Origin of the sequence: Crocosphaera sp. UHCC 0190, from assembly GCF_034932065.1 — a bacterium.
Taxonomy (GTDB): domain Bacteria; phylum Cyanobacteriota; class Cyanobacteriia; order Cyanobacteriales; family Microcystaceae; genus UHCC-0190.
Genome location: NZ_JAYGHP010000005.1, coordinates 172771 through 256497 on the forward strand (window position 1 = coordinate 172771; position 83727 = coordinate 256497).

Below are 83727 nucleotides of genomic sequence, written 5' to 3' on the forward strand. Positions count from 1 at the left end.
TCCCATGATTTTATCAACTAACGTTAAAGTTCCACTATAGTAAGCTTTTTGATTATCAAAATGATGTCGCCAATGATAAGGACGGTTAACAAACCAAGGGGCCGGAAGAGTGGTAAAATCTCCAGGACGATGAGTAAGATCTGTTAATTCATCCACATAAGGAACCCCCGCACCACGAGCGATCGCCCCGAATAAAAAGGTTAAAGTATAAAGAGAACCCGTCCAAGCAACCCAACTATAAGGGATAGTTTGCCAAGAAAAAATTAGGCCAGGAATGAAACTTAAGGTTAACATTACTAAAGCTTCCGGTAAATCATTATACCAATGAGCCTTACGATAAATATCTTCACTTACTGCAGTTAAATCAGGTCGAAAAACCTTATGATGCCAAGAATGAAGACGATATAACGGTTGCCAATAATGGGAAAGGGCATGATAACAATCTCGAACAATTTCTACCCAAATAATTGTTCCTAAGATAATAATAACAGGAGTAATAATAGTAATTAAGTTATCCAAATCCATACTTTATTTAAAAATCCTTTGATGAGTGAGAGAGTAAATTTTATTTATTCTAGAATACTATCCTATAGTAATCCGACATGATTTGTAAGATCTACTGTTCCCTGGAAAAATTAGGATGAATACGGGGGTGAAGTTTGGCAGTCACGGGGTTTCCTCCGTATAAATGTTGTTCTAAAATAATGGCCACATCTTGAGGTTGTACCCGACAATACCAGATTTCTTCTGGAGTAATGCGTACCGTCGGGCCACTACTACATTGTCCCTGACACCCGGTAGACATAACGACTACATCAGGGGGTAATTTAGCCAATTGAAACACAAACAGGACTTGAGATGATCCGAAGGCCCGACAGGAAGAATGTTGACAGACGAGAATACATCGAGGGGATAGGTTATTCATAATCTAACCGTATTTTCTTCGCAGGCCCCAATACTAACCCAGGTACTCGAACCATCAGACCAAAATTCTTTTTTCCAAATCGGGGCATTATGTTTTAAGGTATCAATGCCATAACGACAAGCTGCAAACGCTTCGGCCCGGTGAGGACATCCCACGGCAACTAAAACACTAATTTCTCCAATTTGTAGCCGTCCGGTACGATGATGAATGACGACTCGGTTAGTATCAGTCCATTGTTGACGAATAGTAGCCGCAATTTGACGAAAAATTTCTAGGGCCATGGGTTCATAGCCTTGATATTCTAAATAACGAACTGCTTTGCCTTCCGTTTGTTGTCGCACTGTCCCACTCATTAAGGCGATCGCCCCATTGGCCGGATCATCCGCTAAATTATACACCTCCTCCAAAGAAAGGGGCGCAAAACTAATTCTCAAACTGTCTTGGGGGTTAATTGTACTACTATTCACGAGAAGACGCTCCTACAGACAGGACTACCACGAAAGGTTTGCTAATACCGTCTAATAATATGTTATCCTAGAAGAGTTGTTTAAATCTCGCACATCCAGGATTTCGGGTGTTTCTAATCAGAAAGACACCTGGATGGAGGATTAACCCGAAATAGGAGAAAAATTAATTATGGCAGTGGTTTCTCTTGCAGAATTGCTAGAGTCTGGGGTTCACTTTGGTCATCAGACCCGTCGTTGGAACCCCAAGATGGCCCCTTATATTTATACCGCCCGTAATGGTGTTCATATCATTGATTTGGTGCAAACCGCCCAATTAATGGAAGATGCCTATCAGTATGTTCGTAACTCTTCTGATAAGGGCAAACGGTTTTTGTTTGTGGGAACCAAACGTCAAGCAGCAGGTATTATTGCCCAAGAAGCTTCCCGTTGTGGGGCTAATTATGTGAACCAACGCTGGTTAGGAGGAATGCTAACCAATTGGGAAACCATTAAAAATCGGGTAGAACGTCTGAAAGAATTGGAGGCAATGGAAAGCAGTGGACAACTTGATCGTCGTCCCAAAAAAGAAGCCTCTGTTCTCCGCCGAGAATTAGGAAAACTTCAGAAATACCTAGGGGGGATCAAAACCATGCGTAAGCCCCCTGATATAGTGGTTATTGTTGACCAAAGACGGGAATATAACGCGATTCAAGAATGTCAAAAATTGGGAATTCCCATGATTTCTCTCTTGGATACCAACTGTGATCCCGACTATGCTGATATTCCTATTCCCGCCAATGATGATGCGATTCGCTCGATTAAGTTAATTTTGGGTAAATTGGCTGATGCTATCTATGAAGGTCGTCATGGTCAATTAGACTCAGAAGAAGACTACGAAGAGTTTGATGAGAGTCTTGCTGAAGGGGACTACGATGATTATGATGAAGCAGATGAGCAGGATGAAGAGGAAGGCGTAGAAGTTAACGCAGAATTCTCTGACGAAGAAGAAGAGGGTGAGGAAGAGAAGGAGTGAAGAAGTGAGGAGGTCAGGGAGTGAGGGAGTGAGGAGAAAATGTGTTGATCATCCCATTACCCCATTACCACTTCCTGAAATTCATAATTTTGAATTGGAGCGAAGCAACTTGACCTCCTCACCCCATTACTCTTTTCAAAAGCCAATAAATTACAACTAACTATCCCCCTCATGTCATCATAGTTAATAGAGTAGGAACAGAAGTTAACATGGCCGAAATTTCAGCAAAACAGGTTAAAGAACTCCGTGAAAAAACTGGCGCGGGTATGATGGACTGCAAAAAGGCACTCCAAGAAAACCAAGGCGACATAACACAAGCTGTTGAATGGTTACGAAAAAAGGGCATTACTTCCGCCGAGAAAAAATCTGGTCGACAAACGGCAGAAGGGTTGGTTCACAGTTATATTCATACTGGAGGACGCATTGGGGTTCTCGTAGAAGTTAACTGTGAAACTGATTTTGTAGCTCGTCGGGATGAGTTCAAAGAACTGGTTCAGAATGTGGCTATGCAAATTGCTGCTTGTCCTAATGTGGAATATGTGTCGCAAACTGAGATTCCTGACACCACAGTTGCCAAAGAAAAAGAAATTGAGATGGGACGGGAGGATTTAGCCAATAAGCCTGATAACATCAAAGAAAAGATTGTTCAAGGGCGTATTGAAAAACGACGCAAAGAACTTTCCTTGTTGGATCAGCCGTTTATTAAGGATCAAAATATAACGGTTGAAGAGTTAATTAAACAAACCATTGCCCAACTTGGAGAAAATATTCAAGTTCGCCGTTTTGTGCGGTTTATTTTAGGGGAAGGTATCGAAAAACAAGAAGTCAACTTTGCTGATGAAGTGGCGGCTCAAACGGGTCAAACAACCCCTGAACCTGAACCCGAAGCGGAACCGGAAGCAACCCCTGAGCCAAAAGTTGAAGCACTTGCTGAACCGACAACACCTGAACCGGAAGCAACTCCGAAACAGCCCCCCCTTAAAACCACTGGGAAAAAAGGGAAAAAAAGAAAGTAATCCTGATGGGAACAATCTCATTAAAATTAAGGCAAAAGGTCGGAATGATTGTCCTACTTTTGCCTTTTTTTGATCAATAATCTAAAATTATTATTCAAGCTTGAATTATGGCCAAATCTCTCCAGCAAATTAGACAAAATTTGACCGCCTTGCAAGAACAAGCTACTCAACTTTCAACAGAGTTAAATGATCTTTATCGACAATATTTAGAGTCCTTGAGTCAGTCTGTTCATAAACAATTGATTTTAGCTGTATATCAAATTTGTACCCAGATTTATCCAGAGGAATTTTTAAAATTATCTTATAGTCAGAGGGAAAAATTTCAAGAAAAAATCCGTAACTTAGGGAAAGGTATTCAACCTAAATTATTAGCTTATTTGTCCTTACCTCAACCTGTCCCAAAACCGACGATTACTGAACAACAAATTTTTATTCAATTATCGGGCAAAGATCCATCATTTCAGTTACCAGAATTACCAGAAGAAAACGAAATTTATACGATAAAAACCCCTGAAGATTTAGTGAATTGGTGTAAAAAGATAGAACAGGGAATTAGAATTATTTTAGATGAACTTTCTCAAGAAGTGAATAGTAATTTACAAAAAGCCCAAATTATTTCTAGTAATTTACCTCCCCAATTATTAGAAATGGCATTACAAGCAGAAGAAGGGGGAATGTCAGCCGGAAATTCACCTAATATTCTAAACTTGTTAGTGGAAACAAGTCATAAAGAAGAGGAGGAAGAAGAGGAGGAAGATGAAGATCAACCCTCAAAAATCACTAAAATTTCTGCAATTCATTTACGATTGTCAGAAATAGAATTTGCTGATCCTCAATTAAGTATTCAACGAAAAGGGATCATGAAACAGCTAGAAATGCTAAAAAGAATGCGAAAAGCTTATATTTTAGCTCAACAAGACTATGCTCAAGCTGAAGCTGAAGCCGCTTGGCGTTCTAGTTGGCATGAATAGGCACAACAACAGAAATTTTTCAAGAAGTGGCGATCGCGTTCTCTTTTTTGGGGACAACCTAATTATATTACTGTCACAGTTTACAGTATCAAGTTTGTATCAAAAGAGCGATGCAGTCGCACTCGCGGAGCGAGACTGCCAAAAATTAGATCAATTTAGTTTAAACTTAACTTATTTAAGACAGATTTAGTGGAAACAATATGACGATCTAAGCCTAATTTTTCAGGCTCAACTCCCAAGGCTAAAGCCACTAATTGAGGTAAATGTAATACGGGAATACCTAATTTGTGACCGATGACTTTTTCAACTTCCGGTTGTCTTGAATCTAAGTTTAAATGACACAAAGGACAAGGAGTCACTAAACAATCTGCTCCCGCTTCAATCGCTTCTGTCAGGTGATTTCCTGCCATTTTAAAGGATTGCTCTGTGGCATAACTAGACAGGGGCCAACCACAACATTGTGTTCTTCCCTGATAATAAATAGGATTAGCTCCTACCACACGAAAAACGTTTTCTAAGGACTCTGGATGAAAGGGGTTATCATAAGCTAGTTTGTCTTGACTGCGTAATAAATAACAGCCGTAAAAGGCCGCACAATTTAATCCTGAGAGCTTACGTTTGACTTTCTTTTGTAAGTTATCAAGTCCGTAATCAGCCACTAATGCCCACAATAAATGTTTAACTTCTGTGCTACCTTGATAGGGGGAACATTGTTCTTTTTTTAAGAAACCATTCACTTTTTCAAGATAAGAAGGATCATTTTTTTGTGCATCTTTTAACCGTTCATCCACATGGCCAATGACTCCTTGACAGGTGCTACAATGGGTTAAAAGGGGAAGATTAAGAGACTCTGCTAGGGCAATATTCCGCGCATTAACGGTATCTTCTAATAGTTGAGAATCTTCTTTATAAGTTCCTGAACCGCAGCAAGCGGCTTTTTTGAGTTCAATTAATTCTATCCCTAAGGCATCGGTTAAGGCCGCAGTCGATAAATAAAGTTCACGACAAGCTCCTTGAGCAACACAACCAGGGTAATAAGCGTATTTTAGCATTGAATTTAATTTATCGATGGATAGATCTCTACTTTAATGATAATGAGAGATTGTCTACTTTTCCTCAAAGATATCAAGGTTTCTTAATTATTGGTAGGGTTTTCGGAGTAATGATGATACTAATTTGATTGATAATTGATCAGAGCATCAATTAGTCCCTCTAAGGTATATTCTTTGGCTTCTATATCAACTCTCCCTAAGAGTTTATAACAGGTTGTGGAAGTTTGAGGCCCAATAGAAGCAAAACAAACATCTTCTAATAATGATAACATATTTAACTCAGAATTTCTATTTATTTCTTGTTTCAATAAGTCATGAAAATTCTGGACGGTTTTAGAACTTGCAAAGGTTATAATATTGACTTGTTTTTGTTGTATTGCTTCCCAAGCATCGAGATTGATTTTTTGAGGACATCCTGACTGATAAGCCGGAACTTCTCTTACTTCTGCTCCTTGTTTTTGTAATTCTTGAACTAAAATTTCTCGGCCACCTGTTTCAACACGGGGAAATAATATTTTTTGATTATTTAAAGTTTCTGGAAAGTTTTCTACTAAAGAGTCTGCCACAAAATTAGGAGGAACAAAGTCAGGAATTAAGCCATGATTCTGTAAAAAAGATGCGGTTTTTTTGCCAACAACAGCAATCTTAATTCCTCCTAAAGCGCGGGAATCTTTTCCTAATTCTTTTAAGCGTTCAAAAAAGAATTTAACCCCATTTGCTGAGGTTAAAATCAACCAATTAAAGGAAGATAATTCTTGAATTGCTTTATCTAATGCTTCCCAATTAGAAGGGGGTAAAATTTCCAATGCTGGCATTTCAATGGTTACTGCACCCTGTTGTTGTAAAATGACACTAAATTGACTTGATTGTTCAGCCGCACGGGTAATTAAAACAGTTTTTCCCTTTAAAGGAAGGTCAGCAGATGAGGACATATTTCTTAAATTAACCACTTTTCCGATCACAATAATTGCTGGAGATAATGAGACACCAGAAACTTGCTCTATTATACTCTTTAATGTACCTATCCAAATCTTTTGTTTTGGACTTCCTCCATCACGAATAATAGCAATTGGTTCATCTGGTGATCGCCCCTTTTCTAACAAATTGTAAATTATTCTCCCAAGTTTTTTTGCCCCCATTAAGATTACTAATGTGTCAATCTTTGCTAAAGCATCCCAATTTAATAAATTTGGATCATGACCTGTCATTACAGTAAAACAATGACTGATAAATTTATCCGTTAAGGGAATTCCAGCTAATAAAGGAGCCGCCAAAGCAGAAGAAATTCCAGGCACTAATTCATAATTACAACCTGCTTTAATTAAGGCATTTATTTCCTCATTGGCTCTGCCAAATATTAAGGGATCGCCACTTTTTAATCTTACCACTTGTTTGCCTTTTAAGCAGTAAATAATTAGTAAATCATTGATTTGTTCTTGATTTGTACTGGGTAAACCACCCCGCTTACCAACATTCAATTTAAGGCAATTTTCGGGTACTAAATCAAGAATTTTCAGATTAACTAAAGCATCATAAACTAAAACATCAGCTTGAGATAAAAGCCATTGACCACGAATAGTTAAATAATCTAAATTACTAACTCCTGAACCCACTAAATAAACTTTACCTGTCATGAAAACCATTAATGATTTTAAAATCTATAAAATACGAGAAAGCAATTGATAAATCAATCGAAATAAAGATGTAACGGCAATTAATCCGGCTCCAGAAATTACTGCAATAATTAATATGTAAGGCAAAGATAAGCTACCGCGAAGTATCGGCATAAACATTAATAATAGCGCACTAATTACCCCAATAATCAGTAAATCTTTCCCCTCGATCATACGACGATATTGAGCATAAATTAATCCCCCAATTCCCATACATCCGAGGATAATTCCAGGGGCAGCGATTAAACCTTTTAACACTATAATTAACAAAGCTCCTTCAAACCCAGTAAACCCCGCGCTGAGGAGTAATTCTACACTGGAAAAAGAATGTTTAGCAACTTTTGAAGAAGGAGAAGGAGACACAATAAGAGGAATAGGTGAAGGCGTTTGAACAGTTGTATTTGGAGTCGGTTTTATAGGAAGAGAAGGAGAGGAATGTAATGCTTGTAAAACCTCGGTTGCACTGCCATAACGATCATTAGGAATAGGAAGTAAGAGACGATCTAAAATGGCGGCTAACTTATCGCTAATTTTGGGGACATTGGGTTTCCAATTCCAACAATTATGATAGGAATCATACAATTCTTCTGGGGGTTTTCCCGTTAAAAGATTAAGACAAGTTGTGGCTAAGGCATATAAATCTGTTGCTGGATAAACGGTTGAACCTTGCATTTGCTCAGGGGGAGCAAACCCCATCGAAAAAATTCCCGTTGAGCGTTTTTGTTGATTACCTGCCCCGGCGGTTACTTGTTTAACTGCCCCGAAATCAAGTAAATATAAACGCCCCTGTTTATCCCGCATAATATTAGAGGGTTTAATATCCCGATGAATACAATTATGATCGTGAATAAATTGCAAAACCCCTAAAATTTCCGTCATTACCTCTATTACTTCTGCTTCAGAGAATACCCCATTTTTGCGTAATTCTGTTTCTAAATCTTCTCCATCAATTAATTCTTGAACTAAATAAAAAAATTGTTCTTCTTGCTTTGTTAAACCATTAGAAACGACCAAGGGAAAAAACGCATATAATTGGGGTATTTGGGGATGTTTACTCCCTAATTCTTCTAACGTCACCGCTTCTCGTTCAAATAATTCTTGAGCAATAGCCAAGGCTTGAGCAGTTAAGTTTCCTTCCGGTTGAAACTGTTTCACCACACACAAACGCATGGTGGGAGTATAGCGATCTTTTGCTAAAAATGCCGCCCCAAATCCTCCTTTACCTAGTAATTTAGAAGGAAGATAACGACCGGCTAAAATCAGCGGCATTCCACAACTGGTACAGTATTTTTGTTGAACTGTTTTTAGAGTCGTCGGGTCATCAAGATCCGAAAAATGATTTTTAGGATGAGAACATTCAGGACGAGTACAAAGGATTTCCATATTAAATGGAGAGAATAAAAATTTTATGTGCTTTTATTGTAAGCAAGGGATTAGATTTAGACAAATTTCTGGAACTGGAGACAACTTTACTGATAACTTCTGTAGGGGTTTAATATTATTAAGCCTCCACAACTCCTAGCTTCTACTATATCGCGCCCCAGAAGTACAAGTTTCTTGAATTTCTACTCCTTGCAGTCCTGAAAGTCCCGCGGTTTCCAATTTCTCAAAAATCCATTGAGCGATCGCTTCACTGGTAGGACTTTCTAACCCTGTGGTTTCATTGAGATAATAATGATCTAAAAAATTCTCGATCAGAGGCTCTAAATACCGCTTAATATCCCCAAAGTCCATAACCATCCCTTGTTTTGACCCCTCTGCTATCAGGCGATCGCTACTCACATAAACTCGGCCAACCCAACTATGGCCATGAAGACGACGACATTTACCATCATGATAGGGGAGTTGATGGGCCGCTTCAAAGCGAAATTCTTTATAGATAGTCCATTGATGGGGTGAATTCATGATTAAGCAAAACAGCGATCAGATAACACTTTATTTTAGACTTTTCAGTTTCCCCTACGTTCCCGAAGAGACTGTTCCGCTTCTAATTCCTGATTTAAGAAATAGTTGAGAAAAGTACGAATAACGGCAATGGCCCCTAATTTTCCCAAGGTTTCCCAGGAGGGAGCAACCGTCGTCGATAAAATGTCCGAGCCTAATTGAAATTCTAAGGCCAAAGCCAACCAAGAACCAAAGCGAATACGCACCTCTAAGAAAGGAAAAGACTGGCGACGAATACCCAAAATTAAGGCACGAAATGATCCGAAAAAGCCACAAATCACGCAAACCACCGAAACAAACTCTAATATTAACCGAAAACCCCCAACCCAACGTTCTAAGATCTCAGCTAAATGTTCTAATAATCTCATTTTCCTCTAGTCTAGTTACTTCAATTTAATCTTAGTGCCATTTTTGAGACAGCCGTTGTTTACTTTCTATAACCGATCTCAGTTTTTACTCTGTTGAATTAGGCATAACTACAGAGAAATAGAGAGAACCTACCCAGGATTTACTCAAAACTACTGAGGAAGGCGATCAGCAATTTTTCTAGAATGAAATCAAGTTAACAAATACATAAATCACCTTCAACAGTTTGAGGTTTTCAAGCTATGGTTTTCACCTCAAGTGACAGCAAACAAGAAACGAAACAATTATCCCAAAAAGTTGAGCATATTTTAAAGAAGAAATATCCTAAAAGACATCATCATTATGGCTTAGAAGATTTTTTCTGTTTTCAAACACAAACTGGAACCATTATTGATTGGAATGAATCCCGTAATATTTTAACCAGTGAAGATTTTATTCTGGGTTTAATTGAAGGATTAGAAGAAGAAATCGGCAGTGCAGCAGGAGTCGTTACCTATAACATTGGTAAAGAATGGGGTAAACGAGACGCTGTCTTTTTTCAACAGTGGCTTTATTCTGAATATGAGTATGAAAAACCCCTTAATCAACTCAATCTAAATTATGTTTTAGAAGCTTGGTGGTGGCCCTTTACTGCTCAAGGTTGGGGTAACTGGGAAGTGGATATGAGTGAGCAGAAAAATGGCTTTATGTTTGTCAATATTTTTGACTCTGCTGTTGCTCGAACTTTAGGGGATGTTGGTAAACCTGTTTGTCATATTTACGCTGGATTATTAGCAGGATTTTTCAGCAATTTAGTCAAAAAAGACTTAAATGGTATTGAGATTCAATGCTATGCTATGGGGGAAACTTATTGTAAGTTTCTCATCGGTAAAAAAGATCGCATTGATGCAGCAACTTTTTGGTTAAATGAAGGCGCATTAGCCAAAGATATTGAAAAGCGTTTGTATCATGGGGAGTATCTTAAATGATGAGTATAACAGCTTGGGCAGGGTTAAGTGTCAATGAGTTTTTTAGTGCCTATAATTGGACTGGTCAACCCCCAAGACTTCAACCCTTAGATACTTCTAAAAATAACATAAAACCTTCATCTTTTTTATGTTTAAGTTTGGGAGATTTTCTCTCACAAGGTAACTGGACGGGAAAGATTTCTCATCAACCTTTAGTTAAAGCAATGCCAAGAACTCAGCAAGCTTTAATGACGTTACCTGTGGCTGAATTTTTTCAAGAAATGGGCTGGCAAGGATTTTCTAAAATAGCTCCAATCGCTCAATCATCTTCTCTTAAAAAGGAAATTAATTCGTCATCTCAAGACTTGAATGTAAACAATTTATCCGATTTATTCTAGAATCAAGACCATGCAAAAAGATTTTGAACATTTATTCTATGAAGCAGAAGATCACTATCTTCAAACTTCAGACATTACGACTCTAAAAAATCAAGCTAATCGCCTTAGAGAATGCTTGGCAATTTATCAGTGTCTGCGGGATCAAGAAATTAGTATTTTTCAATCTGTTGCTGATAGTTTAGTTGAGGCATTTCCTGATGAAAATAGCCAACGTCTTGAACAGGCTTTAGGACATTGGATGTCCGTGATGCGTTATGGTGCTATGGCCCTGTTATTAAATAACCCTGATTATTTTAACCATCGTCTCTTAGAATGGCTGACAGATATGGTTCACGCGCAGGAAATGGTGGTCATTGAAACTCATCTTTTTGAATGCTTAAAAGAAAAGTTAGAAGAGAGTTTTTCCTCAATACAAATGGCATTAATTAATCCTTTCTTGTCTCAAGCAAAAACCATATTAATCGAACCAAAATCTTCAGCTAAAATAGAGAACATAGGAGCATAATTACAATGATTGATGTTGCAAATTTAGCTAACAATTCATCATTAAAAGGAAATTACTTTTCCCCTGATGCCTATCTTCAAGGAGACTTTGAATTTGGCTTATTAGAAAATCGTAGTGGTTCCCGTTTACTGGCCTTACCTCAACCTTTATTAGAGGCTATGTATGCTACTTTAGAAGATGAATTAGGACAAGGAAGTGGTGTCGCTCTATTTAGTTGTGGCCGTTGGTGGGGAAAAAGTTTCTATCAGCGATTTGCAGAGGAATTAGGGGAATACTATAAACAACCCTTAGCACAAATGGAGATGATTCAGTTTATTCAATGCCTAAAACAATGCTGGAAAACTCATGGATGGGGAACCCTAGAGATTGATCTAAAATATTATCAGAATGGGTTTTTAATTCCGAAAATTGTTAATTCCCCCTTTGCTCAAGTTGCCCCCCAAAATAAGCGTCCGATGTGTTTCTTAGAAGCAGGAATTTTAAGTGCATTTTTTACTCAATTAACAGGACAAGATTTACACTGTATTCAAACATCTTGTGAATCAATGGGAGCAGATTCTAATAACTTTGTTATTGGATTAGCTGAACGCATTAAACCCATTGAAGCTTGGATAGAAGAAGGTCACGATCACGCGACAATTATGGAATTATTGTGTCGCAATCAATCAAACTTAACTAATTAATTTAGGAGCATTTAAACATGGCAAAAACTGTTAAACTTGACCCCATTAATCAAGAAGTTGCAATACAAACAAATGACAATCTTTTGAGTGGTTTACTGCAAAAAGATTTGAATGTTTGGAAAGAGTGCGGAGGAAGGGGAATGTGTTCCACTTGCCATGTTTTTATTACAGAAGGGATGGATAGTTTATCCCCTGTAAATCGGCGAGAAATGCGTACGATGGAAGTGATTACAACAGCTAATAAATTCTCTCGACTTGCTTGTCAAGCACGGGTAATTGGAGAAGGTGTTGTCGTTGAAATTCCCTCTGGTATGTATGTCAGTGAAATTGAAAATATTGAAGATTTAATTGGCCGTCGAGCAGAGGAAAATATCTTACATCCCATTACAGGAGCAGTATTAGTTGAGGCGGGAAAATTAGTCACTCGTTCGATGATTACCCAACTCAAAGATACTCAAGTCGAAGTGGCTGAATACATCGCCAAAACTCAAGATGGATAAAACACTTAACCTAGTTAATTCTATTGAAAACAAAGGAAAAATAAGCCAATGTTAACACAGTTTTCACGATTAAGTTTAGAGGCAGATGGCCGTTATGCAACTGATGCAGAATTAGGGTTTATCGAAAGCTATTTAGACTCAGTAGATATGCGCGTCAGTACCTACGAAAAAATTCGGGATAATGAAGTAGCAATTCTCCTGGAAGTTGAAGCAAAAATGCACGAATTAAATAAGGATAACTGTCTATATACGATGGGTGAACATGAAAAAGAAATTTGTCGCCGTGATCGCAAAAATGCCATCCGTTATGCTAGTTCTGCCATGTTAATTAACGACTTAGATCGTTTACGGGATGGACTTTTAATTTGGGTGCAAACCATTGTTCGTGCTGTGGGTTATAAATTCTTTGTCCGCACCCATTATCCGACAATTCAGGCAGTTATTAAAAAATATTTAACCCCTGAAGAAGCTGCCTTCATTCTTCCTGCTTTGCAACTTGATAGTACCATTCTTGGTGCCTAAACCGTTCAGAAAAATTGAGCAATTTAATCTTGAGGATTTTTGTAATGAATGATCAAAATACTGCTTTTAATGTCACTTTAATTAATGCTAAAAAAGATCTAAATAAGACCATTAAAGTGACAGCTAATGACTACATTCTTGACATGGCTGAGCAACAAGGAATTAAGCATCCTTGTTCTTGTCGCGCTGCTGCTTGTTTTGATTGTTTAGCTAAAGTTATTGAGGGTAATGTCGAACAAAGTTCAAAAGCTTTATCATTTCTCCGTCCTCATGAAATAAAAGAAGGTTATATCTTGCTTTGTGCGGCATCTCCTACCTCTAATTGCACAATTTTAACTCATCAAGAAGAAGAATATCTTGCCTAAAAATTCATTAATTTAACTCAGCAATTTAACAGGATTTACAATCATGGAATCACAAGTAGAAACCCAGGAATTAGAAAATCAATCTAGTGGGAATAATCTCTCTGATATTTTCGATTTATTATCAGGAGTTGGCCTATTTGGCGGTGTCGTTGGCTCATTCTTTGGGAATGCTGCTTTCGCTACAATTCCCCTTTCTTTTTCCCTCGCTTTACAAATGGCTAATCGCCGTCAATTAAAAGTAGAAATGGCTCAGGTTCAGCAAACAGCAATTATGCAGTTAACTGAGCAAATAAATAACAATAAATCTGTGATTTTTGAGCAATTTAACCAGTTACACCAAGAGACTCAGAATAACTGGGAGAAACAAAATCAAGCCTTTCAATCTAAGGTCAATGATTTGTCAGATAAATTACAAGATTCTCAACAATCTCTTGATGGGTTAATGCAAGAAGATAGAAAACTCAATGAGTTTACTAATGCTTTAAATGCTCAGCAACAACAAGTTGAAGAAATTGTCAAGAGTTTACAACAAATTGAAAACTTATCCCAAGTAATTCGGAGTAATCCTGATGGGGTTGAAGCTTACTATCAACGGGGGTTAAGTCATCAAAAATTAGGGGATAAAACCGGAGCAATTGAAGATTATACCGAAGCCTTACATCTAGATTCTACCTATGCTAAAGCTTATCACAGTCGTGGCATTTTGTTGGCAGAATTAGGCAGTAAAAAACAAGCAGTTGAAGATTTACGACTGGCAGCTAAATATTACTTTGAACAAGGTGATATTGAAAGCTATGAACAGGCCAGAAATCTGAGCAAAGAATTTTATGAAGTACGTCATTCTCTTATTAACGACGAGGAATCAGAAGTAACTAATTCTGAGGAGTCAATGATTAAAGGAGATACATCACAAATGATAGATTTAATTGCAGTGGGTAATCTTTTCGATGAAGAGTCTGGGACTGAGAAAAACGTCAGTATACTTGGTTAGACTAGACAAAAAAATGCCATGCTTTGTGTCTTAATTCTCCTTGTTGTCAGCGATCTTTAGGACAAGATCGCTGTTTTTTTAGGAATTCTTGCTCAATGTTTATGATGTTATTAAGCGACACATTTTCCTGGGGGTCAACCCTAAGCGGAGTCGAAGCGTTGACCCCTACAACATCCACATCTGTAGTCCCAGTTGATGAAAATGGTATGAAGTCAGTCGGGGTGGCAGTCCAAGACGCGATCGCAGCCTTATTTCTGTTGAAAACCGCTCAGGAACAGGATTTAGACATTTTAGTCGAACTTTAAAAAAGTTTTTTTAGCAAATCTCTTGACAAACTTTCGTTAACCTTGGTATGATTATATTCGGCTCAAAAAATATGGGACTGTAGTTCAATTGGTTAGAGCACCGCCCTGTCACGGCGGAAGTTGCGGGTTCGAGCCCCGTCAGTCCCGTAAAAAAAAAGACAACAGCGTCGTCAGTTAAACCATCTGCTCTTCGAGACGAGCTTGAGCTAAATCTCGGATTAATGTAGCGCGTAGAGTTATGTAATGATTCAGATGATGGTATTCGTCATGACTGAGGGGTTTCTTTTGTTGAAGCTTTGCAATCAAGCAATTGACTAAATCAGCTTGACTCAGACTGAGTAGCGTTTGAGCTTGGGTTTGTTCAATAATAGACCATAATTGCCGTAAAATCGTGGGACTCATGAGAGATTAAACCTCACACTCACAAAAATCTAAAAAGATTATAAAATTATTTGTGCATTTTTGACAGTAGCAACAGTAACATTTTTTCCCATTGGTGTTAAATTCCCTCAGTCTAAAACCTGGGGTTATACAAACTAAGCCCGCCTTCGCGGGCTTTAAGCTTAGATTTCAAGTATTTTTTCAGGGAAATAATCTGATTAAACCGCAGAACTTTGACGAATCACATAATGTTGTTCAGGGGCAGGATAACCAGCACTTCCTAAAGTTTCACGAATGGTTTTATTGGTGTCAAAATAAACTTGCCAATAATTTTCGTTATGACAATAGGGACGAACCGCCAAAACCGGGCCAGCGAGATTAAACTCTAAAATTTCGACATCAGGTTGAGGATTTTCCATAACATTAGGAATTTGGCGTAATCTTTCCTGAAGTAAATTAATCGCCTCAGCATAATTCACACTATGATTCAGTTGTGCCACTAAATCGACCCGACGGTAGGGGTTAGCGGAAAAGTTTTGAATATTATCGGAAAAAATCTTATTATTTCCGATAATAGTTCTTACATTATCCATCGTATTAATGACAGTAACAAACAAGCCAATTTCTTCAACCGTTCCGATGACACCTGCCGTAGCAATAAAGTCACCCACGGCAAAAGGACGGAAAATCACCAGGAAGACACCCGCAGCAAAATTCGCTAACAGTCCTCCCCAAGCGGCCCCAATGGCAATACCGGCCGCAGCTAATAAAGCCGCAAAGGACGTGGTTTCAACGCCAAAATACCCAAGAATAGCGACGATTAAAATGATTTTTAGGGCAATGTTCAAAAAATTCGCCAAATAGGCAACAAGAGTCGGTTCAATGCTTTGTCGCTTCAGAAGACGAGAGAGTAAACGAACACCCGTTTTAATTAACCATTGTCCTACCACCCACAGAAGAATAGCACCAATGAGTTTAAAGCCAAACCCAGCCAATTGGCTTTTAACGCTTTCAACAAAAACATTGACTTGCACGGTATCCACTGGCATTTGCAGTATGTACATATATGTAGCCTCCTCAACACATTTAAAAAGCTTTCCCTTATAAGATATAAGTATTTGCGAACCCCGACATTAAAAGATAATCCTAAAATTCATGAAATGAAACAATGTTTAATATTTGTACAGTTTGAAAAATAAATAACTATACTTAGTCCAAGATCAAAATTAATAACTGTTCACCCATCACCGATGAAAACATCTCAAGTCCTCAAACGCTACGAACAAGGAAAACTCGATTTCCGAGGAGAAAACCTGAGAGGGCAAAATTTTAAGGGAAAAAACCTCACGGGGGCCAACTTCAGTCATGCTGACATTCGAGGGGCAAATTTTGCTCAGGCTATTCTCACCGGGGCCAACTTTTGGCAAGCTAAAGGCGGATTACCGAAAAAGTGGGCGGTGAGTTTGATCGGATTTTCCTGGTTGTTGGCGGCCTTATCGGGAATTTTTTCGGGATTTGCCGGAAGTTTTGTGGTGCTGACCTCAGAAAGTCTGGACATAACGAACCAAATCGCAGGATGGACAGCCATTATTATTTTGATCCTTTTTTGTATTTTCAGCTATCTTCAAGGCTTAGAAGGGGGGTTAGGGGCAGTGGTAATTGCCTTGATGGCCACCGGGGTGATCGCCGTTGCCTTTGCCGGATCTTTGCCCTTTTCCTTATCTATGGCCTTAACCTTTGGGGTAACTTTTTGTCTTCATTTAGTGGTGGCGATTATTGCTGCGGTGGCCGGGGCGATCGCGGGGGCCGCGGCCGGGGCCGTAGCGGGTACGGCGGCGATCGCCGGAATGTTTCCTTTTGCGGTTATCATCGCCTTTATGCTTGCTGTAGAGGAAGCAGAAGTCTTTTCTTTTACCATTTTTGGGGCAGGAATAGCGGCCGTAGCGGTTACTTTATTAAGTGCTTATCTCGGCTGGCGTTCCATCAAAGGCGATCCTAGAGATGAGTGGATTCGTCAAATTGCGATCACCTTTACCTCTATTGGTGGGACAAGTTTTTATCAGGCCGATCTCACGGATGCCAACTTTACCGGAGCAACCCTAAAAAGTACGGATCTTCGGCAAGCAACCCTAACAAGGACTTGTTTTCACGATACCCTGAAATTAGATGGGGCCAGACTGGGAGACTCCATTCTCTGTGAACCTACAATTCGGGATTTATTGGTGAATCCTCAATTTGGCTATAAACAATATTATGGCAAAGTCAGTTTACGGGGTGCGAATTTGGATGGGGCCAACTTGCATCGGGCCAATTTTAAACTGGCAGATCTGACTGATGCTACGTTTCGCGGGGCTAATTTGGAAGGGGCTAATTTAACGAAAGCTGTGGCTAATCATACTAATTTTACGGGGGCAAATCTGACAGGGGCTTGTGTGGAAGCCTGGAAAATTGATGAGGGGACACAGTTGGAGCAAGTCGTCTGTGATTATGTTTTTCTCTTAGAAAAAACCAATCAGTACGGGAGTCGCAAACGCCGTCCTAGCAATGATAATCGAAGTTTTAAACCGGGGGAATTTGAGAAATTGTGCCGGCCGCCAATTGAGGATGAATAAACCGTCAACTAAAAAGATAATAAATACTCTCTAGTGATACCTAAAAACTGGGGTAAACTCAGAGGCATTCACGATGTTCTTTCCTTCTCGATAAAAATGTCAACTACTCAAACTCAAGAGAATTTAATCACGAATATTACTGGCGAACCCTATCAACCCGCCAGACTTTATTATCAGGTTTCTAATAAAAAGACGGTTTTAGGGGTGTTTCAAAAGCTTAAATGTATGGAGTATCATCCCTCAAGCGATCGCTGGTATTGGTTATACAAGGAAGAAGCGAAAAAAATTCGGTTTGAACAGTCTTATAATAAAATTCCTAAGGATGTACAACCAGTTCCTTTGGGTTATTTTAGTTTCATTGATGATGAAATAATGATCTTAGAGGTTCGTTCTTTTCAACGATTGATCGAAGCAATTAAGTTCTTTCAAACTCGATTAAATTGGCGTGCTGCTGAACCGGTAAGATTGCGTTTGGTTAATAAATTCTTTGGTTCTCTGCCCAATGAAACCCCAAAGCCTCCGACTTCTTTTGCGGAATTTTTTGACCGAGATGATATTATTATTCACAGTCCCGAAGCCCTGGAACAAGAATTAATGGCTGTAGAAAATCAATACGAAACAAGGGAAGAAAAAGAAGCGGCTGTTACGGCTTATATGCAAGAAAAATCAAAAGAACCTTTACCGGAAATTGAAGAGATTGCGGTGAGTCTTCATGAAGAAGGTAGGATGATTTTAGAAATGGCTTTACGGATGAAACATATTGAAGCTTGGGAACATTGGAACGGAAATACAAGTTTTACTCAGTATGATTTAGTTCAAAATATGTTAGCTTCTATGCCTGATAATTCTGATGGATTAGAAGAAGAAGAATGACAGCACTTAGTGCTATGGTAGAAGTCAGAAGTTATACCATTTTCATCAACTTGGACTACAGATGTGGATGTTGTAGGGGTCAACGGCCGTTGACCCCTACGAGAATGTTTAGCTAGACTTATTAATCTACTTTTATTTTGTCTTTTTCAGAAGTGTTAGATTGATTAAATTTGCGTTTTAGAGTTGAAGTTGCGCCTAAAGTACCAAGGGCGAGAAGACTTAATATAGAAGCAGGTTCGGGAGTGCTTTGAGCAGTAAAACTAGCCGAAGTAACTTGAGTAACAATCTGCGTTTGGTCTGCTGATTCCACCGCGATCTCGCCGGACAACCAGGGCAAAGAACCGCTTATGCGACCAGCCTGTGTCTGTACTCTATCTTTATGTATAAAGCGTCCTATACAATGCCCTGGCTGTGGTACAGGAATCCATATTCCCCCTGCTGCGATACAGCTTTCTTGATTGGGTATGTTGACATTAAGAGATCCCATGGCGGTTATTTCAAGCTCGAATAGAGTACCGGCAACTGGTGGAAGATCACCAATCGCCCGGATAAAACCCTGTTCAACTTCTGAAGGAATAAGTTTACCAAAGGAGTCAAAAAACTCCATGCTACCAGATGTAAAGGCAACACCATTAGGAGTGAACAGATCATCCATTTTAAACTCTGGTAATTCCGCAATTCCTGTGAAAGTTCCCTCAGATAGAGGAGCAAAGGAGGAGGGGGCTAAATTTCCGGAAAAAGATAGAGTGGTCGCTTGAGCAGGGTTGAGATTAACTAAGCCTAATCCGAAGCTACAAGTAGCACCAGCAATGGTAGCCATAATTGTCTGAGCAGACTTTGACATAAAAAAATCTCCTGATTAGGGAAAAACAACTATTTGAGGAAATTCTAAGTAGAAAAATTAGACAAAGCTTACTATTAATACAAAAATTTTAGACTCTGGTAATAAAACAATAATATTCTTCATAAAAATTGTTAATCTTTATTTCTGATAAATGTTCGTTTATAAACTTTTCAGAAGGTTAAATCTTAAAAAAAAATTAAAAAATATCCGCCTCAAAAATTGAGACAGTTTTTTTATTATTTATCTAGATTACAAAATTTGTTTCTCAATAAATCTCCGCTTCTAATTGCTTCGTTGGGACAAAACATTCCCCAGGCAATAAAACAGGTTCAGCGCGAAAAATTAGCTGTCCTCGGTGGCTTTTTTTATGAATAGCAATGCCATAGGGCCGCTTCCCCTGCTTCGAGTGCAACACACAATAGGTGCGATAAATTCTTTGGGCGGCCCTCAATAAAATTGGGTCAAGTACAATAGTTGAATCCATCTGTTGTTGTCTAGGGTCTTTGATTTGGGGTGAATATACCATAATTTGCGCTCCTCACACATTACCTTGCTTGTAGTTTACCGTCATCCAACTAGAAGACGGATAAATTACGCCCTATGATTCCAAAATCTTTAACAGAATATCTCCCATAGCCCGACAACCCACAGATTTCATGCCAGGAGACATAATATCTCCCGTACGATAGCCTTGAGCCAACACCTCTAAAACCGCCTTTTCTATCTTATCCGCAGCTTGAGGCTCATTTAAACCATAGCGTAACATCATGGCTCCGCTAAGAACCTGGGCCAAGGGGTTGGCTTTATCCTGGCCCGCAATGTCAGGGGCCGAACCGTGTACGGGTTCAAATAAACCAGGCTTTTCTAACCCTAAACTAGCAGAAGGTAACATCCCAATACTACCCGTTAACATAGCCGCAGCATCAGAGAGAATATCCCCAAATAAATTACCCGTGACAATGGTATCAAACTGTTTCGGCGCACGCACTAACTGCATGGCCGCATTATCGACATAGAGATGAGAAAGTTCCACATCAGGATAATTTTCTCCCATCAAAGTGACGCGATCGCGCCATAATTGAGAGACATCTAAGACATTAGCCTTATCCACAGAACATAATCTTTTGCTGCGTTTTTGGGCAGTTTCAAAGGCTACCTTCGCAATACGGTCAATTTCTGACTCCGTATAGGCCATGGTATTCACGCCCCGTTTTTCTCCGGTTTCTGTCTCAAAAATGCCTTTCGGTTGGCCAAAATAGATGCCTCCCGTTAATTCTCGCACCACCATAATATCAACCCCTTCCACGACTTCGGGTTTGAGTGAAGAAGCACTAATTAACTGGGGTAAAATGGTGGCCGGCCGTAAATTAGCAAAGAGATTTAAACCCGCGCGAATGGCTAATAAACCTGTTTCGGGCCGTTGATGACGAGGTAAGTTGTCCCATTTATATCCCCCAATGGCCGCGAGTAAAACCGCATCACTGTTGCGACAAAGGGCAAGGGTTTCGTCTGGTAGGGGGTTTCCGGTAGCATCAATGGCGGCCCCTCCAATCAGGGCCTCTTGAAATTTAAACTCAATATCTAGTTGACTTGCGATCGCTTTGAGGACATTGACAGTAACAGCTAAAATTTCAGGGCCGATGCCATCGCCAGGAAGAAGAGTAATGCAATATTGCCGCGTCATGATGAGTTTTTCTTTTTACACTATTATTATGGGTGATCTAATGACCCCCTTTGCAGTTTAGCGGTGACGGTAGGCCCTAATCAACTCGAACGTCAATAAAACTTTCTCCTCATCTCCTAACTCCTTCACCTCTTCACGTGCGCCTAAGAAAGTTTTTTGTGGACTCTTCAGAAATCCCCGTCTCTTTAGAGCGGGGAAGCTTAATCCCTAATGTAAAGCCATTGTAATTAAGCCTTGTTGTCCGATTAAAATTTCCCGTAATAAGCTACAAATTCCCACCCAAATAATCGGACTAATATCGACTCCGCCCAAGGGAGGAATCACTTTACGCACAGGAATTAACAAGGGTTCTGTAGGTAAGGCGATTAATTTCCAAGGAAACCGATTTAATTCTACTTGGGGATACCAAGTTAAGACAATACGAAAAATAAACAAAAAGGTCATTAGCCCTAAAAATAGACCTAATCCCCAATTGCTAAGATTAATAATATCCATAAGATCTTCATTGAAGGTTTAAAATTAGCTTTTTTTTAGTATAAACCCTTCTCAAGATTCTTAGAGCAACCTCAAATTTAAAACTCAAAACCCCTTTTTTAATCAAGGGGCTTACGGTAAGCTTGACGGAAGACAGGTGTTCCAATCGTTCTCAAGGACATCACCATCACCCCCTAAGAGCTAATTATCTAATTATTGTGAAGTAAGAAGTCCACAATGAAAGTTCCGGCTAAGATTAAAGAAAGTGAAATAAGCTCCATGGGGGTTTCTCCTGCTCAAACTAAATGAATCAAACGAAAGACTTCTCCTATGCCTTCGCTTATTAACGACTAGGCATCACCTATATACTTAGTTTACGGAAATCCTTGCCTCCGTACTTCCCCCAGATAGCTCACCCGTTTGGGTTAATTGCTTTGCGTGTATTTTCTGAGAAGTTTTAGGGGGCGATTGCTTGTATGCGATGGGGTGGCCAGCCAATTTTATAAGCTTTACCGACAATAACTTCTCTTGGTAATAATCCCCAATAATGGGAATCTAGACTATCATTACGATTGTCGCCTAAGACAATGTAATGATTAGGGGGTATCGTTGGAGACTTCCATTGATATTGAGGCGATTCCGCAATATAAGATTCTTGCAGAGGCTGATTATTAATATACACCTTGCCTTGTTTCACTTCAACCACATCCCCAGGTGTTCCAATGATTCGTTTAATGTAATAATCTGAGAAATCAGGATCAAAGACTTTGATGTTTTCTGAGGGAGTAAAGACGACAATATCCTTCTGTTGCGGGACATAATTGGCAGACTTACTCACAAAGACGATATCGTTAATTTGTAAGGTGGGTTGCATGGACTTGCTGGGAATTATAAACTTTTCAAAGCGTTGATCTAACCATTGAGGAAAATAATTTCCCATGACACCAAGTAAAAAAATTATCCCTGCCATAGCGACAATTAAGCGATGTTTTCCCTGAGAATGATGAGGAAAGACGTGATAGGTGTGATAAGTGGCGATCGCTGCTATTAATGGCGTAATTAATAATAATTGAGGGAATATATTATTGAGACTTAATAATATTAAAGTTGCGGTTAATAACCCTAAACCAATGACAGATTTTTGTAAATAAAGATGCCCTAACCCTGGTAAAATACGAGTCACAAAAATCCCAAACCACAAATTTTTAGATTTACGGGGAATTTTTTCTAAGATTTGCTGTCGTCGTGGATAATATACTCCTAAATGAGCATCTAAAATATTACTAAGATAGACAAGGATTGCCATTCCCAAATAAAAAAATCCTGTTACTGTATTACCTTTAGCACTAAAAATATTCCACCCTGTCATTATTAACCAAAAAATCTGTCCATTAAAAAAAAGAATTGCCCTTAAATAGTTGCCCGCATAAAACTGTCCAATACCTGGGAAAAACATCGAAAAGTTAACTGCCAACCAAGGATCTTTGTCAAGATGAAGAGACACTTAATTACCTGGATAATGAGATTTAATCTAAACTGTTTTAGGGACAAATAGCAGTTTGTCCTTCCGTTCTTAAAATGAGAAATTGCTGTTAACATCAAATACAGTTGACTACCATTGATTATTTTTTGGGTAAATTTCTGGGGGGAATTTCTCGACCTTGATAAAATTGTTTTTCTAGGTTACTTAAAACAAACCATAGACTAACAGCAAGAGGAAAACTTGAACTTAATAAACCTAGCCAAATTAGGGGAGGATGGTCTAAAGTTAAGAGCAAAAGAGGAATAATTGCCCAGATGATTGAAGTTGCGATCACTACCACTATTTTAACTCGTTGTAAATTTTTTAAAGCGGTTCGACAACTATTACATTTTTTGGTATGGGAATGATAGCGATCTAATAAGGTTTCTGTAGATAAGACAGGGCTTAAGGTTTTTTGGGGAAAGGGTTGAGCCTTATATTGATTGACCCAAGAGCGAAATTCAAAGACAAATAAATCAGCTTTTGTTGGTAAATAGAACGCCTTATAGAAGTTTTCACTACCGCCTTTTTCTTCTAAGTAACGTTCTTGATGATGCAAAAAGATTTGGTCATCTTCTAAGACTCCATTGTTACCTAAATGGGAATACCAAGTAGGAGTTGATTTGATAAATAATTTCGGAAAAGGAGAAGAAAACTTAAAAGGAAAACGAGCAAATAGACGACATTCTCCCTTGCGAATTGGAGTTGCATAAACAACGGTTAAGGTGCGGCCAAACTGTTTAGATGTGAGATCATGCCACATCATAGCAGGAGCGATAAAGGTCGTTTCTTGTCGTCCTAAAGTGCCTTTTCTGGGACCTTCTTCCCAGACACCCTTAAACCCCCACTTTCCTGATTCTACTACTTCTAATTCTACAGGAGAAACATTAGCTCGGTTTCCCACAGTTTGATGATGAGTATAGGGAATATGACTGGAATCTAACACATTTTCTAATAAAGTTAAGGCATCATAAGGTAAGTCTCGGAAGGTATTAAGGCAAACCCATTCATCAGCATTTTCTTCTAAAACATCTACCAGAGGAATAGAAATTTTATCAGCATTTTCTGCCTTTCCTGCATAAACAAATAAAAGTCCTTGACAAACTTTAGCGGGTAAAGATTTAACCTTTGCTCTAACGGAATTTTCTGCTTTTCCTCCTGGTGGTTGTTGCGGAATAATTTCACAATTTCCTGTCCCGGAAAAAGCCCAACCATGATAAGGACATTCTAAACATCCAACCTCATTAATTCTGCCTTCAGAAAGGGGGGCAAGACGGTGGGGACATTGATCATCAAATACTCGCCATTGGGTTGCTTTTTTATCCCACCAGATGACAATATTTCTTTCTAATAAAGTAAAAGCAGTGGGTTTACTTTTGTCTAAATCTTCAACATAATAAACAGGATACCAAACTTCTTGCCAGTCGAAGTAGTTGGGGTCAGTTCCACCAGCAGTTAAAGGGGTATCTAAAGGGGATAAAGTCGTATTAGCAGTCATAGAATGGCAGACAAAAAACAGAGGGATTGTTTATATTGTAATAAAATGTAACAGTTTTTGAGAAGATGATGAACCAACTTGCTACCAGAGAAGCTGCAAAAACTGCCTTGAGAGACGCTTTGAAGATTTATGATGGAGATGTTAAACAAGCTGAGGTTAAGGGGAAAATTGAGCAACTCTGTCAACTTAACCCCATTGTTGCTCCAAGCCATAGCCATCGCTTAGAATCGAAGGAATGGTTGTTAATTAGTGCGCCGTCTTTTCCTCAAGGGGAAAAATTACCTAATGGGAAGTATGCTTATACCTTAGGACGGTTAGCTTTTAATATGTTTGAACCGACTAATCTTAAGTTAGTTATTGACGCTGTTAGACAACCCGTGGTGTTGTTAGGAGAAGGGGAAAAACGCAGCCATGATATTGTTGTTGAGTTTACGATTATTGATGAGTATTTTCCTTCTTTAAAAGGGGTTGTAAAAAATTTAGGTGTTTGTTATCCTGCGGATAATCAGACCTTACAAGTTCAATTTACTGGGGGAAGTTTAGCCCCTCAAAACAAGGAAAATTTAGACCAATGGAAAACAATATTTAGTCAAGCTAAACCAGCCCAAAAAAGCTTAAAAGAACAATTGATGTCTTTGTTTTTGAAAGTGATGTTTGGGTTAGTGCCACCGACAGGAATGAATACAGAAACAGGGGAAATTGATTTTAAGATGAAACGTTCTCCTAAAGGTAGTTTAGCGGTGCTTTATTTAGATGAAGAATTGCGGATTACACGAGGAGAAAAGGGAACTATTTTAGTCTGTGAACGGATGAAATAAATTGAGTTTAATTAGAAGGCAAAATCAACATTCCATCCCCAAAGGAATAAAAGCGATACTTTTCTGCAATTGCTTCTTGATATAATTCTAATAATCTTTCTCTACCAATCAAAGCACTCACCAACATCAATAAACTCGATTTGGGTAAATGAAAATTAGTAATCATTCCCTCAACAACTCGCCAAGAATAACCAGGATAAATAAACATATCTGTCTTACCACGAAAAGCAATTAAACCCTGTTTACCTTGCATTTCTGCTACTTTGGCAGCCCCTTCTAATGACCTTACAGCCGTCGTTCCTACGGCAATAATTCTCCCACCCTTAGCCTTGGTTTCCTGAATCTTTTTAACGGTTATTTCTGGTACTTCTATCCATTCTTGGTGCATATTATGTTTGGTGATTTCTTCCACTTCTACTGGTCGAAAAGTTCCCACTCCAACGTGCAACGTAATATAAGCTTGTTCAATGCCTTTATCTTGTAATTTTTGTAATAATTCTTCCGTAAAATGTAGCCCTGCTGTTGGTGCTGCAACCGCCCCTGGTTTTTGGGCATAAACTGTTTGATATTGCTCAGGGTTAACCTCAGATTGAGTCACATAAGGAGGAAAAGGAATCTGTCCAATTTTTTCAATTTTTTCCCAAAATAAATCAACAGAAGACACTTCAAATCTTAATAATCTACCTCCCGTTTCTTCATCCCTTTCTAAAACTGTTGCTTTGAAAAAAAGATCTTCTAACTTATCTTCTTTACCTTCCCCAAACCAAATTTCACTGCCAATTTTAAACCGCTTTCCAGGTTTCACCAATGCCAACCAACATAAGGGGGCTTTCTCTTCTAATAATAAGATTTCTACTGGGGCTCCAGTGGATTTTTTGCCATAAAGTCGTGCGGGAATGACACGGGTATTATTAAAGACTAATAAATCCCCCGGTAACAACCATTGGGGTAACTCCCGAAAGATACTATGAACATGAGTTGTGGTCGAATTAACCACCAGTAAACGTGAACTATCTCTAGGGGTAACGGGGGTTTGGGCAATTAATTCTGGTGGTAGCTGATAATCGTAACTGGATAATAAGTAATCCTTATTCATAACTCTTTCCAATTGACCTTAATTTGTTATATGCTGTTAGAATATAAAAAACAAATACACAACCTGTTATTGTTTACCAAATTTGTCTAATAATCAATATTTTTATGAAAGTCCTGTATCCCTGCAATGATCAGGCTTTCTGAGTAATTGGGTATTTCCCCCCATGTTACCGTGCAAAAGTTGGGGGTAGTTCCCTACCACAAATGACACAATTATTGTCACACTAGAACTAGAGGAATTGCTCGGCAGATGAATAAGGGGAAAACAATGGACTACATCTATTTTCTAGCGAATGCAAGTTTGACACTACGGGTTATTGAATACCTACAACAGAAATATAACTCGTTGCTTTGTTCGATGACCGTAATCCATCAAATCAATGGCTGGATCATCAAAGTTAAGTTTAGACAACCGTTGACTCCTCAACAACATGGTGATTTTAAGGCCTTTATGAATGAGTTGGGTATCCCCTACGAATTGGAAATTCGCCTACAAATGGTTTTCTGGAGTTTGGAAACAGGACAATCTCCCATCGATGTGATGCGTCGTTATCAAGTGGCAATTGTTTCTCATGGTTCTCCCGATAGTAATGATATTGAGGCATTTCGTCAACAATTTACCAGAGGCTTAGGATATTGTCCTGAAACTTTAGCTTAAGTTTTAGGCAGGACTGACCAGGATCGCCAATGTTGCTACACTTAGGATTAACATTAATCCCCCTGGCATCCATTTACGGGTTTTAATGAATCTGATGGCAAAGACGACTATCAGCAAAATGGTTGTTATTTGTGCTAGTGTCAGTCCCCAGGAAATGTTTTGTAATTGAATTATGGCAGCACTGATTAAGAGTAAACCTGTTACTACACCAGAAATAAGAGAGGGTTTGCTCTTAGCCTTGGCATAACCAATGATACCACCAACCAGTAGAATAATTCCGTATAAAAAAGCAGCTAAAACGGTTAAATTCATAAATTAATTGCTGGTAATAATTTGCAAAACCCTAGTTAAATCTGTTAACTCCCCAACAATTCGCTTGGCTGGTTTTGGCCAGACTCGGACTAAGGTTGGGGTGGCTGAAATTTGATTATTTTCGGCTAATTCTGGGTACTTACAAATATCAATAACTTTCAGGGTATAAGGCTGTTGCAGATCGGTTTCTAGTAACTGGTGCAGGACTTTTAATGTATGTTTGGTTGAGGCATTATTCCCAGACACAAACAGACGTAAAATGTATCCTTGATGCTCCTCAGTCCCTATGTCTTCATGGGGTTCAGTGATTGTAAATTGACTTTTGATTTCTTGCTCCCACCGCTCATCTAAACGAATCAGCAGATCGTGACTGTTCCATAGTTCGGAAAACCGAGAACGATAGGTTTCTATAATAATCGGATTACAAGCCTCTTCCTGCCAATGGGCCGTTTGCCAATGGACATCGGGTGTGTTAAACAACACATTTAATAAGGGCTGATAGCGACGTACTGCAGGATAAAGTTCCGCCACCGTCTTTACTGTCTTTTCCCTCGTACAAAACCAACGATCAATCGTTGCAGTATAGCCTGGTACGAGAAAGTGAGGCGGTTCTGGCAACTTTAATAACTCTTGCAAAACCAAGCATAACTGAGAATGCCAATGAATTTGCTTGCTACTATCGAGACAATAAACCATATCACCGCCTGGGGTAAACAGAGCGATGCCTTTAAAAAATTCTGGTAAGACTCCAGGAGTCTCGCTTACATTCGTCATTTAGAGGAATTAAACTGCGGATGAAGGAAGACCTATATTTAAGATAACTGACTTGGCCTTCCTGATCCTTATTTCTTTACGGTTTTTCTAGATTCGACCCCGTAACATCATCGCAATTTCGTTGGGGGTGGGAGATAATTCGAGGGCAGTTTCCTCGGTAATTCGTCCTTCTTGATAGAGATTAAAGAGAGCTTGGTTCGTGGTAATCATGCCATCAAATTCCCCATCCTTCATTAATTCGAGGATTTCGTCGTTTTTCCCTTGAATGATATAGTCTTTGACCGTTTCTGTATTAATCAGAATGTCATGATAGGCGGCTCGTTTGCCGTCGGTGGTACGACATAACCCTTGAGCAATAATCGCTACCAAAGATTCGGCCATCGCCACCCGCATTGCCTCCCGTTCATCGGCACCATACAAACTCAAAACCCGTTCTAGGGTTTTAACTGCGCTGTTGGTGTGGAGGGTTCCCATAACTAAGTGACCAGTTTGAGCGGCTTTGATGGCAGTATTGACCGTTTCTTTGTCCCGCATTTCCCCCACCAGGATGATGTCGGGATCTTCCCGTAAAGCGGCTTTAAGGGCATTATCAAACTTGTGGGTGTGCATCCCCACTTCCCGTTGTTTAATCAAAGAGCGACGACTTTGGTGAACAAATTCAACGGGATCTTCAATGGTGATGATATGTTTGGGGTGTTCTTTGTTAATATAGTCCACCATCGCCGCCATGGTGGTAGATTTACCGGAACCTGTGGGCCCCGTCACCAGAATTAAGCCTTTGTGAGAATCTGAGATATCTTGAAAGATCATGGGTAGGCGCAACTGTTCCATGGTGAGAATTTTCAGGGGAATGAGACGCAACACCATGGCTGGCCCCCGTAAACTATCAAAGATGTTAATCCGAACACGGGCGAAATCATACTGAGTTGCCCCATCAAATTCCAGTTCTTTTTTAAAGCGTTGGATTTCATCCTCTTTGAGAATTTCCCGCAACCAACTCATAAAGGTGTTGTCGTCAATCTCTGGATAGTCTAGAATCATCATTTCCCCGCGATCGCGCATTCGCGGTTTTTCTCCTACCCCTAAGTGAACGTCTGAGAACCCTTCATCAAAGGCCAGGCGAATTAATTCCATCAGGGACGGTTGATCGGGAGAACGGCCAAAGCTTTTGGGGGGTGCTTTGGGTAAGGGGGGGGGCGCAACTGGGCGCTTGTTTGGGGCCTCTACAGGCGTTCTTGGGAATGTGGCCTCTTCTGATGGGGCCATAAACTGGGTGGAATCTTCATGACTGTCATTCATCATGTCCGAATCTAAGTTGAGATCGGTGGTAGGGAGGGGAGGAAGGGGTAGGGGGGGTAAGGAGGGATTAGTCATAGTGCTTTCTACAAAAATAAACGGTATTCAATACTTTGCTGAGAAATAGGTTAACTAGATGGCTTTTGACCCTGATTCGGATAGATATGACGTTGAGAATGCTTGTTAATAAGTATTCCCAAAACAGAGAAGAAAATTTACAGGAATGGGGATTTTGTCGTCATTTATGAGAAAAACTTTTTTTATGTTAAGAACTTTTAACATTTTCGGTTAAGGTCATGGGGAAAACATCAACATTGACGGTTGAGAGAATTAGACAAATGTTAGGAAATCTTAACCATTACAAAAGATTACATTAAATTCTCTATAGAGAGGCTTGATCCCCGATGGCTCAGTGTTTGTTTGACCCATCTGCAACAATTTGCAATCTTTAACACACAAAGTAGCGACTGAATGTAAATTTATCTTACAAAAGACTCATTTTCTTAGAAAGATTATCTATACTGATTGACACAACGTTATCTGATTTTATAGATAAAGTTACTGGTTTGCTCTGGAGGAAAATATGGAATTTGCACAAAAGTCTGGGTTTGGAAAGCTCTATTCTGTAACCTTAGTAAAAAGCTTTTTAGTATGGAGCTTTACCTTGACAGTTTGTTTATTAGTGGTCGGATTTCCCTTGGTTGTCTTAATGGCAACGGTTGGGGCTTTAGCATCAGTTGTTTTACAATCAGTTTTGCCCGTAAGTGCGGTTTTATTAGTGGTAGGTTCCTTGATTGGTGTTAATGTATTGGCAATTGTGTTAGGTGCTGCACTCCTAACGGTTAAAGGCATTCATCCCCAAGATGTCAGTTGGCTGAGATGGCTGCACGGCGAAGCAACTCATGCTCACACTTCTGTCTATGCTGCCTGTCCTTTGACTTGTAGCTTAATTCAATAAACCTTGAGAAGTAATTTCTTTTAGTTAGATAGTGATTGTATTCGCCAAAGTGTATACACAAGCTAGTGCAGCCCGGTCATTTACCGGGTTTTTTCATGATCATTAATCTTACATGGCAATGTCTTGAAAACGACGCATGATAATAGCTTCAAATTGAGCTAAGGCTGATCTCATGAGTCTTTCCCGTTCATCCAAAACTCTAAATTTTGTCTCAACAGTTTGTTTCAGCGTTTCTAAGTCTTTATCTGCAACCCCTTGCAGGGTAGAAACGAAGACATCATCCCCACATTTAACTAAAATACCTTCATTAATTGCCAGAAAAATTTCTTGATTGGATTCTAAGGTATAACAAAGAATTCCAGGGACTAAAGCGGCTACAAAATCAATATGATGGGGTAATAAACAAAATGAGCCATTCTCAGCTTCAGCGACAATTTTGGTCACGGTAGTATCGATAAATACTTCGGTGGGAATTAAAACTTTTAGGTGCATTACTTATTCCTTCTGATGGACTTCTTGAATATTTCCAATCATATATAAAGATTTTTCGGGATATTTACGAAATTCATCATTCAAAATACGTTCACATCCTTCAAGGGTTTCCTCTAAAGATACGGCTTTTCCTGGAATGCCTGTAAATTGTTCTGTGGTGAAAAATGGCTGGGTTAAAAATCTTTCTAATCTTCTGGCACGATAGACAATATTTTGTTCACTTTGGGCTAATTCTTCTAATCCTAACATAGCAATAATATCTTTAATATCTTCATAATTAGCTAAAGTTTGACGCACGGTTTGAGCAATTTTATAATGGCGATCGCCGACGACTTGGGGCGTTAATATTTTCGATCCTGATTGTAAGGGATCAACGGCAGGATATAGCCCTTCACTAACTCGTTTTCGGGATAAAACAATGGAAGCTGAAAGATGAGAAAAAGTATGAACTGCAGCGGGATCAGTAAAGTCATCAGCAGGGACATAAACCGCTTGAACAGAGGTAATTGAGTTACTATGAGTATTACAAATTCTTTCTTCTAATTCGGCTAATTCTGTGGCTAATGTGGGTTGATATCCTACCCGTGACGGGAGGTTTCCCATTAACCCTGAAACTTCCGATCCCGCTTGAATAAACCTAAAGATATTATCTATCATTAATAAGACATCTTGATGGGCTTGATCCCGGAAATATTCAGCAATGGTTAAGGCGGCATGACCTACCCGAAAGCGTACTCCTGGGGGTTCATTCATCTGTCCAAATACCATTACCATATTATTAAGAACTCCCGCTTCTTTCATCTCTCGATAAAGTTCTTCACCTTCCCGCGATCGCTCTCCTATTCCACAAAAAATACTCACGCCTTGATAGCGACTTACCATATTATGAATTAACTCACTAATTAGCACAGTTTTACCGACTCCTGCCCCCCCCAACAAGCCAGCTTTTCCCCCTTTTTCGAGGGGAGATAAGAGGTCAATTACTTTAATTCCCGTTTGAAATATTTCAGTAGTTGTTGCTCTTTCTCCTAGAGGAATAGGCGGGGAATGAATTGATTTTAAGGTGGGATTTTTAATCGGTTTTTGACGATCTATTGTTTCCCCAAATACATTTAACATTCGACCCAGTAATTCTTTGCCTACAGGCACTTGTAAGGTGTGTCCTGTATCTTTAACAATGTCACCTCTAGCTAGTCCTTGAGTGGGTTTTAAAGCAAGTCCTCGGACAGTTTCTTTATTCAAATATGTCATGACTTCAATCGTTATTTTCTCATTGTCTCCTGTGGTCAATAAGTGATGGGGTTCTGGGAGTTTGTGAGGAAAATAAATATCCAAAACTGTCCCCCTAATGGCAATTATAGTACCTTGATTTTCCTGGTAATTATTATTTTCTATTTTGAGCATATTTTTATTCTCCTAATACATTAAATATTTATCTCTTTATTTGTTTTATTCTTTGGTTTTATTCAAGGCTTCAAAACCAGAAATAATATCTAATAATTCCTCCGTAATGTCACTTTGACGATGGTGTTGAAATTCTTTTTTTAATTCTAATAATCTGTCTTTTATGTTTTTTTCTGCTACTTGCATTGAAGCTAGACGACTTGCATTTTCACTGGCTAAAGATTCAGCACAAGCGCGATATAATGAGACAAAGAAATGTTGTTTAAATAAAGCAGAGGCTAAGGTTTCCGGTGACATAGTAAAAGTGGGTAAACAATGAGAGGGCCATGGTTGTTTTTTTAAGGCATTGAGTCGATTAATATTTAAGGGAAAAATTTGCAGATCACGAGGATAATAATTAGAGCCTGAAATAAAGTCATTATTAAAGACCAAAATCTGATTAATATGGCGTTCTTGTCGCCATTGTTCGAGAATTAAGACAGTTTCTTGAATAGTAGGAGTAATGCCTTCAATAGAACTAGGAACTGTCAACATTCTTGCACTGGGATAACCTAAATTTTCTAAGCGATCGCCTAACCTTAAGCCAATGGTTAATAAATTGCAATCATTGATCATTATACCTTGTTTTTTGAGAGTTTCTAAAGTATAGTTAGCAACTTTTTCATTAAATTGACCACACATTCCCTGATCTGAGCCAAATAGAACTAAAGCTAATTGTTGTTTTTGGGTTACTAAATTACCATTATTTAATAGAACTTTGGGATCAACTTTTAAGAGAATTTGCAACCCCATTTCTAGGGTTTTATCATAACTTTCTAAAGAGATAACAGCCTTTTCATATTGACGAATACTCACCGCAGCTAAAGCTTTCATTGTCTTAACCACTGACTGAAGATCTTCAGCCGTTTCAATTTTCCGTTTAAAGGTTTCTAAGTTGGGCATACGCTGTTAAGTTTAAGTTATATGTAGGGGCGAATGGCCATTCACCCCTACAAAGGATTAAGAAATTGATTAAGGGCAATTTCAGCAACCTTTAATAAGGCTTTGTGATCGCTTTCTTTTAAGCTTTTGCCCTTGGTAATTCTCTGGCAAATTTTGGGTAATTTATCAGTCACATCCCAACGAATCATCGCTTCTGCATCCGCTATTTTATCTAAGGGTAACGCATCAAATAAACCCTGAGTAACTGCCAATAAAACGGCAATTTGTTCCGCGACAGGAATGGGTTGATATTGGGGTTGTTTCAACACTTCTCTCACCCGACGGCCCCGTTCTAAAGTGTGACGGGTTGCGGCATCTAAACGAGTCGAAAAACGAGAAAAACTTTCTAATTCTTCAAATTGGGAGTAAGATAGTCTTAAATCCCCCGCTACCGCGCGATAGGCCCTCAGTTGGGTTTTTCCTCCCACACGGGACACCGAACGGCCCACATCCACCGCAGGTAATATCCCTTTTTGGCATAACTCAGGGGTGAGGTAAATTTGTCCATCGGTGATAGAAACAAGGTTAGTAGGGATGTATGCAGAGATATTTTGCGCTTCTGTTTCTATGATAGGTAAAGCTGTTAAGGAACCTCCCCCTAATTCTGAACGTAAACGGGTAGACCTTTCTAATAAGCGGGAATGGATGTAAAAAATGTCCCCAGGAAAGGCTTCTCGACCAGGGGGACGACGCAACAATAAAGATAATTCTCGATAGGCGCGGGCGTGTTGAATTAGGTCATCATAGATAATGAGAACATCCTGGCCCTTATCCCTGAAATATTCGGCCATGGAAGTTGCAGCATAAGGGGTGATGTATTGCAGTCCTGGTGGGTTTTCTCCTCCTGCTACCACCACAATACAATGATCCATCATTTGATGAATGCGTAACTCGCTGATCAGTTTGGCCACGGCCGAACTCCGTTGGCCAATGGCGCAATAAATACAGATTACCCCTTCACCTCTTTGGTTAAGAATGGTGTCAAGGGCGATCGCCGTTTTCCCGGTTTGGCGATCGCCTAAAATTAATTCCCGTTGTCCTCGTCCCATGGGTATCAACGCATCTATTACTTTAATCCCAGTTTGCAAGGGGACTGTAACCGGGCCTCTATCCATGATCGCGGGGGCCTCTCGTTCAATGGGTAAACGTTGGACTGTGGCGATCACCCCTTGATTATCTAAGGGTTTTCCGGTTCCGTCTACCACTCGTCCTAATAACCCTTCCCCCACAGGAACATCCATGACTCGTCCGGTCGGATAAACTTGACAACCTGCGGTTAACGTTTCATTGATATCGAGGAGGATCACTCCGACTTCATGAGGATCAAGGTTAAAGACCATGCCTAAGCCTTTTCCCTCAAAGGTGACTAATTCTTCTGATTTTACGGTTGGTAAACCAATAACGCGGGCGATTCCATTGCCTAAATAAGTAATTGTGCCAATTTCTTGGGTTTTTAGTTGGGTTGCATGATCGCTTAAAACCGCATCAGAAACCTGAAAAAATTGCTCTAAAACGGTTTGTAGAGAGTCAGGATTTTGGGGCATTTTCTTGACCTACTAATGATTGGGACATTTTTGCTTCAAGTTCATCTAAATAGTGATCTAAATGCCAAGAAATTCGATAACCATGATTTAAGAGTTCAATGCCACAAATTGAGTCAGATGTGGTGTTAAATTTTACATCAATATCTTGTTCAAATTGTTTTTGCAAGGCTTTAATTAATTGTTCTTGCTGTTCTAAGTTGATGGGAAAGTTTGAGCGAATCGTAAAGGTTTGATTCTCGGTTTTCCCTAGGGGATGAGCCTGTCTTTGTTGTTCAGTCAAGTCAGGTAAACCTTCGATAAATTTGGCAATTATTTGTTCTTCTAAACTAACATTAGCTAAGTTTTCTAGGGCTTGTCTTGCTATTTTAATCACTTGCTGGTTGACCTGTTGACTTAGTTCCTCTAAAAAGGTCTGTTTTTCTTGTTTTAGTTGTTCATACCATTGCGCTCTCAGACTTTCAATTTCCTCTTGTTTTCTTGCCATTATAGATTGTTTTTCTGCTTCTATTTCCTGCTTTAGCATATCAAATCTATTTTGCTTGTTAAATTCCCATTCTTGTTGTTTTTTACGATATTTTTCCGCTTCCTTTTGAGCAATTTCAGATTTAGTTTCTGCTTCTTTTAAACTGTCAAAAATTCTTTGTTCTCGTTGCTTCATTGCTTGCAGAATAGGGCGATAGAGAAACCGCTTTAAGAGAAATAATAAAATGATAAAGTTAATAATTTGAGCAACAGTTGTAAAGGGATCAATTAACATAGTTCATCCTCACATATAGGGGAAAAATAAACAGGTAATCGTAAAATTTAACCCCCTGAATGAGCAATGACATAATTCCAAAAAGGATTGGCAAAAATGAGAATTAACGTGACAACAAAACAGTAAATTGCGGTTGATTCAACCAAGGCCATTCCTACAAATAAAGTCCGAATAATTGTATTCGCTTCATCCGGTTGTTGTGCTAAAGAAAGTAAGGCTTGAGATAGGGCCTTTCCTTCTCCTAATGCGGGAGCAATTGAGCCAATAGCAATGGTAAGTCCTGCTATTACAATAGACGCGGTTCCAATTAATCCAATATTATCCATTTTTGTTGTCTCCTGTTTCTTCTTTATTTTGGGTTGCTGCGGCAATAAATACCATCGTTAAAATGGCAAAAATATAAGCCTGAATAAGTCCCGTTAATAAGCCCATTGCTTGCATCAGAATGGGAAAAAATAGGGGCGCGACTGATAACAGTATTGCCACTATCATTGTACCACTCATCACATTGCCAAACAAGCGGACAGCTAAGGATAAGGTATTAGAAAAGCGACTAATTAAATTAAAGGGTAACATCATCGGTGAGGGAGATAGATAATAATGCTTAAAATAATTAAAAAATCCTTGTTTAGCAATGCCATAAAAAGGGATAGCAAAAAAGACACAAATAGCTAGGGCCGCGGTGGTGGAAAGGGAACCCGTCGGAGGTTGATATCCGGGAATAATACTGAGTAAATTTGAAGCTGCAATAAAGATGAATAATGTACCAATAAAAGGTAAATAAGGTTCCGGTTTTTGTTGACTAATTTCTTCAATTTGATTATTAATACTAATAATAATCACTTCCAGGATATTCTGTTGTCTGGAAATTTGATGGGAACTGGATAAATTGCGGGTAATTAACCAAGAAATAATCACCAATAAAACCATGAGTATCCAGGTATAAATTAGGGTTGCATTAAGCACAATAAATTTCCATTGCCAAAAAATAATATGATCGGGGGTTAATGTCATTTATCTTTACCTTTAATTTAATTAAAAAAATCGGGACTATTATTAAATATTTGGGTTAAACTATTCTTGTCTATCCGATTACTTGACCATACTATAACTTAGAAAAAATGGATGCTCAAGTTTTTCAGTGGCAACTCATACCCCTATTGTCCCTCGGTTAAATTGAATAGAACAACTTTCTCGATAATTTTTAACAATTCTCAAAAGTTACCTCTCATGATTAGCTTTTCCCTAGATTTATCTCAATTATGGGCGTTTATGATGATATTTTTCATTGGGTTATTGATAGGATTTTCTTATTTTGGTGGACTCTGGTTAACTTTATGTTACTTACCAAAGGTTAATCATCCTTATCGCTTAATTATTAGTAGTTTTGTGCTAAGGTCGTTAATGACTGTATTATGTTTCTATGGATTAATTCGCTTATTTTTAGGAATTGAGACAGGGATAATCATGTTAATGGCAATGGCAGGATGGTTATTGGCGAGAATGATTCTTGTTCGTCGTCTTGTTTCACAAGTAATAAGTGTTAAGTAAAGCATAAAATAAGGGTCAACGGCCGTTGACCCCTACAAAGGTTAAATCTCTTAAAATTGAGATAAAAAGCGCAGATCACTGTTATAAAGACGACGAATATCATCAATTTGATGTAATACCATAGCAAATCTTTCTATCCCTAACCCCGCAGCAAAACCCGTATAAATTTCTGGGTCATAACCCACTGATTTTAACACATTAGGATCGACCATACCACACCCCATTACCTCCAACCATTTACCCTTCCATTGCACATCAACTTCTGCCGAAGGTTCCGTAAACGGGAAATAACTAGCCCGGAATTTAACGGGTAATTCTTCCCCAAACATTTGTTGTAAAAATTCCTTAATCGTACCCTTAAGATCAGTAAAAGTAAGTCCCTTATCTACAGCTAAAATTTCCACCTGATGAAACACGGCTGAATGAGTCGCATCTACTGTATCTCGACGATAAACCCGACCAGGGGCCACAATACGAATAGGAGGTTCATGAGTCTCCATATAACGAATTTGTACAGGAGAAGTATGAGTTCTCATCAGACGACCATCAGCTAAAAAGAAGGTATCTTGCATATCCCTGGCCGGATGATCCGGGGGAATATTTAAGGCTTCAAAATTATAATAATCTGTCTCAACATGGGGGCCCGTAGCCACTTGATACCCCAACCCCACAAAGATATCTAAAACCCGATCTACGGTACTATTAAGGGGATGAAGACGACCCAAAGGACGACTAACCCCTGGCATAGTCACATCAAGAGATTCTGCGGCTAATTGTGCCTTTAATTTGGCGGTTTCTAGGGCGTTCCGTTGGTTATCTAAACTGTTTTGTAGTGCATCTTTGACATCGTTAGCAAGGGAACCAACACGAGGCCGTTCTTCCGCGCTTAATTTGCCCATACCTCGCAGAATTTGGGAAAGTTGCCCTTTTTTACCTAAATAATTAATGCGGAGTTGTTCTAGATCTTCTAAGGTAGTAACAGCAGCAATTTCTTTTTGCGCTGCTTGTTGTAGGGTCTGTAGTTCCGTTTCTAGGGTATTAGAGGTTGTGGTCATAGGTTTGGAATAGGATGAGATAATTGTTCACAAGACACCCGTTCCAGTTTATCGGAGTTTTGGGTTTGTTTCTAGTTTGCCGTTCAAGGTTTGAACTCGATCAAATATAAGTTAAAGCAATCAGAATAAAAGATAACTTTTGAATTACTTATGCAAGAAAAATCGTCAGATATATGTTGTTTGAGACGAAATTATCAAAATCATGACAACGAGGTTGCGCCTTTTGAGGGACTTGTGTTAGGGTATAGGAGCATAATTGAAGTGCCGTTCTGCCTAAAAATAGTTTTTGTACCAAGATTTAAGAGACAACCTGAATAAATTAACCACAGATTATAAGTGAAAATTTATATTAAATAATTAAATTAAAATACAACTGAAAGATATAAATCTAGGACTAAATTTATTATATGGCACGTCCCAGTAAAATCAAATATGATCGCGGTACTTTAATTTTTCATCCTCCCCCAAAAGGTAAAGAATGGATGGAATTTGCTACTTGGGACGATCGCATTGAAAAGTTCCGAGTACCAGCTATTTATTATCGTTCTTTGATTGAAACTTTACAAGCTCATAATCTTGAGTTTATAGATGAGGCCAAAGAATTTTTGCCCCTGGACTTAACCCCCAGTTTTGAACGGGAACCCTATCTCCATCAAAAAGAGGCTTTAGAGGCGTGGAAACAGTCAGGCCGGCAAGGAGTCGTCGTTTTACCTACCGCCGCCGGAAAGACCTATTTAGCTCAGTTAGGGATGATTGCTACCCCTCGCACTACCTTAATTTTAGTGCCTACTTTGGATTTAATGCACCAATGGTATGCCCAAATGATGGCTGCCTTTCCTGATATCGAAGTAGGCTTATTGGGGGGAGGTTCCCGTGATCGCACACCGATTTTAATTGCTACTTATAACAGTGCGGCGATTCATGCGGAAACCTTGGGAAATCGCTATGCTTTGCTGATTTTTGACGAATGTCACCACTTACCAACTGATTTCTTTCGAGTGATTGCGGAATACTCCATTGCGCCTTATCGTTTAGGGTTAACCGCTACCCCGGAACGAGCAGACGGGAATCATCGTGAGTTAGATAGTCTAATTGGTCAGGTGGTTTATCGCAAGGGGGTTAAGGAACTTTCGGGGGATACTTTAGCTGATCACAAAGTCGTTGAAATTAAGGTTAAACTCTCACAAACTGAACGAAAACGTTATGATCAAGCCATGCAAATTCGTAATGATTTTTTACGGAAATCTAATATTTCCTTAGGCAGTTTAAATGGTTGGCAAATATTTGTGCAAGCGAGTGCGAGAACTCCCGCAGGAAGACGGGCTATGTTAGCTCATCGAGAAGCAAAAGAAATTGCCGCAGGAACCGAGGGAAAATTACGAGTTTTGACAGAATTAGTTTGTGAACATCATCAAGATTCTTTGTTGATTTTTACCAATGATAATGCCACAGTTTACCGTATTTCTCAAGAGTTTTTAATTCCGGCGATCACCCATCAAACCGCAGTTAAGGAACGTCATGATGTTTTAACACGCTTTCGAGAGGGTATTTATAAAAGTTTAGTGACTTCCCATGTTTTGAATGAAGGGGTTGATGTACCAGAGGTCAAGGTTGCGATTATTATATCAGGAACCAGTTCTGCAAGAGAATACGTGCAAAGATTAGGACGTATTTTACGCAAAGGCAAGGGAAAGAATAAGTTAGCAACTCTCTATGAAATTGTGGCAGAAGATACCAGTGAGGAAAGAATCTCTCAGCGAAGAAAAGAAGGACTTCAAACCCCAAAACCTCAACAGTTGGAATTATTACCTTCTCCTTATGAAATGCCCTCTAAAAAGCCTTTCCGTGCGGCTGAATCTTCTCCTAAGAAATGGGGAGAGGAGGAGTGAGGGAGTGCATTTGTAGGGGTGAGTTTATCTAGGATACTTGTCAGGAAACAGAACTTTTGTTAAAAACCCACCCGTATAAAAACTGCTATAATTTGTTTTATTTATCTTTAAAAGAGCGCATAATTCTATCGATTATTTCTATAGCAAACTTAACATGACTCCCTTTTTGACTCACCACTTCAAACCTTGCTGCCTCTAGTTTGCGTTTCATTTCACGATAAGGCAGAGGTTTAAGCGGCATTAACTTCAACCTCTATTTTCTGTAATTCAGGAATAATTGTGACACACGGCGGTTCAAAATGTAATTCTAACGCCTCTTGAAGATTGTTTAACGCCTCAGTTTCCGTTTCCCCTTGACTAGCAACATCAACCTCTAAACATTGAGCAACAAACCAAGTACCTTCTTGAAAAATTCTAGCTGTAAATGATTGCTTCATCCTATATTCTCTCAATTTAACTCTCTTAAACTCGATTATAGCTAACTCCAGATCTTTTTCCTTTTCGCCTCTGGGGGTTCTACAATAGATTATGTTCTACCAAATATCAACTCTGTAGGGGCTTAATGGTATCGGGCTTAATGGTATTAAGCCCCTAGGATGGGGGTTATTGTTGTAACTGTCGTTATTTATGTTTTCAAAAAGCAGTTTACAGGCGCAAGGCTTTTCCACCATCCATACAATACCATGTCAAGTCAAGCTTGTCAAGCCTAATTCTTACAAGAAAATGCGACGCTATAATTTTGATGTCGCCATGTCCTCTGGATAATCCATAAAATTATTATGACTCAAAAAAACGAAACTCCAATTCTTATTTTATCCCTCCTCATTACTGCCGGAATTTTAGGGGGTGGTTATTGGTATTTTACCCAAAAATCAGGAGAAACTACCTCAAATAATCCCCCTCAATTACCCAATAATAATCAAGTAAACTCTCGTATTAGTTTAGGGGATGAACTCTTAATTGCGGCTGACAGTACACCTCAAAAAAAAGCAGGAATAGCTGCCTTTAAACAAGGAAATTATACAGAGGCGATCGCACAATTTAAAGATTCATTAAACCTACAACAAAATGATCCAGAAACTCGGATCTATTTAAACAATGCCAAAGCAGCAACTAATAACCCGATCACAATTGCGGTTGTGGTTCCCATTGGTGGAAATTTAAACATTGCCAAAGAAATGTTAAGAGGGGTTGCCCAAGCACAAAATCAAGTTAATCAAGAGGGTGGAATTAACGGAAAATCCCTACAAGTTGTCATTGTTAATGATGATAATAACCCCGAAACTGCGGCAAAAATAGCCAATGAATTAGTGCAAGATAACAGCATTTTAGCTGTGGTTGGTCATAATTCCAGTGATGCCACATTAGGGGCAGCACCCATCTATGAAAAAGGGCAATTAGTGATGATTTCTCCTACCAGTGATGCCAAACAAATTTCAACATTAGGGGATTATATTTTTCGGACTGTTCCTAGTATTCGTTTCCAAGCCGATCAATTATCTCGTTATCTAATTAATACGGCTAAAAAAACTAATATTGCTATCTGTTTTGATTCCAGTGCAGAATATAGTAAATCCTTAAAAGAAGAGTTTACTTCCGCCATTTTTGCTGATGGAGGCAAAGTAATTGAAATTAATTGCGATTTAGAAGCAGCTAATTTTAATGCTTTAGATGCTATTTCTGAAGCAACAAAACAAGGGGCAGATAGTTTATTATTGATCCCTACAGTTAACAATATTAATCCTGCCATTGAAGTTGCACAAGCCAATCAAAATCGTTTATTATTATTAGGAAGTTCTACCCTTTATACCTTTGAAACCCTCAAAGCAGGACAAAAAGCAGTGACAGGAATGATATTAGCTGTTCCTTGGTATCCTGACACAGTAGGGGGCAATGGTTTTATTAGTCAAGCTAAGCAATTATGGGGGGGTGATGTGAATTGGCGTACTGCCTCAGCTTATGATGCAACTATGGCGATTATTACTGCTTTAAAACAGGGTAATCTAGATCGTCAAAGTCTTCAAAAAAACCTCTCCAATCCTAATTTTTCCGCTCAAGGGGCAGGGGAAATGATTAAATTTCTACCATCAGGCGATCGCAATGGTGGTTCAATTTTAATTACAATTATTCCTGGCAATAAAAGCAGTACAGGTTTTGATTTTGTCCCTTTAAAATAGTAGGGGTAAACGGAGGTTTTGCCCTACAGAGTTGACAAATTGAAGGATTTTTCTAATTCTTCTAGAACCAAATCAGTAATTAATTTAATACGATAATTACAAGCTTTGGTTGCTGTGGAATTGAAACTGCCATTTTCCCAATATTTATTACTCCCTGCACCCCCACCACAAACCCCAAAATAATCACAGGTTTGACGACAGGAATCAACTCCTTTGGTCATATCTTGATAAATTTGTTTGAATTTTTCACTGTTACAAATGGATTCAAATGTATCAGTTAAAACATTGCCTAAAATAAAATCGCCGTAGGGTTCAGTATGGATAGATAATAATTCAGGATCAAAGGTTGAAAAGTTTCCTAAATAATCAATGTTAACAATACCAAAGGGATGATTCATGTCTGTTTTTGCCAGACGTTTATTATCACAAATCAAACCACAAATTGACTCAAATTCTCTTACCTTCAGTTGATCATTCGTTTGTGCTGTTAATTCCCAAAATCGTTGCATAAAATCATAATAACGCTTTTCAGTTCCTGCTTTTTCTAAAGAAGATATTTGATTAATTCCTTCTATTTCTTCCATATTAAAGGCAACATCAATAATCCCATTATCCCAGAAAAAATTAAAAATTTCGTCAGCATAATCTAAGGATTTTTGGGTAATAACAGCAATTATATTAAAATAAATCTCATTTTTTTGTAGATAACGAATACCCCTCATCACACTTTCATGACTGCCCAAACCTGTGCGAGTTTGTCGATGAGAATTATGTAAAAAATCTGGGCCATCAATACTAACACCAACACAGATGTTATGCTGTTTAAATAAATCACACCAAGCTTGATTAATTAGGGTTCCATTCGTTTGAATAGAATGACAAATCGGAATTTGTTGCGAATTATATTTTTGATTAGTAATCTCAATTTGTTTAAAAACTTCTTCATAGAAAGAAATCGGCACCGCTAAAGGTTCTCCTGCGTGCCAACAAATATCAAGATATTCCCCCAGAAAAGGACTGGTAAAAAGAGCTTTAAAAATTGGTTCAATCAGATCAAGAGAAAGTTTATGTTTTAAGTCTCGACTGGGTAAATAACAATAATCGCAATTCAAATTACAAAAAGGTGTGGGTTGAATCACCACCAAACTAATCGGCCCAAAAGATGAAATATCAATCAATTCATTGTTCATTATTTCTCCTATTGATCATGATTACCAACGATTAATAAAACTCCCATTTCCCCAGGGACGACGATTGTAAAAACCGCCTCTATCTCCCCAAGGATTACGATTAATAAACCCCCCACCACCATGATTATTGGCAAAACCTCCTCGACGGGTATCAACCCAAGTTCCTCCACGTCCATCTCCCCAACCTCTTGCCATTAAATCATCTGCTTGATTTTCATCTGATAATTCAATCCCTCTTTCTTGCATGGCTTCTGTTAAGCGAGAAAGACGACTTTCTATGGTTAAATTAGCATTGGATAAAGTGGAATTAGCCTGAGTAACAGAAGCGGTTAAGGTAGAAACGGCTAAGAGAAATCCAACACAGGTAATTTTAGTCGTCAGTTGCAAAATCAGATTCTCCTTTTAGGAAAGTTACTCTTAAAACTATAGCAAAAAACAGGCCTTTTAATTATCACTAACGGTTAAAAAAGCTACCTCTATCTGTCCAAGGACTCCGATTGACAAAACCGCCACCCCCACCCCCAACATTGGCAAAACCGCCGCCACCACCGCCACGATTAGTAAAGCCACCACCCCCACCTCCAATATTACCAAAGCCACCCCCACCCACGCGATTACCAAAACCTCCGGCTATTTGTTGCCCTCCTTCTTTCTCAAATGTGTCTAGGGATTGAATATCTCGCTGTTGTATCGCTTCTGTAATCCGAGAAAGACGATGCTCAATCTTACCTGTAACACTCTTATTATTGGACATTTCGGTGCTTGCTACTGCGGAAATGCTCAGAGTAGCAACGGCTAATAAGAAACCCACAAAAGTAATTTTAGTGGTAATTTGCATAATTTTCTATCCTATGATAAAACTCTCTTAAGCACTTTAGCAAAAAAGCTAAGCAAATAATCATGATTGTTAAATTTGTTTACCTTTTGTTTACAGAGTTGCTGAAAACAGTGACAATTATTTTAGGTTTATTTTCTCATCAATTTAACAGGAGAAACCATGTTTAAGAAAGTATCATTAATTGCCTTAAGTTGGCTGGCGATTCTGGCTATCCCTAGCCAAAGTTTAGCAGAAACTGTGATTGAAAGGGTAGCGAGAACAGGCACATTAACCGTTGGCGCGAGGGTTGATTTAGTTCCCTATTCCTATGTGAACGATAAAGAAGAGTTAACGGGTTATTCTATGGATTTAATTGAATTAATTCGGGAACAGTTAGAAAAAGATCTTGGAAAAAAAGTTAAACTTAATATTGTGGTAGATGATGAAATTGGTGATCGCATTCAAAGTGTTATTAACGGAGAGATAGATATTGTTTGTGATACAATTTTTACTTGGCAACGGGATAAATTCGTTGATTTTTCTTTGGCTTACACCGTATCAGGGATTAAGTTATTAGTCAAGAAAGAGAGTAATTTATCTTCCCCGGAATCTTTTAAAGGTAAACGGATTGGTATTGTTAAAAATTCCCTGCGTCAAGAAGCCATTAAAGTGATTGAATCTCAGGTGACAATTGTTAATCTTAATAGTCTAGAAGAAGGGTTAAAAGCAGTAGCAGACGGTAAAATTGATGGGTTTGCTTTTGATGGCACTATTTTAGAAGGAATGCGGCAAACATTAGCCAATCCTGATGCTTATAAAGTCGTGCCGAATGAGTCTTATTTTAGACATGGAATTGCTTGTATGGTTCCTGAAAATGATTCGACTTTTTTGAATTTGGTTAACTATACTATTGCGAAAATGATGGATGGTTATCTAACAGGTGATTCTCGCTATGTTGAGATGATTAATCGTTATTTTGGCAAGGATGGTATTGTCACAATTCAACCTGATGTAATTCGTAATTTCTTTGAGATGATGATTATTACTCGTGAGCAAATTCCCCCCAAAGAAATATCAGCAGAATAGTCATTTAAAAAATAATTATTTCCATTGACGAAAAGCGTCTTTCCAAGTTTGCCAAAGGGAGAGAATTTTGTTTCTTCCTTTTTCAAAGATGGCAGCTAAGATAATTAGAAGAATACCTAAGCCTAATCCTAGGAACCATTTCAGAGGAGCATATTCAACACTTAAGACAATTAATTGATACAAAACTGTCAGCATAAATGTGATGGTTCCCACATAGAGAAATGCTTTAATTTTTAATCCTAATCCCCAGGTTATTGTTCCTAAGCTAATCAGCAATGGGATGATTCCAGATGTTTGATAAAAAACCAGAGCAGTTATATTGATTATTCCCATACCTAATAGACGTAAAAAATAACGTTTTTTGGGATTTAAACCATGTCTAAAACTGCTATCAAATTGAGCAATATGAAGAATAAATGAACCAATAACCAAGGAAATTGTTAGATCATTTAATAACTGATTTTCATAAAGAAAACGAATAATTGCCCAATCGACAAATCCTAAACTAATATAACTCCAGCGAAGATTATTTTGATTGATCCCTACTTGTAGATAAAAAATAGCTACTAATAATAAACTTTCATAGGAAATATCTCTTGTTGTGATCAATGCTAATAAACTCGGAATTAATAAAGAAATTTGTTTCCAAGGTTGAGCATTCCATCCTAACTTTCCCCAAGGTAAATAATAGATAACAAAAGCAATAATCCCAAAAATTCCAGCATAAGCTGAATCAAAAACGCTTAATTCTCTCCAAATTAAACGCATAAATATAAACGTGCTTATCATATCAATCAACCCAATATATACCCATAAATCTTTGAAGACAAATGTTTGAGATGCTCTCGTAATATTATTCTGATCTCGCCCTTGAATAAACGCATAAAAAGATAAAATTAGACTGATAGAAACATTAATAGGATTCAAATAAGGAGTGACATCTGTCAGGAGAAAAGTGATCGCTGCTGAAGCAATCACAACGGTTTTTAAACTTGACGCAATCCCCCAATGAATATGAGCAATTATTGAGATCTCTTCTAACCTTAAATTCAAAAAAGTTTGATATCCTTTTAACCCCACAATCCAAGCAGAAACACGGTAAATTAAGGCGATAATTGCGGTAATTAAGGCGATTAATAATAAACGATTTAATAAATTTATTTCGCTGTCTTTTATTATTCCATAAATAAGCCATTCATAAACCCCAAGGGTGAGCAAACTAAAAGAAAGATAACTATAAACCTTTTGTTGAGGAAAACGACAACCAACCCCAACCCCAATTAAGGCAGCTACAATCGTTATTAATCCTGTATAGTAACTAAAATAATTGAGTCGCCAAAGAATTGAAAATATAGCAAAAAATAGAGGTAATAATTGAAAGCTTATAATCGAGGATAAGCTAGGAAATTTACAGCTTAACTTCTGAGTTATAATTAAGGTTAATCCAGCAATAATAAGATTAATAATACTAATTTTAAACCAAGCAAATTCTCCCAATAAAATACTATGAATAATCAAAAGTTCTAAAGCCCAAGTTATCCCACAAATTGCCCAATTATTCAGATTTTTTCCATGACAAAAAATAATCATTATGATAATAATAGAAGGAGCAACGAGATGTTGCCAAGTGGAACTGATTGCAGAGTGACTATCAAAGATAATTAAAAATCCAATTAAACTAAAGCGAAATAAAAGAACAAGACAGGCAAGAATTCCCCAACTATTAGTTGCTTTTGTATAAATAATTGCTAGGGGATGATGAAACCTTTGTAACCAACGACTTAACCCCCAAAGTGCCATTAAAAGAAATCCATCATCTAAAATAGTACCTGGGAAATCAAGGAATTCTATTAAGTTTCCTTCAAAAGTTTGCCATAAGCTAAAAATTCCCAGACTAATGGTAAAACCAATTTGAATTCTCGCCGCAAATGGATTAAGAAAAAAGTAACTATTGACTAACATTAAAACTGCTCCAATACCTAACCCAATTAATCTAATATAAGGTTGCCAAAGGGTGAGAGATTGGGCTAAAATCAAGGAATAAGTGCTTAAGAATGCTGCTCTTCTTCGCTTTTTATATCCTTTAAAATTAGTGATAGCAACGCCAGTTAAAGCTAGGGGGGTAAGAAACCACCATAAAACCACAGGTTGAGGTATTCCATTATTCAGAAAACTTTCAAGATTTGGCCATAATAAAAGATAACTTAATCCCCCTAAAATAAAGCCTAAATAGCGACTACTATTCTGATAAATTTTTAACCTAGGAATATTAATATTAGCAATTAGCCATAACAAACACATCAATCCTAAGAAAACTTGTGACCATTGGCTTGTCGAAAAAGAGGGAAATCGCCAATAAATAAAGGCACAAATGCCTAAAATACCACAAATATTGGTAATATAAATTAATAGAAATCTGATCGGACTGGGGTGACGACTGAGATAAATTAGTGTTGCTGTAGATAATAGTAAATCAAGCGATCGCCATAAAGGATTAACAAAAGCAATCCCTGATAAAACGATAGTCATAATGAGGATTAAGTAATCGCCAAATTGCCCAAGTTTTGGCTGTGATTTGCGATAAATCCACTGGGTAAAAATAGCAAAAATTACAACATAAGGAAAGAAAATAATACTATAAATAGCCGGAGCAAACTTAGCCGTATTAGAGATATTTGCTGCCCATTCTAGCATCTGTTGGCGCAAGACTAAAGGCCATAATCGATCTAACAAAAATAGTCCTTGTAACCCAATCATAAAAATAGCGAATAAATCCCGTTTTTGCCAATTTCGACGCAATCTTTGACTAAAAAAATGTATGGCCAAACAACTCACAATAGTTGATTGCCAAGGCCATGACTCTTTTATTCCTGCTAACCAACCACAAAAGAGCAAAACTATGCCAATAACTTCTAAAAACGGTGTAAAACTATAGGTAATAAGCGGTTTTTTTCGTTGTAATAACCAACCTAAAATTCCAATTCCTAAGCTCAATTCTTTAACAGGAAGATGGGTAATAAAAATTCCTCGCAATAGTAAAACAAAAAGGTTGTAAACAATAAACCCTTTCTCTAAATCTAGAGAATAACGAGTCACAGTATGGGGAATTCTCAAAAACCTTAAAATTAAAACCGTTGTCAAGATGGCACTATAAATCGCTAATAAAGGAAAATTGGTAAAATTCCATCCCCAATTTAAACAACTTAGGATTAAAATATTAATAAAAATCAGCCAGCGATGATGCCGTTTGCTGTAAGAAACAAGAATATTAATTAAACTAGTAGAAGCAATGATACTGAGAACTAATTCTGCCCAATTATCTCCTAATTGTAAGCTATCCATAGCCCAAAAATTAATGGGAATGAGTAACCAAGAGATGGCCGTTAAGGTTTTAGAAGTCAACCTTAAATGGTGTTTTTTAGTTGTCCTATATCCCATCCCCCAAAAACTCAGGGTGTATCCCCATAAGATAATATATTGTAGAAAATTTGGTAAATTTTGCCATTGGGTTGCTGCTAATAAACCGGAGGAAGTAACAACGAGAAAAACTCCTAAAAATAGCAACCAACGGACACTTAATTCTTCTCTAAATCCTTGCCCAATTTCTTTGATAAAATAACTGAATTGTTGAAGGGATGAAGTGAGTGCGGAGAGAATTGCTTGGGGAGTAAAGGAAAGGGAAGTAACCTCTACCATTTTTTTGTCTTCCCCGCTGGTTACTATAGCAGATTTAGGTAAAGAACAACATAAATGAGTTTCACAAATTTCTTTGACTTGTTGCTCGCTAATTAATTCTAATTGCAACCAATGATCTAACCCTTGAAGAAATGCTGGATTTGTTGCATCAATATTTATGTTCAGATTTTTTTGAGATGATGAAGGATCAGAAATCATAGTAATACAAGGGTTAAATTCGCAACAACCGACTGTCTTTATTACAATCAAGCTATCTTATTCAAGAGTCTACTAATTACTTAACCAGTATAGATAAAATATCTTAACCAAAACAAAATCTTTTTAAGGTAGTCTACCTAGGGAACTGAATGAGATTGATTTGTTAATTTAATCTTAACAATTGAGTAAAATTGTTAAGATTAAATCTTTATTGATTTTTGTGTTCAAATCTCATCACAAAAATTACATTAATCGACAAATCAAGCAAAAACAAGGAATAATTAGATTGAGTCAGAAATTACCGCTAAACTCTCGTAATTTATGGATTGATAAGGACAGAATTGATTGCTATAAAAGAAGTCATTAACTTCCTGGGGTCTAGCTCCCAAAAGTCGAGAAATTCTATGGCCGCTACGAATCAAAATGCTGAAAACGCCCGATTAAAAGCAAGTGCAGAAGGTGTATCCTGGAAAAAATGGGGCCCTTATTTAAGTGAAAGACAATGGGGGACGGTGCGAGAAGATTATAGTGATGATGGCAATGCGTGGGATTATTTTTCTCACGATCAAGCGCGATCACGGGCCTATCGTTGGGGAGAAGATGGACTAGGAGGTATTAGTGACGATCATCAAATTCTGTGTTTTGCCTTAGCCTTATGGAATGGCAATGATCAGATTCTGAAAGAACGGTTATTTGGGTTAACAAATAGTGAAGGAAATCATGGGGAAGATGTCAAAGAATATTACTTTTATCTCGATAGTACCCCGACTCATTCTTACATGAAGTATCTCTACAAATATCCTCAAGCAGAGTATCCTTATGAAGATTTAGTCAAAACTAATCAACAAAGGAGTCGGGATGAATTAGAGTATGAATTGCTTGATACAGGCATTTTTGATGATGACCGTTATTTTGATGTTTTTGTGGAATATGCAAAAGCAGATACTGAAGATATTTTAATTAAAATTAGTGTGGCTAATCGGGGGCCAGAAACAGCAAACATTGATGTATTGCCTACTTTGTGGTTTCGTAATACTTGGTCTTGGGCCGATGGAGGAGTAAAACCCATTATTCAAAAAGTGGGAAACAGTGCGATCCATGCTCATCATACCGATCCATTGTTCCAAGAACTTCTAACAGACTATTATCTTTATTGTGACCGAACCGTTCCCCTATTATTCACCGAGAACGAAACCAATAATGCCCGTCTGTTTGGTGCGCCTAATCCTAGTTACTACGTGAAAGATGGTATCAACAACTATGTCGTTAATGGACAACGAGACGGGGTAAATCCCAGTCAAACAGGGACTAAATGCTCTCCCCATTATCACTTAACCGTAGAAGCCGGAGCAACGGAAGTGATCTCTTTACGTCTCACGAAAACTGCCCCTAGTGAAATAGACGATCCTTTTGCCACCTTTGAAAGCACATTTGGGACCCGTTTACAAGAAGCGGATACCTTTTATGATTCAGTGATCCCTCCGTCCATCAAATCCGACAGCGATGCAGTCGCATCCCCGCAGCGAGACCGTATTAATGTGATGCGTCAGGCCTTAGGGGGGATGTTGTGGACGAAACAATATTTCTACTATGATGTCGATAAATGGCTAGAAGAACATAATATCAATCCGTTATTGGGATCAGAACAACGAAGCCAAATCCGCAACGGTGAATGGTTCCATATGTACAGCGACGACATTATTTCCATGCCCGACAAATGGGAATATCCTTGGTTTGCCGCTTGGGATCTCGCCTTTCATATGTTGCCCTTGGGCATCGTTGACTCAGACTTTGCCAAAGAACAGTTAGACTTGATGTTGCGGAACGACTATATACACCCCAATGGTCAAATTCCCGCCTATGAGTGGAACTTTAGCGATGTTAACCCCCCCGTTCATGCCTTTGCCACCATGCAAATTTATTTAATGGACAAGGCCCGTAATGGAGGTAAAGGGGATCTGGACTTTCTCAAATATGCCTTCTCAAAATTGCTGATTAACTTTACTTGGTGGGTGAACCGCAAAGACAGCGACGGTAACAACGCCTTTGAAGGGGGCTTTTTAGGACTCGATAATATTGGGGTCTTTGATCGTAGCTCTCCCTTACCCACAGGAGGCTCTTTAGAACAGGCAGATGGAACCGCATGGATGGTCTTTTTTAGTCAACAGATGTTACGCATTGCCGTAGAACTTGCCCTCCACGATCCTCTGTATGAAGAATTTGTCAGTAAGTTCTTTGAGCATACCATGTGGATCGCCGGGGCCATGGATCGCCGGGGAGACAATAAAGACGAAATGTGGGACGAAGAAGACGGGTTCTTCTATGATGTTTTGAAGTTGCCCGATGGAACAGCCATGCGCCTGAAAGTGCGATCGCTGGTAGGACTCTTACCTCTTGCTGCTGTGGCCATTTTTGACGCAGATGATATCGCCAAATTACCTCACTTCTACAAGCGGGCTGAAGCTTTTTGGACTCGTCATTTTGATCTGATCGAGAATATACACCTTCCCATTAAACAAGGGGCCGCCGGTCGCTATATGCTGTCAGTGTTCACTGAGGAGAAACTGCGTAAAGTGTTGGCACGAATGCTCGATGAAAACGAGTTTTTCAGTCCCTATGGCATTCGTTCTCTTTCTCGTTATCATGAGGATCATCCCTTTATCTTTCACCATGCAGGAGAAGAATTTCGAGTCGATTATCTACCAGGAGACTCGAATACAGGAATGTTTGGGGGTAATTCCAACTGGCGTGGCCCGGTGTGGATGCCTGTTAATATGTTATTCGTGACAGCATTACAGCGACTCTATACCTTTTATGGTGATGGCTTCAAGGTAGAATGTCCCACAGGATCAGGACAGTACATGAACTTATTGGAAGTGTCCCTGGAACTGAGTGAACGACTGACTCGCCTTTTCTTAAAGGATAGCAATGGCAACCGTCCCGTTTACGGGTCTGCGGAAAAATTCCAAAAAGACCCCCACTGGCGCGATCTAGTGCTGTTTTATGAGTATTTTCATGGAGATAATGGGGCTGGCATTGGGGCGAGTCACCAAACGGGTTGGACGGGGTGTGTGGCTTCCCTAATCCAAAGATCGGGCATTTTAACCCCTGATGTGGTGAAGGAACTCCTAGGGAGTTCGGATATTGAACTCGATGCCATTCGCAAGTTCCAAGGACAATAAACCCCTAGGGGTCAACGGCCGTTGACCCCTACAGCAAAAATAAACAATCATGCCTAATAATCTTCATCCTTCTCTCTATCAGATCAATACTCGTGTCTGGCTAAATCAACTCTCTCGTCAACTCGGCCGTCAAGCTACCTTAGATGACATCCCAGATAGAGAACTCGATCGCCTCGCTAATTTAGGGTTTGATTGGGTTTATTTTCTCAGTATCTGGCAAACAGGAGAAATGGCCCGTCAAGTCTCTCGCACTAACCCCCAATGGTTGGCTGAATATCAAGAACTTTTACCCGACTTACACGAAGATGATATCTGTGGGTCAGGGTTTGCCATTACAGGTTATACCTTAAATGCCAATTTGGGGGAACCGGAGTCATTAATTCGTCTGGGCGATCGCCTACATCAACGGGGCCTCAAGTTGATGTTAGATTTTGTTCCTAACCATACAGCCCCCGATCATGATTGGGTTCACACTTTTCCTGATTATTATATTCCTGGTGACGAAACCTTACTCAATGAACAACCCCAAAATTATATTAAGATAGACTCTCCCCAAGGGTCGAGAATTTTTGCTTATGGTCGTGATCCCTATTTTGATGGTTGGCCAGACACCCTACAACTTAATTATGGCAATTCAGACCTGCAAACTGCCCTGATCAATGAATTATTAACCATTGGTCAATGGTGTGATGGGTTACGCTGTGACATGGCCATGTTAATGTTACCCGAAATTTTTGAGCGGACTTGGGGTATTGCCACCGAACCCTTTTGGCCCAAAGCGATCCCCCAGGTACGGCAACAAAATCCTGATTTTATCTTCATGGCCGAGGTTTACTGGGATCTAGAATGGACATTGCAGCAACAAGGCTTTGATTATACCTACGATAAACGATTGTATGATCACCTGAGAGATCAGTCTCCTCGTCCCGTTCGAGAACATTTTTGGGCCGATCTTGATTATCAGAGTAAATCCGCCCGTTTTTTGGAAAATCATGATGAACCTAGGGCCGCAGGAACCTTTGATCCGGCTGTTCATCAAGCGGCGGCAGTTTTAACCCATTTTTGTCCAGGGTTGCGTTTTTTCCACCAGGGACAGTTAGAGGGATGGACTCAGAAAATATCGGTTCACCTGGGACGAGGACCCCAACAACCCAATCATCACGACTTACAAGGGTTTTACCGCCAACTTCTCGAAGGGTTGCGTTTAAATGCGGTTCGGGAGGGAAAATGGCAATTATTGCAATGTCAACCGGCCTGGGAAGATAATTGGACTTGGGATTGTTTTATTGCCTATGGTTGGCAAGAAAATCAGGGCGAACGAGTGATTATTGTGGTCAATTATGCCGCAAATCAAAGTCAATGTTCTCTAGGCCTTCCTTGGTCAGATTTAGCGGGCCAAAGGGTACAATTTCAGGACATGATGAGTCCTACTTGTTACGAAGTTGATAGGGATAATTTACTTTATCTGGATTTTTCTCCCTGGCAATATCAGGTACTGAAATTGGTTTAACAAATAATGGTAATGGGGTAATGATCAGAGAATAAATTACCCCAAAATTTAGATAAGTGAAAATGGAACAATAATCTTGATTTATCCTAAAATAGAAATCATAATCTCTAGGATAAAATAATCCTGTGTCAATTTCTATAATTATTATCAATGCTTTCTCAAATAAAAGACCTAGCAGAAAACCTTTTTCCTAGACTGATAGAAATTCGCCGTCATCTTCACGCCCACCCCGAATTAAGTGGCCAAGAATACCAGACAGCGGCCTATGTCGCGGGGGTACTTTCTTCTTGTGGTATCCATGTTCAAGAAGCAGTAGGCAAGACGGGGGTTGTCGGGAATTTAGGAGGAAATGGCACAACAACAGACATTTTAGCCATTCGCACCGATATGGACGCTTTACCCATTGAGGAACACACAAAACTCGAATTCGCTTCCCGTAAACCTGGTGTAATGCACGCCTGTGGCCACGATGTCCACACAACAGTTGGCTTAGGAACGGCCATGATTTTATCTCAATTGCGGGAACATTTGCCAGGGAACATTCGCTTTATCTTTCAACCCGCCGAAGAAATTGCTCAGGGCGCAAGCTGGATGGTGCAAGACGGGGTGATGCGGGATGTTAAGGGCATTTTGGGTCTTCATGTCTTTCCGTCCCTTCCTGCGCGTTCTGTGGGCATTCGCTACGGGGCCTTAACGGCCGCTGCTGATGATATTGAAATCTTTATTCAAGGAGAGTCTGGCCACGGGGCCCGTCCCCATGAGGCGATCGATGCCATTTGGATCGCCTCTCAAGTTATTACGACTCTACAACAAGCCATTAGTCGCACTCAAAACCCCTTACGTCCCTTGGTGTTAAGCATTGGACAAATTAACGGTGGCCGGGCCCCCAATGTGATCGCTGATCAGGTGAGAATGGCCGGAACTGTGCGATCGCTGCATCCTGATACCCATGCTAACTTACCACAGTGGATCGAGGGAATTATTTCTAATGTTTGTAATACTTATAATGCTAAGTATGAAATGAATTATCGTCGGGGTGTTCCTTCGGTTCAAAATGATCTTCATTTAACTCAAATTTTGGAAAGTGCAAGTCGGGAAGCTTGGGGAAATGATAATGTTGAAATTCTGCCTGAACCCTCTTTAGGGGCTGAGGATTTTGCTTTATATTTACAACAAGCCCCAGGTAGTATGTTCCGTTTAGGAGTCGGTTCTCCTAACAAGTTAAATCATCCTTTGCATCATCCTTTATTTGAAGTTGATGAATCTGCTATCCTGACAGGAGTGGTGACGTTAGCCTATAGTGCTTATAAGTATTGGCAAAAGGAGAGTAGCTTTTGTTAGATAGATTAATCAAACTCAACAGGCTATAAGTCTGATACTAATAATTTCCCCATCCACCAGTTCTAGACGATAATTAGGATAGGTTGACTACATCTCTTGTAAATCTTGTGTCGTGAGAGGTAAAATAAAACAGTATTTCATGATCTAGATGGCGGAAACACTTTAGTTTTTTCCGTCACTGTTTATTCAGCAACGCCGATTTAAAAACCTAATGGAACACCTTAAAACTCCTAAAATTTCAATAGTCTTACCGAGTCTGAACAATAGACAATACCTGGAAGAAAGACTTCAGACAATACTTAACCAAACTTTTACTGACTGGGAATTAGTCATTATTGATAACTATTCAGATGATGGTGCTTGGCAATTGATCGAAGAATTTGCCCAAAAAGATTCTCGTTTGAAGATTTCTCAAGCTCCGAGAGAAGGAATATATGTAAACTGGAATAATTGTATTCGTTTAGCTCGTGGGGAGTATATTTACATTGCTACTAATGATGATACAATGAAGCCCGATTGTTTGGAAAAAATGATAGGAGGGTTAGAGAAATATCCCGAATGTGATATCTGTCATGTAAAGTGTGAAATAATTGATACTAAGGGGAAAACATTAAAAGGATATTGGGAGAGATTAGCATCCTCACAGTTTTACGGTGACTTAATAAATAAAAGTCATATTCGTTTCGCTCCTTATGATGGGATTCTTTACTGCGCTCTTGGTACAGTTTATTTTGGTCCATTACAGTTATTAATTCGCCGTTCGGTGTTCGATAAAGTAGGATTATTTCGTTCAGATTGGGGACCAGAAGGAGATTTTGAATGGGGAATGCGGGCTGCTTTAGTCTGTAATACTTTGCACATTCCAGAGACTCTAGTAGCATGGCGTATTCATTCCCAACAATCAACTAATATTGAAGCACATAAAACTTCAGATCAGAAAGTTCGATTTATAGAAATGGTGCAAGCAGCTTTACCGATTCTTAAGAAATATAATCCTGAATTTTACCAACGATTGCGTCTAGAAAAACTTCTCTTTATTTATAAAAGACAGCAATTAAGAGCAGGGATTAAAGAAACCAATAAATTTCATGACAAGGTTATATATGTTTGGAATTTATTTCAGATTAGTCCGACATTTTTAGTAGAGTTTCTATACCGTAGAACTTTGTTCCCCAGAAATCAAAGTGATGACTTTACTTATATTCGACAAGAATTAAAAAGATTAGGTTTAGAACCAGATATTTCTCTATGCTGCGATGCCTAGAATGTTCAATCGGAGCAATATTTCTGATCAGTATTTGTATTTATATAATCATGACAAAAATTTCAGTTATTATTCCAACATATAATTCTCAAGAAACCATTGCCACTTCTCTTGAATCAATAATTAATCAAGACTATAGGGACTATGAAATTTGCATTGTTGATGGAAGTTCCAATGATAATACAATTAACATCATTCGGGAATATTGTAGGCGTTTTGAATTTATAAAATTCCTTACGGAAAAAGATGATGGTCCTTATGATGCGATGAATAAAGGTATAGATATGTCTAGTGGAGAATGGCTACTCTTTTTAGGAAGTAATGATCTAATTTATGAGAATAATACCTTCCAAAAGATTTTTACAGGCTCTATTCCAGAGGAAATTGGTTTGTTGTATGGCAATGTTATAATCTTAGATGATATTATTGGTTTAGGTAAAGCTGGTCAAATTTATGACGGTGAATTTAATCTAGAAAAATTGTTACGAAGAAACATTTGCCATCAGTCTATTTTTTACAGGCGTTCTCTTTTTAAAAGATTGGGAAAGTATAACCTCAAATATCCAGTTTGTTCTGACTGGGAAATGAATATGAGATTTTTTTCCAGTACAAAAGTTTACTATTTAGATTTAACTATTGCTGGTTTCAGTGGTGGCGGTTTGAGTTCTAGAAAAGAGATCAAAGATCCCATACACGATGAATTATCGTTATTGAAAAGAAAATACTTTATGAACTACCTGGTTTATCGCAAAATTAATCGTATATTTAATCGTTTATTTTGGTTCCGTCGCCAAAACGGGTGAACCTAGAATGCAAAAGGGTATTAAAACGTTACTAGAATTCTACTCTGCAACTATGACTGATCTTGCTAACTATAAGAACATCCTCACTGATTTAATTACCAAAAACCGTGATCGCGTGGATTATTTAGCCATTCGTCTCGAAACCTCCCAAGGCACCAGCATCATGTTACGGGGAGACAAAATAGATACCCTCAGCGAAGGCATTTCTACAGGAGGACAAGTCAGAGCCTGTTATAAAGGAGGGTGGGGGTTTGCCACCTTTAACCAATTATCTACCTTACCTCAACGCATAGAAGAAGCGATCGCCGCAGCAAGAATGGTAGGAGATGAGGAAACTATACTCGCACCTATTGACCCCATTCAAGCAACCTGTCAGTTACCCTTCACAGGACGAGATCCCCGTCAGGTTCCCTTATCAGAAAAAAAGGCACTGTGTGACCACTATAACGACATTTTACGCCGTCTTAGCGACCAAATTACCACCACTACCGTCCGTTATGGAGACAGTACCCAAAACATTATTTTAGCCACATCAGAAGGCACGTTAATTGAGCAATCATGGGCCGATCTCGAAATGCGTTTTTCGGCCACTGCGAGAAATGGGGATAAGGTGCAAACAGGAAGGGAAACCACCGGATCACGGCGCGGTTATGAAGATTTAATGAGATTGGATGAACAGGTACAAGGGGCCGGTAAACGGGCCGTCAATGCTCTAATTTTGCCCCCCGTCAAAGGCGATCGCTACACAGTGGTGATCGACCCCGTTTTAACAGGTTTGTTCGTTCATGAGGCATTTGGCCACCTCTCCGAAGCGGATATGTTATACGAAAATCCCGATCTTTTGGAAGTGATGAGTCTGGGCCGAACGTTCGGCCCAGAAAGTTTACAAATTTTTGATGGGGCAGCACCTCAAGGGCATCGCGGTAGTTATTTTTATGATGATGAAGGTGTCCCCGCAACTACCACCCAATTAATTGAAAATGGTGTCATGGTGGGGCGATTACATTCCCGTGAAACCGCAGGAAAATTAGAAGAACATCCGACCGGAAATGCTCGCTGTTTGAATTATCATTATCCTCCTTTAGTTCGGATGACTAATACTTGGATCGAGCGAGGAAATACCCCAGTTAAGGATTTATTTTTGAACATTAAAGAAGGAGTTTATGCTAAAAATTGGTTAGGAGGAATGACAAATGGAGAGATGTTTACTTTTAGTGCAGGGGAAGCTTGGATGATAAGAAATGGGCAAATTGCTGAACCCGTTAGAGATGTTACTTTGTCGGGCAATGTGTTTAAAACCTTAGCAAATATTGAGGCGATCGGCGATGATTTTTATTGGGATGAATCTGGGGGTTGTGGTAAAGGGGGACAAAGTGGTTTAGCTGTTGGTTGTGGGGGCCCAAGTTTAAGAATTAATGATGTAGTAATTGGGGGAGAAGCTGAATAAACTGTTCAGCTTTTAAGTTGATTTGACAATTGAACTAATTCTTTGAGGCCTTATACTATTATTAATGTAGGGTGGGCATTGCTCACTTTATTCTTTATTGTTTGTTCAAATCTCAAGACAAATGCACATTGTTTATATGTATAAGGCGCAGCATAATAACTTTATTGTCCATATAAAGCTCGTAAAGTCCACGATAATTGGATTGAAAATCTTCTAATGTTAATCCAAGTTGTTTGGCATTTTAGGGTAAATTATGTACTGAACGTTCGGTATAAAACCATCCCAATACTAAAGCGTGACAATAAGTCAAGAAGAGAGCCATAATGAAAATGTAAACTGAAGCAAAATTACTTTTATGACAGTATGATCATCCATCTCATCAGTTGGCTTTAACCATGAAACCCAACAATGTGAAATTAATATTTAATTATATGAGTCAGACATTTACAAAAATTCTAAAACTCGTTAAAAATCAGGAGATTAAAATATCAGCACATGGTTATGATGAACTGGCTAATGACAATATTTTTGTCAGAGATATTATTAATAGTATAATAGAGGCTAAAATTATAGAAGACTATCCCGATTATCCTAAAGGAGCTTGTGTGTTAGTCTTACAAAAAGACGCTCAAAATCAGCCGATTCATGTTCTCTGGGGAATTCCTAAAAATGCTGAATCTCCTGCGGTTTTAATTACAGCTTATCGACCAGATCCTAACCTTTGGAAAAACAATTTTATGAGGAGAAAAAGATGAAAACTAAAATTCAAACTAAAATTATTCATGAAGGAGAATATATGGCAGAAATTGAAGTAACCATGACTTACAATGATGATGAATGGTCGCCTTATTTATCTCTTGAAGATGCTGAAAAATTAGATAATGTACGTTTAGCCTTACGTCAAAATGATCTGAAAACGGCTGCTAAACTTGCCTGTATTTATCATCTAACACCTGTTAGGGTATATTGACTTCTCCGCACCAATTCCCACAAAAAACTGATAGTGGACTTTTTTCGCCCCTTTAAACCTTAAAAAAAACAAAAATTAGCAAGCGATCGCTTATCAAAAAAAAAACTCGATTATCTCCCCTTAATCTAATCTTCCCAATTCCCTGAAACCCTGACCCCATAAGATCCTAAAGAAAAACAAAAGATCCTTAAATCTGTCCTAAAAAACCTCATCATTTCCAGAAGTTGGCCTTACCGTTATTAGATAGGTAATCGTCTACCCCCCATCAACAACTGTGAAGATTCCAAGTAACATTATCACCCTAATCGTTGGTGTCCTCATTACTTTAATCAGTCTTTGGTATGGTCAAAATCATGGCCTGATGCCAGTAGCTGCGTCTGAGGATGCAAAACAGGTGGACAATATATTCAGCTTTATGATGACCATTGCCACCTTCCTCTTTCTGTTAGTAGAAGGGGTTCTCATCTACAGTGTCATTAGATTTCGTCGCCGTCAAGGGGATCAAACCGATGGCCCCCCCATTGAAGGCAATGTCCCTTTAGAAATCCTTTGGACAGCCATTCCTACCATTATTGTTTTTATCCTTGCCATCTATAGCTTCGAGGCTTATAACAATATGGGGGGACTTGATCCCATGACTTCTGGTAATGCGGGCCCTCAACAAATCGCCATGGAGGGGCATAATCATCAGCTTGCCTTGGGAATTGGCAGATCTTTCGATGAAAACGGCGACAACCCTCCCTTAGTCGTGGAGGTCAAGGCCATTCAATACGCTTGGATTTTTACCTATCCTGATACGGGTATTGTCTCCGGTGAACTCCATGTTCCCAAAGATAGACCAGTAAGACTTAACCTCAACGCGGGAGATGTTCTCCACGCCTTTTGGGTTCCTCAACTGCGCTTAAAACAAGATGCGATCCCTGGACGGGAAGCAATTATCGGCTTTACAGCGAACCTTGAAGGCAACTACCCCATCATCTGTGCTGAATTATGCGGGGCCTATCATGGTGGCATGAAATCTGTTCTCTACGTCGAGAATGCAGAGACTTACGCCCAATGGGAAGAAAGCAATAAACCCGTTCAAGAGGCCCGTTTGGATGAAACCATCCCTGTGAATCCCCAAACCCTCTCCGATGGGGAATTCTTAAGCCCTTATGCTCAAGAAATGGGTATCAAATCGGAAACTGTGGCCCAATTAGTCGGCCACCATCACCATTTCTAAGGAATTCTATCGATTCATTGAACCTTCTATGACAATTACTGTCGAATCAACCCAAATGGAACACCAACAAAGGAAATGGACGGATTATTTCACCTTCTGCACGGATCATAAGGTGATTGGTATCCAATATCTCGTCACTTCCTTCGTCTTCTACTTCGTCGGTGGGGCCTTTGCTGAAATTATTCGTACCGAATTAGCAACCCCCGATCCCGATTTCGTTACCCCCGTCATGTATAACCAATTCATGACCATTCATGGCACGATCATGATCTTCTTATGGATCGTACCCGCAGGGGCCGCTTTTGCCAACTATCTGATCCCCCTAATGGTAGGGGCCGATGATATGGCTTTTCCTACCCTCAATGCGGTAGCGTTTTGGTTAACTCCCCCTGGAGGTATTCTCCTGCTACTCAGTTTCTTCCTCCCTGAAGGGGCCGCTCAATCGGGTTGGACTTCCTATCCCCCCCTCAGTTTAGTTAGTGGGGTCTGGGGCGAAGAAATTTGGATTTTAAGCGTATTATTGGTGGGAACTTCCTCAATTTTGGGGTCAATTAACTTTATTACCACCATCTTGAAAATGCGGATCAAAGATATGGATTTGCACAGTATGCCCCTATTTTGTTGGGCAATGCTGGCCACTTCTGCTTTGATTCTCTTATCCACCCCTGTATTAGCAGCGGCCTTAGTGCTGTTATCCTTTGATTTAATTGCAGGAACTAGCTTCTTTAATCCCACAGGAGGGGGTGATCCGGTGGTTTACCAGCATATGTTCTGGTTTTACTCCCATCCTGCCGTTTATATCATGATCTTACCCTTCTTTGGGGTAATTTCTGAAGTTCTACCCGTTCATGCCCGTAAACCCATCTTTGGTTATCGTGCGATCGCCTATTCCAGTTTAGCCATCAGTTTCCTTGGCTTAATCGTTTGGGCCCACCATATGTTTACCAGTGGAACTCCTGGCTGGTTGCGAATCTTCTTCATGGCCGCTACCATGTTGATTGCCGTTCCCACCGGGATTAAAGTCTTTAGTTGGTGTGCGACTATTTGGGGCGGTAAATTAAACCTCAACACGGCTATGTTGTTTGGTGTAGGGTTTGTGGCCACCTTTGTGATGGGGGGATTAACTGGGGTTATGTTATCCTCACTTCCCTTTGATATCCATGTCCATGACACCTATTTTGTGGTGGGACACTTCCACTATGTCCTGTTTGGGGGGGCAGCGATGGGACTGTTTGCAGGATTTTATCATTGGTTCCCGAAAATGACGGGACGAATGATCAATGAACCTTTAGGGAAAGCTCACTTTGCTCTCATATTTATTGGGCTAAATATTACCTTTTTGCCCATGCACGAATTAGGGCTATTAGGGATGAATCGTCGCATTGCGTTATATGACATTCAATTCCAACCTTTGAATCAACTTTGTACTTTGGGTGCTTATATATTGGCCCTATCAAGTGTTCCCTTTGTGATTAACATTTTCCTCAGTTTGACTAAAGGAGAAAAAGCCGGACGTAACCCCTGGCGGGCCTTTACGTTGGAATGGCAAACTTCTTCTCCCCCTGCCATTGAAAACTTCGATGAAGAACCTATTTTATGGGCTGGCCCCTACGATTATGGTACTGATTCTGAAGGGGTGGATTCTGAAGAATCTGTTGAAGAAATGTTGGCGGAAGTGGGTGCTAACTCGAAATAGTTTTGCTTTCATTCGTGGGCATAAATAATCTCTTATGCCCCTACTTTTGACAATTAATTGTCTGACATTCTTACTCTTTTTTTTCTTCTGTTCTCATTTGTCATTAAATCATTTCAACCCTTAAGTTCGCTATGCAAGGATCAGCAATTCAACAACCCCACGGCACCGTTACTGAGCATGGTGGAGAGTCTGGCCATCATGGTAGTCATCCCGATCACAGACTGTTTGGTATTGCCCTATTTTTAGTGGCTGAAAGTGCAATTTTTCTGGGCTTATTTACGGCTTTTATCATTTATCGAACAGTGATGCCTGTTTGGCCCCCAGAAGGTACTCCTGAATTGGAATTATTGTTACCAGGGATTAATACTATCATTCTTGTTTCTAGTAGTTTTGTCATGCACAAAGGACAAGCTGCCATTAAAAAAGATGATGTTTCTGGGTTACAATTTTGGTTCGGCATTACTGCGGTAATGGGTATTATTTTCCTCATGGGCCAAATGTATGAATACTTCCATCTAGAGATGGGGTTAACCACTAATTTATTTGCCAGTTGTTTCTATGCTTTAACAGGGTTTCATGGTCTTCATGTGACTTTTGGACTGTTATTAACTCTCGCTGTTTTATGGCGTTCTCGCCAAGAAGGTCATTATAGCAGTCAGTCCTTTTTTGGGGTGGAAGCAGCCGAACTTTATTGGCACTTTGTTGATGTGGTTTGGATTATTCTGTTTATTCTGGTTTACTTACTATAAAGCCAGTTAAAGTGATAATTAACTGGGTTTTTTCGGATATTTATCTGTTGGAAAAACCCGGTTTTTTTATTGGCTTGACTAAGATTAATCATAGATTGAAGCGTATTTTATAGCTCTACGGATTGGTAGTGTTTAAGAAATAGTCTCTCCCCCTTAAGAGCAACCCTAGAATATCAGCCCTATCTTGCAGGAGAAACCCCAAATTTCGCTGATTATGTGGCTTTTGCTCCTTTTCAGTGGGCTAGGGCTATTTGTCCTATATCCTTGCTCAATCCTGATGATCCAGTGTATCTTTGGCGTGAGCGTTTGTTAAATGCCTTTGACGCTTATCCTCAGCAAGCACTGGGGTATTCTGTCTAAATGGCTTCTTCTTGCTAAAAATTTGCTAAATTCAACCCTTTTTATCAATTATGATTGACCTTTACTATTGGACAACCCCCAACGGCCATAAAATTACCATCTTTCTCGAAGAAGCTCAGATAGAATATAGGCTCAATTTGATTAATATTAGCAAAGGAGAGCAATTTTCCCCTGAGTTTCTCAAAATTTCCCCTAATAATCGTATCCCTGCTATTGTTGATCACTCTCCCGAAGACTCAGGAGAACCCATTACTGTGTTTGAATCAGGGGCAATTTTGCAGTATTTAGCGCAAAAAAAACAGAAATTCTTACCTACAGACATCCGGGGACAAGTTGAAGTGATGCAATGGTTATTTTGGCAAATGGGGGGATTAGGGCCGATGTTAGGGCAAAATCATCATTTTAGTAACTATGCCCCTGAAAAAATTCCCTATGCCATTGAGAGATATGTCAAAGAAACAGAACGTCTTTATGGTGTTCTTGATCAATGCCTCAAGGACAAAAAATATATTGCAGGAGATTACTCAATTGCAGACATGGCAGTCTATCCCTGGATTGTGCCTCATCAACAACAACAACAAAACTTGGCAGATTTTCCCCATGTTAAGGGATGGTTTGAAACCATAAAAAATCGTTCAGCAGTACAAAAGGCTTATGCGATCGCCCATGAACTTAAAACAGAAGCCACCGTTACATCAGAGTCTAGCAAAATTTTGTTTGGCCAAGGGCGGCGAACCTCTCTTGATTGATTTTTTTTGAACTGTTATTATTAGTCTAAAAGTGAGAGTTTTTCTGATTCTGTATCCCATTAACTCACTTTTAGTCATTGATCTCCGTTCTCAAAAGGTCAGCGGCTCAGCAATTCTTAACTTGATTGATGTAAAATCAAACGGTTGCCAGCCGGATCGTAACCATAAATTTCTCGGCCGTGGGATGCTGTATTGATGCTTCCAGGTGGGGGATAACCCATCTCTATTAATAAGGCGATCGCTGCTTCTAAATTCTTGACTTCTAAACACAAACTGATCCCACTTCCTAATGAGTGGCTAAACTCCTCTTGATGAGTGGGTTTTGGCTGAAAAATCCCTAACCGTAACCCCACAAGCTGAAATTCTGCATAACGGCCGGGTTGATAAGGGTGAGGGGTTTGGGATAAAAGTTGATGATAAAACTGCACCACCTGTTCAAAGTTTGTGGCAGCTAAAGCGACAAAAGCATTAGTGTAAGCTAATCCCATTACTCTAAAAGGGTTAGAATTTCCACACCCGTTTCTGTGACGGCAATGGTATGTTCAAACTGTGCCGATAATTTACCATCTTTGGTAATAGCCGTCCAACCATCATCTAGAATAATCCCTTCCCAGGTTCCTTCATTGATCATCGGTTCAATCGTAAACACCATACCTGGCCGTAACCGTTTCCCTTTTCCTCTGGTACCATAATGGGGAACTTGAGGAGCCGTATGAAAAACATTACTAATACCATGGCCCACAAAATCTCGCACCACTGAAAAGCCTTGAGGTTCGGCACATTCTTGGATAGCAGCCCCAATATCTCCAATTTTGCCCCCAGGTTTAACGCTTTCAATGGCTTGCATTAAACATTTTTCTGTCACTTCTACTAATTTTTTAGCCAGAGGGGAAGGGGTTCCTACGATAAAAGTTTTGGAAGTATCACCATAATAACCATCTAAAATTGGGGTGACATCAATGTTAATAATATCCCCGTCTTGAAGAATTTGTTTTTCGTTGGGAATGCCATGACAAATGACATGATTAATGCTAGTGCAAATAGATTTAGGAAAGCCATGATAGCCTAGGGGTGCGCTTTTTGCCCCATGAGCTTGTGTCCATCTTTCCGCCTCATCATTAAGTTCTAAGGTACTTACCCCAGGTTTCACCATGGGGGCCAAATGTTCTAGTAACTGCGCTGCTAAACGTCCGGCCCGACGCATTTTTTCAATTTCGCGTTTAGATAATAGGGTGATGGTTTCTCCCATGGGTTTTGTCTGAGAATGTTTAAATATAAAGTTTCTACTATAATAACAAAATTTGGTTCTCAATTAACATTAATTTGGGTGATAAGATTAAATATTCTCTCCAGAACTGAAATTGGTTCGCCTTGTTCATTTTTCACATAAGATTCATCTTCAAAATAAATTAAATGATATTTTCCTGTAAAGCGATCAATAATATTTTTCATTGGATAAAATACTTCATTTCGTTGTAATCTAGTCATGATTATGTCATTCTCTAAATGAGATGGTTTAAATAATTTCAGTGAAATTTTAGTACAATACCAATCAAATTCTGCCCAGTAATCAATCCAACAATGAGTACCAAGTTGATTATTTTGATTGAGTTTAATTCAATTTTTAAAACATTTTGAGACAATATATTTAAGAATAATTTTTGTAAATTATTAGAACTAACTTGGGGGATATCTTCTGTCCAATCAACCTCATAAATGTCAAGTACACAAGAAGTTAACCCGACTTGCTTGATCTGAAGATTATCCTGAGTTGATTCTCGATAAGCTTGAAAAAATCGGGACTCTTTTTGTGTTTTATCTAATAGAAAGTTAGACAAACCATGATATTTAAACCCAGGAATAAAAATAACTGCCTTTTGGGGTTTAACTGAGGGTTGACTAGCATCAATAATCATCATCATGACCCCTAAATAATGCTAAATTAAACTGTTAATAATTTTCTAAATGGCAGAATTACTTTCAAGTTTAGAGAATCTTAGCAGCGTTTTGGGAAAATCGATATTACAATTAAGTTACAGTAGGCTAATTTCTGCAAACTCACCCCAACCACACCCTCTATGACCGACGTTCCTGTTTCTCGCATTCGCAACTTCTCCATCATCGCCCATATCGATCACGGTAAGTCCACCTTAGCGGATCGGATGTTGCAAGTGACCGACACTGTCGCACAACGACAGATGAAAGAGCAATTCCTCGATAACATGGATCTAGAACGGGAACGGGGAATCACCATCAAACTCCAAGCTGCGCGGATGAACTATACAGCCAAAGATGGTCAAAAATACGTCCTCAACCTCATCGATACCCCTGGCCACGTGGACTTTTCCTATGAAGTCTCCCGTTCTTTGGCAGCTTGTGAGGGGGCCTTATTAGTGGTAGATTCCTCCCAAGGGGTAGAAGCGCAAACCCTGGCCAATGTTTATCTTGCCTTAGAAAATAACTTAGAAATTATTCCAGTTTTAAATAAAATTGACTTACCAGGCTCAGAACCCGAACGGGTGGCCAATGAAATAGAAGAAGTCGTGGGTCTAGATTGCAGTAATATCATTAAAGCCTCTGCTAAAGCGGGAATTGGGGTGGATGAGATTTTAGAATCTATCGTTCATCTGGTTCCTCCGCCCCAGGATACGGTGAATGAACCCCTACGAGCTTTAATTTTTGATAGTTATTATGATGCCTATCGGGGGGTTATTGTTTATTTTCGGGTCATGGATGGTCGGGTGAAAAAAGGCGATCGCGTCCGTTTGATGGCCTCTGGAAAAGAATACGTAATTGATGAATTAGGGGTTCTCTCTCCTAACCAAATTCAGGTAGATGAACTCCACGCAGGAGAGGTGGGCTATTTCGCTGCTGCGATCAAAGCCGTAGAAGATGCTAGGGTGGGCGATACCATTACCTTAGCGCAAAAACCGTCCCAAGAACCCTTACCAGGCTATACAGAAGCAAAACCTATGGTCTTCTGTGGGTTATTTCCCACAGATGCAGATCAATATGGAGACTTGAAAGAAGCCTTAGAAAAACTAAAACTCAACGATGCAGCCCTTTCCTATGAACCCGAAACTTCGAGTGCTATGGGGTTTGGTTTCCGTTGTGGGTTCTTGGGTTTACTGCACATGGAAATTGTCCAAGAGCGTTTGGAAAGGGAATATGACCTCGATTTAATTACCACTGCTCCCTCTGTGGTTTATCGAGTTACGACTATTGATGGGGAAGTATTTGAAATTGAAAATCCCAGTTTGCTACCCCCTCCCCAAAAACAGGAAAAGGTGGAAGAACCCTATGTTCAGGTGGAGATGATCACTCCAGAAACCTATGTGGGGACTTTGATGGAATTGTGTCAAGGTCGGCGCGGTATCTTCAAGGATATGCGCTACTTTACCCTATCCAGAACCGCCGTAATTTATGAGTTACCTTTAGCAGAAGTGGTGACAGACTTTTTTGATCAATTAAAGTCAAGAACCAGGGGTTATGCCAGTATGGAATATCATTTGATTGGCTATCGAGAAAATCCCTTAGTCAAATTAGAGATTCTGGTCAATGGGGACAGTGTGGATGCTTTGGCCATGATTGTTCATCGGGATAAGGCCTATTATGTAGGTCGTGCCTTGACAGAAAAGCTCAAAGAATTGATTCCTCGTCATCAATTTAAGGTTCCCATTCAAGCAGCCATTGGTGCCAAAATTATTGCTAGTGAACATATTCCCGCCTTACGAAAAGATGTCTTGGCCAAATGTTATGGTGGGGACATTTCCCGCAAGAAAAAACTACTGCAAAAACAAGCCAAAGGGAAAAAACGCATGAAAGCGATCGGGACAGTAGATGTTCCCCAAGAAGCCTTTATGGCAGTCCTGAAATTAGAACAACAATAAGTATTATTACTTAACATTTTTCACAAATTCTAACTAGAGACATTGTATGAAACGTCTCTAGATTTTTTTGGCATAATAAAAACTATACCGAGTTTAGAACATTTGATTATTGAAGGGAAAAGAGGCCCATTACCCCGTTGGTCAGAACGAGTCAAGAAGCCTCGTAAGCAAGATTTAACCGTAATTAAGGTACTCCGAAAGAATATTGATACCAATGCAAACCACAAGACGAATAAGACAGTGATTAGTGCTAAACGGGGCCATGGCCCAGCGATTCATGGTCATGCTTTGGAGATTTATGGCCCATCAAGGATCTTTTATTCTCAAGAGAAGAGAAACGATAAGGGAGGGGCTAGGGTTTGGCTAGAAACTTATTTGATGTGAAAGTCTTGGTTGATGAGGAATGGCAGCCCGCCTTGACCCAATAATAGAAGTTAAGCTCTATTACCAATTAATTTTCTTGAGTGATCGCACCAAGATTCGGTTTATGATAAACATATCAGGATAGAAAGGCCTTTCTATCTGAGGTTTAATTTCTCAATCATAATGTCCAATGATATCTGTCATGTTTTGCTGATAGAAGATAAATTAGATAACGTTGAGTTGTTAGAAAATTTATTCTCCGCTGCTCAAAACTGTTCCTTAGCCCAAGGGTTAACCTTTCCTGTTACTTGTATCCCCACTTTAGCAGAAGCAATCCCTAGTATCAAGGAGCAAAGTTTTGATGTTATTCTTCTCAATTTGAGCTTACCAGATAGTCAAGGATTTAATACCTTGATCCAACTCAGGACAAATTTTCCGAATCTTCCTCTTATTGTCGAAACTGAGAGTCAGGATGAAAGTTTAGTCGTCCGCTCATTTCAGTTAGGGGCCGATGGTTATTTACAAATTAAAATCCTTGATAGTAACTTATTAATTTATGAAATTCGCTTAGCCATTGAACGACAACAGTATCGGGGTAAAATAGCCCAAGAAGAACAAAAAAATCGACAAAATCAAGAATTTGCCGATTTAGATGCCTTGGTTAAATCCAGTAGTAATACCAGTATTACCGCCAAATTATTTGGCAATTATCCCCTACAAGAAAGCTTACCAGATGTCTTTGAAGAACTTGCACAGACCTATGGTAATCTCTTAGAATTAGCCATAGAACAACGAATCTTTAAAGTTGAGTACAATCTGTCTGAACAACTGAGAACTTTGGGGGATAAATTAGGCTTTCTCAAAGCGAGTCCCAGAGATGCCATTGAAATTCATACCAAGATCTTAAAAGAAAAAAGTCAAGATGTCCCCGTAGCTAAAGCTCAAGCTTATGTAGCAGAAGGAAGACTAATGATTGTAGAATTAATGGGATATTTAGCTTCCTTTTATCGTAAATATTACATTGGCTTGAGTAATATAAATATATCGTCTAAAACAGACTATCCTTAAATATTATGAGTCAAAAATATCACTTAAAACTCTACATTACAGGCAATACCGTCAATTCCAAAAGAGCGATCGCCAATCTTTTTCGGATTTGCCATGAAGAACTCCAAGATCAATATACCGTAGAAATTATTGATGTCCTAGAACAACCCCAAAAAGCCGAACAAGAAAAGATTTTAGTCACCCCCACCCTGATTAAACAATTACCACCCCCCTTACAGCGCATTATCGGCGATATGTCTAATACACAAAAAGTTTTACTCGGTTTAGATGTGATCGCCCAAGAGCTAGACAAGATTTAGGGTAAAGTCCTGAACATTACCCTAATTGCCTTGGCAAGTCTCCAAGAAACAGGCACAATAAACATTGAATCATTTTCCATCATTCACCCTTGCAGAGACGAACTGAGAACTGATGACTCCAGACAACGAAAAAGACTATCTTGAAAAATTAGAAACTGCCATTCCTGGGTTTGATTTTTTATCAGAAGGAGGACTTCCCAAAGGACGAGCCACATTAATTGCTGGAACCGCAGGCAGTTCTAAAACCATTTTTGCTTGTCAGTTTCTCGTCGAAGGGATTAAACGAGGAGAAAATGGGGTATTTGTCACCTTTGAAGAACCCCCCAAAGCTCTACGCAAAAATATGCGGGGGTTTGGCTGGAATATTGCCCAATGGGAACTCGAACGAAAATGGGCCTTTGTGGATGCTTCACCCCAACCAGGGGAACGGATGATAGTGACAGGAGAGTATGACCTAGGAGGGTTAATTTCTCGTATTGAATACGCCATTCGTAAATATGATGCAAAACGGGTTTCTCTGGACTCTTTGGGGGCAATTTTTAGTCATTTAACCGATAGCGCACAGGTCAGAAATGACCTATTTTGTTTAGCTTCAGCCTTAAGAGAATTAGGCGTAACTGCCATTATGACAGCGGAAAGAATCCAGGAATACGGTGAAATTAGTCGCTATGGAGTAGAAGAATTCGTAGCAGATAATGTGGTGATTTTGCGAAATGTTTTAGCCGATGAAAAGCGTCGTCGTACCATTGAAATTTTAAAATATCGCGGCACTGATCACCAAAAAGGAGAATATCCTTTTACGATTATTCCTGGTCGGGGTGTGGTGATTGTTCCCTTATCAGCGATTGAATTAGAACAAAAATCTTCTAATATTCGGATTACCTCTGGAAGTGAAGAATTAGATCGGATGTGTGGCGGTGGTTTCTTCCGAGATTCTGTTATTTTGGTTTCTGGGGCCACAGGAACGGGTAAAACTTTAATGGTGACGGAATTTATGGCCGGTGGGGTTGAAAGTAATGAACGATGTTTAATTTTTGCTTTTGAAGAAAGTCGAGAACAATTATTTCGTAATGCTATTGGTTGGGGGGTTGATTTTGAGCAGATGGAAATGGAAGGTAAACTCAAGGTGGTCTGTCGTTATCCTGAAACGACAGGGTTAGAAACTCATTTGATTAATATGAAGGAAACCATCGACGAGTTTAAACCGAATCGTGTGGCAGTTGATAGTTTATCAGCGTTAGAACGGGTTTCAAGCTTGAAAGGATTTCGAGAATTTATTATTGGTTTAACCTCTTTTATTAAACAGAAAGAAATTGGGGGATTATTTACCTCAACTACTCCGAACTTATTGGGGGGTTCATCGATTACAGAGGCCCATATTTCAACCATTACAGACTCAATTATTTTGTTGCGTTATGTGGAAATGTATGGGGAAATGCGGCGCGGAATTACGGTGTTAAAAATGCGGGGTTCTATGCACGATAAAGATATTCGGGAATTTTCCATTGATCATCAAGGGATGCACATTGGTAAACCTTTCCGTAATGTGACAGGAATTTTATCCGGTTCCCCTATGTATACTGCTCAAAATGAAGTTGATAGGTTAAGTAATATGTTTGAGTAATGAGATAAAAAAGGGAGTTGATTTTTTATCTCTTTTACCTACAACAATAATTTTTGTAGTAAGTTTTTCATGGGAAATATAAAGCCAGGTTTGTTCGGAATTGATCACTCTAATAGAGATTTTACTAAAAGTATAAGTTGGGGTAAAAACCAATTTAATAGTTCTTTTCCTGCTGCTTTAGCTTGCTACATGAGTCAAAAAAATTTAGACCCAGTTTACTTAAAAGTTGATAATCAGTTAGAGATTTATCATGATAAAATTTCCGTTTCTTCAATTTTAGGTTTGGATTATACTTCTCCTAACTTGTTTTTTGCGTTTGAAAGAGATTATATACCTTATCAAGATATCGTTATCGGTAATCTACCAAGGATTGATTTAGTCACCATTGATATGTCACAGCAAAATCTATGTTTAAGAGGAATAGAAATTAAGTTAACTGCTTTACCAGATAATACAACTTGTGAGTTGTCAGAAAATCAATATGGAAGTGAAATTGTTGTCAGACCACCAACCATAGTATATTTGGCAGTTAGTATTGCTAAAACTTATCAACAAAACAGATCAATATTACTATCTTATCTCGACCCAATTTGTAGTCAAATTCAAGATTGGACATCGCCTCGTCTGGTTCTTTCTATTATAAATGAATTAGATGAATTAACTCAACCAAGAATTAAACGAGATGAAATTAGTAATATAATTTTAGGAGGAGGTCAAAAGTTATTAAGTCCAGAAAGAAGATTTGATGCAATTATTCTTAATACACCTAATCTTTTTGATTAAATTTGATTTACAATGTAGTTAAGAAATTATAATAAATTTATAAAAATGAAAGTTATTGATTTATTTGCTGGATGTGGTGGACTATCATTGGGATTTCAAAAAGCGGGATATAGGATACTAGCTGCCTATGATAATTGGGAAGCTGCGGTTAATATTTATCGCCAAAATTTTAAACATCCTATTTATCAATGGGATCTCAATCAATATAAATTATATTTAGAACATTTTAGACTTTTAAATCCTGATCTGATTATTGGTGGGCCACCTTGCCAAGATTTTTCGAGTGCAGGAAAACGCAATGAAAACTTAGGACGAGGAGATTTAACAATTTCCTTTAGTCAAATAATTGCTCAGGTTTTGCCCAAGTTTTTTGTCTTAGAAAATGTAGAGCGTTTCAATAAAACCCAAAAATATCAACAGTCAAAAGAGATTTTGCAACAAGCAGGATATGGCATAACAGAAAAAATTTTAGATGCTAGTTTATGCAGTGTTCCTCAAAAAAGAAAGCGATTTTTCTGGATTGGCATTTATCAAGGAAATGAGCATGAATTAAACTTTTATTTAGATAATAGTTTATCCTCAACCCCGATGACAATTCGAGATTATTTAGGTGATAAACTGGGAATTAAATATTATTATAGACATCCAAGAAGTTATCAAAGACGAGCAATTTTTAGTATTGATGAACCTAGTCCAACCATTAGAGGCGTTAATCGCCCAATTCCTAAAACTTATCAACAACACCCAGGGGATGTTGCTCCCTTATCCTCAAATATTCGTCCTTTAACCACAAAAGAAAGAAGCTATATCCAAACTTTTCCTGATGATTTTATCTGGGAAGGTTCCAAAACAGACTTAGAACAAATGATAGGTAATGCCGTTCCTGTCAACTTAGCGGAATATGTCGCCAAAGCCATCCTTAACTATCTTAACAATCAGCAAAAAATACCCCTCTCAATACAACAATTGAGCTTCCCAATTTAACAAAAAAATACGAATGAAGGAAGAAGGGGTAAAATTTTGATAGGATCTAATGACATTACCTCGTTACCAACGCCAGAATTATGCCACGAACTCAGCGCAATGATAATTTTATCGATAAGTCTTTTACCGTTATGGCAGATATTATCCTCAAAATTCTGCCCGCTAACCAAAAAGCAAAAGAAGCCTTTGTCTACTATCGAGATGGAATGTCCGCCCAAGCTGACGGAGAATACGCTGAAGCTCTCGATAACTATTATGAAGCTCTTAAACTAGAAGAAGATGGCAACGATCGCAGCTACATTCTCTATAATATCGGCATTATCCACGCCAGTAATGGGGAACATACCAAAGCTCTAGAGTATTATAACGAAGCCATTGACTTAAATCCCCAAATGCCCTCAGCCTTGAATAATGTTGCCGTAATTTACCACTATCAAGGAGAAAAAGCCAAAGGGGAAGGCAACGACAACGAAGCAGAAGCTCTTTTTGATAAAGCGGCAGAATACTGGAAACAAGCTATTCGCTTAGCCCCTAATAATTACATTGAAGCGCAAAATTGGCTGAAAATTACTGGCCGCTCGGAAATGGATATCTTTTTCTAGATATTCCCCTCACTTGAAACTTGATATAGAGATTTATCTTTGCTATCCCAGGAACAATATTAATGATTGATCGTCAACAAGTTCAGAAAATTGCTCATCTAGCCCGTTTGGATATTACTCCCCAAGAAGAAGAACAGTTTGCTACCCAATTAAATAGTATTTTGGAATATTTCGAGCAATTGAGCGAATTAGATACGGAAAACGTCCAGCCAACCACTAGGGCAATTGAAGTCAGCAACATTACTCGTAGTGATACCTTACAACTTTATGTTGACCGAGAGGCTTTACTTCAAGAAGCACCGGCCCAAGAGGGAGATTTTTTCCGAGTTCCGCAAATTCTCAACACCGACGAAGACTAAAAGATATCTCCTTCCCTGGTGTGTTATGCTAATAAATGACTCGGACTTACGCGATTACAACGCCCAAACTTTGTCAGGACCGGAAGGTAGCAGCAATACGGGATGCTTGTGATAGGCGTGAACTCCGGGTCTTTTGTTTTTGATTTTTAAGCTTAATCGTTTTGTTATCAGGATTTATTTAAGTTTATTAAGAATTAAGAAGCGTGGGTCAAATAAGTTAAGCAATGACCCATCAGAAAGTAGAAAACTAGCATGGCTGCCGCGGCCATGGCCACAAGGGTTCCCGCCAGCATGAGAGAGAATTCCTGTTGCTCTACGGCCTCCTGCATCAGATGCAGCGACCAAGCAACTAGAGCTACATCAAATATTAGAATCGGAATCAACATATTTTAACAAATGTTAACTTTCTTCTATTTTAATACACAATTCTCATCTGACAACGGCTAACTGATAAATTAACCTTTTTTATAGACGAGTTCAGGGTTGGGACGCACAGGAATCTGGCGATCGCTTAAATACTGTTTCACTTCTGCAATGGTTAATTGCCCATAATGTAACAAAGAGGCTAATAAAGCGGCTTCAGCTTTACCTTCCGTTAACGCTTCATATAAATGGTGACAGTTTCCGGCCCCCCCTGAGGCAATAACAGGAATTTCCACCAGTTCAGCGATAGTGCGGGTTAAGGCTAAATCATAACCGGACTGGGTTCCATCTGCGTCCATACTGGTGATTAATAACTCCCCGGCCCCCCGTTTTTCGACTTCTTGGGCCCATTTAATGGCATCAATGCCTGTATTTTCCCTTCCTCCCCTGACATAGACATCCCAACCAGGATTATTAGGATCGTTACGCCGTCTGGCATCAATGGCTACAACAATACACTGTTTACCAAAGCGATCGCTGGCCCGATTAATAAAATCCGGATCTCTGACGGCAGATGAGTTAATACTGATTTTATCAGCCCCTGCTCGTAACAAATGTTTAATATGTTCTAAGGAAGAGATCCCTCCCCCCACCGTCAAGGGAATAAATACCACTTCGGCGGTACGATAAACCACATCAATGATAGTATCTCGTTGCTCATGGGTGGCGGTGATATCGAGAAAGACTAATTCATCGGCTCCCGCATCATTATAAGCCTTAGCCAGTTCTACGGGATCACCGGCATCTTGAAGATCAACAAAATTAATCCCTTTGACCACCCGGCCTGCATTAACATCTAAACAGGGTAAAATTCTTTTTGCTAACATAGGTTATGGTTTTTAACATTTCTTTTTATCATTCCACAAATTGGCTGCACCTCAGCTTAAATTCAGTGGGAATTTAAGCTAAATAGGTTAAGGATGGGGCTGTTTTCTACTTTTTGTTGTTTTTGCCTCAGATAATAAAAAAGACCCCCCAGGATCGACTAGAAATCGTTGTTTTACTGCTTCTCTACCTAACAACATCCGAAACCCCATAACATCACGGTTAGTTAAGGTTAATTCAATATTCCACAGTTGTCCAGCTAATTCGACAGGGGTTACAATAACAGGGCGTAATTGTTGATGTCCCCCAGAGTTGGTGACGTGCCTCCATTCTAATAATTCTGCTTCGGCAGTGACAGTATTATGACTATCTTTTTGGTAGGGATGAACTTGAAACCGAATCATTTCTTTGCCATCTTTTTCAAATGATTTTACATGAAAGGCGTGTAAAGCTGATGTTCTAGCCCCTGTATCTATTTTAGCTTTAATTTCTGCGATTCCTAATGCTGGTAAATCTAACCATTCGCGCCATCCAATAATTAGTAAAGATTTCTGTTCTTTTTTTTTGTGTTTTAGCATAACAAGTTCCGTAGAGCCTTTTTTTTGTTATATTGTAATGTTGAATGGTACTTTTAAAAAGCTGTTAGTATGAAGCAAAAATTATGAATATTTTTAATTGCTTGAAACAGACTCAAGGATTACGAGTTAGTGATGGTATGATGGTTCCGATACTGAGCGGTTGTGAAGGAAGTTCTCGTTTATTGGTAATGGTTTGGTCACAATTAGGAGATTTTGATACCCTGGAATATGCTTGGTGGTTACAGAAGCAATCATCCGCAATTATTGCTAAAGGAATAACCTGGCGATCGTTCGCCATTGGAACTCGTCAATCTGGTCTAAAATTTTGTGATTATACAGGATTTAATCGAGAATGGTTATTTGTTGCTCCTCAAGCAGAAATCCATCAAAAATTAGGTCTATATCAAGGTTTATCTTGGAAAATTCCAGGACTGAATCAGAGTCAAAATGCTTGGGTAAATTTGATGTTAATGTGTGCTGGAATTGGCAGTCAGGGGACACTTAAAGAAGTCTTTCGTGGGTATCGAGGAGATAAAAAAGCACCACAACTAATTGCAGATCAAGAAGTTATTCATGCTAAACCTCTACCAGCTATTAAAGGTTCATTTTTTAAGTTGGCAGGTGGCAGTGGTTTTCAACGACCTTTTGAATTAGCTACAATTAGATTAAGAAATATGACCGAAGTTCTCAGTCATTGGCAAACTTATGTCCCCAACGCCGATTATTTGACTCAACGAGGAGGAACATTTTTCTTTGATGCTCAAGGTGATTTACTGTACGAACATAGAGAAAAGGGAATTCTTGGTTTTGCTGAAAATATGAGTAATCCTCTTTCATTTTTATCAATCACTTCTCACGATTAAATTAACCATGTCTCAACGTCCCATCTATTTAGACTGTCACGCCACAACCCCAATGGATAAAAGGGTATTAGAAGCCATGTTACCCTATTTTACAGAACATTTTGGCAACCCTTCCAGTATTAATCATCTGTACGGGTGGGAAGCAGAAGCAGCCGTTAAAAAAACTAGAGAAATTATTGCTAATGCCATTAATTGTAGCCCAGAAGAAATTATTTTTGCCAGTGGTGCAACCGAAGCAAATAATTTAGCAATTAAAGGAGTTGCTGAAGCTTATTTTAATCAAGGACAACACATTATTACTGTCCAAACAGAACATCGCGCTATCTTAGATCCCTGTCATTATTTAGAAGGATTAGGTTTTGAAATCACCTATCTTACCGTCACAAAAGATGGTTTAATTGATTTAGAAATCCTAGAAAAATCGATTCGTCCCGAAACAATTTTAGTGTCAGTAATGGCAGCTAATAATGAAATAGGAGTCATACAACCATTACAAGAAATCGGAGAAATTTGTCATAAATATCAAATTTTATTTCATAGTGATGGGGCCCAAGCTATCGGAAAAATCCCCTTAGATGTACAAACAATGAACCTTAATTTACTATCATTGACGGCCCATAAACTTTATGGGCCAAAAGGGATCGGTGCCTTGTATGTTCGTCGTCGTGATCCTAGGGTAAAATTAGCCCCACAATTACATGGAGGAGGACAAGAAAAAGACATAAGATCCGGCACTTTATATACACCCCAAATAGTGGGATTTAGTAAAGCCATTGAGTTAGGATTAAACGAGATAGAAACAGAAGCAAAACGTCAAAGAGAATTACGCGATCGCCTGTGGAAACAAATTACTCAATTAGAAGGAATTCATCTTAATGGTCATCCCACCCAACGCTTACCAGGCAATCTTAATGTTAGTATAGAAGGAGTAGACGGGTCAGCCTTACTGTTAGGATTACAAACAATTGTCGCCCTATCTTCCGGTTCTGCCTGTACCTCAACCACCACCAAACCCTCCCATGTCCTCAAAGCACTAGGAAATTCAGACAAGCTGGCTTATGCGTCCTTAAGGTTTGGGTTAGGAAGGTTTACTACGACGGAAGAAATTGACACAGTGGCTAAAGGGGTGATCACTACCATTGAATCACTTCGTCAAGCCAATTGAACAAGGGCATAGGGATAATTTCAACCCCGACCAAATTGAGACATTGCGAGTGACAGTAGGCTTTTCCAGCCAACCCCGAACACCCAACCCCCAACCTCCGTAGATATTCTCTTGTCATGAAAATACCTTTCAGGTTATATTCGGGTTAAAATAATCTAAAGTTGTGCCGTTTACCTTGATGGTGGCCACCAAAAGACAGGTCAAAGTGTCCCTGCTAGCGAGGACGACATATCCAAAGCACAACTCTCCGACTGACAAGATTGTCAGTCATTGCGATCAAAAAAAACCGATAAAACTTAAATGTCTTTATCTTGGTTCTGTTCTCATGGTTATCCACCTAAAAAAGCGTCTTTTATAAATGCCAGTGAAGTGCGAGTTTATTCCAGCAGAGGATTTTCCTAAATATTGAATAAACATTCTCGTTTTTAGATGGGTAGAGACACCCCCAAGAGGACGAGTTACTTCTTCCAATGAGATGGTCAGCTTAATTACAGAGTTGACGTTAGGTTAAGGATAAAAATGAGTCAAATTCATTTCCGCTTTGTGTTGACTTGATGTCAAATGTTTTATTTTAAACAGTTTTTCGCCAAATTCAAGCAACCGACACTAGACCGATAAAGTGTCATCGTCTCTTACAAAAGTTTGAGGGAATTGCATGCCAAAGCAAATTATTATCGCAGAGCAACACCACATTGCTGCTGTTTTTTGGGAAGATCAGATACAAGAATTAGTGGTAGCCACAGGCAACCAACAAGTCAGTGATATTTACTTAGGAGTAGTTGAAAATGTCATTCCAGGCATTGATGCCGCCTTTGTTAATATTGGAGATGCGGAGCGCAACGGATTCATTCATGTCACTGATTTAGGGCCCCTGCGTCTCAAACGGAGTGCCGGGGCCATTACAGAATTATTGACCCCCCAACAAAAAGTGCTGGTTCAAGTTATGAAAGAACCCACCGGAAACAAGGGGCCAAGGTTAACGGGCAATATTAGCCTACCTGGGCGGTATTTAGTGCTGATGCCCTATGGCAAAGGAGTAAATCTTTCTCGACGCATTCGCAATGATGATGAAAGGAGTCGTTTACGGGCCTTAGCCATTTTAATTAAACCCGCCGGAATGGGCTTATTAGTTCGTACCGAAGCCGAAGGCAAAGCCGAAGATGCGATTATAGAGGACTTAGACTTCTTACAACGGCAATGGGAGTCCATTCAAATTCAAGCCACCTCAACCCGCGCTCCGTCCCTGTTAAACCGTGATGACGACTTTATTCAGCGGGTATTACGGGATATGTACAGCGCGGATGTTAACCGCATTGTGGTAGACACCCCCTCCGGTATCAAACGGGTTAGACAGCATTTAAGCAATTGGAGTGGGGGAGAGATCCCTTCAGGGGTCCTAATTGACCATCATCGGGAAAGTATGTCGGTTTTAGACTATTTCCGTGTCAATGCCGCCGTGCGAGAGGCCTTAAAACCGAGAGTAGACTTACCCTCTGGCGGTTATATTATCATTGAACCCACAGAAGCCCTTACCGTCATTGATGTGAACTCCGGTTCTTTTACCCGTTCCGCCACCTCACGGGAAACCGTGCTGTGGACGAATAGTGAAGCTGCCACAGAAATTGCCCGCCAGTTGCGTTTACGCAATATTGGGGGGGTGATTATCGTTGACTTCATTGATATGGACTCACGGCGCGACAAAATCAAGCTGTTGGAACATTTCAACAAGGCCTTAAAATCCGATAAAGCCAGGCCCCAAATTGCCCAACTCTCTGAATTAGGATTAGTAGAGTTAACCCGTAAGCGTCAAGGTAAGAATATTTACGAATTATTTGGTCAACCCTGTCCAAGTTGTGGTGGGTTGGGACATTTGGCCCATCTACCAGGGGAATCTCAATTAGTGGCCTTAGAATCATCGGCCACTGCGCCACCCCCTGCCGCCCCTGTTATTAAACCCATCGAAAAACCAGTAGAGTTTAATGAACCCTTTGGGGAATCTTCCTTTGATGAGGATTTTAACGACGCAGCGAGTCAACTAGAACTCTTACACCATCCCAGTTATCAAGAACAAGGAAGTGGAGTCAATAACCGTCGTCGTCGTCGTCGCCAACCCACCAATCTCCTGATTAAAGAGGAGTCTCCGGTGAAAGTAGTTAACCCTGTTGTAACCAAAGAGATTGACTATAGCAATGGCACGGAAACCGAGGCCGAACCCCGCCGAGAACGGGGTCAACGCCATATCAGACGGGAAGAAGTTCCAATGGAAAAGGTTTCTGTAGAAATGACTCCAGTGGAACAGGATGTTTATGCCTTAATGGGAATTTCTCCTTTAGTCCGTCTCAACCAAGAGTTTAAAGATCCTAAGTCTGTCTTAGTTTCAGTTAAATTGCCAGAAGATTCACCGACGAAAAATGGTGAGAAGGAACCAGAAACAACAGGGAAAACGGAAGGGCCGAAAATAATGGAAACCCAGATGGTTTTGGATTTACCCCAAGAGACAATGACTAATTCTCTCGAACCATTGGCCACAGAGGAGGAAAAAGAGGATCTCGACGATATTCGAGGCCAGGAAACGGAAACCGCTAAACCTGTAATTCGTCGTCGTCGTCGTCGTTCTTCTGCTATAGATACGGATGACTAAAGTTTAATTGAATGTTAAAACTGAGCGGAGCCGAAGTTTTAATGCTGAGGGTGAGTTAAATCTTACCCCTTTTTTTTAAGCTTCCCCGCTCTAAAGAGACGGGGATTTCTGAAGAGTCCACAAAAAAACTTTCTTAGGCGCACGTGAACATTGATAATATTAAATGCTGTGTCTCAAGATTTATTATTGAATCCCAAAACCTTAATTGCTGGTGTGGATGAAGTCGGAAGGGGTTCATTATTTGGCCCGGTGGTAGCTGCTGCCGTTGTGTTTCCGGTTTCGGCAATGTCTCAACTTCAAGCAATGGGGGTCAAAGATAGTAAACAACTCTCGGCAAAACGCCGCGAAATCTTGGCTAGAGACATTAAAAATTTAGCCATTTCTTATTACATTGCTTATGCTTCTGTTCGAGAAATTGATCGCCTTAATATTTTAAATGCTTCTTTATTGGCCATGAAACGGGCGGTTATTAAATTATTAGTTGTCCCTCAACTTTGTTTAGTGGATGGAAAACAAAAAATTCCTGATCTTATTATTCCTCAAGAAGCAATTATTGGCGGCGATTGCAAATCACCTATGATCGCTGCTGCTAGTATTTTAGCTAAGGTTTGGCGAGATGAATTAATGGTTCGTTTATCCCCTAAATATCCTGATTATGATTTAGCTAAAAATAAAGGATATGGAACCGAAAAACATCGTCTCGCCTTACAAAGATGCGGCCCCTCACCTCAACATCGTCTTTCTTTTCGTCCCTGTCGTAAATAGTTAATCGTTGATTTAACTGGTGACTGGTAACTGATTACTGATTTCCCTTAATTCCTCTGATTGAGAATAGACCCAGTGATGATAATCTTTTAATAATTGATTGAGTAATCGTTGTTTGATTCGATTTAAAACCCCTTTTAATAGTCCATTTCCTGCCATTTCTAAGAAGGGTTTAGGCGTTAACCATAGGGGAGGAGGTAAATTCACTTTAACGGCTAAATTAGCGGTTCCTTGTAGATAGGTCTTACCGTCTTTTTTTAGGGGGACTAGCTTACCTTTTAGGGTGAGAGAGAATCGATTATTAATATAGTCAATTCCAAGAATTTCACAATCTTCAGATCGTAAAAAAACTGTTCCTTTACTATCAGACCAAACCCCTAAAACAACCGTGGGTTGAAAGTGATAAATGTCCATAAAGTTTAAAGGACGCATTTTAAGGCGAAATTGACAGTCTGATAACTGTTCCATTAATTTTGGTTCAGCGATCGCCTTAACTAACCTTTCTGGCTGTCTCAAATAGTGGTGAATGGGAATAGGCGCATCTTCTACCCTTAAGGATAATGATTCGGAAGCAGTGAAATGAACATCCATGAGTAACTTGTTACAATTTAGCTGTCTATCTTAATTTTACTTTACAATTCTTAAAGAATCAAAGTCTTTGATTCGGTGATCATACCCTTTCCGGTGTAATCATGCCAAGGTTTTGCCACAAAATTAAGATTTATCGGGGAAATATTGACAAAATAACCCCATTGCTATACATAGATGCTATACTCCCTTTGAGATTGAGAGAATCAAGAAGACTGAAACTAATTTAATTGACTGTAAAATATTAGGTCAGAAATTGTCCTTAGATAATTTTTATTAAGTTTAAAAGGAGTTGAAGTTTTATAATCATATAATATAATTGAATTTTTTAGTATATCCTGTTAATTTTTTAGTAAAAAAATTTTTTTTTAGTTAACAACTATAAGTCTGTTATGACGCAAAATAATTTTAATTCTATTGTTATTGACATCACGAATTGTGAGAAAGAACCCATTCATATCCTGGGAAAAATTCAATCTTATGGGATTCTTTTCTGCTTAGAAGAACCAGATTTAATCATTCAACAGGTGAGCGATAATACTAAAGATGTCTGGGATATTGAACCTCAATTATTATTAGGTAATCCTTTAACTGATTTTTTATCAAACAGCGATATTGATTTTTTAATTCATTGTTTAAATCATAAAAATATTGAGCATTATAATCCTTTTTCTTTAACTTATAATCAGAAAAAATATCAAGGTATTGTCCATCGAACTCATCAAGGATTAATTTTAGAAATTGAACCAATTCAGGTAGAAAAAAAGAGTTATCCCTTGAGTTTTTACCAATTATTAAAATCCTCTTTATCAGAAATTCAAGAATCAAGTAGTTTTGAGGAACTAACCCAATTAATTGTTAAAGAAGTAAGATGTATTACTGGATATGATCGGGTGATGATTTATCAGTTTCAAGAGGATGATCATGGGGTAGTCATTGCTGAGGATAAAAAACCGGAATTAGAAGCATTTTTAGGATTACATTATCCCGCTTCAGATATTCCCAAACAAGCGAGAGAACTATATTTTAAACACTGGTTAAGATTAATTGTTGATGTCCAGGCTGAATCTGTTAATATTATCCCTCATTTTCATCCCTTGGACAATCAACCCCTAGATTTAAGTGATGCCGTTTTAAGGAGTGTTTCTCACATACATATTGAATATTTACAAAATATGGGAGTAGCAGCAACTCTAGCTATTTCTTTAAATGAACTACCCCGCCGTAAAGACGGACGGGGTTTCTGAATCCCCATCTACTTTACTTTGAGATTTTTGACGCTTCACTTGCCCTAGTTGCTTCATCGAACCAGTATGCTTACGCTTACTTATCGAGT

The 83727-nt window shown here is 39.1% G+C and carries 89 protein-coding genes, 1 tRNA gene, 1 other RNA gene and 1 pseudogene (1 of these 92 only partly in view); 50 read left to right on the plus strand and 42 right to left on the minus strand.

Features of this window, described 5'->3' with window-relative positions:
• The 3 genes from VB715_RS10040 to VB715_RS10050 form a co-directional block, all read right to left on the minus strand.
• Positions 1 to 525, minus strand: partial view of a bifunctional sterol desaturase/short chain dehydrogenase gene (locus VB715_RS10040; protein ID WP_323301057.1) — the 5' portion only. It extends 717 nt beyond the left edge of the window; 525 of the gene's 1242 nt are visible here — the first part of the coding sequence; its start codon is at positions 523 to 525; its stop codon lies off the left edge, out of view.
• Between the two features lie 91 nt (positions 526 to 616).
• A complete protein-coding gene (locus VB715_RS10045) occupies positions 617 to 925 on the minus strand; it encodes a (2Fe-2S) ferredoxin domain-containing protein (RefSeq protein ID WP_323301058.1) in 309 nt (102 codons plus the stop codon).
• Positions 922 to 1392: a molybdenum cofactor biosynthesis protein MoaE gene (locus VB715_RS10050; RefSeq protein ID WP_416336924.1), complete on the minus strand. Its 471-nt coding sequence runs from the start codon at positions 1390 to 1392 to the stop codon at positions 922 to 924. Before VB715_RS10050 ends, VB715_RS10045 begins: the two co-directional genes overlap by 4 nt.
• A 169-nt stretch (positions 1393 to 1561) precedes the next feature.
• Here VB715_RS10050 and rpsB point away from each other — a divergent pair, with 169 nt between their 5' ends.
• The 3 genes from rpsB (at position 1562) to VB715_RS10065 (ending at position 4391) form a co-directional block, all read left to right on the plus strand.
• A complete protein-coding gene (rpsB, locus tag VB715_RS10055) occupies positions 1562 to 2404 on the plus strand; it encodes a 30S ribosomal protein S2 (RefSeq protein WP_323301059.1) in 843 nt (280 codons plus the stop codon).
• Positions 2405 to 2613: 209 nt separating this feature from the next.
• Positions 2614 to 3420, plus strand: coding sequence for a translation elongation factor Ts (tsf, locus tag VB715_RS10060; RefSeq protein ID WP_323301060.1), 807 nt, complete (start codon positions 2614 to 2616; stop codon positions 3418 to 3420).
• 107 nt (positions 3421 to 3527) lie between these two features.
• Complete coding sequence (locus VB715_RS10065; protein ID WP_323301061.1) at positions 3528 to 4391, plus strand: hypothetical protein; 864 nt, start codon at positions 3528 to 3530, stop codon at positions 4389 to 4391.
• Positions 4392 to 4546: 155 nt separating this feature from the next.
• Here VB715_RS10065 and VB715_RS10070 read toward each other — a convergent pair whose 3' ends face one another.
• The 5 genes from VB715_RS10070 to VB715_RS10090 all read right to left on the minus strand — a co-directional run bounded on the left by VB715_RS10070 (position 4547) and on the right by VB715_RS10090 (position 9428).
• Positions 4547 to 5443, minus strand: a complete 897-nt coding sequence (locus VB715_RS10070) for a CoB--CoM heterodisulfide reductase iron-sulfur subunit B family protein (protein ID WP_323301062.1) — start codon at positions 5441 to 5443, stop codon at positions 4547 to 4549.
• 119 nt (positions 5444 to 5562) lie between these two features.
• Positions 5563 to 7077, minus strand: coding sequence for a uroporphyrinogen-III C-methyltransferase (gene cobA / locus VB715_RS10075; RefSeq protein WP_323301063.1), 1515 nt, complete (start codon positions 7075 to 7077; stop codon positions 5563 to 5565).
• 24 nt (positions 7078 to 7101) lie between these two features.
• Positions 7102 to 8499 carry a serine/threonine-protein kinase gene (locus VB715_RS10080; RefSeq protein ID WP_323301064.1) on the minus strand — a complete coding sequence of 466 codons (1398 nt, stop codon included), beginning with the start codon at positions 8497 to 8499 and terminating at the stop codon, positions 7102 to 7104.
• 135 nt (positions 8500 to 8634) lie between these two features.
• On the minus strand, positions 8635 to 9021 hold the full coding sequence (gene queD, locus VB715_RS10085) for a 6-carboxytetrahydropterin synthase QueD (RefSeq protein WP_323301065.1): 387 nt from the start codon (positions 9019 to 9021) through the stop codon (positions 8635 to 8637).
• A 44-nt stretch (positions 9022 to 9065) separates the two neighbouring features.
• A complete protein-coding gene (locus tag VB715_RS10090) occupies positions 9066 to 9428 on the minus strand; it encodes a DUF1622 domain-containing protein (protein ID WP_323301066.1) in 363 nt (120 codons plus the stop codon).
• Between the two features lie 240 nt (positions 9429 to 9668).
• Between VB715_RS10090 and VB715_RS10095 the strand changes: the two genes are divergently transcribed.
• From VB715_RS10095 to VB715_RS10140, 10 genes are all read left to right on the plus strand, one after another.
• Positions 9669 to 10394 carry a V4R domain-containing protein gene (locus VB715_RS10095; RefSeq protein ID WP_323301067.1) on the plus strand — a complete coding sequence of 242 codons (726 nt, stop codon included), beginning with the start codon at positions 9669 to 9671 and terminating at the stop codon, positions 10392 to 10394.
• Positions 10391 to 10771, plus strand: coding sequence for a hypothetical protein (locus VB715_RS10100; protein ID WP_323301068.1), 381 nt, complete (start codon positions 10391 to 10393; stop codon positions 10769 to 10771). The genes VB715_RS10095 and VB715_RS10100 overlap by 4 nt, the downstream gene beginning before the upstream one ends.
• Positions 10772 to 10781: 10 nt before the next feature.
• The gene (locus tag VB715_RS10105; RefSeq protein ID WP_323301069.1) at positions 10782 to 11276 is read left to right on the plus strand and encodes a phycobilisome protein; all 495 of its coding nucleotides are present in this window, start codon (positions 10782 to 10784) and stop codon (positions 11274 to 11276) included.
• A 5-nt stretch (positions 11277 to 11281) separates the two neighbouring features.
• Positions 11282 to 11959, plus strand: coding sequence for a V4R domain-containing protein (locus VB715_RS10110; protein ID WP_323301070.1), 678 nt, complete (start codon positions 11282 to 11284; stop codon positions 11957 to 11959).
• Positions 11960 to 11976: 17 nt separating this feature from the next.
• Positions 11977 to 12459: a 2Fe-2S iron-sulfur cluster-binding protein gene (locus VB715_RS10115; RefSeq protein WP_323301071.1), complete on the plus strand. Its 483-nt coding sequence runs from the start codon at positions 11977 to 11979 to the stop codon at positions 12457 to 12459.
• Between the two features lie 48 nt (positions 12460 to 12507).
• Positions 12508 to 12981, plus strand: a complete 474-nt coding sequence (locus tag VB715_RS10120; RefSeq protein ID WP_323301072.1) for an allophycocyanin — start codon at positions 12508 to 12510, stop codon at positions 12979 to 12981.
• A gap of 44 nt (positions 12982 to 13025) precedes the next feature.
• Positions 13026 to 13346: a 2Fe-2S iron-sulfur cluster-binding protein gene (locus tag VB715_RS10125; RefSeq protein ID WP_323301073.1), complete on the plus strand. Its 321-nt coding sequence runs from the start codon at positions 13026 to 13028 to the stop codon at positions 13344 to 13346.
• Between the two features lie 43 nt (positions 13347 to 13389).
• On the plus strand, positions 13390 to 14337 hold the full coding sequence (locus VB715_RS10130; protein WP_323301074.1) for a tetratricopeptide repeat protein: 948 nt from the start codon (positions 13390 to 13392) through the stop codon (positions 14335 to 14337).
• 101 nt (positions 14338 to 14438) lie between these two features.
• Positions 14439 to 14642 (plus strand): hypothetical protein, encoded by a 204-nt coding sequence (locus VB715_RS10135; RefSeq protein WP_323301075.1) that lies wholly within the window; start codon positions 14439 to 14441, stop codon positions 14640 to 14642.
• A gap of 73 nt (positions 14643 to 14715) precedes the next feature.
• Positions 14716 to 14789: transfer RNA gene (locus VB715_RS10140), tRNA-Asp, on the plus strand.
• A 27-nt stretch (positions 14790 to 14816) separates the two neighbouring features.
• Here VB715_RS10140 and VB715_RS10145 read toward each other — a convergent pair.
• Positions 14817 to 15044, minus strand: coding sequence for a hypothetical protein (locus tag VB715_RS10145; protein WP_323301076.1), 228 nt, complete (start codon positions 15042 to 15044; stop codon positions 14817 to 14819).
• A 197-nt stretch (positions 15045 to 15241) separates the two neighbouring features.
• Entirely contained in the window at positions 15242 to 16087 is an 846-nt protein-coding gene (locus tag VB715_RS10150; protein WP_323301077.1) for a mechanosensitive ion channel family protein, read from the minus strand.
• A 186-nt stretch (positions 16088 to 16273) separates the two neighbouring features.
• Between VB715_RS10150 and VB715_RS10155 the strand changes: the two genes are divergently transcribed.
• Both VB715_RS10155 and VB715_RS10160 read left to right on the plus strand, forming a co-directional pair.
• Positions 16274 to 17635 carry a pentapeptide repeat-containing protein gene (locus VB715_RS10155; RefSeq protein ID WP_323301078.1) on the plus strand — a complete coding sequence of 454 codons (1362 nt, stop codon included), beginning with the start codon at positions 16274 to 16276 and terminating at the stop codon, positions 17633 to 17635.
• 96 nt (positions 17636 to 17731) lie between these two features.
• A complete protein-coding gene (locus VB715_RS10160; RefSeq protein ID WP_323301079.1) occupies positions 17732 to 18508 on the plus strand; it encodes a hypothetical protein in 777 nt (258 codons plus the stop codon).
• Positions 18509 to 18629: 121 nt separating this feature from the next.
• Here VB715_RS10160 and VB715_RS10165 read toward each other — a convergent pair whose 3' ends face one another.
• The 6 genes from VB715_RS10165 to VB715_RS10190 form a co-directional block, all read right to left on the minus strand.
• Entirely contained in the window at positions 18630 to 19328 is a 699-nt protein-coding gene (locus VB715_RS10165) for a PEP-CTERM sorting domain-containing protein (protein WP_323301080.1), read from the minus strand.
• A gap of 289 nt (positions 19329 to 19617) precedes the next feature.
• A complete protein-coding gene (locus tag VB715_RS10170) occupies positions 19618 to 19878 on the minus strand; it encodes a hypothetical protein (protein WP_323301081.1) in 261 nt (86 codons plus the stop codon).
• A 72-nt stretch (positions 19879 to 19950) separates the two neighbouring features.
• Positions 19951 to 21036 (minus strand): 3-isopropylmalate dehydrogenase, encoded by a 1086-nt coding sequence (gene leuB, locus VB715_RS10175; protein ID WP_323301082.1) that lies wholly within the window; start codon positions 21034 to 21036, stop codon positions 19951 to 19953.
• A gap of 207 nt (positions 21037 to 21243) precedes the next feature.
• A complete protein-coding gene (locus VB715_RS10180) occupies positions 21244 to 21531 on the minus strand; it encodes a YggT family protein (RefSeq protein WP_323301083.1) in 288 nt (95 codons plus the stop codon).
• 436 nt (positions 21532 to 21967) lie between these two features.
• Positions 21968 to 23014, minus strand: a complete 1047-nt coding sequence (gene lepB / locus VB715_RS10185; RefSeq protein ID WP_323301084.1) for a signal peptidase I — start codon at positions 23012 to 23014, stop codon at positions 21968 to 21970.
• Positions 23015 to 23132: 118 nt separating this feature from the next.
• Positions 23133 to 24530, minus strand: coding sequence for a Rieske 2Fe-2S domain-containing protein (locus tag VB715_RS10190; protein ID WP_323301085.1), 1398 nt, complete (start codon positions 24528 to 24530; stop codon positions 23133 to 23135).
• A gap of 65 nt (positions 24531 to 24595) precedes the next feature.
• Here VB715_RS10190 and VB715_RS10195 point away from each other — a divergent pair, with 65 nt between their 5' ends.
• Complete coding sequence (locus VB715_RS10195; protein WP_323301086.1) at positions 24596 to 25348, plus strand: PAP/fibrillin family protein; 753 nt, start codon at positions 24596 to 24598, stop codon at positions 25346 to 25348.
• A 7-nt stretch (positions 25349 to 25355) separates the two neighbouring features.
• Here VB715_RS10195 and queA read toward each other — a convergent pair whose 3' ends face one another.
• On the minus strand, positions 25356 to 26444 hold the full coding sequence (gene queA, locus VB715_RS10200) for a tRNA preQ1(34) S-adenosylmethionine ribosyltransferase-isomerase QueA (RefSeq protein ID WP_323301087.1): 1089 nt from the start codon (positions 26442 to 26444) through the stop codon (positions 25356 to 25358).
• A gap of 267 nt (positions 26445 to 26711) precedes the next feature.
• On the opposite strand from queA, the gene VB715_RS10205 reads away from it, so the two are divergent.
• A complete protein-coding gene (locus tag VB715_RS10205; protein ID WP_323301088.1) occupies positions 26712 to 27101 on the plus strand; it encodes a hypothetical protein in 390 nt (129 codons plus the stop codon).
• 3 nt (positions 27102 to 27104) lie between these two features.
• On the opposite strand, the gene VB715_RS10210 is transcribed toward VB715_RS10205, so the two are convergent.
• The 3 genes from VB715_RS10210 to VB715_RS10220 form a co-directional block, all read right to left on the minus strand.
• Positions 27105 to 27413 carry a TMEM14 family protein gene (locus VB715_RS10210; protein WP_323301089.1) on the minus strand — a complete coding sequence of 103 codons (309 nt, stop codon included), beginning with the start codon at positions 27411 to 27413 and terminating at the stop codon, positions 27105 to 27107.
• Positions 27414 to 27416: 3 nt separating this feature from the next.
• Positions 27417 to 28187, minus strand: a complete 771-nt coding sequence (locus tag VB715_RS10215) for a circadian clock KaiB family protein (protein WP_323301090.1) — start codon at positions 28185 to 28187, stop codon at positions 27417 to 27419.
• Positions 28188 to 28274: 87 nt separating this feature from the next.
• Positions 28275 to 29561, minus strand: coding sequence for a type IV pilus twitching motility protein PilT (locus VB715_RS10220; protein WP_323301091.1), 1287 nt, complete (start codon positions 29559 to 29561; stop codon positions 28275 to 28277).
• 505 nt (positions 29562 to 30066) lie between these two features.
• Between VB715_RS10220 and VB715_RS10225 the strand changes: the two genes are divergently transcribed.
• A complete protein-coding gene (locus VB715_RS10225; protein WP_323301092.1) occupies positions 30067 to 30441 on the plus strand; it encodes a hypothetical protein in 375 nt (124 codons plus the stop codon).
• A gap of 108 nt (positions 30442 to 30549) precedes the next feature.
• Here VB715_RS10225 and VB715_RS10230 read toward each other — a convergent pair whose 3' ends face one another.
• From VB715_RS10230 to VB715_RS10260, 7 genes are read right to left on the minus strand one after another with little or no spacing between them, the layout of a single operon-like run.
• Positions 30550 to 30933, minus strand: a complete 384-nt coding sequence (locus VB715_RS10230; RefSeq protein WP_323301093.1) for a F0F1 ATP synthase subunit epsilon — start codon at positions 30931 to 30933, stop codon at positions 30550 to 30552.
• Between the two features lie 3 nt (positions 30934 to 30936).
• Positions 30937 to 32337, minus strand: coding sequence for a F0F1 ATP synthase subunit beta (atpD, locus tag VB715_RS10235; protein ID WP_323301094.1), 1401 nt, complete (start codon positions 32335 to 32337; stop codon positions 30937 to 30939).
• A gap of 45 nt (positions 32338 to 32382) precedes the next feature.
• Positions 32383 to 33279 carry a F0F1 ATP synthase subunit gamma gene (locus VB715_RS10240; protein ID WP_323301095.1) on the minus strand — a complete coding sequence of 299 codons (897 nt, stop codon included), beginning with the start codon at positions 33277 to 33279 and terminating at the stop codon, positions 32383 to 32385.
• A gap of 47 nt (positions 33280 to 33326) precedes the next feature.
• Positions 33327 to 34862: an alternate F1F0 ATPase, F1 subunit alpha gene (locus tag VB715_RS10245; RefSeq protein ID WP_323301096.1), complete on the minus strand. Its 1536-nt coding sequence runs from the start codon at positions 34860 to 34862 to the stop codon at positions 33327 to 33329.
• Entirely contained in the window at positions 34846 to 35619 is a 774-nt protein-coding gene (locus tag VB715_RS10250; protein WP_323301097.1) for a F0F1 ATP synthase subunit B, read from the minus strand. The genes VB715_RS10245 and VB715_RS10250 overlap by 17 nt, the downstream gene beginning before the upstream one ends.
• Positions 35620 to 35666: 47 nt before the next feature.
• Entirely contained in the window at positions 35667 to 35945 is a 279-nt protein-coding gene (locus tag VB715_RS10255) for a F0F1 ATP synthase subunit C (protein ID WP_323301098.1), read from the minus strand.
• Complete coding sequence (locus VB715_RS10260) at positions 35938 to 36633, minus strand: F0F1 ATP synthase subunit A (RefSeq protein WP_323301099.1); 696 nt, start codon at positions 36631 to 36633, stop codon at positions 35938 to 35940. The genes VB715_RS10255 and VB715_RS10260 overlap by 8 nt, the downstream gene beginning before the upstream one ends.
• Before the next feature lie 216 nt (positions 36634 to 36849).
• Here VB715_RS10260 and VB715_RS10265 point away from each other — a divergent pair, with 216 nt between their 5' ends.
• Positions 36850 to 37170, plus strand: a complete 321-nt coding sequence (locus VB715_RS10265; protein ID WP_323301100.1) for an ATP synthase subunit I — start codon at positions 36850 to 36852, stop codon at positions 37168 to 37170.
• A gap of 50 nt (positions 37171 to 37220) precedes the next feature.
• Here the strand turns inward: VB715_RS10265 and pheS are convergent, their stop codons facing one another.
• A complete protein-coding gene (pheS, locus tag VB715_RS10270; RefSeq protein ID WP_323301101.1) occupies positions 37221 to 38225 on the minus strand; it encodes a phenylalanine--tRNA ligase subunit alpha in 1005 nt (334 codons plus the stop codon).
• Positions 38226 to 38632: 407 nt separating this feature from the next.
• On the opposite strand from pheS, the gene VB715_RS10275 reads away from it, so the two are divergent.
• On the plus strand, positions 38633 to 40114 hold the full coding sequence (locus VB715_RS10275) for a DEAD/DEAH box helicase (RefSeq protein ID WP_323301102.1): 1482 nt from the start codon (positions 38633 to 38635) through the stop codon (positions 40112 to 40114).
• A 97-nt stretch (positions 40115 to 40211) separates the two neighbouring features.
• Here VB715_RS10275 and VB715_RS10280 read toward each other — a convergent pair whose 3' ends face one another.
• Positions 40212 to 40355, minus strand: coding sequence for a type II toxin-antitoxin system HicA family toxin (locus tag VB715_RS10280; protein ID WP_323301103.1), 144 nt, complete (start codon positions 40353 to 40355; stop codon positions 40212 to 40214).
• A complete protein-coding gene (locus VB715_RS10285; protein WP_323301104.1) occupies positions 40345 to 40551 on the minus strand; it encodes a type II toxin-antitoxin system HicB family antitoxin in 207 nt (68 codons plus the stop codon). The genes VB715_RS10280 and VB715_RS10285 overlap by 11 nt, the downstream gene beginning before the upstream one ends.
• A gap of 342 nt (positions 40552 to 40893) precedes the next feature.
• Here VB715_RS10285 and VB715_RS10290 point away from each other — a divergent pair, with 342 nt between their 5' ends.
• Positions 40894 to 42291, plus strand: coding sequence for an ABC transporter substrate-binding protein (locus tag VB715_RS10290; protein WP_323301105.1), 1398 nt, complete (start codon positions 40894 to 40896; stop codon positions 42289 to 42291).
• A 23-nt stretch (positions 42292 to 42314) separates the two neighbouring features.
• On the opposite strand, the gene grrM is transcribed toward VB715_RS10290, so the two are convergent.
• The 3 genes from grrM to grrA (VB715_RS10305) form a co-directional block, all read right to left on the minus strand.
• Positions 42315 to 43481, minus strand: a complete 1167-nt coding sequence (gene grrM, locus VB715_RS10295; RefSeq protein WP_323301106.1) for a cyclophane-forming radical SAM/SPASM peptide maturase GrrM/OscB — start codon at positions 43479 to 43481, stop codon at positions 42315 to 42317.
• A gap of 21 nt (positions 43482 to 43502) precedes the next feature.
• Positions 43503 to 43868, minus strand: a complete 366-nt coding sequence (gene grrA, locus VB715_RS10300; RefSeq protein WP_323301107.1) for a GrrA/OscA1 family cyclophane-containing rSAM-modified RiPP — start codon at positions 43866 to 43868, stop codon at positions 43503 to 43505.
• 67 nt (positions 43869 to 43935) lie between these two features.
• Positions 43936 to 44319 (minus strand): GrrA/OscA1 family cyclophane-containing rSAM-modified RiPP, encoded by a 384-nt coding sequence (gene grrA, locus VB715_RS10305; RefSeq protein WP_323301108.1) that lies wholly within the window; start codon positions 44317 to 44319, stop codon positions 43936 to 43938.
• A gap of 159 nt (positions 44320 to 44478) precedes the next feature.
• Here grrA (VB715_RS10305) and grrP point away from each other — a divergent pair, with 159 nt between their 5' ends.
• A complete protein-coding gene (gene grrP / locus VB715_RS10310; RefSeq protein ID WP_323301109.1) occupies positions 44479 to 45384 on the plus strand; it encodes an extracellular substrate binding-like orphan protein GrrP in 906 nt (301 codons plus the stop codon).
• A 15-nt stretch (positions 45385 to 45399) separates the two neighbouring features.
• Here grrP and VB715_RS10315 read toward each other — a convergent pair whose 3' ends face one another.
• Complete coding sequence (locus VB715_RS10315; protein WP_323301110.1) at positions 45400 to 49278, minus strand: hypothetical protein; 3879 nt, start codon at positions 49276 to 49278, stop codon at positions 45400 to 45402.
• Positions 49279 to 49682: 404 nt separating this feature from the next.
• On the opposite strand from VB715_RS10315, the gene VB715_RS10320 reads away from it, so the two are divergent.
• The 13 genes and pseudogenes from VB715_RS10320 (at position 49683) to VB715_RS10375 (ending at position 64571) form a co-directional block, all read left to right on the plus strand.
• The gene (locus tag VB715_RS10320; protein WP_323301111.1) at positions 49683 to 52460 is read left to right on the plus strand and encodes an MGH1-like glycoside hydrolase domain-containing protein; all 2778 of its coding nucleotides are present in this window, start codon (positions 49683 to 49685) and stop codon (positions 52458 to 52460) included.
• Positions 52461 to 52509: 49 nt separating this feature from the next.
• On the plus strand, positions 52510 to 53970 hold the full coding sequence (locus VB715_RS10325; protein WP_323301112.1) for an alpha-amylase family glycosyl hydrolase: 1461 nt from the start codon (positions 52510 to 52512) through the stop codon (positions 53968 to 53970).
• Between the two features lie 150 nt (positions 53971 to 54120).
• Positions 54121 to 55311, plus strand: coding sequence for a M20 family metallopeptidase (locus VB715_RS10330; protein WP_323301113.1), 1191 nt, complete (start codon positions 54121 to 54123; stop codon positions 55309 to 55311).
• A gap of 211 nt (positions 55312 to 55522) precedes the next feature.
• A complete protein-coding gene (locus tag VB715_RS10335) occupies positions 55523 to 56575 on the plus strand; it encodes a glycosyltransferase family 2 protein (protein WP_323301114.1) in 1053 nt (350 codons plus the stop codon).
• A 50-nt stretch (positions 56576 to 56625) separates the two neighbouring features.
• Positions 56626 to 57378 carry a glycosyltransferase family 2 protein gene (locus VB715_RS10340; protein ID WP_323301115.1) on the plus strand — a complete coding sequence of 251 codons (753 nt, stop codon included), beginning with the start codon at positions 56626 to 56628 and terminating at the stop codon, positions 57376 to 57378.
• A 52-nt stretch (positions 57379 to 57430) separates the two neighbouring features.
• Positions 57431 to 58825 carry a TldD/PmbA family protein gene (locus VB715_RS10345; protein ID WP_323301116.1) on the plus strand — a complete coding sequence of 465 codons (1395 nt, stop codon included), beginning with the start codon at positions 57431 to 57433 and terminating at the stop codon, positions 58823 to 58825.
• Between the two features lie 431 nt (positions 58826 to 59256).
• Complete coding sequence (locus tag VB715_RS10350) at positions 59257 to 59580, plus strand: DUF4258 domain-containing protein (RefSeq protein WP_323301117.1); 324 nt, start codon at positions 59257 to 59259, stop codon at positions 59578 to 59580.
• Positions 59577 to 59795 carry a hypothetical protein gene (locus VB715_RS10355; protein WP_323301118.1) on the plus strand — a complete coding sequence of 73 codons (219 nt, stop codon included), beginning with the start codon at positions 59577 to 59579 and terminating at the stop codon, positions 59793 to 59795. The genes VB715_RS10350 and VB715_RS10355 overlap by 4 nt, the downstream gene beginning before the upstream one ends.
• A 274-nt stretch (positions 59796 to 60069) precedes the next feature.
• Entirely contained in the window at positions 60070 to 61017 is a 948-nt protein-coding gene (locus VB715_RS10360) for a cytochrome c oxidase subunit II (RefSeq protein ID WP_323301119.1), read from the plus strand.
• Between the two features lie 28 nt (positions 61018 to 61045).
• Positions 61046 to 62713 (plus strand): cytochrome c oxidase subunit I, encoded by a 1668-nt coding sequence (gene ctaD, locus VB715_RS10365; RefSeq protein ID WP_323301120.1) that lies wholly within the window; start codon positions 61046 to 61048, stop codon positions 62711 to 62713.
• 131 nt (positions 62714 to 62844) lie between these two features.
• A complete protein-coding gene (locus tag VB715_RS10370) occupies positions 62845 to 63462 on the plus strand; it encodes a heme-copper oxidase subunit III (protein WP_323301121.1) in 618 nt (205 codons plus the stop codon).
• A 144-nt stretch (positions 63463 to 63606) separates the two neighbouring features.
• Positions 63607 to 63822 (plus strand): annotated as a pseudogene (locus VB715_RS21970) (glutathione binding-like protein); the annotation flags it as partial.
• A gap of 50 nt (positions 63823 to 63872) precedes the next feature.
• The gene (locus VB715_RS10375; RefSeq protein WP_323301122.1) at positions 63873 to 64571 is read left to right on the plus strand and encodes a glutathione binding-like protein; all 699 of its coding nucleotides are present in this window, start codon (positions 63873 to 63875) and stop codon (positions 64569 to 64571) included.
• 116 nt (positions 64572 to 64687) lie between these two features.
• On the opposite strand, the gene VB715_RS10380 is transcribed toward VB715_RS10375, so the two are convergent.
• From VB715_RS10380 to VB715_RS10395, 4 genes are read right to left on the minus strand one after another with little or no spacing between them, the layout of a single operon-like run.
• Complete coding sequence (locus VB715_RS10380) at positions 64688 to 65059, minus strand: VOC family protein (protein WP_323301123.1); 372 nt, start codon at positions 65057 to 65059, stop codon at positions 64688 to 64690.
• Positions 65059 to 65820 (minus strand): type I methionyl aminopeptidase, encoded by a 762-nt coding sequence (map, locus tag VB715_RS10385; RefSeq protein ID WP_323301124.1) that lies wholly within the window; start codon positions 65818 to 65820, stop codon positions 65059 to 65061. The genes VB715_RS10380 and map overlap by 1 nt, the downstream gene beginning before the upstream one ends.
• Before the next feature lie 59 nt (positions 65821 to 65879).
• Positions 65880 to 66059, minus strand: coding sequence for a hypothetical protein (locus tag VB715_RS10390; protein ID WP_323301125.1), 180 nt, complete (start codon positions 66057 to 66059; stop codon positions 65880 to 65882).
• Positions 66060 to 66097: 38 nt separating this feature from the next.
• The gene (locus VB715_RS10395) at positions 66098 to 66493 is read right to left on the minus strand and encodes a hypothetical protein (RefSeq protein WP_323301126.1); all 396 of its coding nucleotides are present in this window, start codon (positions 66491 to 66493) and stop codon (positions 66098 to 66100) included.
• 156 nt (positions 66494 to 66649) lie between these two features.
• On the opposite strand from VB715_RS10395, the gene lepA reads away from it, so the two are divergent.
• From lepA to ffs, 10 genes are all read left to right on the plus strand, one after another.
• Positions 66650 to 68461 carry a translation elongation factor 4 gene (gene lepA / locus VB715_RS10400; RefSeq protein ID WP_323301127.1) on the plus strand — a complete coding sequence of 604 codons (1812 nt, stop codon included), beginning with the start codon at positions 66650 to 66652 and terminating at the stop codon, positions 68459 to 68461.
• A 42-nt stretch (positions 68462 to 68503) separates the two neighbouring features.
• Complete coding sequence (locus tag VB715_RS10405) at positions 68504 to 68845, plus strand: hypothetical protein (protein WP_323301128.1); 342 nt, start codon at positions 68504 to 68506, stop codon at positions 68843 to 68845.
• 162 nt (positions 68846 to 69007) lie between these two features.
• A complete protein-coding gene (locus VB715_RS10410; RefSeq protein ID WP_323301129.1) occupies positions 69008 to 69892 on the plus strand; it encodes a response regulator in 885 nt (294 codons plus the stop codon).
• A gap of 5 nt (positions 69893 to 69897) precedes the next feature.
• Positions 69898 to 70191 (plus strand): circadian clock protein KaiB, encoded by a 294-nt coding sequence (kaiB, locus tag VB715_RS10415; protein WP_323301130.1) that lies wholly within the window; start codon positions 69898 to 69900, stop codon positions 70189 to 70191.
• 112 nt (positions 70192 to 70303) lie between these two features.
• Entirely contained in the window at positions 70304 to 71815 is a 1512-nt protein-coding gene (gene kaiC, locus VB715_RS10420; protein ID WP_323301131.1) for a circadian clock protein KaiC, read from the plus strand.
• 69 nt (positions 71816 to 71884) lie between these two features.
• Positions 71885 to 72598: a HindVP family restriction endonuclease gene (locus VB715_RS10425; protein WP_323301132.1), complete on the plus strand. Its 714-nt coding sequence runs from the start codon at positions 71885 to 71887 to the stop codon at positions 72596 to 72598.
• Between the two features lie 45 nt (positions 72599 to 72643).
• Positions 72644 to 73582, plus strand: a complete 939-nt coding sequence (locus tag VB715_RS10430; protein ID WP_323301133.1) for a DNA cytosine methyltransferase — start codon at positions 72644 to 72646, stop codon at positions 73580 to 73582.
• A gap of 80 nt (positions 73583 to 73662) precedes the next feature.
• Positions 73663 to 74184, plus strand: coding sequence for a photosystem I assembly protein Ycf3 (locus VB715_RS10435; RefSeq protein ID WP_323301134.1), 522 nt, complete (start codon positions 73663 to 73665; stop codon positions 74182 to 74184).
• 62 nt (positions 74185 to 74246) lie between these two features.
• Positions 74247 to 74543, plus strand: coding sequence for an Asp-tRNA(Asn)/Glu-tRNA(Gln) amidotransferase subunit GatC (gene gatC, locus VB715_RS10440; RefSeq protein ID WP_323301135.1), 297 nt, complete (start codon positions 74247 to 74249; stop codon positions 74541 to 74543).
• Between the two features lie 37 nt (positions 74544 to 74580).
• Positions 74581 to 74677, plus strand: an RNA gene (gene ffs / locus VB715_RS10445) — signal recognition particle sRNA small type.
• Between the two features lie 60 nt (positions 74678 to 74737).
• On the opposite strand, the gene VB715_RS10450 is transcribed toward ffs, so the two are convergent.
• The 3 genes from VB715_RS10450 to VB715_RS10460 all read right to left on the minus strand — a co-directional run bounded on the left by VB715_RS10450 (position 74738) and on the right by VB715_RS10460 (position 76369).
• Positions 74738 to 74929, minus strand: coding sequence for a hypothetical protein (locus tag VB715_RS10450; protein ID WP_323301136.1), 192 nt, complete (start codon positions 74927 to 74929; stop codon positions 74738 to 74740).
• A gap of 69 nt (positions 74930 to 74998) precedes the next feature.
• Positions 74999 to 75793, minus strand: coding sequence for an imidazole glycerol phosphate synthase subunit HisF (gene hisF, locus VB715_RS10455; protein ID WP_323301137.1), 795 nt, complete (start codon positions 75791 to 75793; stop codon positions 74999 to 75001).
• Positions 75794 to 75880: 87 nt separating this feature from the next.
• On the minus strand, positions 75881 to 76369 hold the full coding sequence (locus VB715_RS10460; protein ID WP_323301138.1) for an ATP-dependent zinc protease: 489 nt from the start codon (positions 76367 to 76369) through the stop codon (positions 75881 to 75883).
• An 83-nt stretch (positions 76370 to 76452) separates the two neighbouring features.
• Between VB715_RS10460 and VB715_RS10465 the strand changes: the two genes are divergently transcribed.
• The 4 genes from VB715_RS10465 to VB715_RS10480 all read left to right on the plus strand — a co-directional run bounded on the left by VB715_RS10465 (position 76453) and on the right by VB715_RS10480 (position 81803).
• Complete coding sequence (locus tag VB715_RS10465; RefSeq protein WP_323301139.1) at positions 76453 to 77232, plus strand: peroxiredoxin-like family protein; 780 nt, start codon at positions 76453 to 76455, stop codon at positions 77230 to 77232.
• A gap of 7 nt (positions 77233 to 77239) precedes the next feature.
• Positions 77240 to 78397 (plus strand): IscS subfamily cysteine desulfurase, encoded by a 1158-nt coding sequence (locus VB715_RS10470; RefSeq protein ID WP_323301140.1) that lies wholly within the window; start codon positions 77240 to 77242, stop codon positions 78395 to 78397.
• Positions 78398 to 79052: 655 nt separating this feature from the next.
• Positions 79053 to 81038, plus strand: coding sequence for an Rne/Rng family ribonuclease (locus VB715_RS10475; protein ID WP_323301141.1), 1986 nt, complete (start codon positions 79053 to 79055; stop codon positions 81036 to 81038).
• A gap of 168 nt (positions 81039 to 81206) precedes the next feature.
• The gene (locus tag VB715_RS10480) at positions 81207 to 81803 is read left to right on the plus strand and encodes a ribonuclease HII (protein WP_323301142.1); all 597 of its coding nucleotides are present in this window, start codon (positions 81207 to 81209) and stop codon (positions 81801 to 81803) included.
• Between the two features lie 12 nt (positions 81804 to 81815).
• Here the strand turns inward: VB715_RS10480 and VB715_RS10485 are convergent, their stop codons facing one another.
• Positions 81816 to 82394 carry a DUF1997 domain-containing protein gene (locus VB715_RS10485; RefSeq protein WP_323301143.1) on the minus strand — a complete coding sequence of 193 codons (579 nt, stop codon included), beginning with the start codon at positions 82392 to 82394 and terminating at the stop codon, positions 81816 to 81818.
• 389 nt (positions 82395 to 82783) lie between these two features.
• Between VB715_RS10485 and VB715_RS10490 the strand changes: the two genes are divergently transcribed.
• Positions 82784 to 83638 carry a GAF domain-containing protein gene (locus VB715_RS10490; RefSeq protein WP_323301144.1) on the plus strand — a complete coding sequence of 285 codons (855 nt, stop codon included), beginning with the start codon at positions 82784 to 82786 and terminating at the stop codon, positions 83636 to 83638.
• The last annotated feature ends 89 nt before the right edge of the window (positions 83639 to 83727 follow it).

Bases quoted from the DNA above. Each gene is read 5' to 3' on its own strand.
- VB715_RS10390 (WP_323301125.1), bottom strand. From the start codon at position 66,059: ATGACTAGATTACAACGAAATGAAGTATTTTATCCAATGAAAAATATT.
- VB715_RS10150 (WP_323301077.1), bottom strand. From the start codon at position 16,087: ATGTACATACTGCAAATGCCAGTGGATACCGTGCAAGTCAATGTTTTT.
- VB715_RS10205 (WP_323301088.1), top strand. From the start codon at position 26,712: ATGGACTACATCTATTTTCTAGCGAATGCAAGTTTGACACTACGGGTT.
- VB715_RS10105 (WP_323301069.1), top strand. From the start codon at position 10,782: ATGCAAAAAGATTTTGAACATTTATTCTATGAAGCAGAAGATCACTAT.
- kaiC (WP_323301131.1), top strand. From the start codon at position 70,304: ATGACTCCAGACAACGAAAAAGACTATCTTGAAAAATTAGAAACTGCC.
- VB715_RS10080 (WP_323301064.1), bottom strand. From the start codon at position 8,499: ATGGAAATCCTTTGTACTCGTCCTGAATGTTCTCATCCTAAAAATCAT.
- VB715_RS10125 (WP_323301073.1), top strand. From the start codon at position 13,026: ATGAATGATCAAAATACTGCTTTTAATGTCACTTTAATTAATGCTAAA.
- VB715_RS10450 (WP_323301136.1), bottom strand. From the start codon at position 74,929: ATGTTGATTCCGATTCTAATATTTGATGTAGCTCTAGTTGCTTGGTCG.
- VB715_RS10145 (WP_323301076.1), bottom strand. From the start codon at position 15,044: ATGAGTCCCACGATTTTACGGCAATTATGGTCTATTATTGAACAAACC.
- kaiB (WP_323301130.1), top strand. From the start codon at position 69,898: ATGAGTCAAAAATATCACTTAAAACTCTACATTACAGGCAATACCGTC.
- VB715_RS10315 (WP_323301110.1), bottom strand. From the start codon at position 49,278: ATGATTTCTGATCCTTCATCATCTCAAAAAAATCTGAACATAAATATT.
- VB715_RS10155 (WP_323301078.1), top strand. From the start codon at position 16,274: ATGAAAACATCTCAAGTCCTCAAACGCTACGAACAAGGAAAACTCGAT.
- VB715_RS10280 (WP_323301103.1), bottom strand. From the start codon at position 40,355: ATGCCGCTTAAACCTCTGCCTTATCGTGAAATGAAACGCAAACTAGAG.
- queD (WP_323301065.1), bottom strand. From the start codon at position 9,021: ATGAATTCACCCCATCAATGGACTATCTATAAAGAATTTCGCTTTGAA.
- VB715_RS10230 (WP_323301093.1), bottom strand. From the start codon at position 30,933: ATGCACCTAAAAGTTTTAATTCCCACCGAAGTATTTATCGATACTACC.
- map (WP_323301124.1), bottom strand. From the start codon at position 65,820: ATGGGAGAAACCATCACCCTATTATCTAAACGCGAAATTGAAAAAATG.
- VB715_RS10095 (WP_323301067.1), top strand. From the start codon at position 9,669: ATGGTTTTCACCTCAAGTGACAGCAAACAAGAAACGAAACAATTATCC.
- grrM (WP_323301106.1), bottom strand. From the start codon at position 43,481: ATGAACAATGAATTGATTGATATTTCATCTTTTGGGCCGATTAGTTTG.
- VB715_RS10240 (WP_323301095.1), bottom strand. From the start codon at position 33,279: ATGCCCAACTTAGAAACCTTTAAACGGAAAATTGAAACGGCTGAAGAT.
- VB715_RS10225 (WP_323301092.1), top strand. From the start codon at position 30,067: ATGGAATTTGCACAAAAGTCTGGGTTTGGAAAGCTCTATTCTGTAACC.
- VB715_RS10380 (WP_323301123.1), bottom strand. From the start codon at position 65,059: ATGGGATTAGCTTACACTAATGCTTTTGTCGCTTTAGCTGCCACAAAC.
- VB715_RS10325 (WP_323301112.1), top strand. From the start codon at position 52,510: ATGCCTAATAATCTTCATCCTTCTCTCTATCAGATCAATACTCGTGTC.
- VB715_RS10490 (WP_323301144.1), top strand. From the start codon at position 82,784: ATGACGCAAAATAATTTTAATTCTATTGTTATTGACATCACGAATTGT.
- VB715_RS10045 (WP_323301058.1), bottom strand. From the start codon at position 925: ATGAATAACCTATCCCCTCGATGTATTCTCGTCTGTCAACATTCTTCC.
- VB715_RS10170 (WP_323301081.1), bottom strand. From the start codon at position 19,878: ATGGTATATTCACCCCAAATCAAAGACCCTAGACAACAACAGATGGAT.
- VB715_RS10090 (WP_323301066.1), bottom strand. From the start codon at position 9,428: ATGAGATTATTAGAACATTTAGCTGAGATCTTAGAACGTTGGGTTGGG.
- VB715_RS10395 (WP_323301126.1), bottom strand. From the start codon at position 66,493: ATGATGATGATTATTGATGCTAGTCAACCCTCAGTTAAACCCCAAAAG.
- leuB (WP_323301082.1), bottom strand. From the start codon at position 21,036: ATGACGCGGCAATATTGCATTACTCTTCTTCCTGGCGATGGCATCGGC.
- VB715_RS10290 (WP_323301105.1), top strand. From the start codon at position 40,894: ATGACTCAAAAAAACGAAACTCCAATTCTTATTTTATCCCTCCTCATT.
- VB715_RS10335 (WP_323301114.1), top strand. From the start codon at position 55,523: ATGGAACACCTTAAAACTCCTAAAATTTCAATAGTCTTACCGAGTCTG.
- VB715_RS10370 (WP_323301121.1), top strand. From the start codon at position 62,845: ATGCAAGGATCAGCAATTCAACAACCCCACGGCACCGTTACTGAGCAT.
- atpD (WP_323301094.1), bottom strand. From the start codon at position 32,337: ATGCTCAAAATAGAAAATAATAATTACCAGGAAAATCAAGGTACTATA.
- VB715_RS10180 (WP_323301083.1), bottom strand. From the start codon at position 21,531: ATGGATATTATTAATCTTAGCAATTGGGGATTAGGTCTATTTTTAGGG.
- VB715_RS10475 (WP_323301141.1), top strand. From the start codon at position 79,053: ATGCCAAAGCAAATTATTATCGCAGAGCAACACCACATTGCTGCTGTT.
- VB715_RS10115 (WP_323301071.1), top strand. From the start codon at position 11,977: ATGGCAAAAACTGTTAAACTTGACCCCATTAATCAAGAAGTTGCAATA.
- VB715_RS10135 (WP_323301075.1), top strand. From the start codon at position 14,439: ATGATGTTATTAAGCGACACATTTTCCTGGGGGTCAACCCTAAGCGGA.
- VB715_RS10255 (WP_323301098.1), bottom strand. From the start codon at position 35,945: ATGGATAATATTGGATTAATTGGAACCGCGTCTATTGTAATAGCAGGA.
- lepA (WP_323301127.1), top strand. From the start codon at position 66,650: ATGACCGACGTTCCTGTTTCTCGCATTCGCAACTTCTCCATCATCGCC.
- VB715_RS10435 (WP_323301134.1), top strand. From the start codon at position 73,663: ATGCCACGAACTCAGCGCAATGATAATTTTATCGATAAGTCTTTTACC.
- VB715_RS10470 (WP_323301140.1), top strand. From the start codon at position 77,240: ATGTCTCAACGTCCCATCTATTTAGACTGTCACGCCACAACCCCAATG.
- VB715_RS10425 (WP_323301132.1), top strand. From the start codon at position 71,885: ATGGGAAATATAAAGCCAGGTTTGTTCGGAATTGATCACTCTAATAGA.
- VB715_RS10340 (WP_323301115.1), top strand. From the start codon at position 56,626: ATGACAAAAATTTCAGTTATTATTCCAACATATAATTCTCAAGAAACC.
- VB715_RS10265 (WP_323301100.1), top strand. From the start codon at position 36,850: ATGATTAGCTTTTCCCTAGATTTATCTCAATTATGGGCGTTTATGATG.
- VB715_RS10275 (WP_323301102.1), top strand. From the start codon at position 38,633: ATGGCACGTCCCAGTAAAATCAAATATGATCGCGGTACTTTAATTTTT.
- VB715_RS10245 (WP_323301096.1), bottom strand. From the start codon at position 34,862: ATGCCCCAAAATCCTGACTCTCTACAAACCGTTTTAGAGCAATTTTTT.
- VB715_RS10355 (WP_323301118.1), top strand. From the start codon at position 59,577: ATGAAAACTAAAATTCAAACTAAAATTATTCATGAAGGAGAATATATG.
- VB715_RS10165 (WP_323301080.1), bottom strand. From the start codon at position 19,328: ATGGCTACCATTGCTGGTGCTACTTGTAGCTTCGGATTAGGCTTAGTT.
- VB715_RS10375 (WP_323301122.1), top strand. From the start codon at position 63,873: ATGATTGACCTTTACTATTGGACAACCCCCAACGGCCATAAAATTACC.
- ctaD (WP_323301120.1), top strand. From the start codon at position 61,046: ATGACAATTACTGTCGAATCAACCCAAATGGAACACCAACAAAGGAAA.
- VB715_RS10210 (WP_323301089.1), bottom strand. From the start codon at position 27,413: ATGAATTTAACCGTTTTAGCTGCTTTTTTATACGGAATTATTCTACTG.
- grrA (WP_323301108.1), bottom strand. From the start codon at position 44,319: ATGCAAATTACCACTAAAATTACTTTTGTGGGTTTCTTATTAGCCGTT.
- VB715_RS10130 (WP_323301074.1), top strand. From the start codon at position 13,390: ATGGAATCACAAGTAGAAACCCAGGAATTAGAAAATCAATCTAGTGGG.
- VB715_RS10410 (WP_323301129.1), top strand. From the start codon at position 69,008: ATGTCCAATGATATCTGTCATGTTTTGCTGATAGAAGATAAATTAGAT.
- VB715_RS10485 (WP_323301143.1), bottom strand. From the start codon at position 82,394: ATGGATGTTCATTTCACTGCTTCCGAATCATTATCCTTAAGGGTAGAA.
- VB715_RS10320 (WP_323301111.1), top strand. From the start codon at position 49,683: ATGGCCGCTACGAATCAAAATGCTGAAAACGCCCGATTAAAAGCAAGT.
- gatC (WP_323301135.1), top strand. From the start codon at position 74,247: ATGATTGATCGTCAACAAGTTCAGAAAATTGCTCATCTAGCCCGTTTG.
- pheS (WP_323301101.1), bottom strand. From the start codon at position 38,225: ATGACCACAACCTCTAATACCCTAGAAACGGAACTACAGACCCTACAA.
- VB715_RS10430 (WP_323301133.1), top strand. From the start codon at position 72,644: ATGAAAGTTATTGATTTATTTGCTGGATGTGGTGGACTATCATTGGGA.
- VB715_RS10215 (WP_323301090.1), bottom strand. From the start codon at position 28,187: ATGACGAATGTAAGCGAGACTCCTGGAGTCTTACCAGAATTTTTTAAA.
- VB715_RS10190 (WP_323301085.1), bottom strand. From the start codon at position 24,530: ATGACTGCTAATACGACTTTATCCCCTTTAGATACCCCTTTAACTGCT.
- cobA (WP_323301063.1), bottom strand. From the start codon at position 7,077: ATGACAGGTAAAGTTTATTTAGTGGGTTCAGGAGTTAGTAATTTAGAT.
- VB715_RS10260 (WP_323301099.1), bottom strand. From the start codon at position 36,633: ATGACATTAACCCCCGATCATATTATTTTTTGGCAATGGAAATTTATT.
- queA (WP_323301087.1), bottom strand. From the start codon at position 26,444: ATGAATAAGGATTACTTATTATCCAGTTACGATTATCAGCTACCACCA.
- VB715_RS10460 (WP_323301138.1), bottom strand. From the start codon at position 76,369: ATGCTAAAACACAAAAAAAAAGAACAGAAATCTTTACTAATTATTGGA.
- VB715_RS10350 (WP_323301117.1), top strand. From the start codon at position 59,257: ATGAGTCAGACATTTACAAAAATTCTAAAACTCGTTAAAAATCAGGAG.
- VB715_RS10250 (WP_323301097.1), bottom strand. From the start codon at position 35,619: ATGTTAATTGATCCCTTTACAACTGTTGCTCAAATTATTAACTTTATC.
- VB715_RS10220 (WP_323301091.1), bottom strand. From the start codon at position 29,561: ATGACTAATCCCTCCTTACCCCCCCTACCCCTTCCTCCCCTCCCTACC.
- VB715_RS10160 (WP_323301079.1), top strand. From the start codon at position 17,732: ATGTCAACTACTCAAACTCAAGAGAATTTAATCACGAATATTACTGGC.
- hisF (WP_323301137.1), bottom strand. From the start codon at position 75,793: ATGTTAGCAAAAAGAATTTTACCCTGTTTAGATGTTAATGCAGGCCGG.
- VB715_RS10285 (WP_323301104.1), bottom strand. From the start codon at position 40,551: ATGAAGCAATCATTTACAGCTAGAATTTTTCAAGAAGGTACTTGGTTT.
- VB715_RS10465 (WP_323301139.1), top strand. From the start codon at position 76,453: ATGAATATTTTTAATTGCTTGAAACAGACTCAAGGATTACGAGTTAGT.
- VB715_RS10110 (WP_323301070.1), top strand. From the start codon at position 11,282: ATGATTGATGTTGCAAATTTAGCTAACAATTCATCATTAAAAGGAAAT.
- VB715_RS10195 (WP_323301086.1), top strand. From the start codon at position 24,596: ATGATGAACCAACTTGCTACCAGAGAAGCTGCAAAAACTGCCTTGAGA.
- grrP (WP_323301109.1), top strand. From the start codon at position 44,479: ATGTTTAAGAAAGTATCATTAATTGCCTTAAGTTGGCTGGCGATTCTG.
- VB715_RS10100 (WP_323301068.1), top strand. From the start codon at position 10,391: ATGATGAGTATAACAGCTTGGGCAGGGTTAAGTGTCAATGAGTTTTTT.
- VB715_RS10070 (WP_323301062.1), bottom strand. From the start codon at position 5,443: ATGCTAAAATACGCTTATTACCCTGGTTGTGTTGCTCAAGGAGCTTGT.
- VB715_RS10065 (WP_323301061.1), top strand. From the start codon at position 3,528: ATGGCCAAATCTCTCCAGCAAATTAGACAAAATTTGACCGCCTTGCAA.
- VB715_RS10330 (WP_323301113.1), top strand. From the start codon at position 54,121: ATGCTTTCTCAAATAAAAGACCTAGCAGAAAACCTTTTTCCTAGACTG.
- VB715_RS10120 (WP_323301072.1), top strand. From the start codon at position 12,508: ATGTTAACACAGTTTTCACGATTAAGTTTAGAGGCAGATGGCCGTTAT.
- tsf (WP_323301060.1), top strand. From the start codon at position 2,614: ATGGCCGAAATTTCAGCAAAACAGGTTAAAGAACTCCGTGAAAAAACT.
- rpsB (WP_323301059.1), top strand. From the start codon at position 1,562: ATGGCAGTGGTTTCTCTTGCAGAATTGCTAGAGTCTGGGGTTCACTTT.
- VB715_RS10345 (WP_323301116.1), top strand. From the start codon at position 57,431: ATGACTGATCTTGCTAACTATAAGAACATCCTCACTGATTTAATTACC.